107 protein-coding genes, 3 tRNA genes, 1 other RNA gene and 2 pseudogenes (1 of these 113 running past the window's edge) are annotated in these 115,343 nt (G+C 41.9%); 15 read left to right on the top strand and 98 right to left on the bottom strand.

The annotated features are described in order from the left end of the window. From dxs to uraA, 27 genes are all read right to left on the bottom strand, one after another. Positions 1 to 1,745 carry the 5' portion of a 1-deoxy-D-xylulose-5-phosphate synthase gene (gene dxs, locus G593_RS0100560; protein ID WP_029730400.1) on the bottom strand. The gene continues 118 nt to the left of window position 1, outside the view, so only the first 1,745 of its 1,863 coding nucleotides appear in the window; its start codon is at positions 1,743 to 1,745; the stop codon falls past the left edge of the window. A gap of 12 nt (positions 1,746 to 1,757) precedes the next feature. After that, the gene (locus tag G593_RS0100555) at positions 1,758 to 2,660 is read right to left on the bottom strand and encodes a polyprenyl synthetase family protein (protein WP_029730399.1); all 903 of its coding nucleotides are present in this window, start codon (positions 2,658 to 2,660) and stop codon (positions 1,758 to 1,760) included. Continuing rightward, a complete protein-coding gene (xseB, locus tag G593_RS0100550) occupies positions 2,644 to 2,859 on the bottom strand; it encodes an exodeoxyribonuclease VII small subunit (RefSeq protein ID WP_005330243.1) in 216 nt (71 codons plus the stop codon). Before xseB ends, G593_RS0100555 begins: the two co-directional genes overlap by 17 nt. Continuing rightward, entirely contained in the window at positions 2,852 to 4,063 is a 1,212-nt protein-coding gene (gene xseA, locus G593_RS0100545) for an exodeoxyribonuclease VII large subunit (RefSeq protein ID WP_005336628.1), read from the bottom strand. The genes xseB and xseA overlap by 8 nt, the downstream gene beginning before the upstream one ends. An 86-nt stretch (positions 4,064 to 4,149) precedes the next feature. Further along, positions 4,150 to 4,548 carry a transcription antitermination factor NusB gene (nusB, locus tag G593_RS0100540; protein WP_005336629.1) on the bottom strand — a complete coding sequence of 133 codons (399 nt, stop codon included), beginning with the start codon at positions 4,546 to 4,548 and terminating at the stop codon, positions 4,150 to 4,152. Then, complete coding sequence (locus tag G593_RS0100535) at positions 4,549 to 4,932, bottom strand: Asp23/Gls24 family envelope stress response protein (RefSeq protein ID WP_005330237.1); 384 nt, start codon at positions 4,930 to 4,932, stop codon at positions 4,549 to 4,551. A gap of 96 nt (positions 4,933 to 5,028) precedes the next feature. After that, a complete protein-coding gene (locus tag G593_RS0100530; RefSeq protein ID WP_029730398.1) occupies positions 5,029 to 6,633 on the bottom strand; it encodes a peptide chain release factor 3 in 1,605 nt (534 codons plus the stop codon). Positions 6,634 to 6,845: 212 nt separating this feature from the next. Then, the gene (locus G593_RS0100525; RefSeq protein WP_005330233.1) at positions 6,846 to 7,472 is read right to left on the bottom strand and encodes a SpoIIIAH-like family protein; all 627 of its coding nucleotides are present in this window, start codon (positions 7,470 to 7,472) and stop codon (positions 6,846 to 6,848) included. Beyond that, positions 7,473 to 8,117: a hypothetical protein gene (locus G593_RS0100520; RefSeq protein ID WP_029730397.1), complete on the bottom strand. Its 645-nt coding sequence runs from the start codon at positions 8,115 to 8,117 to the stop codon at positions 7,473 to 7,475. Further along, entirely contained in the window at positions 8,065 to 8,448 is a 384-nt protein-coding gene (locus tag G593_RS0100515) for a stage III sporulation protein AF (RefSeq protein ID WP_005336640.1), read from the bottom strand. Before G593_RS0100515 ends, G593_RS0100520 begins: the two co-directional genes overlap by 53 nt. A 61-nt stretch (positions 8,449 to 8,509) precedes the next feature. Further along, on the bottom strand, positions 8,510 to 9,643 hold the full coding sequence (locus G593_RS0100510; RefSeq protein WP_044993871.1) for a stage III sporulation protein AE: 1,134 nt from the start codon (positions 9,641 to 9,643) through the stop codon (positions 8,510 to 8,512). Between the two features lie 110 nt (positions 9,644 to 9,753). Beyond that, entirely contained in the window at positions 9,754 to 10,140 is a 387-nt protein-coding gene (locus tag G593_RS0100505) for a SpoIIIAC/SpoIIIAD family protein (protein WP_005336643.1), read from the bottom strand. Between the two features lie 38 nt (positions 10,141 to 10,178). After that, entirely contained in the window at positions 10,179 to 10,373 is a 195-nt protein-coding gene (spoIIIAC, locus tag G593_RS0100500) for a stage III sporulation protein AC (RefSeq protein WP_005336645.1), read from the bottom strand. A gap of 62 nt (positions 10,374 to 10,435) precedes the next feature. After that, positions 10,436 to 10,954 carry a stage III sporulation protein AB gene (locus G593_RS0100495; protein ID WP_022279350.1) on the bottom strand — a complete coding sequence of 173 codons (519 nt, stop codon included), beginning with the start codon at positions 10,952 to 10,954 and terminating at the stop codon, positions 10,436 to 10,438. After that, the gene (gene spoIIIAA, locus G593_RS0100490) at positions 10,948 to 11,898 is read right to left on the bottom strand and encodes a stage III sporulation protein AA (RefSeq protein WP_029730395.1); all 951 of its coding nucleotides are present in this window, start codon (positions 11,896 to 11,898) and stop codon (positions 10,948 to 10,950) included. The genes G593_RS0100495 and spoIIIAA overlap by 7 nt, the downstream gene beginning before the upstream one ends. A 281-nt stretch (positions 11,899 to 12,179) precedes the next feature. Next, positions 12,180 to 14,267, bottom strand: coding sequence for a polyribonucleotide nucleotidyltransferase (locus G593_RS0100485; protein ID WP_029730394.1), 2,088 nt, complete (start codon positions 14,265 to 14,267; stop codon positions 12,180 to 12,182). A gap of 356 nt (positions 14,268 to 14,623) precedes the next feature. After that, on the bottom strand, positions 14,624 to 14,890 hold the full coding sequence (gene rpsO, locus G593_RS0100480) for a 30S ribosomal protein S15 (protein WP_005331040.1): 267 nt from the start codon (positions 14,888 to 14,890) through the stop codon (positions 14,624 to 14,626). 136 nt (positions 14,891 to 15,026) lie between these two features. Then, the gene (locus tag G593_RS0100475; protein WP_029730393.1) at positions 15,027 to 15,923 is read right to left on the bottom strand and encodes a bifunctional riboflavin kinase/FAD synthetase; all 897 of its coding nucleotides are present in this window, start codon (positions 15,921 to 15,923) and stop codon (positions 15,027 to 15,029) included. Then, positions 15,924 to 16,838 carry a tRNA pseudouridine(55) synthase TruB gene (gene truB, locus G593_RS0100470; RefSeq protein WP_029730392.1) on the bottom strand — a complete coding sequence of 305 codons (915 nt, stop codon included), beginning with the start codon at positions 16,836 to 16,838 and terminating at the stop codon, positions 15,924 to 15,926. It lies immediately after the preceding gene. Then, complete coding sequence (locus G593_RS0100465; protein WP_005336655.1) at positions 16,835 to 17,794, bottom strand: DHH family phosphoesterase; 960 nt, start codon at positions 17,792 to 17,794, stop codon at positions 16,835 to 16,837. Before G593_RS0100465 ends, truB begins: the two co-directional genes overlap by 4 nt. Then, complete coding sequence (gene rbfA, locus G593_RS0100460; protein WP_005336656.1) at positions 17,778 to 18,167, bottom strand: 30S ribosome-binding factor RbfA; 390 nt, start codon at positions 18,165 to 18,167, stop codon at positions 17,778 to 17,780. The genes G593_RS0100465 and rbfA overlap by 17 nt, the downstream gene beginning before the upstream one ends. Before the next feature lie 41 nt (positions 18,168 to 18,208). Continuing rightward, complete coding sequence (gene infB / locus G593_RS0100455) at positions 18,209 to 20,941, bottom strand: translation initiation factor IF-2 (protein ID WP_081646458.1); 2,733 nt, start codon at positions 20,939 to 20,941, stop codon at positions 18,209 to 18,211. Between the two features lie 14 nt (positions 20,942 to 20,955). Next, on the bottom strand, positions 20,956 to 21,279 hold the full coding sequence (locus G593_RS0100450; protein ID WP_005336658.1) for a L7Ae/L30e/S12e/Gadd45 family ribosomal protein: 324 nt from the start codon (positions 21,277 to 21,279) through the stop codon (positions 20,956 to 20,958). Continuing rightward, on the bottom strand, positions 21,266 to 21,520 hold the full coding sequence (gene rnpM / locus G593_RS0100445) for an RNase P modulator RnpM (RefSeq protein WP_005331053.1): 255 nt from the start codon (positions 21,518 to 21,520) through the stop codon (positions 21,266 to 21,268). Before rnpM ends, G593_RS0100450 begins: the two co-directional genes overlap by 14 nt. Positions 21,521 to 21,552: 32 nt before the next feature. Next, positions 21,553 to 22,758, bottom strand: a complete 1,206-nt coding sequence (nusA, locus tag G593_RS0100440) for a transcription termination factor NusA (RefSeq protein WP_005336660.1) — start codon at positions 22,756 to 22,758, stop codon at positions 21,553 to 21,555. Between the two features lie 18 nt (positions 22,759 to 22,776). Further along, complete coding sequence (gene rimP, locus G593_RS0100435) at positions 22,777 to 23,250, bottom strand: ribosome maturation factor RimP (RefSeq protein ID WP_005336661.1); 474 nt, start codon at positions 23,248 to 23,250, stop codon at positions 22,777 to 22,779. Positions 23,251 to 23,467: 217 nt separating this feature from the next. Next, positions 23,468 to 24,724, bottom strand: a complete 1,257-nt coding sequence (gene uraA / locus G593_RS0100430) for a uracil permease (RefSeq protein WP_029730389.1) — start codon at positions 24,722 to 24,724, stop codon at positions 23,468 to 23,470. A gap of 91 nt (positions 24,725 to 24,815) precedes the next feature. Here uraA and G593_RS0100425 point away from each other — a divergent pair, with 91 nt between their 5' ends. Continuing rightward, a complete protein-coding gene (locus G593_RS0100425) occupies positions 24,816 to 25,058 on the top strand; it encodes a hypothetical protein (protein WP_005336664.1) in 243 nt (80 codons plus the stop codon). 19 nt (positions 25,059 to 25,077) lie between these two features. Here the strand turns inward: G593_RS0100425 and nudC are convergent, their stop codons facing one another. From nudC to gpr, 5 genes are all read right to left on the bottom strand, one after another. After that, positions 25,078 to 25,950, bottom strand: coding sequence for an NAD(+) diphosphatase (gene nudC / locus G593_RS0100420; RefSeq protein WP_005336665.1), 873 nt, complete (start codon positions 25,948 to 25,950; stop codon positions 25,078 to 25,080). A 75-nt stretch (positions 25,951 to 26,025) separates the two neighbouring features. Then, positions 26,026 to 28,266 (bottom strand): DNA gyrase/topoisomerase IV subunit A, encoded by a 2,241-nt coding sequence (locus G593_RS0100415; RefSeq protein WP_029730388.1) that lies wholly within the window; start codon positions 28,264 to 28,266, stop codon positions 26,026 to 26,028. 17 nt (positions 28,267 to 28,283) lie between these two features. Then, on the bottom strand, positions 28,284 to 30,206 hold the full coding sequence (locus G593_RS0100410) for a DNA gyrase/topoisomerase IV subunit B (RefSeq protein ID WP_029730387.1): 1,923 nt from the start codon (positions 30,204 to 30,206) through the stop codon (positions 28,284 to 28,286). Positions 30,207 to 30,323: 117 nt separating this feature from the next. Next, complete coding sequence (spoIIP, locus tag G593_RS0100405; RefSeq protein WP_029730386.1) at positions 30,324 to 31,544, bottom strand: stage II sporulation protein P; 1,221 nt, start codon at positions 31,542 to 31,544, stop codon at positions 30,324 to 30,326. Positions 31,545 to 31,634: 90 nt separating this feature from the next. Then, positions 31,635 to 32,615, bottom strand: a complete 981-nt coding sequence (gene gpr, locus G593_RS0100400) for a GPR endopeptidase (RefSeq protein ID WP_029730385.1) — start codon at positions 32,613 to 32,615, stop codon at positions 31,635 to 31,637. 186 nt (positions 32,616 to 32,801) lie between these two features. Between gpr and rpsT the strand changes: the two genes are divergently transcribed. After that, positions 32,802 to 33,065, top strand: coding sequence for a 30S ribosomal protein S20 (rpsT, locus tag G593_RS0100395; protein WP_005336673.1), 264 nt, complete (start codon positions 32,802 to 32,804; stop codon positions 33,063 to 33,065). 188 nt (positions 33,066 to 33,253) lie between these two features. On the opposite strand, the gene G593_RS0100390 is transcribed toward rpsT, so the two are convergent. The 17 genes and pseudogenes from G593_RS0100390 to G593_RS0100310 all read right to left on the bottom strand — a co-directional run bounded on the left by G593_RS0100390 (position 33,254) and on the right by G593_RS0100310 (position 46,674). Further along, positions 33,254 to 33,895, bottom strand: coding sequence for an orotate phosphoribosyltransferase (locus tag G593_RS0100390; protein WP_029730384.1), 642 nt, complete (start codon positions 33,893 to 33,895; stop codon positions 33,254 to 33,256). Between the two features lie 364 nt (positions 33,896 to 34,259). Beyond that, on the bottom strand, positions 34,260 to 35,279 hold the full coding sequence (gene ilvC, locus G593_RS0100385; RefSeq protein WP_005336677.1) for a ketol-acid reductoisomerase: 1,020 nt from the start codon (positions 35,277 to 35,279) through the stop codon (positions 34,260 to 34,262). A gap of 42 nt (positions 35,280 to 35,321) precedes the next feature. Further along, positions 35,322 to 35,819 (bottom strand): acetolactate synthase small subunit, encoded by a 498-nt coding sequence (gene ilvN / locus G593_RS0100380; protein WP_005331079.1) that lies wholly within the window; start codon positions 35,817 to 35,819, stop codon positions 35,322 to 35,324. Positions 35,820 to 35,946: 127 nt separating this feature from the next. Next, positions 35,947 to 36,867 (bottom strand): ComEC/Rec2 family competence protein, encoded by a 921-nt coding sequence (locus G593_RS0100375; RefSeq protein ID WP_029730383.1) that lies wholly within the window; start codon positions 36,865 to 36,867, stop codon positions 35,947 to 35,949. A 74-nt stretch (positions 36,868 to 36,941) separates the two neighbouring features. Beyond that, a pseudogene (locus G593_RS21380) lies at positions 36,942 to 37,067 on the bottom strand (DUF1847 domain-containing protein); the annotation flags it as partial. 43 nt (positions 37,068 to 37,110) lie between these two features. After that, on the bottom strand, positions 37,111 to 37,674 hold the full coding sequence (locus tag G593_RS0100365) for a chromate transporter (RefSeq protein ID WP_005336696.1): 564 nt from the start codon (positions 37,672 to 37,674) through the stop codon (positions 37,111 to 37,113). Next, a complete protein-coding gene (locus tag G593_RS0100360; protein WP_022279335.1) occupies positions 37,671 to 38,249 on the bottom strand; it encodes a chromate transporter in 579 nt (192 codons plus the stop codon). The genes G593_RS0100365 and G593_RS0100360 overlap by 4 nt, the downstream gene beginning before the upstream one ends. An 18-nt stretch (positions 38,250 to 38,267) precedes the next feature. Next, positions 38,268 to 39,203, bottom strand: a complete 936-nt coding sequence (locus G593_RS0100355; protein WP_022279334.1) for an aldo/keto reductase — start codon at positions 39,201 to 39,203, stop codon at positions 38,268 to 38,270. A 130-nt stretch (positions 39,204 to 39,333) separates the two neighbouring features. Continuing rightward, entirely contained in the window at positions 39,334 to 40,290 is a 957-nt protein-coding gene (locus G593_RS0100350; protein ID WP_029730382.1) for a 3-hydroxyacyl-CoA dehydrogenase, read from the bottom strand. A gap of 218 nt (positions 40,291 to 40,508) precedes the next feature. Further along, positions 40,509 to 41,519, bottom strand: coding sequence for a GGGtGRT protein (locus G593_RS0100345; RefSeq protein WP_005331087.1), 1,011 nt, complete (start codon positions 41,517 to 41,519; stop codon positions 40,509 to 40,511). A 14-nt stretch (positions 41,520 to 41,533) separates the two neighbouring features. Then, positions 41,534 to 42,226 (bottom strand): iron-sulfur cluster assembly scaffold protein, encoded by a 693-nt coding sequence (locus G593_RS0100340; RefSeq protein ID WP_005331089.1) that lies wholly within the window; start codon positions 42,224 to 42,226, stop codon positions 41,534 to 41,536. Between the two features lie 152 nt (positions 42,227 to 42,378). Next, the gene (locus tag G593_RS0100335; RefSeq protein WP_022279332.1) at positions 42,379 to 42,843 is read right to left on the bottom strand and encodes a GNAT family N-acetyltransferase; all 465 of its coding nucleotides are present in this window, start codon (positions 42,841 to 42,843) and stop codon (positions 42,379 to 42,381) included. Beyond that, positions 42,843 to 43,385, bottom strand: coding sequence for a CDP-diacylglycerol--glycerol-3-phosphate 3-phosphatidyltransferase (pgsA, locus tag G593_RS0100330; RefSeq protein ID WP_005336706.1), 543 nt, complete (start codon positions 43,383 to 43,385; stop codon positions 42,843 to 42,845). The genes G593_RS0100335 and pgsA overlap by 1 nt, the downstream gene beginning before the upstream one ends. After that, positions 43,385 to 44,707 (bottom strand): 30S ribosomal protein S12 methylthiotransferase RimO, encoded by a 1,323-nt coding sequence (rimO, locus tag G593_RS0100325; protein ID WP_005336707.1) that lies wholly within the window; start codon positions 44,705 to 44,707, stop codon positions 43,385 to 43,387. Before rimO ends, pgsA begins: the two co-directional genes overlap by 1 nt. Positions 44,708 to 44,792: 85 nt before the next feature. Further along, positions 44,793 to 45,155 (bottom strand): DNA-directed RNA polymerase subunit omega, encoded by a 363-nt coding sequence (rpoZ, locus tag G593_RS0100320; RefSeq protein WP_005336709.1) that lies wholly within the window; start codon positions 45,153 to 45,155, stop codon positions 44,793 to 44,795. 5 nt (positions 45,156 to 45,160) lie between these two features. Continuing rightward, positions 45,161 to 45,781 (bottom strand): guanylate kinase, encoded by a 621-nt coding sequence (gene gmk / locus G593_RS0100315; RefSeq protein WP_005336711.1) that lies wholly within the window; start codon positions 45,779 to 45,781, stop codon positions 45,161 to 45,163. A gap of 11 nt (positions 45,782 to 45,792) precedes the next feature. Continuing rightward, positions 45,793 to 46,674: a YicC/YloC family endoribonuclease gene (locus G593_RS0100310; RefSeq protein WP_005331095.1), complete on the bottom strand. Its 882-nt coding sequence runs from the start codon at positions 46,672 to 46,674 to the stop codon at positions 45,793 to 45,795. A gap of 150 nt (positions 46,675 to 46,824) precedes the next feature. Between G593_RS0100310 and G593_RS0100305 the strand changes: the two genes are divergently transcribed. Next, positions 46,825 to 48,564: an Rqc2 family fibronectin-binding protein gene (locus tag G593_RS0100305; protein ID WP_029730381.1), complete on the top strand. Its 1,740-nt coding sequence runs from the start codon at positions 46,825 to 46,827 to the stop codon at positions 48,562 to 48,564. Between the two features lie 56 nt (positions 48,565 to 48,620). On the opposite strand, the gene G593_RS0100300 is transcribed toward G593_RS0100305, so the two are convergent. The 4 genes from G593_RS0100300 to pheA all read right to left on the bottom strand — a co-directional run bounded on the left by G593_RS0100300 (position 48,621) and on the right by pheA (position 53,338). Then, a complete protein-coding gene (locus tag G593_RS0100300) occupies positions 48,621 to 49,556 on the bottom strand; it encodes a nucleotidyltransferase family protein (protein ID WP_005331098.1) in 936 nt (311 codons plus the stop codon). A 47-nt stretch (positions 49,557 to 49,603) separates the two neighbouring features. Continuing rightward, entirely contained in the window at positions 49,604 to 50,818 is a 1,215-nt protein-coding gene (locus G593_RS0100295; protein ID WP_029730380.1) for a DUF1015 domain-containing protein, read from the bottom strand. Between the two features lie 2 nt (positions 50,819 to 50,820). Next, positions 50,821 to 52,113, bottom strand: coding sequence for an ATP-binding protein (locus tag G593_RS0100290; RefSeq protein WP_005336721.1), 1,293 nt, complete (start codon positions 52,111 to 52,113; stop codon positions 50,821 to 50,823). A 94-nt stretch (positions 52,114 to 52,207) separates the two neighbouring features. Then, positions 52,208 to 53,338 (bottom strand): prephenate dehydratase, encoded by a 1,131-nt coding sequence (gene pheA, locus G593_RS0100285; RefSeq protein WP_029730379.1) that lies wholly within the window; start codon positions 53,336 to 53,338, stop codon positions 52,208 to 52,210. A 242-nt stretch (positions 53,339 to 53,580) separates the two neighbouring features. Between pheA and pyrB the strand changes: the two genes are divergently transcribed. Both pyrB and G593_RS0100275 read left to right on the top strand, forming a co-directional pair. After that, positions 53,581 to 54,498, top strand: a complete 918-nt coding sequence (gene pyrB, locus G593_RS0100280; protein ID WP_029730378.1) for an aspartate carbamoyltransferase — start codon at positions 53,581 to 53,583, stop codon at positions 54,496 to 54,498. A 13-nt stretch (positions 54,499 to 54,511) separates the two neighbouring features. Next, positions 54,512 to 54,967: an aspartate carbamoyltransferase regulatory subunit gene (locus G593_RS0100275; RefSeq protein WP_029730377.1), complete on the top strand. Its 456-nt coding sequence runs from the start codon at positions 54,512 to 54,514 to the stop codon at positions 54,965 to 54,967. Between the two features lie 142 nt (positions 54,968 to 55,109). Here the strand turns inward: G593_RS0100275 and rnpB are convergent. The 8 genes from rnpB to der form a co-directional block, all read right to left on the bottom strand. Continuing rightward, positions 55,110 to 55,473: RNase P RNA component class A (gene rnpB / locus G593_RS18980), an RNA gene on the bottom strand. Positions 55,474 to 55,518: 45 nt separating this feature from the next. Continuing rightward, complete coding sequence (gene rnhA, locus G593_RS0100270; RefSeq protein WP_005331130.1) at positions 55,519 to 55,971, bottom strand: ribonuclease HI; 453 nt, start codon at positions 55,969 to 55,971, stop codon at positions 55,519 to 55,521. Further along, the gene (locus tag G593_RS0100265) at positions 55,972 to 56,670 is read right to left on the bottom strand and encodes an MBL fold metallo-hydrolase (protein ID WP_029730376.1); all 699 of its coding nucleotides are present in this window, start codon (positions 56,668 to 56,670) and stop codon (positions 55,972 to 55,974) included. Further along, entirely contained in the window at positions 56,670 to 57,140 is a 471-nt protein-coding gene (locus tag G593_RS0100260; RefSeq protein WP_029730375.1) for a MogA/MoaB family molybdenum cofactor biosynthesis protein, read from the bottom strand. Before G593_RS0100260 ends, G593_RS0100265 begins: the two co-directional genes overlap by 1 nt. Before the next feature lie 117 nt (positions 57,141 to 57,257). After that, a complete protein-coding gene (gene spoIVA / locus G593_RS0100255) occupies positions 57,258 to 58,730 on the bottom strand; it encodes a stage IV sporulation protein A (protein WP_029730374.1) in 1,473 nt (490 codons plus the stop codon). 241 nt (positions 58,731 to 58,971) lie between these two features. Next, a complete protein-coding gene (locus tag G593_RS0100250) occupies positions 58,972 to 59,985 on the bottom strand; it encodes an NAD(P)H-dependent glycerol-3-phosphate dehydrogenase (RefSeq protein ID WP_005336732.1) in 1,014 nt (337 codons plus the stop codon). A 14-nt stretch (positions 59,986 to 59,999) separates the two neighbouring features. After that, entirely contained in the window at positions 60,000 to 60,641 is a 642-nt protein-coding gene (gene plsY, locus G593_RS0100245) for a glycerol-3-phosphate 1-O-acyltransferase PlsY (protein WP_029730373.1), read from the bottom strand. 3 nt (positions 60,642 to 60,644) lie between these two features. After that, positions 60,645 to 61,973 (bottom strand): ribosome biogenesis GTPase Der, encoded by a 1,329-nt coding sequence (gene der / locus G593_RS0100240; protein WP_005331138.1) that lies wholly within the window; start codon positions 61,971 to 61,973, stop codon positions 60,645 to 60,647. 206 nt (positions 61,974 to 62,179) lie between these two features. On the opposite strand from der, the gene G593_RS0100235 reads away from it, so the two are divergent. Continuing rightward, positions 62,180 to 63,397, top strand: a complete 1,218-nt coding sequence (locus G593_RS0100235) for a ribose-phosphate pyrophosphokinase (RefSeq protein ID WP_029730372.1) — start codon at positions 62,180 to 62,182, stop codon at positions 63,395 to 63,397. A 191-nt stretch (positions 63,398 to 63,588) separates the two neighbouring features. Here G593_RS0100235 and G593_RS0100230 read toward each other — a convergent pair whose 3' ends face one another. The 12 genes from G593_RS0100230 to G593_RS0100175 all read right to left on the bottom strand — a co-directional run bounded on the left by G593_RS0100230 (position 63,589) and on the right by G593_RS0100175 (position 78,078). Continuing rightward, the gene (locus tag G593_RS0100230; protein ID WP_022279325.1) at positions 63,589 to 64,752 is read right to left on the bottom strand and encodes a phosphoglycerate dehydrogenase; all 1,164 of its coding nucleotides are present in this window, start codon (positions 64,750 to 64,752) and stop codon (positions 63,589 to 63,591) included. A 1-nt stretch (position 64,753) separates the two neighbouring features. Beyond that, positions 64,754 to 65,836 carry a 3-phosphoserine/phosphohydroxythreonine transaminase gene (serC, locus tag G593_RS0100225; RefSeq protein ID WP_005331142.1) on the bottom strand — a complete coding sequence of 361 codons (1,083 nt, stop codon included), beginning with the start codon at positions 65,834 to 65,836 and terminating at the stop codon, positions 64,754 to 64,756. A gap of 48 nt (positions 65,837 to 65,884) precedes the next feature. Next, the gene (gene ilvB / locus G593_RS0100220) at positions 65,885 to 67,561 is read right to left on the bottom strand and encodes a biosynthetic-type acetolactate synthase large subunit (protein WP_029730371.1); all 1,677 of its coding nucleotides are present in this window, start codon (positions 67,559 to 67,561) and stop codon (positions 65,885 to 65,887) included. Between the two features lie 23 nt (positions 67,562 to 67,584). Beyond that, positions 67,585 to 69,258 (bottom strand): dihydroxy-acid dehydratase, encoded by a 1,674-nt coding sequence (gene ilvD / locus G593_RS0100215; RefSeq protein ID WP_005336746.1) that lies wholly within the window; start codon positions 69,256 to 69,258, stop codon positions 67,585 to 67,587. 114 nt (positions 69,259 to 69,372) lie between these two features. After that, positions 69,373 to 70,455: a 3-isopropylmalate dehydrogenase gene (leuB, locus tag G593_RS0100210; protein ID WP_029730370.1), complete on the bottom strand. Its 1,083-nt coding sequence runs from the start codon at positions 70,453 to 70,455 to the stop codon at positions 69,373 to 69,375. A 147-nt stretch (positions 70,456 to 70,602) separates the two neighbouring features. After that, a complete protein-coding gene (gene deoD / locus G593_RS0100205; RefSeq protein ID WP_029730369.1) occupies positions 70,603 to 71,301 on the bottom strand; it encodes a purine-nucleoside phosphorylase in 699 nt (232 codons plus the stop codon). A 7-nt stretch (positions 71,302 to 71,308) separates the two neighbouring features. Beyond that, a complete protein-coding gene (gene udp, locus G593_RS0100200; protein ID WP_029730368.1) occupies positions 71,309 to 72,082 on the bottom strand; it encodes a uridine phosphorylase in 774 nt (257 codons plus the stop codon). A 22-nt stretch (positions 72,083 to 72,104) separates the two neighbouring features. Continuing rightward, a complete protein-coding gene (locus G593_RS0100195; protein WP_029730367.1) occupies positions 72,105 to 73,925 on the bottom strand; it encodes a DUF6320 domain-containing protein in 1,821 nt (606 codons plus the stop codon). A 2-nt stretch (positions 73,926 to 73,927) separates the two neighbouring features. Further along, positions 73,928 to 74,848 (bottom strand): alpha/beta hydrolase, encoded by a 921-nt coding sequence (locus G593_RS0100190; RefSeq protein ID WP_029730366.1) that lies wholly within the window; start codon positions 74,846 to 74,848, stop codon positions 73,928 to 73,930. A 51-nt stretch (positions 74,849 to 74,899) separates the two neighbouring features. Further along, entirely contained in the window at positions 74,900 to 75,205 is a 306-nt protein-coding gene (gene yajC / locus G593_RS0100185) for a preprotein translocase subunit YajC (protein WP_005336758.1), read from the bottom strand. A gap of 185 nt (positions 75,206 to 75,390) precedes the next feature. Then, complete coding sequence (gene tgt / locus G593_RS0100180) at positions 75,391 to 76,521, bottom strand: tRNA guanosine(34) transglycosylase Tgt (RefSeq protein ID WP_029730365.1); 1,131 nt, start codon at positions 76,519 to 76,521, stop codon at positions 75,391 to 75,393. A 15-nt stretch (positions 76,522 to 76,536) separates the two neighbouring features. Further along, on the bottom strand, positions 76,537 to 78,078 hold the full coding sequence (locus tag G593_RS0100175) for a L,D-transpeptidase family protein (protein WP_029730364.1): 1,542 nt from the start codon (positions 78,076 to 78,078) through the stop codon (positions 76,537 to 76,539). A 167-nt stretch (positions 78,079 to 78,245) separates the two neighbouring features. Here G593_RS0100175 and aroC point away from each other — a divergent pair, with 167 nt between their 5' ends. Beyond that, positions 78,246 to 79,349, top strand: coding sequence for a chorismate synthase (gene aroC, locus G593_RS0100170; protein ID WP_029730363.1), 1,104 nt, complete (start codon positions 78,246 to 78,248; stop codon positions 79,347 to 79,349). 77 nt (positions 79,350 to 79,426) lie between these two features. On the opposite strand, the gene G593_RS0100165 is transcribed toward aroC, so the two are convergent. From G593_RS0100165 to G593_RS0100145, 5 genes are all read right to left on the bottom strand, one after another. Further along, entirely contained in the window at positions 79,427 to 81,733 is a 2,307-nt protein-coding gene (locus tag G593_RS0100165) for a xanthine dehydrogenase family protein molybdopterin-binding subunit (RefSeq protein WP_029730362.1), read from the bottom strand. Next, a complete protein-coding gene (locus G593_RS0100160; protein ID WP_029730361.1) occupies positions 81,721 to 82,206 on the bottom strand; it encodes a (2Fe-2S)-binding protein in 486 nt (161 codons plus the stop codon). Before G593_RS0100160 ends, G593_RS0100165 begins: the two co-directional genes overlap by 13 nt. Beyond that, positions 82,196 to 83,008 (bottom strand): FAD binding domain-containing protein, encoded by an 813-nt coding sequence (locus tag G593_RS0100155; protein WP_029730360.1) that lies wholly within the window; start codon positions 83,006 to 83,008, stop codon positions 82,196 to 82,198. Before G593_RS0100155 ends, G593_RS0100160 begins: the two co-directional genes overlap by 11 nt. A 115-nt stretch (positions 83,009 to 83,123) precedes the next feature. Continuing rightward, positions 83,124 to 86,111, bottom strand: coding sequence for a response regulator (locus tag G593_RS0100150; protein WP_029730359.1), 2,988 nt, complete (start codon positions 86,109 to 86,111; stop codon positions 83,124 to 83,126). Next, positions 86,108 to 87,022: a substrate-binding periplasmic protein gene (locus G593_RS0100145; protein WP_029730358.1), complete on the bottom strand. Its 915-nt coding sequence runs from the start codon at positions 87,020 to 87,022 to the stop codon at positions 86,108 to 86,110. Before G593_RS0100145 ends, G593_RS0100150 begins: the two co-directional genes overlap by 4 nt. 262 nt (positions 87,023 to 87,284) lie before the next feature. On the opposite strand from G593_RS0100145, the gene G593_RS0100140 reads away from it, so the two are divergent. The 4 genes from G593_RS0100140 to G593_RS0100125 all read left to right on the top strand — a co-directional run bounded on the left by G593_RS0100140 (position 87,285) and on the right by G593_RS0100125 (position 91,697). After that, complete coding sequence (locus G593_RS0100140; RefSeq protein WP_029730356.1) at positions 87,285 to 87,824, top strand: helix-turn-helix domain-containing protein; 540 nt, start codon at positions 87,285 to 87,287, stop codon at positions 87,822 to 87,824. A gap of 87 nt (positions 87,825 to 87,911) precedes the next feature. Next, complete coding sequence (locus G593_RS0100135) at positions 87,912 to 88,985, top strand: ABC transporter ATP-binding protein (RefSeq protein ID WP_005336791.1); 1,074 nt, start codon at positions 87,912 to 87,914, stop codon at positions 88,983 to 88,985. Continuing rightward, on the top strand, positions 88,957 to 89,802 hold the full coding sequence (locus G593_RS0100130; protein ID WP_044911649.1) for an ABC transporter permease: 846 nt from the start codon (positions 88,957 to 88,959) through the stop codon (positions 89,800 to 89,802). The genes G593_RS0100135 and G593_RS0100130 overlap by 29 nt, the downstream gene beginning before the upstream one ends. After that, positions 89,799 to 91,697: an extracellular solute-binding protein gene (locus tag G593_RS0100125; RefSeq protein WP_022279314.1), complete on the top strand. Its 1,899-nt coding sequence runs from the start codon at positions 89,799 to 89,801 to the stop codon at positions 91,695 to 91,697. The genes G593_RS0100130 and G593_RS0100125 overlap by 4 nt, the downstream gene beginning before the upstream one ends. A gap of 175 nt (positions 91,698 to 91,872) precedes the next feature. On the opposite strand, the gene G593_RS0100120 is transcribed toward G593_RS0100125, so the two are convergent. The 8 genes from G593_RS0100120 to G593_RS0100085 form a co-directional block, all read right to left on the bottom strand. Further along, entirely contained in the window at positions 91,873 to 93,543 is a 1,671-nt protein-coding gene (locus tag G593_RS0100120) for a nucleoside kinase (protein WP_005336797.1), read from the bottom strand. Between the two features lie 44 nt (positions 93,544 to 93,587). Further along, entirely contained in the window at positions 93,588 to 94,400 is an 813-nt protein-coding gene (locus G593_RS0100115; protein ID WP_005336799.1) for a Nif3-like dinuclear metal center hexameric protein, read from the bottom strand. A gap of 61 nt (positions 94,401 to 94,461) precedes the next feature. Next, complete coding sequence (locus tag G593_RS0100110; protein WP_029730355.1) at positions 94,462 to 95,190, bottom strand: tRNA (adenine(22)-N(1))-methyltransferase; 729 nt, start codon at positions 95,188 to 95,190, stop codon at positions 94,462 to 94,464. Between the two features lie 13 nt (positions 95,191 to 95,203). Continuing rightward, positions 95,204 to 96,334 carry an RNA polymerase sigma factor RpoD gene (rpoD, locus tag G593_RS0100105; protein ID WP_005336805.1) on the bottom strand — a complete coding sequence of 377 codons (1,131 nt, stop codon included), beginning with the start codon at positions 96,332 to 96,334 and terminating at the stop codon, positions 95,204 to 95,206. A 38-nt stretch (positions 96,335 to 96,372) separates the two neighbouring features. After that, positions 96,373 to 98,148 (bottom strand): DNA primase, encoded by a 1,776-nt coding sequence (gene dnaG / locus G593_RS0100100; RefSeq protein WP_029730354.1) that lies wholly within the window; start codon positions 98,146 to 98,148, stop codon positions 96,373 to 96,375. A 93-nt stretch (positions 98,149 to 98,241) separates the two neighbouring features. Then, on the bottom strand, positions 98,242 to 99,246 hold the full coding sequence (locus tag G593_RS0100095; protein ID WP_029730353.1) for a deoxyguanosinetriphosphate triphosphohydrolase: 1,005 nt from the start codon (positions 99,244 to 99,246) through the stop codon (positions 98,242 to 98,244). A gap of 126 nt (positions 99,247 to 99,372) precedes the next feature. Continuing rightward, entirely contained in the window at positions 99,373 to 100,704 is a 1,332-nt protein-coding gene (locus tag G593_RS0100090) for an MATE family efflux transporter (RefSeq protein ID WP_005336810.1), read from the bottom strand. A gap of 155 nt (positions 100,705 to 100,859) precedes the next feature. Further along, the gene (locus G593_RS0100085) at positions 100,860 to 101,327 is read right to left on the bottom strand and encodes a MarR family winged helix-turn-helix transcriptional regulator (protein ID WP_005336812.1); all 468 of its coding nucleotides are present in this window, start codon (positions 101,325 to 101,327) and stop codon (positions 100,860 to 100,862) included. Between the two features lie 226 nt (positions 101,328 to 101,553). Between G593_RS0100085 and G593_RS0100080 the strand changes: the two genes are divergently transcribed. The 3 genes from G593_RS0100080 (at position 101,554) to G593_RS0100070 (ending at position 101,910) form a co-directional block, all read left to right on the top strand. Continuing rightward, positions 101,554 to 101,638: transfer RNA gene (locus G593_RS0100080), tRNA-Leu, on the top strand. A gap of 49 nt (positions 101,639 to 101,687) precedes the next feature. Further along, a tRNA-Leu gene (locus G593_RS0100075) sits at positions 101,688 to 101,772 on the top strand. Between the two features lie 53 nt (positions 101,773 to 101,825). Further along, positions 101,826 to 101,910: transfer RNA gene (locus tag G593_RS0100070), tRNA-Leu, on the top strand. A gap of 103 nt (positions 101,911 to 102,013) precedes the next feature. Here G593_RS0100070 and G593_RS0100065 read toward each other — a convergent pair. From G593_RS0100065 to G593_RS0100045, 5 genes are read right to left on the bottom strand one after another with little or no spacing between them, the layout of a single operon-like run. After that, complete coding sequence (locus G593_RS0100065; protein WP_029730352.1) at positions 102,014 to 102,430, bottom strand: hypothetical protein; 417 nt, start codon at positions 102,428 to 102,430, stop codon at positions 102,014 to 102,016. 34 nt (positions 102,431 to 102,464) lie between these two features. Further along, positions 102,465 to 103,991, bottom strand: a complete 1,527-nt coding sequence (locus G593_RS0100060; protein ID WP_029730350.1) for a Y-family DNA polymerase — start codon at positions 103,989 to 103,991, stop codon at positions 102,465 to 102,467. Between the two features lie 32 nt (positions 103,992 to 104,023). Next, positions 104,024 to 104,566, bottom strand: a complete 543-nt coding sequence (locus tag G593_RS0100055; protein ID WP_005331219.1) for a DUF5662 family protein — start codon at positions 104,564 to 104,566, stop codon at positions 104,024 to 104,026. Beyond that, a complete protein-coding gene (locus tag G593_RS0100050; RefSeq protein ID WP_029730349.1) occupies positions 104,563 to 106,278 on the bottom strand; it encodes an alpha-amylase family glycosyl hydrolase in 1,716 nt (571 codons plus the stop codon). Before G593_RS0100050 ends, G593_RS0100055 begins: the two co-directional genes overlap by 4 nt. Before the next feature lie 18 nt (positions 106,279 to 106,296). After that, complete coding sequence (locus tag G593_RS0100045; RefSeq protein WP_029730348.1) at positions 106,297 to 107,307, bottom strand: sugar ABC transporter substrate-binding protein; 1,011 nt, start codon at positions 107,305 to 107,307, stop codon at positions 106,297 to 106,299. A 181-nt stretch (positions 107,308 to 107,488) separates the two neighbouring features. Here G593_RS0100045 and G593_RS0100040 point away from each other — a divergent pair, with 181 nt between their 5' ends. After that, positions 107,489 to 107,785, top strand: a complete 297-nt coding sequence (locus tag G593_RS0100040) for a DUF1292 domain-containing protein (protein ID WP_029730347.1) — start codon at positions 107,489 to 107,491, stop codon at positions 107,783 to 107,785. Here G593_RS0100040 and G593_RS0100035 read toward each other — a convergent pair. The 7 genes and pseudogenes from G593_RS0100035 to G593_RS0100005 all read right to left on the bottom strand — a co-directional run. Further along, positions 107,768 to 109,612, bottom strand: a complete 1,845-nt coding sequence (locus tag G593_RS0100035) for an ATP-dependent helicase (protein WP_029730346.1) — start codon at positions 109,610 to 109,612, stop codon at positions 107,768 to 107,770. The two genes, G593_RS0100040 and G593_RS0100035, sit on opposite strands and share 18 nt — an antisense overlap. A 9-nt stretch (positions 109,613 to 109,621) precedes the next feature. Beyond that, positions 109,622 to 111,079: a glutamate--tRNA ligase gene (gene gltX / locus G593_RS0100030; RefSeq protein ID WP_005336823.1), complete on the bottom strand. Its 1,458-nt coding sequence runs from the start codon at positions 111,077 to 111,079 to the stop codon at positions 109,622 to 109,624. A 4-nt stretch (positions 111,080 to 111,083) separates the two neighbouring features. After that, positions 111,084 to 111,827, bottom strand: a complete 744-nt coding sequence (locus G593_RS0100025) for an SIR2 family NAD-dependent protein deacylase (protein WP_022279307.1) — start codon at positions 111,825 to 111,827, stop codon at positions 111,084 to 111,086. Positions 111,828 to 111,865: 38 nt separating this feature from the next. Then, on the bottom strand, positions 111,866 to 112,348 hold the full coding sequence (locus tag G593_RS0100020; RefSeq protein ID WP_022279306.1) for a threonine/serine exporter family protein: 483 nt from the start codon (positions 112,346 to 112,348) through the stop codon (positions 111,866 to 111,868). Beyond that, positions 112,345 to 113,577, bottom strand: a complete 1,233-nt coding sequence (locus G593_RS0100015; RefSeq protein ID WP_022279305.1) for a GNAT family N-acetyltransferase — start codon at positions 113,575 to 113,577, stop codon at positions 112,345 to 112,347. The genes G593_RS0100020 and G593_RS0100015 overlap by 4 nt, the downstream gene beginning before the upstream one ends. Before the next feature lie 253 nt (positions 113,578 to 113,830). Then, on the bottom strand, positions 113,831 to 114,694 hold the full coding sequence (locus tag G593_RS0100010; protein ID WP_029730345.1) for a hypothetical protein: 864 nt from the start codon (positions 114,692 to 114,694) through the stop codon (positions 113,831 to 113,833). A gap of 184 nt (positions 114,695 to 114,878) precedes the next feature. Continuing rightward, positions 114,879 to 115,343: pseudogene (locus tag G593_RS0100005) on the bottom strand (glycine/sarcosine/betaine reductase complex component C subunit alpha); the annotation flags it as partial.

Below are 115,343 nucleotides of genomic sequence, written 5' to 3'. Positions count from 1 at the left end.
GTCAGGACGTGTGACGGAAGCATTTTTCGCATCACGTATTCTGATACACGCTCTCCGCATGCTCCGGTCTGGACATTTTCTTCAATCACTGCAATCAGTTTGTGTGTCTGACAGACTTTTTCGATCATTGCCTCATCGATCGGTTTAATGAAACGCATATTGATAAGTGTCGGCTCATATCCTTGTTCGATCAGTTTATCTCTTGTCTTCACAGCCTCCTCGAACATATGACCGACGCTTAAAATTGCAATTTCTTTTCCTTCAAAGATCCATTCGCTCTTTCCGTAACTGATCCTTTCCCGGCATCCTTCATATCCGTCGTAAGCCTTTCCTCTCGGATAGCGGATTGCCACTGGCGAATTCATCTGAAGCGCAAACCGTAACATATCGGCTAATTCCCATTTATTCTTCGGTGACATAACGGTCATATTGGGAATATTGGATAAAAATGACAGATCAAATATCCCCTGATGAGTCTCTCCATCGCTTCCGACAAGACCCGCACGATCTACCCCGAATACCACCGGCAGATTCTGCAGTGCCACATCGTGGATTAACTGATCATATCCTCTCTGCAAAAATGAAGAGTAAACTGCAAATACAGGCTTTAATCCTCCTGCTGCCAGTCCCGCAGCAAATGTTACACCGTGTTCTTCCGCAATTCCAACATCAAAAAAACGATTCGGATAATGCTTCTTAAATCTGGCAAGTCCGGTTCCATCTGCCATGGCAGCTGTGATTGCCACAATATCTGGATTTCTGGATGCCTCGTCACAAAGCACTTTACCAAACACATCTGTATAAGTATCTCCTTCTTTTTTTGCAAGTACCTTACCGCTTTCTATGTCAAAAGGTCCGATTCCGTGAAATTTATCCGGTGCTGTCTCTGCAGGTTCATAGCCCTTTCCTTTTGTTGTCATAACATGAAGGAGTACCGGGCCTTCCACTTTCTTCGCTTCCTTAAGAGCTTTGCAGAGCATTGGTAAATTGTGCCCCGGAATCGGCCCCAGATAAGTAATTCCCATATCCTCAAAGAACATGCCCGGTACCACAAGCTGCTTGATACTGCTCTTCGTCTTCCGGATATGGTCAATCATACGGTCTCCCATGACCGGCAACTGCTGCAAAGCATTTGTCACACCTTTTTTCAGTCCGGTATAGATATCTGCCGTCCGGAGATTTGCCAGATATCTGGACATTCCGCCTACATTTTCTGAAATGGACATATGATTGTCATTGAGTACCACAATAAAATTCGTCTTCAAATTCGATGCATTGTTCAGCGCCTCATATGCCATACCTCCGGTCAGAGAACCATCGCCGATCACAGAGATAACGGTATAATCTTCATGTTTTAAATCTCTTGCTCTCACATAACCAAGTCCTGCAGAAATCGAAGTAGAGCTGTGTCCTGTATCAAATGCATCACACTGACTTTCTTTTCTCTTCGGGAATCCGCTCATACCGCCGTAACTTCTTAAATCTTCAAATCCTTCTTTTCGTCCGGTCAGTAATTTATGTGTATAGGACTGGTGTCCAACGTCCCAGATAATCTTATCCTTTGGCAGATCACAGATCAGATGCAATGCCATCGTAAGCTCTACAACGCCAAGATTGGAAGCCAGATGTCCTCCTGTCTTACTGACCTTCTCTACAAGGAATTCACGGACCTCTCCTGCAAGGCACTCCAATTCCTCACTGTTTAGTTTTTTTATGTCATTTTCCTTTTGTATTCGTTCCAGCATACTGGTCCCCCTCTATTTTTTCCTGTGAATCAGCTCCATAAGCAATTCTTCCAGATATGGATTCTCATTCGGAAGTGTCCGAAGCAGGCTGATCGCCTCTTCGGATTTTTCTTCGACCACTTTCTTTGCATCGTCAATGCCAAGTAATGTTACATAAGTAGTCTTCTCATTCTTTTCATCACTATGTATCGGTTTGCCAAGTTCTTCCTGGGTGCTTGTCACATCGAGAATATCATCTTGCACCTGGAATGCCAGTCCAACAAGACTTGCAATACGCTCTACCGTCTTTACCTCTTCCTTGCTTGCTCCACCAAGAATTGCTCCAATCATCATAGCAGCTTCGATAAGTGCTCCGGTCTTCAATTCGTAGATCGTATCTAACACGTCTTTTGAAACAGCATGCCCGGTCTCTTTTACATCGATGACCTGACCTCCAAGCATTCCGTAAATTCCGGCTTTCTCACCAAGTACGCGGATTGCATTTCCGATTGTCAGACTATCTTCCGGTTCCAGAACAAATGCTTTGACTGCTGTCTCAAATGCATAATTCAACAAAGCGTCTCCCGCCAGAATCGCCATGGCTTCTCCGTATACAACATGCGTCGTCTTACGCCCTCTTCGATATTCATCATTATCCATTGCCGGAAGGTCATCATGTACAAGAGAATATGTATGAACCATCTCAATCGCTGCCATAAATGGCTCAATTACTTTTGAGTGACCGCCGAACAAAGTATAAGTCTCCTTCATCAACATCGGACGAAGTCTCTTTCCTCCGGCCAGAAGACTATATTCCATAGCTTCCATAATAATTTTCTGGTATCCCTTTTGCTTTGGCAGGTAATTCTGCAGAGAATCTTCAATCTCCCTGACTTTCTGCTCTTTTTGTACTTTAAAATCAAGATTCAAACTCATGTGTCTCTCCTTCACTATCCAATACAAGCATCTGCTTTTCGATTTTATCCATCTTGTCATTGCATGCCTTTAACATATCAATGCCTTGATGATACATCTGAAAAGAATCTTCCAGAGATACTTCCGGCTCCTCCATAGCCTGGATCAGTTTATCCAGTTCCTGAAACATCTCATCCAGTGTTTTTTCTTCCTTAGCCATGGCGCTCCTCCTTTACACTCTCTACTGTCATCTGAATGGATCCATCTGTCACATATGCCGACAGATGATCACCACATCTGACCTGTTCGATACTTCGGACTGCTTTTTTGTCCACATCTTCAATATATGCATATCCCTGATTCAGTTTCTGAAGTGGAGATAATCCTTTCATCTGTTCCATATAAACTGCAAACCGGTGTCTGTACTGCTCTACTTTGCGATGCAGCAGCATATGCAGCTTTTCTTCTGTATCCGCCAGTCTCTGCCTGTCTTCTTGAAGCTTATGCTCAGGGTGCAGATACTTTAACTTCGTCTCATACTTCTCGATTCGAAGTCTAGATACCTCCATTTTTCTTCGCAGATAGCCCTGTAACTGACTTCTTCTTACATCTACCTGTTCCTGTGTCTTCCAGTAATCATACACTGCCAGTTCTGCTGCTGCAGAAGGAGTCGGTGCTCGAAGGTCTGCCACATAATCTGCAATAGTCGTATCCGTCTCATGCCCTACCGCAGAAATCACCGGTGTCCGGCAGTAAAAAATTGCTCTTGCAACTTCTTCTTCGTTGAACGCCCACAAATCTTCAATGGATCCGCCGCCTCGTCCGACAATGATCACATCTATGTCATCCTGATCCAACATACGTATACCTTTTACAATGCTCTCTTTCGCGCCTTCTCCCTGCACAAGTGCCGGGTACAAAATAAGTTGTACAAAAGGATTCCTTCGTCTGGAAATGTTCATAATATCCCGGATCGCAGCTCCGGTCGGTGCTGTCACAATACCGATTCTTCGTGCATATGCAGGAATCGGCATCTTATATTCCGAAGCAAACATTCCCATCTCTTCCAACTCACGCTTAAGAGCCTGAAAACGCTCATAAAGAACACCTTCTCCGTCCAAACGGATCTCCCTTGCATATAACTGATAAGAACCTCCTCTTTCATAGACATTGACCTGTCCGAACACTACGATTTGCTGTCCCTCACACATACGAAAAGAGAGCCCGCCGCGCTGCCCGGCAAACATTACGCAGGCAATCGTTCCAGACTCATCTTTCAGTGAAAAATATATATGTCCTGAAGTATGGTATTTACAATTAGATACCTCGCCCTTCACATAGATACGGTTCAACATGTAATCCTGTGTAAACATGTTCTTGATGTAAGCATTCACCTGGCCTACCGTATATACATTCCGTGTCATTACACACCTCTATATTCAAGATTCGCCCGCGGGGCAACATGTAATATTCTACTCAATCCCCCGTCAGGCGTATATCAGTCTGTTATTTATGACAGCCGGGCCAGCACACCATTGATAAATGCCGGGCCTTCATCACCACTGTATTTTTTTGCGAGCTCTACCGCTTCGTTGATTGCAACTCCTACCGGTACGTCCTCGTCATATTTCATCTCATAGACCGCAAGTCTTAAGATACTTAGATCCACCTTGTTCATGCGGCTTGTCTTCCAGCCTGTCACATGTTCATTGAGCATCTCATCAATCTCTTCAGATTTCAAGATGATGTTCAGAGCCTTGTCTCTGATATATGCCATGTCTTCCTCTTTTGGTTCCTGGTCAAGCTGTTCAAAATAAAGCTGCATCTGCTGCGGCATCTCCTGATCACTGTTAAATTCATAACTGAACACCATTCTGAAAATGTGTTCCCTCATCTCTGTTCTCTTCACTTATGCTTCCTCCGGCACATCAACTCCGGCTACACGGATATTCACGTCCGCAACCTCAAGTCCTGTCATATTTTCAATTGCAGCTTTTACCTTCTCCTGCACTTTTGCTGTAATATCTTTAATACTGTATCCATAGCTCATATTAAGAGCCAGTGTCACAGTCACGATGCCGTCCAGGACATCTACTTTTACACCTTTGGATAAAGATTTCATTCCAAGCTTTGCGATCAGCTCTCTTGTCGCATTCCCTGCCATAGAAGAAACACCTTCTACTTCCATAGCTGCAAGTCCTGCGATAATTGCTACAACTTCATCGGCAATCTTTACTTCGCCCAGATTCTCATCTGACTTTATTGTATAAGTTTTCTTTTCTTCTTTACTCATATCTACCAATCCTTTCGGTTTTTCTATACGTCCTTTTTAAGCATTTTACCACATTCGCATACATTTGCAAAGGCTCACGGTAAATATTTACAAACCTTATCGGGCAAATTCAGTCAGAACCAGTCCATCGTTACGCTCCTGGGTCATGCGGATACTCCACTCATTGACAAAAAGAAGAAGCGGACGGTCTTTTAAATCCTTTACTTTCTTCATATCAGAAGTACCTGAAAGTTTTGCAAGATCGAAGTCCTGCGGATTATCAATCCAGCGGATATACTCATATGGCAGATTCTCCAGTCTGATATCTACGTTATATTCATTCTCCAGACGATATTTTAAAACATCAAACTGCAAAACTCCTACAACTCCTACAACAATCTCTTCCATACCTGTATTAAACTCCTGGAATATCTGGATCGCACCTTCCTGCGCAATCTGATTAATTCCTTTGATGAACTGTTTACGTTTCATCGTATCGACCTGACGCACTCTTGCAAAATGTTCCGGTGCAAAAGTCGGGATTCCTTCATAGCTGAACTTGTCAGAGGAGGTTGTCAATGTATCTCCGATTGAGAAAATCCCCGGATCAAAGACACCGATAATATCTCCACCGTAAGCTTTATCCACCATGTGGCGCTCACTGGCCATCATCTGCTGTGGCTGGGAAAGTCGTACTTTCTTGCCTCCCTGCATATGGAATACATCCATACCTGCCTCGAATTCTCCGGAACAGATACGCATAAATGCGATACGGTCACGGTGTGCTTTATTCATATTTGCCTGAATCTTAAATACAAATGCAGAAAAATCGCCTTCTTCCATCGGGTCGATCTCACCTTTATCAGACTTTCTTGGAAGCGGTGATGTAGTCATCTTAAGGAAATGCTTCAAGAATGTCTCTACTCCAAAGTTCGTCAGAGCAGATCCGAAGAATACCGGTGAAAGTTCTCCTTTACTTACCATCTCCTGATCCAGTTCTGCTCCGGCTCCATCCTGAAGTTCAATCTCTTCCTCCAGCTTTGCTTTCTGCTCTTCACTGATGAGTCCATTCAGGGAGGGATCGTCGATCGGCACAATCTGCACTTCTCCCTGTGTTGTACCCTTTCTTGTATCTGAGAATAATTCCACACTCTTTGTAGCACGGTCATAGACACCACGGAACTCCTTACCGGAGCCGATTGGCCAGTTGACCGGACAGGTCGCGATTCCCAGTTCATTTTCAATATCATCTAATAGTTCAAATGTATCCATCGCCTCACGGTCCATCTTATTGATAAATGTAAAAATCGGAATATGGCGCATCGTACATACTTTGAACAGCTTTCTTGTCTGCGCCTCAACACCCTTGGATGCATCAATGACCATGACCGCAGAATCTGCTGCCATCAGAGTACGGTATGTATCCTCTGAGAAGTCCTGATGTCCCGGTGTGTCCAGAATGTTGATACAATATCCTCCATAATTGAACTGCAATACAGAAGAAGTAACTGAAATACCTCTTTCTTTCTCAATTTCCATCCAGTCAGAAACTGCATGTTTTGATGTTGCTTTTCCCTTTACACTTCCCGCCTGATTGATTGCCCCTCCATATAGCAGAAACTTCTCAGTCAGAGTCGTCTTACCGGCATCCGGATGGGAAATGATCGCAAATGTTCGTCTTTTCTCAATCTGTTTCTTAACATCGTCCTTTATCTTTGACATATATTTGAATTCTCCTATCTAAACTGTCCCATCTTCACACTTCATATCTGCATCATATTTTTTACATTTATTAAAGTTATGAACAAATGTGGACTTATCTCATATTTCAATCAGCGACATACATTATAGCATAAGGAGACATTTTCCTCAACGAAAATTTGGCGGCTGTAGATAGCCGCCTTATCGCAAAGTAACAAGTCTGCATAAATCGATTATTTCCCTTCTGCATATACTGGAGTGATTACAATATTCTGCGCTGCCACGCCTGTTTTCCTTGTTACAATGTCTTCAATCTGAGCCCGGTTTGCTTCCGTCAGTTCTGATGCATTGACAACAACGTCTGCAGAGTCCTCTGAAATACTGACTACAGAATCAAGAAAGCCTTTTGACGCCAGCATTGTCTCTGCTGCCGTTTCTTTTTCTGCAATCTCTGTCATGGCTACCATCTGCGCCACAGCGTCCTGCTTCTGGGCATCACTTAAAGAGTCACTGTCAATGATGCTCTGAAGCGTCTCCTTGTTCTTGGCACGCACCTGTTCTCTTGTGACCTTCGCCTGTGCAGCCACTGCCTGAGCATCCCCTGAAGTTAAGACCGCTTCACCTGGATTGCCATCTACTTCGCCTTCATCGCCGTCCTGGCTTTTGATATCCCCGGAAGCACTGGCAACGTCTTCATCAGAAATATCCAGAAGTTCTTTATTCGCAAGGTCACTGCCTGCCTCCTTCGTATTCTGAGATCCCGGTAATAATCTTCCGGAATAATTCAGATATCCTGCTGCTGCGATCATCACTGCAAGAGCCGCAATGATCAATTGATTCTTTTTTAAGATTCGTTTCACTTACTTCACCCTCCCGCCTTTCATTATTCTAATCTTATGCGTGTCTATCTCAAATAATGCCTGCACAGCTTCCGTAATATTTTTTACGACTACTGCATCGTCTCCGCCCGGCGCAATCACAATCACACCTTGTGCTTGAGGGGAAAGCTCCTTGCTGACATAAGGCTCCTGTACACCGGAAGTACTGCTTCCACTATTATAGACTGTCGTCTCCTGCGTGTCATGGCTGCTCGTTGTCCTGCTGCCTCCCTGACTGTCCTGCTCGGACACATTTTCCTCATTGGACTTTCTGTCCTTTTCAACCACCTTTTCACCATCAGACTTCCAGGTAATCATCACCTGCACCTGTCCCGCCCCGTCAATCTGGGAGAGAATCCGTTCCAGTCGTTCTTCCATATAAGCTGTATACTCACTCTGCTTTGTCGTTCCGACACTGCTTTTTGACGAATTGGCCAGTGTTTTCTTAGTTCCAGTATTGCTGTCTTTCTTAGTTCCGGCAGGAATTGAAATCACGAGTAAAAGAATTCCCACAAAAAACACGATAAGAAGCTGGTCTTTTTTTACCTTTCCATGCTTTAAATGTTCAAACACCTTACGGATTTTCACTGCCGTGTCCGATTCGGATCTCCTCCACCTGGATTTCACCGGGCTCTCCCCCTTCCACGTTTTCACTTAGCTCATCTTCTGCGTTTCTATTATCCTGAGATTTCATCACAGATTCCAATCCGGAGGTATTCTTTAACATCTCCTCTACCTGTGTCTCCATTGCATCATACTGATCCTGAAACTGAACAAATAGATCATCTGAAGTAAAGAATTTTATCACAGGCGATGCTATCAGAATGATCAGCACCAGTCCTGTAAAAAAATGAATGTACTTGCGGTCTTTCTCTCCTGGGACAAGCTGTAATACTGCCGTCATAAAAATCAGATATCCAGCCAGTTTCCACACCCAGTCATAACATTCCTGAACCACTTGTTTCTCCTTCCTGTTTCTGTCTTATGTCTTTTCACAGTTTCATTTTGCTGTAAAGCTTTTATGTTGTCCCAGTAGATGCCGCCACCAGTATAATTGTAATAAGGAACAACATTCCTACTGTAAACACTGCCCGGATCAAAAGCCTCATACCTTCTCCTACAGTTTCCATACATCCAATAATCCGGACATCTGATACCGGCTGCATCAGAGCTGCCGCCAGTTTATAAAGAAGTGCGATTGCCCCTATCTGTACAATCGGCATCAGGCAAAGAGCAAAACAGATAATCGCTCCCACTACACCTATTCCATTTTTCACAAGCACTGCCGAAGCAAAAATCACCTCTGTCACACCGCCAATCGCATCTCCGATCCCAGGTATTGCCTCAGTGCCCCTCGTCAACGCACTTCTCTTGACTGTATCCATAGCAGGACTTAAAAGGCTCTGCACCAGATTCAGCCCCACTACACCCGCCAGAATTGTCTTCATAATCCACACAAGTACAGTCTTTATCAACTCTGCCAGTTTGCTCAGATACGATTCCTTCGTCAAATAATTCAGCATACTTACTAAAATATAAATATGAATTGCCGGGAGCACCACATACTTCAGAAACATCTCTACCAGATATACAAGAAAAAGCGTCAGGCTGTAAAAAGAAATTGCAGTCACACTCCCTTTTGCGACTGCCACCGCTGGAAAATAAATAGGACCAAATACTGTCATGAACTGTATCAGATTGCTGATTCCTGCCTCCACCCAGTCCATGATGATCTGGCAGGAATTCAGACAAAGTGCCACAATCATAAGATACATCACGTAAAAGCCCGTGTCTGCTGCCTGACCATTTCCAAATGCCCGGGCAAAATTCGTAAATACTGCCGTCATAATCGCCAGCATGAGAATATGTATCAGGTTCTGCCTGCTGCTCGCAAATGCATAGGAAAACTGTTCTTTAACAAGCTGCTTCAATAATTGAGCTGAAAATGTAATATCACCGGACAGAACTCCTATAAGTATTTCTTTAAAATCCAGCCTTTCCTTGGGGAAAAGTTCTTTTAATGTCTCATCAATTTCGCCGTAGTCGTACTGATCTGCAAACTGACAGACAACACTTGAAGTCAGTGCAGTTTCATCGTTTATACCTGATTGCAGCTGTGATGCATAAACATTTCTCCCAATAAGTAACTCCATACAGAAGCACAAAAAAAGCATCCCTAATCCCATAAATCTCCGACACATAAATCTCCGGGAATTTTTCGTGAATTTTTCCACGTCCGATATTTTTCTTATCAACATACGCTCTACCCCAGAAACCCTCGTACAACCTCCAGAAGTGTCATAAGAATCGGAATACACAAAACCATGATCCCAAGCCTTGCAAATATTTCAATCTGAAGTGCAACTGACTGATATCCTGCATCTTTACAGATTGCAGACACAAGTTCCGACACATAAGTAATTCCAAGCATTTTCAATAAAATTGCGACATATGCATAATCTAAATCCAAATCCTCTTCCAACTTATCAAATGCATGGATCAATATTTCCAGATATCCCAAAATTCCGCCAAAAATTAAAATTCCCAATACAACACTTATATAAGTGCTATATTCTGTTTTCCCATTTTTAAACTGAACTGCCAGAAGAACTCCGGCAACTGCGAGAACCCCTACTTTCAAAATACTCATGTAAGATGCCGCCTTTCCTTTTCGCGCTCACTGCTCTTTTACAGTGTAAACAATCTTTGGATTGATTCAAAAAGTTCATATATGTAAGGTACAATCCAAAATAATACAAGAATCAGGCCTGCAAGGCTTGTCAGAAATGCCTGTTCCTCTCTCCCACTGTGTTTGAGCACCTGACTTATAACAGACACAAGAATTCCAACTGCTGCAATTTTGAAGATTAAATTGACACTCATAGTTACCTCCTGATTCACATTCGCAGCTCATGGTTTTTCATTTACAACTAAATATTCCTTTGTTATATCAAGAATATGGTAATCAATATGCCTGCACTTGCTCCTAGACAGATTCGCACTTTCATTCGCATTTGAATATCTTTTCTCATCTCGTCCATCTGTAATTCTATTTGTTTCAAATAACGTTCCATGGACCAGATCTGCATCTGCCGATCGGCTCCTCCAAGATTTCTGCCCAGCATTTTTAAATGGTTTAAAGCTTCCATACCAAGTCCGCTTTCCTTCAAAAAACCATTGACATTATCCTCCCATATTTCAGAAAATGTCTTTCCATCTCTTCTTTCCATCTGTATTTTCATTCCAAGCAGCCAATTTCGATATGGTGCATCTACTTTTTTCGAAAGACATTCGAACATTTCTCCAAATTCCGAGCCCGCATAACTTAATTCATTTTTCATCATTCCAATCAAATGATATATTTTTCCTAACGCCTGATAGGAGTGTTTCACTTCTTCTGCTTTCCAGATTCCAATCCCGGTCATAGAACTTACTATAAAAAGACTTCCAAGAAACTTTAACATATAGCAGTTTTTTCCTCCTGATCCTGATACAGAAGCGAACCTCTCTCATCATAAATTTCCTGAATCGTTCCTATCTGTGGCTCATTTCCAAGTAATACATAACGTTCAAATCTTTTTTCCCGTATCAGCCGATCAAATACTGGTTTCTTTTGTAGTTCCTCCATAGAATCAGCGTGAGCTGTTGCAAGCATACGGCAGCCGCAATGCATTGCATATTCAATAGCATGTACATCTTCACTCCCTCCAATTTCATCAACTGCAATAACTTCGGGACGCATCGAACGAATCAGCATGATCATTCCCTCAGCCTTTGGACACCCATCCAGTACATCTGTACGGATTCCCAGATGATTCTGTGCCACACCTCTGTAACAGCCGGCAATCTCTGAACGTTCATCGACAACACCGACAGACATTCCCTTAATAAACTCATTGCCTTCTGAAATTTGTCGTATCAGATCCCGAAGTAGTGTCGTCTTTCCACAACCTGGAGGCGAGACAAGAAGTGTATGATATAATCGCCTGTGGAAAGTAATATAAGGCAATAGTCCATCTGCACATCCAAGTATTTCATGTGACATTCTCACATTGATCGATGAAATGTATTTTAAATTTTTCACCCTTCCGTTTTCCATTATAGCCTGTCCTGACAGTCCCACTCTATGCCCTCCTTCAATTGTAATATATCCCTGACTCATCTCACGTTCATAAGAGTACAGTGAATATCCACTGATGTAATCTAACATTTCCCGTATTTCATCTTTTGTGATGTAATACGGCCTGCCGTCCGCCTCAGGAATCACTTCATTTCCTCTGTACAGCAAAATCAAAGGTTTTCCGACCCGAAGCCTGATTTCCTGAATACTCTGGAAATCAATATTCTCTCTCTTAAGAACCTCCCTGAGCTGATGCGGCAAAATGGTTAAAATAACTTCTTCTTTCATGATTTCTCACCTCTTACTCTCAATATATGTAAATGGACAGGATTTATGACTTGTTTTTTTCACTAAAAAAGGTCCACCGGACCTTTTTGTCGTATGCTTGGCAACAAAGAAAGGATACCCTGTCCTCCAGAGTACCCTTAACTGTTGCCCGACATGAAGTATCATCTTAATAAGAATAAAACCATTCTGTACTTGCATCTGTAAATGGAAATATTGCATCTTAATCCATGATGGGGACGTAGCATTTTAACACTTTACTACGTCCCCAATTTACAATTTTTTTATTCTGCTACGTCTTTCATGCTGAATGAGAATCTTCCCATCTTATCTTTTCCAAGGCATACAACTTTCACTGTATCGCCAAGTGTCAGGACATCTTCTACATGATTCACTCTTTCTTTTGAAATTTTAGAAATGTGTACCATTCCTTCTTTACCTGGTGCAAACTCAACGAATGCTCCAAACTCTTTGATGCTGATGACTTTTCCTTCCAGAACCTGTCCGGCCTCAAAGTCAGTAACGATTGTATAAATGAGCTTTCTTGCCTGCTCCATTCCTGTTGCGTCTGTTCCGCAGATAGATACTGCACCATCGTCTGTAATATCAATCTTCACACCTGTCTGCTCAATGATTGCATTGATTGTCTTTCCTCTCTGACCGACAACATCACCGATCTTCTGAGGATCGATCTGCATCTGGATAATCTTAGGTGCGTATTCTCCGACCTCAGCTCTTGGCTCATTGATTGCTTTGGACATAACCTCATCCATGATGTAAAGTCTTGCTTTTCTTGTCTTTGCAATTGCCTCTTCAATGATGGCTCTTGTCAATCCGTGAATCTTGATATCCATCTGGATAGCTGTGATACCTTCATGTGTTCCGGCTACCTTGAAGTCCATATCCCCGAAGAAGTCTTCCAGTCCCTGGATATCTGTCAGTACAAGGTAATCATCATCAGTATCACCTGTTACAAGTCCACAGGAGATTCCTGCTACTGCAGATTTGATTGGTACACCTGCTGCCATCAGAGCCATAGAAGATGCACATACACTTGCCTGTGATGTGGATCCATTGGACTCAAATGTCTCAGATACTGTACGGATCGCATATGGGAAATCTGCCTCACTTGGAAGTACTGGTACAAGTGCACGCTCAGCCAGCGCTCCATGTCCGATCTCACGGCGTCCCGGTCCTCTGGAAGGTCTTGTCTCGCCTACAGAGTATGATGGGAAATTATAGTGGTGCATATATCTCTTTGTTGTCTCTGCCTCGTCAAGTCCGTCTAATCTCTGTGCCTCAGATAACGGAGCCAGTGTACAGATATTACAGATTTGTGTCTGTCCACGGGTAAACATTGCAGAACCATGAACTCTAGGAATCAGGTCTACCTCTGCTGCCAGTGGTCTGATCTGATCGATCTGTCTTCCATCTGGACGCTTGTGGTCTTTTAAGATCATCTTACGAACAGTCTTCTTCTGGTACTGATATACAGCATCCGGAAGAATTGCAAGCCACTCTTCCTTGTCTGCAAATGCTTCTTCTAACTTTTCTGTGACAACACGAATATTTTCTTCTCTAGTCTGCTTGTCATCCGTAAATACAGCTTCTTCCATCTCTTCTGGAGTTACCACTTCTTTCATAGCTGCAAATAACTCTTCCGGTACAGCAAAGCTCTCATATGAGTGCTTTGGCTTTCCACACTCAGCTACGATTGTATCAATGAATTTGATCACTTCCTGGTTCACTTCGTGAGCCTTGAAGATTGCATCGATCATCTGCTGCTCCGGCACTTCATTGGCACCGGCCTCGATCATGATAACTTTCTCTCTTGTAGATGCAACAGTCAGGGCAAGATCTGATACAGCCTTCTGCTCTGCAGTCGGGTTGATTACAAACTCGCCATCAACAAGTCCAACCTGTGTTGTAGAGATCGGACCATCAAATGGAATATCTGAAATAGTTGTTGCAATTGCAGCACCAAGCATAGCTGTAAGCTCCGGTGAGCAGTCCTGATCTACAGATAATACCAGATTCTCCAGTGTTACATCGTTACGATAATCTTTCGGGAACAGCGGACGCATCGGACGGTCAATAACACGATCTGTCAGAACTGCATTCTCAGATGCCTTTCCCTCTCGTTTATTAAATCCTCCCGGAATCTTTCCTACAGCGTACATTCTCTCATTGTACTCTACACTTAATGGGAAGAAATCAATTCCTTCTCTCGGCTTTTCAGATGCAGTTGCCGTACACAGAACAGTCGTATCACCGTAATGCATCAGAACAGCACCATTTGCCTGTTTTGCAACTCTGTCTACATCTACGCGAAGAGTTCTTCCAGCCAGTTCCATCTCAAACTTTTTGTACATAGTGTTCTCCTTTTTCTCTATTACTCTTGAACTCACGGGATACCATATGAAAATCCCACGCTCTCGTATTCTCTCACTTTTGGTATCTCATGTATTATTCATCGGCCGGGGAACACCGAAACTACTGAAAAATGTACTTTTCATCGAAGCAAATACCCTTTTCAGTGGTCTCGGAGTGTTATCCCCGTCCATAATCTTTAATATTATAACATACATATATAAAATGTGCCATATAAAAATTCATATTACATGGCGTCGGCTTTTTTGGCTTTTTGGCTTTTTTATATTAGAAAATGCGATTTCCTGCTATAGAAAAAGAGACGTCCATAAAATGAACGTCTCTAAACATAACTGAATTATTTTCTCAGTCCAAGCTTCTCGATCAGCGCACGATATCTCTCGATATCTGTCTTCTTAAGATATGCAAGAAGTCCTCTTCTCTGTCCTACCATCTTAAGAAGTCCTCTTCTTGAGTGGTGATCTTTCGGGTTAGCTTTGAAGTGATCTGTAAGATCGTTGATTCTAGCTGTCAGGATAGCAATCTGTACTTCCGGTGATCCTGTATCCCCTGCTGTTCTACCATACTCTGCAATAATCTGTTCTTTCTGCTCTTTTGTTACCATGTTGTGGTTCCTCCTTAAATTCTTATATATCGCCTGGTATTAAGTAACGGTTGGAGAATCCAATTACCGAACACCGGCTAACTCACTTGACTAATATATCATATATGCCTTATCTTGTAAAGCACTAATTGTATGCTTAAATTTTAAAATACTGTCTGCCGCTGGCGATATCTTTATCCACACGCGCTTTCAGTTCTTCTTTATTTTCAAATTTCTGCTCCGGTCTGACGAACTCAATCAGTTCCACCATGACTTCTTTGCCGTAAGCATCTGCATCATAATCAAATAAAAATGTCTCAAGCCACACTTTTTCTTCGTTGGATACGGTCGGTCTGACGCCTACATTTGCAATGCCATTGTATCCAAATCCGTCCATATACGCACGGCACAGATACACGCCTCTCGGAGGTATAATCTTGCGCTTCGGCCATGCAATATTCATCGTTGGAAATCCAAGTGTTCTTCCAAGTTTATGTCCATGCTCTACCGTGCCGCAGATTCCATAAGAATAGCCCAGAAGTCTGCCGACCAGATCCATGTTTCCGGTTCCCAGTATCTTCTTTGTGTAGGTACTGCTGATAATATGATTCTCATACCGTATCTTTTCCAGAACGATCAGGCGGTATCCATATCTCTCCTGGAACTTGTCCAGCATATAGATATCTCCTTCCTTATTATATCCAAACTGGAAATCTGTACCTACGACCACATAAGCTGCGTGAAAGGTTCCGATAATAATATTCCGGATAAAATCCTCGGCTCTCATCTGACGGATTTCATCTGTAAACGGACACTCGACCAGATAATCCACCTCATCCTCCAGATGAATCTGCCGTTCCTGCGGAAGCATCAATAGCGCCGGTGAATCCATATCGAACGCACATACTACACTATCTACATCATCTTTGTCCTGCAGTTTTTTCACTGTGTCAACGAGCGTCATATGCCCTTTATGAAGTCCGTCAAACTTTCCAAATGTCACTGCTGTCTTTCTGGCATTGTCATAATGCTCAAGACCTTTGATATACTGCATCTATTTTTCCTCTTTTATATAAAACATTTTCCGTATCCGGTATTCACGTTCTTTCTCGTGATACTGATACACCCCGATAAAATCTTCTACATCATCATATACCCTGACATACGCTTCGTCCAGAATATTTTCATCTTTCCGGACATCTCTGTCTTTGATCCCATTGCCATTATACGCAAGTCTCGCCGCTTCTCCCGACACAATAATGCGCGGATAATCTGCGAACATTTGATCCATTGGAACCAATATTTCTGACAGTCTGTCTTCTTTTTTTAATATCTCGATCTGTGCAAGTGTCAGACTGTCCTTTATCTCAAATCTGCTTACCTTTGTTCTTGTAAGCTTTTCCATACATGCACCACATTCAAGCTTCTGCCCGATATCATGGCACAATGTACGGATATATGTTCCTTTTGAGCAATGGACCTTCATTGTCACCCGTGGCAATGCTATACTTAGGATTTCAATATCGAAAATCTGTACCCGTCTTGCCGCACGCTCTACAGTCTTGCCTTCTCTGGCAAGCTCATAAAGCTTCTTTCCGTTGATTTTAAGCGCGGAATACATAGGTGGAACCTGATCGTAATCCCCCATAAAATCTAAAACTGCAGCCCGGACCTGTTCTTCTGTAATCTCGTCTGTCTCACTGCTTTTTAGTACCTGCCCGGTTGTATCCTGGGTATCTGTCTCCACACCCAGAAGCATCACAGCCTCATAGACTTTGTCTTTATCTGTCAGCATATCGCACAATTTTGTTGCACGTCCCAGACATACAGGCAGCACACCGACCGCATCCGGATCCAATGTGCCTGTGTGACCGATTTTCTTCTGTCCCACGATTCCACGAAGCTTTGCAACCACGTCGTGAGAAGTAAATCCCTGCTCTTTATATACATTTATAACTCCGTGTATCATGCCTGTCCTTTCAACTGCTCATCAATGCGCTCTGCCAGATTATTCAGAATATCCTGCGGCGTACCTGTCATAGTAACTCCAGAAGCTTTTTCATGTCCACCGCCGCCAAAATATCCTGCAATCTTACTTACATCAACTTCATTCCCAGAACGAAGGCTGACTTTAAATACATTCTGATCCAGCTCATACATAAAAATAGCAACTTCCACGCCTCTGGTATTACGGAGCTGGCTTACGATCCCGTCAAGATCTTTTGGCTTTACACCATAGAAATCCATGACTTTCTTACGAATATAGGAGACGATACATTTTCCTTCCATGAACAAAAAGCTCTCCACCAGTGCACGTCCGAAAATCTGCATTCTCGCATAAGATTTTTCGTAAAATGTATCCATAATAAGATCTGCCGCATCAATTCCAGTCTCCAGAAGTTCTGCCGCCGCACGAAATGTAGATGGTCCGGCACAGGAATACTGAAATACTCCTGTATCATGTACGATTCCTAGATACAGTGCTTCTGCAATCTCTTTTGTAATCTTATCTTTATCAATCAGATTGTAAACAAGCTCTGAAGTGGAGCTTGCATCTGGTACAACATAATTATCCTGTGCAAAACAGATATTGCTGACATGATGATCAATACAGAGTGTATGTCCTGCACTTACGAACAGTGGCACAGAAAACTCCAGTCTTCCGGTATCTCCACAGTCCAGTACAATGAACAGATCATAATGTTTACTCTCGTCAATCTCATGTAAAATCTCATCCGTCCCTTTGATTCTGTAAAATGTAGATGGAATTTCCTCCAGAAAAACGTCCACTTCTTTGTCTGGATAATTATTCTGGATATACTGATACATTGCCATACAGGATCCGACACAGTCGCCATCCGGACGCACATGTCCTCCGATGGCGATTGTTTTTGCCGGTTCCAGAATCTTATTCAGATTCAACATCTTCATCACCTTCTGTGTTCAGATCTTTTGTTACTTCATCAATCTTCTTGGACATATTAACACCATACTCAATAGACTGATCCAGAATGAACTGAATCTCCGGAGTGTTTCGCATATTCAGAGTTCTTGCCAGTTCGCGGCGGATAAATCCTTCTGCACTTCTCAGCCCTTTGATCGTATCCTCCTGCGCCTTTACGTCGCCGAGAACACTGATATATGCTTTACATGTCTTAAGATCTGGTGCCACCTCGACTGCTACAACAGACGTCCACGGAGCTACCCGCGGGTCCTTTAAGCCCCGGCGGATAATCTCACTGAGTTCACGCTGTACTTCGGTGTTCACTCTTGTATTCTTAATACTTCTTTTTCTCAATTTCTATTCCTCCTAAGAGAAGGCTTTTCACATGATTTTCCTTATCTTGGAACCTCTACCATCTTGAAGGCTTCTACAAGGTCACCCTCTTTGATGTCATTGAAGTTTGCAAATACGAAACCACACTCATAGCCTGCTTTTACTTCTTTTACATCATCTTTGAAACGTTTCAGAGATGCAAGCGGTCCCTCAAAGATCACAATTCCATCTCTTGTCAGACGAACTGAGCAGTCACGCTCAAACAAACCATCCAGTACATAAGAACCTGCAATAGTTCCGACACCGGAAGCCTTGAATGTCTGACGCACTTCTGCATGACCAAGTACTTTTTCTTCGAATACCGGATCAAGCATTCCTTTCATAGCTGCCTCTACATCCTCAATCGCATTATAGATGACACGATACAGACGTACATCTACGCCCTCTCGCTCTGCTGTTTCTTTTGCAGTTGCATCCGGACGTACGTTAAATCCAATGATGATCGCATTAGATGCAGATGCAAGGCTGACATCAGACTCATTGATTGCACCAACACCACCATGGATCACTTTTACAATAACTTCGTCGTTAGACAGCTTCAGAAGGCTCTGTTTTACAGCCTCTACAGATCCCTGTACATCAGCCTTAACGATCAGATCAAGTTCTTTTAAATTACCTTCCTGAATCTGTGTAAACAGATCATCCAGGGAAAGTTTTGACTTTGTATCTTCAAGAAGTTTCACTTTATTCTGAGCAATAAATGTCTCAGCAAAGCTTCTTGCCTCTTTTTCATTCTTACAGCATACTACAACTTCTCCTGCATTCGGTACATCATCAAGTCCAAGAATCTCTACTGGAACAGATGGACCTGCCTCTTTCACACGTCTTCCCTTGTCATCCATCATAGCTCTTACTTTACCATGTGCAGAGCCTGCTGCAATCGCATCTCCGACACGGAGTGTGCCTTTCTGCACAAGTACAGTTGCGACCGGACCTCTTCCTTTATCAAGCTGTGCTTCCAATACAAGACCTCTTGCACGGCGGTTCGGATTTGCTTTTAATTCCATAACCTCTGCAGTCAGAAGGATCATTTCCATCAGTTCTTCCAGGCCTTCTCCTGTCTTAGCAGATACCGGAACAAAAATAGTACTTCCACCCCAGTCCTCTGCAATCAATTCATACTCTGTCAGTTCCTGTTTTACACGATCAACATTAGCACTCGGTTTATCAATCTTGTTGACAGCTACAATAATCTCAACACCTGCAGCTTTTGCATGGTTGATAGCCTCAACAGTCTGTGGCATGACACCGTCATCTGCTGCGACAACAAGGATTGCGATATCTGTAGAACTTGCTCCACGCATACGCATTGCTGTAAACGCCTCATGTCCCGGTGTGTCCAGGAATGTGATTTTTTCTCCATTTACCTCTACAACAGAAGCACCAATGTGCTGTGTGATACCACCAGCCTCTCGGTCGATGACATTTGTCTGACGGATAGCGTCCAAAAGGGAAGTCTTACCGTGGTCAACGTGACCCATGACACAGACTACAGGTGGACGTTTTTTCATCTTGCTTTCATCCTCTTCGTCCTCTTTAAGAAGTTCTTCAATCACATCAACAACTTCCTCTTTTTCACAGAGGACATCAAACTCCAATGCGATTTCTTCAGCTGTCTCGTAATCAATTTCCTGATTGACTGTTACGATTTTACCCTGCATGAAGAGTTTCTTTACAATAACCGAAGGAACAATCTTCATCTTATCTGCAAGTTCCTGAATCGTCAGAACCTCTGGAATCGTGATAGATTTGATCTGCTCTTCCTGTTTCTGCTCTTTCTTCTCCGGTTTCTGAAGCTGAGTCTTTGGCTCATTCTTGCCCTTCTTACCTTTTCCTACGCGGTCTTCGTCATGGCGGAAGTCTTTATCTTTCTTCTTAAAGTCATCCTTACCTTTTCCTTTGTTTCTCTGTGGCTTCTGACCTTCCACGATTGGCTCTGGAATTGCCGGACTGTTCTTGCGGTTGTCACGTCTGTCATCACGTCCACGATTATCACGTCTGTCGTCACGTCCGCCCTGATTACGATTGTCGCGTCTGTCATCTCTTCTGTCATCGCGTCCGCCCTGATTACGGTTATCACGTCTGTCATCGCGTCCGCCCTGATTACGGTTATCGCGTCTGTCATCTCTTCTGTCATCACGTCCACGGTTATCTCTTCTTTCGTCGCGGTTATCACGATTTCCCTGAGAACGGTTTTCTTTTCTTTCCTGCTCTTTTTTCTCCTGTTCCAGTCTCTTCTTCTGCGCGGCTGCAGCTGCTTCTGCCTCATGCATCTGCTGAACCTGTTGACGGATTCTGTCCGGACGTGGACGAATTGGCTGGGATGGTCTTTCATCTCTTACTTCTTTGCGTCCATTCTGAGATTTTCCATTTTTATTTCCACCGTTTGAACGGTTATCTCTTTTATCATCACGTCCAGTCTGAGAACGGTTATCGCGTCTGTCGTCACGTCCCTGACCCTGACGCTTTCCGCCCTGTCTTCCACCACTCTGGGTGTTCTGCGGGCGGAATACCTGGACGATTTTTTTCTTCTTTGGTGCGTCAGATTTTTCCTCTTCTGCTTTTTCGGCATCTGCCTTTGGTGCAAATGCTTTTCTTACCATATCTGCTTCTGCCTCGTCGATGGTACTCATATGTGTCTTGGCTTCCACATCCTTTTTATTCAGGAACTCAACAAGCTCTTTGCTCGGCTTATCAAGTTCTTTCGCTAACTCATATATTTTGATTTTTGACATATACACTACCTCCTCTATGCAACCGTATTATCTTCTGTCTTCATCTGCTTCGTAATTTCCTTCGCAAAACCTTCGTCCAGTATTGCAAGAGATGCCCGGAATTCCTTTCCCATTGCATGCCCCAAGGTATCTTTATCTTTATAAAAATAGATTGGCACTTCATAAAATTCACACATATCCCGGAACTTTTTCTTTGTATTTTCGGAAGCATCTCCTGCCACAATAACAAGCGCTGCTCTTCCTGTCTTTACTTCCTTTTCTGTACAGAACTCTCCGCTGGCTGTCTTACCTGCCCGCGTTGCAAGCCCGACGAGTGATAAGATCTTATCTGGTTTCAAGCTCTGTCATCTCCTTTTCCAAAGACTCATACACTTCCTGCGGAATTGCCTGCTTAAAAGATCTCTCAAGGCCCTTACTTTTCACTGCCTTTTTCAGACATTCCTGATTTGGACAAATGTATGCGCCCCGTCCATTTTTGCGTCCGGTCGCATCTAACAGAAATTCTCCTTCACTGGTACGGATTACACGGATCATTTCTTTTTTATTCTTCATTTCCTGACATCCCACACACTGACGCATAGGAATCTTTTTATTTGCTCCCAATGAGATTCTTACGCCTCCTCACCGTCTTCTTCCGGCTGAACATTAGCTTCTGTTTCATTTTTCGCTTCTGTATCTACTTCTACATCTGCGTCCTCTGGATATTCTTCATTCTCATCATAAACATCTTCTTCGTACACACCTTCGCCCAGTTCCATATAGTTCTCTGGAAGCTCACCGGACTCAATTGCCTGTGTCTCGCTCTTGATATCGATCTTATATCCAGTCAGTCTTGCTGCCAGTCTTGCATTCTGTCCTTCTTTACCGATTGCAAGGGAAAGCTGATAATCCGGTACAATAACGCTTGCTTTCTTCTCATCCGGATCAGCCATAACAGAAATAACTTTTGCAGGGCTTAACGCATTCTCGATCAGGATTGCCGGATTATCGCTCCAGTTGATGATATCAATCTTCTCGCCGCGAAGTTCATTCACGATCGCATTGACTCTGGCTCCGTTCATACCAACGCATGCTCCGACCGGATCTACATCCGGATCATTAGACCATACTGCAATCTTTGTTCTGCTTCCGGCCTCTCTTGCAATACTCTTAATCTCTACGATTCCGTCTCTTACCTCTGTAACCTCAGACTCGAACAGTCTCTTTACAAGTTCCGGATGTGTACGTGATACAAGAATCTTCGGTCCTTTTGTTGTATTCTTTACTTCTACAACATAGAGCTTGATGCGCTCTGTTGGTTTGAACACTTCACCTTTGACCTGCTCATTCTCTGTCAGCATAGCATCTGCTTTTCCAAGGTTGATACTTACATTCTTACCTACATAACGCTGAACGATACCTGTCACGATATCCTTCTCTTTCTCAAAATACTGATCATATACAACTTTCCGCTCTTCCTCGCGGATTTTCTGAAGGATCAGGTTCTTTGCATTCTGTGTTGCAATACGTCCAAATGATTTGGATTCGATTGGAACACGAACGATATCGCCGAGGTCATAATGTCCATCTAACTGGCTTGCCTCGTCAAGACTGATCTGCTCAAGCGGATCTTCTACAGTCTCAACAACTGTCTTCTCTGCAAAAAGCTGGTAATCACAAGTATCATGATCCATAATAACTTTGATGTTATCTGCTTTACCAAAATGGTTCTTACATGCATTTAACAGGGAATTCTCAATTGCATCTAACAGAGTCTCTTTGCTAATTTCTTTTTCTTTTTCCAAAATATTCAACGCTTCTAATAATTCTGTGTTCATAGTAATTCTCCTCCTAATCTAAAAATCGAACGCCAGGCGAATAAGCGCAATATCGCCTTTTTCAAATGTCTTCCTAGTTCCATCTTCCAGTTCTATCGTAACTGTTCCTGCCTCATAGTTATAGCTGTCAAGAAGTCCTGTGAATTCTTTCTTCTTGTCAACCATACGGTAGGTACGTATCTCAACTTCTTTTCCAAGATTACGTTTATAATCTTTCTCCTTCTTCAGAGGTCTTCCAAGTCCAGGAGAGCTGACCTCCAGAACATAAGAATCTTCAATAAAATCTTTTTCATCTAAAATATCTGATAATCTTCGGCTTACAGCTTCGCAGTCATTCACTGTAATTCCGCCCGGTTTGTCAATGTAAGCCCGCAGATACCACATGCTGCCTTCTTTTACATACTCTACATCTACCAGTTCAAATTCCAGTTCCTCCATGATCGGATTCAGGATTTCTTCCGTCTTCTGCTCATAAATTTCTCTTTTTGACAATGTTCTAATTTCCTCCTTACTGTGTCAAAGACTTCTTGTCTTTTTACACACCCATGCAACAAAGAAGAGTGAACTTGCGTCCACTCTTCTGCCGATTCCTATGTTACTATTTCAAAGTATAGCACCACAAACCCTAAAAATCAAGGTTTTTTTTATATTTACATCAATCTTTTCCAAAGACTTTTCCAGCGGCTGCGCTGCGATTCCCCTTAAGTCTTTAATCACGATCGTTCGTAAGTTTTAACTTATCCAGTATATAAAAGATCAGACTCAGGATCATGGCAACTACACACGCCAGTACCATTCCCGTAAGCTGTACATCCCCAAAATTTACTGCAATACCGGAAAGTCCTGTTATAAACACAACACTTGTCAGTGTCAGGTTTCTAGATTTACCATAGTCTACCTGCGCGTCTACAAGGATTCGGATTCCGGAAGCTCCTATCATTCCATACAAAAGGAAGGAGATTCCTCCGATGACCGGTCCTGGAATCGTCTGGATCAGCATAGACAACTTCCCGACAAAGGAACAGATAATAGAAAGCACTGCTGCCCCTGCAATAACGCGCACACTATATACCTTTGTCACTGCCATAACTCCGATATTCTCACCGTAAGTCGTTGTCGGGACGGAACCGATCAGACCGGAAAGCATCGTTGAAAAGTTATCTCCAAACAGAGATCTGTGAAGCCCCGGATCCTTTAACAGATCCCGTCCGATAATCTTGCCGGTCACAACCTGATGTCCGATATGCTCTGAGGTAATAACAAGTAATACCGGAAGGATCATAAGAATTGCTCCCATATCAAACTTTGCAGGTTGGAAATTTGGCAGGGCAAACCAGGAAGCTGCTGCTACCTGTGAGAAGTCTAAGATTCCAAGACAGAACGCTGCCACATATCCTGCAATAACTGCGATCAGGATTGGGATTACAGATAAAAAGCCACGGAATAAAATATTTCCAAATATCGCAACACCAAGTGTCACTAAAAATACAATTACATTTTTCATATCCGGCTTGTCGCAAAGAAGTCCCGCATTGCTTGCCGCAGAGCCGGATAACTCCAGTCCGATCAAAGCAACGACCGGTCCCATAGCTGCAGGCGGCAGAACCACGTCAATCCATTCTGTTCCACATTTATAAATAATAAAAGAAAGAATACAGCCGCAGAAACCGACTGCCACGAATCCTCCCAGGGCATAGGAATAACCCATTTTACTAATAACGATTCCTGCCGGTGCAAGAAATGCAAAGCTGGAACCTAAGTATGCCGGCGCCTTCCCCTTGGTCACTGTCATAAAAATCAAAGTTCCCACACCGTTCATAAATAACACAATTGCCGGATTGATCCCGAAAATGAACGGTACAAGCACAGATGCGCCGAACATGGCAAACATGTGCTGAATGCTGAGTGGCAAGAGCAGCTTAAATGGCACCTTGTCCTCAACCTGAATGATCTTCCTCTCACTCATCTTAAGTCCTCCTCATAGTTTGGTATTGAAACCACATTTTTTCTATTGTATAATGAAACATCATAAAAACAAAGGAGATTTTAAAATATTTATGAATTTTAATCAGATTGCAATGCTCCAGAAGTTAAAAAGCAGCATGAATCGTTTCCGCAACAATCATCCGAAGTTTCCACTTTTCTTAAAAGCCGTCGTTGGAAATGCACTGGAAGAAGGAACCCTTGTGGAAATCAATGTCACAACTCCTGAAGGCAAGAAATACTGTACGAATTTAAAATTAAAACAGGAAGATCTGGAATTTTTCCAGACATTGAGTGAAATGGGAAGCCAACATTAATGTCAGCTTCCCATTTTCTTTATATCGTATATCCGTCACGAAACACCATCATCATCTCGTTAGTCAGACTGATGTCGTCCGGCTCTGCCGGAATCTGATTCCGTTCGAACCATTCAGCAAGTGCCAGCTCATTTTCATCTAATTTCACCTGATCTGATCCGTCAAGCTCGCAGAAGAATCCCATCAGTAATGTATCTGAAAATGCCCACGGCTGATTCTTATAATAAGTAATATTCTTTACTTTTAAACCAACCTCTTCCATAACCTCCCGGCTCACTGTCTCTTCCAGTGTTTCACCAATCTCTGTAAATCCCGCAAGAAGTGCATATTTCTTATATTCCCGTCCTGCATACTTGGACATCAAGATCCGGTCACCGTCAATAACTCCAATAATCACAGCCGGACAGATCTTCGGAAATTCCATCAGTCCACACTTCGGACATTGCATCATCCGTTCCACATGATCTGGCTTCATCACATTTCCACATCGCCCACAGAACTTGTGTTGCTGATACCATCTGGCAAGCTGCCAGCCTGTGATTCCTGCAAAGGCCTCATACTTTGGAGATACACATCTAAACTCTTGATGATCGATCCACTCGTATCCCATCTGTTCAGATAATATACCGACATTCTCTTTTTTTCCAAGATAATAGCTTTTATCGTCTACTGCAAATAAATATGTATATTCTGTATCTTCTGCCGCCTCTTTAGGCATACACTTTTTCAGTTCTTCATAAGTCGGATATGCGATTTGATTCTCGTTCCCGCCAATTCCTTTTCTCACCAGAACCTTTCTGCCATCATAATATAAAAATCTGCTGCCTGCATCCGGTGCTTTTTTCTGTCCATACTGATTATTCAGTTTATGTGGTGCAATATCCTGAATCATTTCTGCTGCCTTCTTTCCTGCTGTATCTTACTCTCTCATAAATGCCCGGCATGATTGATGCCTGGATTTTCACTCTTAACTCCTAGCCTTCGTTCCGGTTCCGTCACGTTTTGCAACCTTCAGCCGGTTCAACGTCAGTTCCCGGTCACCGTATGAAATCTTCTGCTCCGTTCCTTCGTAAAAGAGATAAATCTGTTCCAGCTCATCATTCTTACGAAGCTTTATGCCCCGGACTCCCACAGCCGCTTTCTTCTTCTCGGCAACTTCCTGAGCTGAAAAACGCAGAAAATATCCATCTTTTGTCTGAAGGACTACATGCTGGTCATCAGTAATGACTTGAACACTGATCAGCTCATCATCCTCCTGAAGCTTTGTTGCTGCAATGGTACGTTTTGCCACCTGGAACTCATTTCCCTTTACTTTCTTAATCATTCCCTGCTTCGTTGCAAATAATAATTTCGCATAACGAAGCTGTAATTCGTCGCACATATATACGACCATTTCCTGTGTACTGTCATAATTACTTACATTGTCGATTGGCTGCCCCTTATCACGGAACTTTCCATATGGAAGATCGAGCACTTTAATCTGATGCATCTTGCCGGTATTGGTAAATACACACAGTTTTCCGGTATTAATGCAGTTTACGATCCATTTATTCTCTGCATCTGCCGCCTCTTTATTTCGCTCGTAAGTTGCCACATCCACTGTCTTGGCATAGCCAAAACGATCCATCAGGAATACTACTTCCTGTTCTTCTACTTTCTTTTCTTCATAGACAGCCTCCTGGCCATTCTCTACAACAGTGCGGCGTTTGCGTGCATATTCCTTTTTGAAATGCTCCAGATCTTCAATGATAACTTCTGCCATAGAATCATAATGATTCAAAATATCTTCATATCTTGCAATATTTTTCAGAGTCTCCTCATGTTCTTTCACCAGCGCTTCAATTTCCAGACCAATGAGTTTATAGAGACGCATTTCCAGGATTGCATTTGCCTGGCGCTCAGTAAAACGGAGCATCGCAGCCATTTTCCTGGAAATCCCGGATTTAAATTTGATATTTTCGGTGATTCCCTGTGTCAGACAGGCTCTTGCATCAGCCACAGACTGACTTCCCCGCAGGATTTCAATAATCAGGTCAATGACATCACACGCTTTGATAAGACCTTCCTGAATTTCTTTTCTATCCCGCTCTTTTGCAAGCAATGTCTTATATTTTCTTGTTGCCAGTTCGAACTGGAAATCTACATGGTGCTCGATAATCTTCTTAAGCCCCATAGTCTCCGGACGTCCGTCTGCAACTGCCAGCATATTTACCCCGAAAGTATCTTCCAATCTTGTCTTTTTATAGAGCATATTGGTCAGATTTTCAACATCTGCTCCTTTTTTCAGCTCAATAACAATGCGGATTCCTTCCTTTGAAGACATATTGGAAATGTCTACGATATCGTTTGTCTTCTTTGTCTCTACAAGCGCACAAACATCATTTAAAAACTTGCCGATTCCGGCTCCGATCATCGTGTAAGGAATCTCAGTGATGACAAGACGCTTCTTGCCACCTTTCATCTCCTCTACTTCCACTTTACCACGGACTTTAATCTTACCTGCACCAGATTCATAGATTTCAAGAAGGTCATCTTTATTGACAATAATTCCTCCGGTTGGAAAATCCGGTCCTTTGATATATTTCATCAATTGCTTTGTGGAAATGTCTTCCTGTTTCATATACGCTTCTACCGCATCAATGACTTCTGACAGATTATGTGGTGGAATACTGGTCGCCATACCAACTGCAATACCATCCGCTCCGTTGATCAGAAGATTCGGTACACGCACCGGAAGAACTTCCGGTTCTTTCTCCGTCTCATCAAAGTTCGGCATAAAGTCTACAATATTCTTATCCAGGTCAGCAAGATAAGCTTCCTGCGTGATCTTTGCAAGTCTTGCCTCTGTGTAACGCATTGCGGCTGCTCCGTCCCCTTCAATGGATCCGAAGTTACCATGTCCGTCCACCAGTGCCATTCCTTTTTTAAACTCCTGTGCCATGACAACTAATGCATCATAGATGGAACTGTCACCGTGCGGGTGATATTTTCCCATCGTATCCCCAACGATACGGGCACATTTTCTATATGGTTTATCATAACGGATACCAAGCTCGTACATATCATAAAGCGTACGGCGCTGTACTGGTTTTAGTCCATCCCGCACATCAGGAAGTGCCCTGGCAATGATAACACTCATGGCATAGTCAATGTAAGACTTCTTCATCAACTCACTGTATTCCGTTCTGATAATCTGTGAATCCTGCATATTTTCTCTCCTAAATTTTATATGTCAAGCTCCGCTTCTGTCGCATTTTCATAGATAAATGCACGTCTTGGCGGTACTTCTGTTCCCATCAGCATCTCAGTCACACTGGATGCCATTCTTCCATCCTCAATCTCTACTAATTTTAAAAGTCTTGTCTTAGGATTCAGTGTTGTCTCCCAAAGCTGGTCTGCGTCCATCTCTCCAAGACCTTTATAGCGCTGCAGAGTAAATGGACCATCATGGGTTTTCCTGTATTTTTCCAAGGCCTTGTCATCGTACAGATACTCTTCCTCGCCTTTCTTCGGCATAGCTTTATAAAGCGGCGGCATGGCAATATAGACATGTCCCTCCTGAATAAGCTCCGGCATAAAGCGGTAGAACAACGTCAGAAGCAATGTGGAAATGTGTGCGCCGTCCACGTCAGCATCAGCCATAATAATAATCTTGTCATAGCGCAGTTTTGTAATATCAAAATCATTGCCGTAGCCCTCGGAAAATCCACAGCCAAAAGCATTGATCATAGTCTTGATTTCCGCATTCGCAAGGACTTTGTCGATGCTTGCTTTCTCCACGTTCAGAATCTTACCCCGGATCGGCAGGATTGCCTGATACATACGGTCTCTTGCTGTCTTTGCAGATCCTCCGGCAGAATCTCCCTCCACAATAAATATCTCGCATTTTGATGCGTCGCGGCTCTCGCAGTTGGCAAGCTTTCCGTTGCTGTCAAAAGAATATTTCTGCTTCGTCAGAAGATTCGTCTTCGCTTTTTCTTCTGTTTTACGGATTTTTGCAGCTTTCTCCGCACAACCGATGACATTTTTCAGTGTCTCCAGATTGCGGTCAAAAAAACGAACAATTTCCTCACCGACCACCTTGCCAGTCGCCTTGGATGCATCCGGGTTGTCCAGCTTCGTCTTCGTCTGACCTTCGAATCGCGGATCCGGGTGTTTGATGGACACGATCGCTGTCATTCCATTTCGCACATCCGCTCCTGTAAAATTAGGATCCTTATCTTTAAGAATTCCAAGTTCTCTTGCATACTGATTAATGACTGTTGTAAATGTTGTCTTAAATCCGGTCAGATGTGTACCGCCCTCACTGTTATAAATGTTGTTACAGAATCCAAGAATATTTTCATGGAACTCATTTACATACTGGAATGCAACTTCCACTTCTATTCCGTCTGCCTCACCTTTAAAATAAACCGGCTCATGGACAGATTCTTTGTTTGCATTTAGTTCACGGATAAATCCAAGAATTCCGTCTGGCTCATGATAAACGATATGCTCTGGTTCTGCGCCTCTTAAATCTTCAAATATAATCGTCAGGTTCGGATTAAGGTAGGTCGTCTCATGCATACGTCTTTTGACTTCCTCTGCTTTGAACTTCGTTTTTTCAAATATCGTATCATCTGGCAGAAAGTTAACCTTCGTTCCGGTCTTTCTTGTCTTCCCGATTGTCGGAAGAAGTCCATCTTCCAGTTCAACTACAGGAATACCTCTCTCATACCGGTCATGATGAATATATCCATCACGACTGACCTGCACATCCATATAAGCAGACAATGCATTTACAACTGAAGAACCAACTCCATGAAGACCACCACTTGTCTTATAAGCAGAGTCATCAAATTTACCACCTGCATGCAGTGTCGTATATACAATTCGCTCCGCTGAAACGCCTTTTGCATGCATACCGACCGGAACTCCTCGGCCATTGTCCGAAATTGTCGCAGAGCCATCTTTTTCCAGAGTTACATGAATCTCCGTACAAAATCCGGCCAGATGTTCATCAACTGCATTGTCTACAATCTCATAGATCAGATGGTTCAATCCTTTCGTCGATACACTTCCGATATACATTCCCGGTCTCTTCCGGACTGCCTCAAGTCCTTCCAGGACGGTAATACTATCTGCATCATAAGTGTTGTTCTTTGCCATTTCGTCAGTTCCTTTCCATTTTTAAACATACTATTTAAAATATAGCACAAAACAAAAAGACAGGCAAATAAATTTTCAAGACGTCAGCGCAACCTTTTTCAAGCTTTTTCAAGTTCTTCAGGGTGTCAGCACCCGGCTCAGCACATCTGCCAGTACTTCCATAGCATTTCTCATCTCTTCTACTGTATTCGTCTGTGCTCCTGCCTCAATAAGCATTGCCTTCGGTGCCAGATCCAGATTATACCGGTAACTTTTCAGATAAATATGCCTCGTAAAACCAGGATAGTATCTTGCTGCCATAAGCTGCATCTGAAAAGACGTTGCCAGATTATCCTCACGGTATGGATTATTCAAATATGCGATCTCTCCATTTTTCCTTGTCCGGCTAAGACCATTAAAAAACATGATCTGAGCGGTTGGTTTCCCATTAATTTCCGTCACCAGATGTGTGCCCTGCGCCACGCCATCTCGATGCAGATCAATCACCACTTCAATGCTTGGATTATCTTTTAAAATCTGCCGGACATCCGGCTCTGCAAGCTGATAGGCCCGGCTGCGATCCAATTTCCCATCAATCAGATCATAAATGCCCTCATGATGAAGTGTCTCAATTGCCCTTGCATTCAAAAGCTCTGTCAAATATGTACCTATCCCCATAATCGTCGTAGAAGTGTCTCCATCAACAGAATCAGCAAATGCCTCCTGGGAATGTGTGTGATAAATCAGTACTTTTGGTCCTCCTGTTGTCCTATCAAGCGCCAGATTCTTCTCCAGAAACTTCCCTGCATTCAGTTCCTCCGGATCGGTCATAGTTGTCCCGTCAACGGTGTAAAATGTTCCCACCAGATATTCGTAATCATTTAACTGATTCATATCAATGTCCTGAACCGGTGTACTGGCTAATACTGCTGCATTTTCTTCTGGCACCCCAGCCCCAACTGATTCTTGCATACTCCCAGCCGGAATCAGATTGCCGTTCTCATCGATAGCATTTTCATCATTTGCCTGATTTTCCAGAATCATAGTTCGTGTCAATGTATCTTCCACGGTTGTTTCCGGTTCTTCATGATTTCGAACATATTCACTGATTGGAACGAAGCTTAAAACACTTTTTTCAATTCTTCCCGTCAATGTGTCTTTCCGCCCCTCTTTTACATATGTAAGTCCCGGAAGCAGCCAGTTTGCCGCCTGCTTCAGGACATTTTGACTTGTTGAGCTAAAAAAATTTTTTCTCTCCCTGCTTATTTTTACATTTTCTATATCTGTAAATGCATAAATCAGCAGCATCCCTACGATCAATAGCATCCGTATTCGATTTCTTTTCTTTTTTTCTTGCATTACACCGCCCCATGTGCGTCTTAGTTCTAATAATATATGATGCAATTGGGGTTCTTATGTGCATGTCCTTTCAGAAATCCAAAATATCTTCTATTCAAAACTTTGCCCTGAAAACGCAAGATTCAGCCCCTCCGAGATGGTGTAACTCAGACGTTTTACTGTCTCATCTATATCTTTCGGTGTCATAAACATACTGTTCAGGTTTGGTGCGATCAGTTCTTTGATCAGCTCATACTTCTCTGCTTCGCTGTATCCTCCTAGCACAAGTCCGACTCCTTTTAACGATTCTGATGTCTCCAGTGCTGACAATAGATTTTCCATCGTATCACTTACAATTGTCACAGCATCAACCACTGTCGGAACTCCGATTGCAATTACCGGAACTCCAATTGTTTCTTTTGTAATCGCATTCCGGTAATTACCGACACCGGAGCCTGGATTGATTCCGGTATCAGCAATCTGAATCGTCCGGTTCAGTCTTCTGGAATTTCTCGCAGCAAGGGCGTCAATTACAATTAAAAGATCTGGCTTGGTCTCCCTCACCACACCCTTTATAATCTCCGCTGTTTCCATTCCGGTCTGTGCCATCACTCCTGGAACTATGGCACTGACCACACAATTCATCTCTTCTAGTGCTGCATATTTCCCATATTCTTTCACAATATGTCTGGTAACGTTCAGATTATCTGCCACATAAGGGCCAAGAGCATCGGGTGTCGCCTGACGATTTCCAAGCCCTATGACCAGAACTTCCTTATCATGTTCACTTTCCGGTATGATTTTTTTCATAACTTCTATCAAATATTTTGCCAGTTCTTCTGAAACCTCCCGGTGGATTCCCTCATCCGGTGAAGATAAATTCGGGGCTTCAATCGTCAGATATGTTCCGACTGGTTTCCCCATAGTCTTCGCACCATTTTCGGTTTCAATCCGTACAGTCGTCACCCTAATTTCCCGCTCCTTATCATATTCTTCCTCCAACACAACTCCTTGTACCTCCACCTGGTCAGACTCAAAACGTTCCTTCTCTTCCAATGCCAGATCTGTCCGTATGTTATATTTTTCAACCATGATTTTCTCCCCTTTTCACCTGCAAGCACTATTTTTATACTAGTTTTTACAATATTTCCATAATTATGTATTGACAGAATAAGTCAGCTGGTCTAAAATGAATGAGTGTGTTCGAGAGAACGTCCGTGTCCGGATCTGTCGAACTGATCATTATAATCGAAATCATAGATATTGGAGGTGGACAAATTGGCTAATATCAAATCCGCAAAGAAGAGAATTTTAGTAAACGAGACAAAGGCTGCTAGAAATAAAGCAATCAAGTCTAAAGTTAAAACTTACGTAAAAAAAGTTGAGACAGCTGTAGAGAAGAAAGATGCAGCAACTGCTGCAGCAGCTCTTAAAGAGGCGATCGCTGAAATCAACAAAGCTGGAAGCAAGGGTGTATACCACAAAAACACATGCTCTAGAAAGATTTCCCGTCTGACAAAAGCTGTTAACGGAATTGCTTAATTCATAGAGAAACATGGAAAGACAACCATACCGTCATGTGGTTGTCTTTTTATATAATAGGAAATTGCATTTCCTATTATATAAAAAATCTCCAGCAGGATGTCCACGAAAAAGAGCCGGAAATAATTGCTCGCATTTTTCTCTCCGACTCCTCATCTTATTATTTAACAGATACTCCTGTTCTATTTCTATAATTTTGAATATCCAAAACTGTTGACAATTGCTTCTACTCTGTCACCTGCTTCACACATTGGGCACTTATTCGGCTCATATGCATGATATGCCGGAAGATCTTTGCTTGTAAAAATTGTCTTTACTTCCATGCCTGCTACTTTTGTTACAGCACTGAAGATAGAACATACTCCACAAATCGTTCCTCCATAATATAATACAGAATCAATAGCACGCTTAATCGTCTTTCCAGTCGTAATGGATGCTGCCAGCACAAGTACCTGCTGATCTTTGATCATTCTCTGTTGATTATCACGGAACATAATCTGCCCCAATCCGTTATATTCCGGTGTGATCACAGAAATATTATTCTTATGGCTCAATGCCATATGTGTGCTGTCTGCCAGCTGTTCAGCCAGAAATGCTCCAATCACACATGTCTCATCCAGGCATACAATCGTATCTACATATGTACTTGTCACGTACTCCTGCTCCAGTACTTTCGCTGCCTCTCTCGCATTGTTATGACGAATCTTTACTGTTGACATATCAATATAAGTATCCAGATGTGAGTTGCTTGTAGCAAAATGTCCTTTCATAATCTTGATACGCGCTTTTGGATTTTTCGTCGACCGCAGATTCTCTAATCTTTCATCCATGTCTCATACCTCCCTTGATGCTTGCTGTTTCCAGTCGTTCGTAATCATTCGATTCATTCTGCCGCATTTAAAATTGGTATCGAACTTTTTACTTTATGTTTTATTCTATCATATATGTATGTAATTGAAAACTAAAATTATAATTTTTTGTGTATTTTTCACATACAAAAGCATCATTCAAAATTACCCACATAATCCTTATTCACACGTATGACTTTCTGCGGGAGTTCTTTATATAATCGGAACTGCTTTTTCCGATTATACAAAAAAGAAGCTCTGCGTTCCTGTTACGGTTCGTAAAGCTTCTTTTATCTCTTATGTCAAATATGTAAGATCAAGTCTGATTCTATGCTGCAAATCTCGATTAGTTGTTGATCAGTTTGTCTTCTCCATTCCAGCTGTACAGCTTTCTAACTTCAGCTCCAACTTTCTCTGATGGGTGCTCAGCTGCAAGCTTTCTCATAGCCTGGAAGTGTACCTGACGTCCTGCCGGAGACATATCAAGTAAGAACTCTTTTGCAAATGTTCCGTCCTGGATATCAGAAAGAATCTTCTTCATAGCTTTCTTTGTATCCTCTGTAACAATCTTAGGTCCTGTTACATAGTCACCATACTCTGCAGTGTTAGAAATAGAATATCTCATTCCAGCGAATCCTGACTGATAAATTAAGTCTACAATCAGTTTCATCTCATGGATACATTCAAAGTAAGCATTTCTCGGATCATATCCTGCTTCGCAAAGTGTCTCAAATCCTGCCTGCATAAGTGCACAAACACCACCGCAAAGGACTGCCTGCTCACCGAAGAGGTCTGTCTCTGTCTCTGTTCTGTATGTTGTCTCAAGAAGTCCTGCTCTTGCTCCACCAATTGCAAGACCATAAGCTAATGTTCTGTCCCAAGCTTTCCCTGTAGCATCCTGCTCTACAGCGATAAGGCAAGGAGTTCCTTTTCCTGCAATATACTCGCTGCGAACTGTGTGTCCTGGTGCCTTAGGAGCGATCATTGTTACATCTACGTTCTTAGGTGGTTTGATGCATCCGAAGTGAATGTTGAAACCATGAGCGAACATTAACATGTTTCCTTCCTCAAGGTTTGGCTCGATGTCTTTCTTGTACATATCAGCCTGTAACTCATCATTGATAAGAATCATGATAATGTCTGCCTGCTTTGCTGCCTCTGCTGCTGTGTATACTTTCAATCCCTGCTCTTCAGCTTTCTTCCAGGATTTACTTCCCTCATAAAGACCTACGATTACGTCACATCCGGACTCTTTCAGGTTCAGAGCATGAGCATGTCCCTGACTACCATATCCGATGATAGCAATCTTCTGTCCTTCCAGTGCTGATAAATTACAATCTTCCTGATAAAAAATTCTTGCTGCCATTTTGACATTCCTCCTAATAAATATGTAAATTTAAATTGGTAACTACTCGATAAATGTGACATCCTTGATTCCTCTTGACAGTCCGGCAATTCCGGTTCTGGCAAGTTCCAGGATCTCATAACCATCCAGGAGCTGTAAGAACGCTTCCAGCTTCGACTGGGTTCCTGTAAGCTCAATCACGAGAGACTCTCTCTCTGCATCAACAATCTTTGCACGAAAGATATCAGCAATTGAAACAATCTCTGACCGCTGCTGTGCATTGGCACGGATCTTAACCAATATCAGTTCACGATATACGGATTCTTCCGGCTTTAAGACCTTCACTACGATCACGTCTTCCAGCTTGGCAATCTGCTTTTCAATCTGAGATAAAATAATCTCATCTCCACTGGATACAATCGTGATTCTCGTAAATCTTGGATCTGCCGTCACACCGGCTGTAATACTGTCGATGTTGTATCCTCTTCTTGTGAATAGTCCGGATATTCTACTTAATACTCCGGAATTGTTGTCAACTAATAATGAATAAACTCTCTGCATAATGCACCTCTTTCATGTATCTTTTCAAAAACAGAGTGCGTTCTGTTTTTAAATAATAGCAATATCTCATGTATTTGTCAAGTATCTATCTTATCTTTTCTAAGAACTTTTTTATTTTTTTTGATTTTTACTCTTTCTCACTGAACCAGGAAATATTCGTTCCGTCACTCGTTGCAATAATTGTTCCAAGTAGATCTGTGCGGTAAACCTGCACATCATCGTTATCCAGGCGCTCCAGCGTCTCCTGATGCGGATGTCCATAAGAATTATCCACGCCACAGCTGATAACAGCCCATGTTGGATTCGTTGCTTTTAAAAACACTTCACTTGTAGAAGTTCTGCTTCCGTGGTGTCCGCATTTTAACACATCACATTCCAACGCACTTCCAAATCTCTTCACCATTGCGCTCTCAGATTTCTCACTGGCATCTCCACACATGACAAAAGAATTCTCCCCGTGCACCAGTTTAATTCCTACTGAAGCATCATTGGTATCATCTGAACTGACCAGATCCGTTTCCGGACAAAGCACAGTAAATGTCGCATCTCCAAATCCGAACTCTTCGCCGACTTTTGGATGCTCTACCGGAACATTTTCTTTCTCAATATCATCCATAACTTCTTCATAAGTCATTGTATCATTCGCCACATCCGGCATAATAACCTGTTCTACCTCAATCTTCTCCAAAACATCATCGCCGCCACCTATGTGATCGGCATCCGGGTGTGTCAGAATCAGATAGTCAAGCTTGTCTATGCCCTGTTGATTCAGATAATCCACCACATCTTTTCCTTCATGGTTATTCCCAGCATCGATCATTGCATTATGGCCTTCTGTCTGAATAATTGTACAGTCACCCTGTCCTACATTGAAATAGGTCACTTTCATCTGACCGGTCGCAACCGTATCTGCAATGTTTTGTACAGGATCACCAGACATTCGTTCCATCAAATTCCCACGCTCCGCAAATCCGCCGATCAATGCAAGAATCAGCATGATTGCCACAGGAATTCCTTTTAGATTCTTATTCTTTTTTCTTCTAGCCATACTTACTTTCGCTCCCCTTATGTAATTTTCGCTCCCCTTTCATTCAGGTCTTGAAATCCATTTTTCGCTTCAAATTATTGTTCTTTTTCTCCTGACGTCAGATCAGCCATCCGTTTCTTGTAATACGCTTTTGTCTGATACAATGCTCCAACCGGATTGTGTGCAAGCACGCGGTCTTTTGTCACCAGCGTTGTCGTCAGTGTGCGTATATTTTGTATTGTTTATTTTGGTATAAATATTATCCTACAAGCGTTGAGCACAACTCACGCCAACTTTCATCACCCCTGCCAGCAGCATCACCCACACAGGATTCATCTTCACTTTCTGTATCAGAAAAATACAGATTACAAATATTGTAACCAGACCCCAGTTAGTTCCTGCAAAAGTAATCATATCATTTCCCCAAAATGCCGTAATGAGAATTGATATTCCTGCCGATGCTATCAATGCAACAACCGCTGGGCGCAAAGAGCCTAACACCCTCTGAAATAACTCCATATTCCGCCATTTTAGATAAATCTTTGCAATTACCGTTACAATAATACAAGACGGCAATATGTACCCGGCTGTTGCACAGAGTGCTCCTGGTATACCTGCAATCTTTTCACCTACAAATGTTGCTGAATTCACGGCTATTGGTCCCGGTGTCATCTGAGATATGGTAATCAGATCTGTAAATTCTGACATGCTAAGCCAGCTATGCGCTTTTACGACCTGACCCTGAATCAGAGGAAGCGCTGCATATCCACCTCCGAAACTGAACATGCCAACTTGGAGGAAACTTAAGAACAACTGCAAATAGATCATGCTTCTTTTCTCCTTTTTAAAAGAGTCCTTACCACACCAAATATAATACATGTCAGAATAATATATATTACATTCACATTCATGAAACATGCCGCAACAAATGCTCCAGCCATTATCAGAAGTGACATTTTGTCACCGCCTTTTGCTATACCATTTCCCATTTCGTAAGTCACACAGGCAATGACTGCAGCCACACCTGCCTGCATGCCTTCCAGCATCTGACTGATCAGCCAGTTATCACGAAATGCCTGATAACACATTGTAAGAATTGTGATAATCACGAATGGTGGAATAATTGCTCCTATAACCGCTACAAATGCTCCTATAAGCCCCGCCAGTTTATATCCCACCACAATCGCTCCATTAACTGCGATTGCTCCCGGTGCCGATTGTGCAATTGCCACAAGATCTAACATCTCATCATTTTCAATCCAGTGATATTCGTCCACGAATTTTTTCTTTAACAGGGAAACAATCACATATCCTCCACCGAAAGTAAATGTGCTCAGATATAAAGTTGAAATAAATAAATGAAATAGCATCTTTTTCTTATCTTCCACTATTTTCCCTTCCATAAATCAGTTATCCGACTGTTATAATATTCTTACAGACTCCAGTCTTCGAATCTCATTATCCGTCAGTTCCCATTGAAGATTTCTGCAGTTTTCTTCTACTCTGGCACGGCTCTGCGCCCCAATGATGCAACTGGATACAAATCTCTTCTGAATCACCCATTTCTCTGCGATCTGAGCCAAGGAAACATTTCTCTCTTCTGCAATCTGATCCATGATTGTTAACAGTTCCATTGCTTTTGAAAACAATGGTTCTTTAAAATATGGGTAAAATCGATTTCTGCTGTCAGTCTGCTCAAAGGTTCTAAGTTTTCGGTAATTTCCAGTCAGAATTCCGCCACCTAAAGTTCCATAAGTCATAATTCCAAGCCCTTGTTCATAAGCCCAGCGAATCAACTTCTCGTCTTTTCGGTCTGCCAGTGAATACTGTGGCTGAAAAGCTTCGATTTCGCAATATTTCTGGGCTTCTTCAATCTGTTCTTTTGAAAAATTAGAAACTCCTGCATGCAGAATTTTTCCTTCTTTTTTCAACGTACTCACCGCATCTATTGTCTCTTCCAGTTCAACATCCGGATCCGGCCAGTGTACCAGATAAATATCAATATAGTCTGTCTTTAGATTTTTCAGCGACTCGTCGCACTGCTTTAAAATACTCTCTTTTGAACCACAGCGAAGATATTTTCCATCTACGAATTTATTTCCACATTTTGTAGAAATGACCACCTCCCTGCGCTTTTTAAGCTTATTCAAAGTCTCACCAACATAACATTCTGCTTTTCCTGCATTGTAAGCCGGTGCTGTATCTATAAAATTAATACCACACTCCAGTGCTGCTTTAATTGCATCCATTCGTGACTCATCCGAATAACTGTCCCAGCCGGCACCTCCGATACCCCATGTTCCAAGACACAGCTTCGAAACCCTCAAGCCTGTTTTTCCAAACTCCTGATACTGCATATCTGTCACATTCCTTTCTGTCTGCTACGTTATCATTTATCATCTGTTTTGTTACTGCCTTTTATTATTCTACCAAATTACTTTCCATACGTCAAAACCGTCAGGAAACATATCCTGACGGTCATACTTTTTACTTTGTGTATTTATAAAATCCTTCTCCTGTGCAGACGCCTTTCTTGCCTGCATCGATTTTTTCTTTCAAGCGTTTTGCAATCTTTCCTGGTGTTGTCTCCGGATCTTTTGCCACCGGATCCATACAAACGATATTGTACGCAGTCTCCAGTCCCACAATATCAAGAATACGGAATGGCCCAAGTGGAGCTCCGGTAGCAAGACTCCATGTCAGATCAATTGTCTCCGGATCAGCCACATCATTTGCATAAAGTGCTTCTCCGGCATTCAAAAACGGAACTAACAGAGAGTTCAGAATATATCCCGGCTGTTCTTTATGTAATTTCAATGGAATCATACCAATCTGTCCGGCAAACTCTACAACCTCATCGTAATATTTTCCTTCTGTACCGGCATGCCCCATAATCTCAGCCGTGTTATTTTTCCAGATTTCATTTGCAAAATGCAGTGCAAGATATTTTTCCGGTCTTCCTGTGTACTGAGCAAATGCACTCGGTACCATAGTTGATGAATTTGTCACAATAACTGTCTTTTCCGGAAGAAGCGGCGCCATCTGCTGATAGAATGCAATCTTTGCTTTCGGATCTTCTGATAAAGATTCAATCACAAGGTCTGCATCTGCCATTGCTTTCGCCATATCAAGTTCATATATAAGACTTTCAAATGCCTGGTCAGCCTGCGCTTTTAATTCCTCTACTTTTTCTACTGTCAGATTCTCAAAATCATCAACCAGACCTCTCGGATACAGCTTTGTTCCTGTTCCGATCAAAGCTTTTGTCGCCTCCAGATCTTTTAAATATGTCTCATGCCATCTTGCAAATTTCGGCTTTGCACGTTCAATGGAGCCTTCACTTCGAAGCCATACCGTCACATCAAATCCTTTGTATGCAACCTGGTAAGCGATCTGGCTCCCCAGCACACCACCGCCTACAACTACAACCTTTTTAAACGCCATAATTTTGTCCTCCTTGTTATAAAATTGACCAACTGTCATCTAATATTTGAGCAATTATATAATAGTAAGGTAAATATTTCAATATCTTTCGACAACTCAAAATACTACAAAATCAAAAAATTGTATTAAAGTTCACACTTATAAACGTAAAGAGAAGCCTAGCATACGCTAAGCTCCTCTCATTATTCCATTATTATTTCTGCTTTTCTGGCGGTTTCTTAGAATTTACCAGCCTTTGCTGCTTCCTCTACGGAAACTGCTACTGCAACAGTCATACCAACCATCGGGTTGTTACCTGCTCCGATGAGACCCATCATCTCTACGTGAGCCGGTACAGAAGATGATCCTGCAAACTGTGCATCTGAGTGCATACGTCCAAGTGTATCTGTCATACCATAAGATGCTGGACCTGCAGCCATGTTATCTGGATGAAGTGTACGTCCTGTACCACCACCAGATGCTACTGAGAAGTATTTTTTACCTTTCTCAACACACTCTTTTTTGTACGTTCCTGCTACTGGATGCTGGAAACGTGTCGGGTTTGTAGAGTTACCTGTGATAGATACATCTACACCCTCTTTCCACATGATTGCAACACCTTCACGCACATCATTTGCTCCATAGCAGTTTACTTTGGAACGAAGTCCATCAGAATAAGAGATTCTCTGAACCTCTTTCAGCTCTCCTGTATAGTAGTCATATTCTGTCTGAACATATGTAAATCCATTGATACGGGAGATAATCTTAGCTGCGTCTTTTCCAAGTCCGTTCAAGATAACACGAAGTGGTTTTTTACGAACTTTGTTTGCTTTTTCAGCGATACCGATCGCACCCTCTGCTGCTGCAAATGATTCATGTCCTGCGAGGAAACAGAAGCAGTCTGTATCCTCTTCCAAAAGCATCTTTCCAAGGTTACCATGTCCAAGACCAACTTTTCTCTGATCTGCTACAGATCCTGGAATACAGAAAGACTGAAGTCCTTCACCGATTGCTGCTGCTGCTTCTGCTGCTGTCTTACAGCCTTTTTTGATTGCAATTGCAGCACCTACTGTGTAAGCCCAGCATGCATTCTCAAAACAGATTGGCTGAATGCTCTTAATCTGATTGTATACATCAAGTCCGGCATCTTTTGTAATCTTCTGTGCTTCCTCGATTGAAGCGATTCCATATCCTGCCAGCACTTCATTGATTTTATCAATTCTTCTTTCATATGATTCAAATAAAGCCATTTTAAAAAGTCCTCCTACTCTTTTCTTGGGTCAATAATCTTTGCTGCGTCTTCAACACGACCATACTGTCCTTTTGCCTTTTCCCATGCATCATTCGGTGTATCGCCTTTTTTGATGAAGTCTGTAAGTTTTCCAAGATTTACGAACTGGTATCCGATGATCTCGCCTGCTTCATCGAGTGCGATACCTGTTACATAACCCTCTGCCATCTCAAGATAACGAGGTCCTTTTGCTAATGTTCCGTACATTGTTCCTACCTGAGAGCGGAGTCCTTTTCCAAGGTCCTCAAGTCCTGCTCCGATAGCAAGTCCGTCTTCAGAAAATGCGCTCTGAGTTCTTCCATATACAATCTGTAAGAATAACTCACGCATTGCTGTATTGATTGCATCACAGACAAGGTCTGTATTCAATGCCTCTAAAATAGTTTTTCCTGGAAGGATTTCTGAAGCCATAGCAGCTGAATGTGTCATTCCGGAGCAGCCGATTGTCTCAACCAATGCCTCCTGGATAATTCCATCTTTCACATTCAGTGTCAGCTTACAAGCACCCTGCTGAGGAGCACACCAGCCAATGCCGTGTGTAAAACCGGAAATATCTTTGATCTCCTTAGCCTGAACCCATTTTGCCTCTTCCGGAATCGGAGCTGGTCCGTGATTAGCGCCCTGCGCTACCGGACACATCATTTCTACTTCTTGTGAATAAATCATTTTAAAACTCCTTTCAACTATGTGTGTTTTATAAATAGTGTTTGTTATAAGTTTAACACCATATCCTTTTTTATTCTCTCATAAATAACATTTTTCGTCAATTGGCACTACGCTACATTTTTAAATTGTTTGGACCGCTTTTTATAGTCATTCTACTTAAGAATTTCCATTGCCATAGGCACATAACATTTTCCATGTATCATCTGCATCTCATCGATTGGTTTCATGCCCATGTGGATATATTTTTTCACCGCCTCTGGAGCAGCATCAACGGTCATAATAGTCTTATGCAGTTCTTCCTTACAATACCTTTTCGCATAGTCAAAAAGTAACCTTCCAGCACCTTTTCCCTGGCAGGATCTGCGCACATAATAATTACAAATGTGTCCCCGCCTCTGAAGGGATATAGTTCCTTCCAGTTCTTCTTGTTCAAATACACCGAACATCAGAAGTTCGCCGCTATCACAGAGCTGGTCGATATTCTCCTGTTTTAAATATTCGCGAAATGTATCAATCCCTTCCTGCTCATACACCTCGGCCACATCCATGCAAAAAACGCTCCAGATAATATCCAGAGCGTATTTCCTTTCCTGTTTTTCCAGTTCACGTACGATCATTACATACCTCCATGTGTCAGCACCTGCACATTCTTTGCAATATAGTCGATCAGTGATACAACTGTCAGGATCAGTGAAAGCCAGATTAGAACTGTGCCAACGATATCGAACGCACCTCCAAGATCTGCAATCAATACAATGATCATGAACATCTGGGATACTGTCTTAAATTTGCCCCAGTAACTTGCTGCGATGACAATTCCATTATCTGCAGCCACAAGGCGGAATCCGCTAATAATAAACTCACGGGCAATGATGATGATGACGAACCATGCCTGTAATTTTCCTAACGGAATCATACAGATCATAGCAGAACACACAAGCAACTTATCTGCTAAAGGATCCATGAACTTTCCAAAGTTTGTCACAAGATTTCTTGCGCGGGCGATCTTACCATCCAGCATATCTGTCAGACTGGCAACACAGAACAAAACTAACGCGATCCATTTATTTGCCGGTCCTCCCACATCCGTCAACATAAAAAATACAAAAAACGGAACCATGATAACTCGTAATACTGTCAGTTTATTTGGTAAATTCATTATATCAGCTCTCCTATCAAATCATATTCCAGTGCACCTGTCACGCGGACTCTTGCAAAATCTCCACTCATCAATTCTTCGTCTGTATTGATAAAGATCAAGCCATCCACATTCGGTGCATCTTTATAAGTTCTTCCTACATATGCATTTTCATCTGCAACTTTTCCTTCAATCATAACGAGAACTTCACGTCCGACCATATCTTCTGCCAGATCAAATGCGATTTCCTGCTGAAGTTCCATCAATTCTGCCTGGCGGTCTTCCTTGACTTCTTCCGGAATCTGCTCTGTCATAGTTGCAGCTGGGGTATCTTCCTCCGGTGAGTAAGTAAAAACTCCAAGTCTGTCAAATTCCATCTCATCTACGAAATCCTTCAGCTCTTCATGCTGTTCTTGTGTCTCACCCGGAAATCCTGTAATCAATGTGGTACGAAGAGAAATATCCGGGATCTCTTTTCGAAGCTTTTCAATAATCTCTACAAGCTGAGCTTTTGAAGTTTTTCTTCCCATTCTTTTTAGCACTGCATCACTTGCATGTTGAATCGGAAGATCCAGATAGTGACAGACTTTATTTTCTTCTTTAATCGTCTGAATCAGTTCATCGTAAATCTCCTCCGGATAACAATAAAGAATTCGGATCCACTGGATTTTGGATATTTTACAAAGCTCGCGGAGCAATTTATGCAAAGATTTCTCTCCATATAAATCCTTTCCGTATACGGTCGTTTCCTGTGCAACAAGAATCAATTCTTTTACTCCCTGATCAGCCAGGGCTTTCGCTTCTGCCAGCAGCTTCTCCATCGGAACACTGCGGTAATTACCACGAAGTTTTGGGATGATACAGTAAGTACAATGCTTGTCGCAGCCTTCGGCAATTTTCATGTATGCATAATGCCCGCCTGTTGTTACAAGTCTCTTTTCTTTTACATCTGGAAGTGCATCCACATCTTCCAGAACAACATGTCCATTTCCCGCAAGAGCCTCTTCCACCGCTTCTACGATATGATCATAAGAAGTAGTGCCAAGTACTGCATCAACTTCCGGTATCTCGTCAATAATCTCCTGCTGATAGCGCTGTGCCAGGCACCCGGTCACGATCAGAGCTTTCAGCTTCCCTTCTTTTTTGTACTCTGCCATCTCAAGAATGGTCTGAATGCTTTCCTCCTTTGCATCATGAATAAAACAGCAGGTATTAACAACAATAATATCTGCGTCTTCTTCTGAATCTACGATCAGATATCCCTTTTTATCCAAAAGCCCAAGCATGACCTCTGAATCCACCAGGTTCTTATCACAGCCGAGGGATATAAATAAAATATTCATATAGTTCTCCTTGTATGTCTTATTTAAAAAGCAGATACCAGACGGTATCTGCCTCAGGCACACGGCACACCGTGTAGTAATCTCTCTATTCGTTATCTTCAGACTCTTCTACTGCTTCTGCGTCTTCCTCTGAATCCTCTTCCTGAATATTCAAGAAATCTTCCTCTGCATTCTCCTCTGCCTGCTTTGCTTCCAGTTCCACAAGTTTTGCAGCCTCTTCTTCAGCAAGTATAGTGATCTTTCCCTGATTCATCTCGCTGATCGCGATAGAAAGCGGCTTCTCACCCGGTTTTGTATCTACTAATGGCATTGAACCATCAATAATCTCTCGTGCTCTTTTAGCTGTAGCCATAACGATAGAATAACGGCTGTTAACAACCTTTGTCTCGCCTTCCTCAACGTCTTTATTAACGACCTTCATTAAGTCTGTGTAAGATGGATGTAACATGTACACTATTCTCCTTTCAACTCTCTCTTCATATGCTCTATAAATGTCTGATTACGGAAACATCTCTCATGTTCTCCCTGAATCAGATGATGCATCTCTTCCACGCACACATCTAATTCATCGTTCACGACCAGATAATCATACTGATCCATATATTCTGCCTCTTCAATAGCGCGCTTCATACGCCCATCGATGACTTCCCGTGTCTCAGTCCCCCGTCCTTCCAGACGCTTTCTGAGTTCTTCTGCGCTCGGAGGTGTTACGAACAGTAATAATGTATTCGGAAATTTTTCTTTGACTTTCAATGCGCCCTGGATTTCAATCTCCAGGATTACATCTTTCCCTGCACAAAGTTGCTCTTCTACATATGCTTTCGGTGTTCCGTAATAATTTCCCACGTACATAGCATACTCTATCAAATCATCTTTCGCAATCATTTTTTCAAATTCTTCAGTTGTTTTGAAAAAATAAGCCTTTCCTTCTTCTTCTCCCGGTCTTGGGTTTCTTGTTGTTGCAGAGATGGATAATGCATAATTATCATATCTCTCCAGAAGTGCTTTCATAATCGTACCTTTGCCGGCACCGGAAAACCCGGATACTACAATAAGAATTCCCTCTTTATTCATAGCTATACCTCTTATTCAATATTCTGGATCTGTTCTCTGACCTTCTCAATCTCTGTCTTTAACCCAATTCCTGTATTGGAAACTTCCAAGTCATTTGCCTTTGACAAGATTGTATTTGCTTCACGGTTCATCTCCTGTGCAATAAAATCAAGCTTGCGTCCGATTCCTGCCTCATCTGACTGGAGCGTCTCTTTCATATGTACGACATGACTCTTCAGTCGTACGACCTCTTCATCTGTACAGATCTTATCTGCATAAATCACAACTTCTGCTGCAATACGATTCTCCTCGATCTGCGTATCTTCAAGAAGTTCTTTAACTTTGGCTTCCAGCTTTTCTCTATACTCGGCAACGATCTTCGGAGAACGCTCCTCGATAAATGCTACCATCTCAAGAATTCCATCAAGCTTTGCAAGAATATCTTCTCTCAGATGTTCTCCCTCTGCAGTCCTTGTAGTTACAAATCCGTCAACGGCTCCATCCAGTGCTTTTTTAAGTCCTTTCCAAAGTTCATCGGTATCCTCACTGCCCTCTTCCATTGTAAATATCTCAGGATATCTGGAAAGTGCAGACACACGGACATCATTCTCAATGCCAAACTTTTCTTCCATCTGCTTGAAATATTCAAGATATTCTGCTGCCAGACTTTCATTATACTTTAATGAAACCTGTCCGTCAGATAAATCCTCATAGCTGATAAAGATGTCTACTTTTCCTCTCTGGATTCTTTTCTTGATTTCTGTCCTGATTGCCGTCTCGAAGAAATTCAGTTTCTTCGGCATACGGATACTCATATCCAGATAGCGGTGATTCACGCCTTTCATCTCTACGGTAAACTTGCGGTCTCCCTCTGATATTTCACATCTTCCGAAACCGGTCATACTCTTGATCATGTGTATTACCTCTTCTTTTCAGTAATAAATACGGTTTTAACCGTACGTTTTATTATACTTCATTTGGATTTTTGAGTCAACTATGGTATGATATGAAAAGTAAACATTTATCATACATTTATAACATTATTTTAAAGGAGTGCTTATATTATGGCATTTGACGGAACAACAATCGCAGCAGTTCGAAAAGAACTTTCCGATTCTATCCTTGGCGGACGCATCTACAAAATTGCACAGCCGGAACCGGACGAACTGTTGATCACAATAAAAACACCCGAAGGGCAACGCAAACTATATATTTCTGCAAGTGCATCTCTTCCATTGATTTATCTCACTGATGAGAATAAACCGAGTCCTATGACTGCACCTGGTTTTTGTATGCTTCTTCGCAAATATGTTGGGAATGGGCGTATCACAGCTATCTCACAGCCTGGTCTGGAACGTATTTTATTCTTTGATATTGAGCATTTAAATGAACTGGGGGACCTTTGCCGTAAGCGTCTGATCGTAGAAATCATGGGCAAGCACAGCAATATCATCTTCTGCGATGATAAAGATAAGATTCTGGACAGCATTAAGCATGTTTCCGCACAAATGAGTTCTGTCCGGGAAGTCCTTCCTGGAAGAACCTATTTCATCCCGGACACGATGTCTAAACTGGACCCGCTCACAGTTTCTTTTAAAAACTTTGTCCTGGCACTGAGAGAAAAACCTGCTGCCCTTGGAAAAGCAATCTACACAAGCTTTACCGGTATCAGTCCTGTAGTAGCGGAACATATCGTCTCGGGGTCCGGACTGGATACGGATATTCCGGCTTCCGACATTTCCGAAGATATGCTCATTCACCTGTACCGCCAGTTTTCCTACTATATCGAAGACCTGAAGGAAGGAAATTTCCACCCAGTGATTTACTATAGCAACGAAGTGCCAAAAGAATTCACCGCCATTCCATTTTCTCATTATGGAAATTACCGGGCAGAATGCTTCGATTCCATCTCACGGGTGCTTCGCACTTATTATGCGACTCGCAACACCGTAACACGGATACGTCAGAAAAGTGCAGACCTGCGCCATGTTGTGCAGACGAATCTGGAACGTGCAAGGAAAAAATATGACTTACAATCCAAACAACTACAAGGAACCGAAGACCGTGAAAAATACAAAGTTTACGGAGAACTGATCAACACTTATGGTTACAACCTTGATCCGGAAGCAAAGTCATTGACCTGCCTGAATTACTATACGAACGAAGATATTACGATTCCATTGGATTCACAGAAAACTCCTCAGGAAAATGCACAAAAATATTTTGCAAAATACAATAAGCAGAAGCGTACTTTTGAGGCGCTGTCCGAACTGATCCAGGAGACAGCTGATGAGATCAGCTATCTGGAATCCGTCAGCAACTCTCTGGACATTGCGCTAAGCGAAGCGGATCTGGGACAGATCAAAGAAGAATTGACTGCCAGCGGCTATGTGCGCAGAAAATTCACAAAGAAAAAAGTAAAACTGACTAACAAACCAATGCACTACATCTCCAGTGACGGATATGACATTTACGTTGGTAAAAATAATATCCAGAACGATGAACTGACTTTCTCTTTTGCAAATGGCGGTGACTGGTGGTTTCACGCAAAAGGTGCTCCCGGATCCCACGTCATTGTCAAGACAAATGGCGATGAACTTCCGGACCGTACTTTTGAAGAAGCCGGACGGCTGGCTGCTTATTATTCTAAGAACCGCGGCAGTGATAAAGTCGAGATTGACTACATTGAAAAGAAGCATGTCAAGAAACCAAACGGAGCAAAACCCGGGTTTGTGGTTTATTATACAAACTACTCTCTCGTTATTGACTCTGACATCAGCAACATAAAAGTCGTGCAGGATTAATTCCCGCACGACCTTTTTCGTATTATACTTACGATTTTCACTTATTCTATCATTTATTACAGAATATCATCAAACAGCTTTTCTTTATAAACGCCCTCTTCAATCAACTTCTTGAAAGATTCTACAACTGAGTCCTTATCTTCTTTGTAAGTAACTCCGAACCATTTATCCTGTGTTTCAAGGACTTTAACCGTCACTTCGCCTTTCTGAAGTAACTCATCAATGTAAATCGGAAGCAGATACTCTCCCTTTAGCACATCCACATCTGGTTTTTCAAAAAATTCCTTGAATCCTTTTTCCAGTGTCTCTACGAACTCCGGTGTCAGTCCCCACATATTCATCGATACATGGGAATTCTCATCAATTGGCTCCTGTCCGTCTTCTTTCTGGACTGCTGCCTTATTCCCCACTTTTACAATGTTCTTTGTCTCGTCAATTCCGGTCAGGTATCCATTCTCATTGACCTGGCATACACCTCTTGTAACGCCGCCGTTTTCACTGAGTGTATTCTTCAGAATAAACCCTGCCGCACAAAAATCTGTTGGTTTCTCCGGTGTGTACTCCTCCAGAAAATCATGCAGTTTAAAAAATGATTCTTTTCCATAATAGTCATCTGCATTAATTACCGCAAATGGCTCTTTTATAAGACCCTTACATGCCAGAACTGCCTGACCTGTTCCCCATGGCTTTGTACGGTCTTTTGGAAGTTTTACTCCTTTTGGAAGATCGTCGATTGCCTGGAATGCATAGTCAATCTCTACGTTTAATTGTTTACAGATAGCTTCGATTCTCTCTCCGATAACCTCCCGGAAGGCTTCCTCTATGTCCTTGCGGATAATAAATATAATCTTGTTAAATCCAGCTTCGATTGCATCATGAATGGAATAGTCCATAATGATCTCTCCATGCATTCCAACCGGCTCTAACTGCTTAATTCCTCCACCAAATCTGGAACCGATCCCGGCAGCCATAATAACTAATGATGTTTTCATCCTTTTACCTCCATATCATTATTATGATTTTATCTTTTCTAGTCATATCAGCGAATCTGTCTTGCTTCCAAATAATATCTTTTCTCCGTCGCATGTCCCATGGAAAATGTCTTTCTTGGAAGTGTTCCACTTTCAGTCACGTAAGGAAACAACTCTCTTTTCTCCATTGCAGGCAATAAAAAGCCAACCGCATTTTCCTTCTCTGCCAGGTTCTTTAATGCCTCTTCTCCATGTATATAATCCATCTGTCCTCTATGGTTTTTCAGATATTCGTCTAAAAAATTCTGTAAAATTGCGACTGCAAGCCTACTTTTATTCGGATTTAAATAAAGAACACCTTGGCGCTCTTTCGTATACCATTGTACTGGATATCCTTCCGGGGCGCAACATGTTTTTTGAAGCTCATCCAATAATGCTTCTTCATCTGTCTCTGTAACAATTCGATAAATCGGAGAAAATTCCAACGCTTTGTCGTGAATATTTTCCAGCTCCACCATCGCATATCTTGCCGGAGCATTTGCATTTTCTGTATCGGAATGTGTTTTTTTATAATTTTCATAACACACTTTTGCTGTAGCCAGCGAATGATTCCCGTCGCCAACCGCATAGGGCATCTCTGCACTTATATTCTCATAAGATGTAATCTGCTTTTCAAAATCTTTTGCAAGTTTTCCAGACACCAGCCATCCACTGATATGTCCGCCTTCTTTCATAAGATTAAAATTATAAATCTTACGCATTTCTTCCTTTTTCCCGCTCAGCCATTTCATCAACCCATCACTTCTGTCATCACACAAAAGTAATATATGTGGCAATTCGACAGGCGCATCCTCACGGATTCTGACTCTTGGCGGAATTCTACAGGTCACTGTCTTTTCCGTCGCACGGATTCTGGAAGAACTATTTTCCGAATAATCATATGCTTCCAGATCAATCATCCCGATCAGCCCTCTTCGAATACTGCCATTTTTAAGGGTCCTCTCTACATAAACATAGGATTTTTCATATTTCTGAAAAATTCCCTGTTCAAGATATGATTGCATATTCCAATGGATTGTCTTTATCTTTTCATTCTCGTCCACTTCTTCCAATTCTGCTTCCGGAAAAATCAAATGAAAGGAAGATGGAGCATCTCCTACCGTCTCCTTTACATCTTTCCAGTATTCTGGCTGCGAAGAGAACTGGTCGCATGCAATCACCGACCACTTCTCCATGCTTTCTACATCTGGAATCAGAATATCTGCCGGCAAAAATACATTCATGATTACGCCTCTTTTCCTGCCAGATAATCAATAAACTGCTGTGCAGTTCGTCCTGACATTCCTCCGTGACTTAACTCCCATTTATTTGCCTCTGCCAGGAGTTCCTCCTCCGTTAGATTAAGATTATTTCTCTTGGCAAGCTGGCACACGATTTCCTGAAACTCTCGTTTCTGTGGTCTTCCAAAGTAGATCGTCACACCAAATCTTGCTACCAGTGACAGCTTTTCCTGTACGGTATCATTTGTATGTAATTCTTCATCTCTATCTTCTTTATCCTTAAATGTCTCACGGATCAGATGTCTTCGGTTAGATGTTGCATAAATAAGCACATTATCTGGTTTTTTCTCAAGTCCTCCCTCGATGACCGCTTTCAGATATTTATATTCAATCTCAAATTCCTCGAATGACAAATCATCCATGTATATGATGAACTTGTAATTACGGTTCTTGATCTGCGCAATTACATCATTGAGATCCTGGAATTGATGCTTATAGACTTCGATCATACGAAGGCCCTGATCATAATACTGATTCAGGATTGCCTTGATAGAAGAAGATTTCCCGGTTCCGGCATCTCCAAATAACAGACAGTTATTGGATTTTCTTCCCATAACAAATGCTTCTGTATTGTCAATCAGTTTTTTCTTTGCCATCTCGTATCCCACCAGATCATCCAGGTGCACGTGAGCAATCTTTGTGATCGGCACGATTCTTGCCCCTTCTTCGGTATGCTCAATACGAAATGCTTTGTGAAGCCCCAGTTTGCCAACGCCAAATTCCTTGTAGAACTGTGTTACTTTCTCTTTAAATTCTTCTGCACATTTCGTTCCATCAAGTGCCTTTGCAAGGTCACAGATACGGTCACGGATTCTCTCATTGAAGACCTGTCCATGTCCATTGACCCCCTTGTAATCCCGGATCATGGCAAGTCCATCTTCTCCAAGTACCTCTCCAAGATTCTGAAAATCATAGTCAAACAGTTCTTTAAAAATCTTAAAATCATGCAGTGCTGCAATATTAATACTTCCTTCGACCGGTCCGACAATCTCACAGGAAGTGCTGTATGCATTCTCATGACTGACCATAAGGTAAGTCAGATAAGTATGCCACAGATTTCCTTCAAATCCGTGACTGACTGATAACTCTGTCAGATCACCAATCGTAGAATACAGAAGGCTCTTCATATCGTCCTCATTGTAATATTCATTATTATAGTTCTCCATAAGAAATGTCATGTCCTGGAGAAGTTCCCCGTCTTCCATATCTTTATATAAAATCAATTCATTCATTCTCATTTCCTCGATGTCTCCTTTTTTATGTCATTTTATGTTTTTCTATTATACAAATCCTCTAACGGATTACTCTATGTCCGGCACTCCCACACTGGTATTAGTAATTTCCAAGTATCTTCAGGCTTCTGCTCTCTTCCCGCAAGCCCCTAAGTGCATTCTTCACACCTGGTTCTTCCAGATTGCCTTCAAAATCTACAAAGAAACGGTACTCCCAGCTTCTTCCCTCAATTGGTCTGGACTCGATTTTTGACATATTCAGATCATTATAAATAAAATGTGACAGTAAATGATACAGCGATCCACTCTCATGTGGAACCTCAAAGCAAATACTGATCTTCTTTGCCCCTTTCAAGAACACCTTCTGGTTCGTCACAATAATAAATCTTGTACAGTTTCCGGATTCATCATTAATGTTGTCTTCTAACACTTCCAGTCCGTAGACTTTTGCCGCATAGGCACTGCAGACTGCCGCCTGAGTCCGGTCCTGGTCATCCAGGATTTTCTTTGCTGCAATCGCTGTATTTGCCACGCTGATCTGCTGCCAGTCACTGTGTTCTTCCAAAAACCTGGTCGTCTGCATCAGCGCTTCTGCTTTAGAATACACTCGCTTCAGTTCAGAAAGCTGTGTCCCTGGAAGTCCTGCCAGTGTATGCGTGATTGGAATTATGACTTCTCCTACAATATAATTTTCAAATTCTACCAGAAGGTCATAGACTTCGTTTACCGCACCTGCTGTAGAATTTTCGATTGGAAGCACTGCATAATCTGCGGCGCCCTCCTCGATTGCTTCCATTGCATCCCGGAATGTACGGACGGAATAACTGTTGCAGTCCTCTCCGAAATAGGTCTTCATAGCTGCCTGTCCATAAGCACCTTCCATGCCCTGAAATACGACTCTCGCTTTCTCCACGCCAAGTGAATCAATCTCTATAAAAGGAAGCCTTCCAAGAGCTCCTGCCTTCACAAGCTGCTGATACTGTAACTTGCGGCTCATGGACATAAGCTGCTGATACAGTTCCTGAATTCCTTTTTTATCAAAATCAGAAGAAACTTTTGATGCCACATTCTGAAGCTTTTCTTTCTCCCTTACACGGTCAAATACTTTTCTTCCTGCTTCGACCTTATATTCTCCAACCTGTTCACATATTTTCATTCGCTCTTCATATAACTTCACGATCTGATCATCTACGACATCTAACTGTCCTCTTAATTCTTCTAATGTAGCCATCCATCTTGTCTCCTTTACAAATACCATAGTCAGTATCACTTGCATCCTTCGCCTCTCTATACTGACACCATTGCATTATAATACATTTCATATCTAAAATCTACCTTCCATTCTTATCCTGATTACAGATTCAAAAAAATTATTTTTTACATTCAAAAAAAATTATTTTTACATTGAAAATCTGACAGGTTTGTTATATTATGTACAGAGACTTTTAAGTAAACGTCGCGAAGGAGGATTTTATGAGACACTTGATGAGTCCACTTGATTTCACAGTGGAAGAATTAGACAATCTTATGGATTTAGCCCAGGACATCGAAAAGGACCCTAAGAAATATGCTCATGCATGTGATGGAAAGAAATTAGCAACTTTATTTTTTGAACCAAGTACACGTACTAGACTCAGTCATGAAGCAGCAATGCTTAATCTCGGAGGCAGTGTTCTTGGTTTTTCTTCTGCCGATTCCAGTTCTGCAACAAAAGGGGAAACTGTTGCAGATACGATTCGTATGATTTCCTGTTATGCGGATATCTGTGCAATGAGACATCCGAAAGAAGGAGCTGCGCTGGTAGCCAGCGAGCATTCCAGAATCCCTGTCATCAATGCAGGAGACGGCGGACATCAGCATCCGACACAGACCCTGACCGATCTGCTTACAATCCGTTCTTTAAAAGGTCATCTTGATAATATCACGATCGGTCTTTGCGGAGATTTAAAATTTGGCCGTACCGTTCACTCTCTGATTCACGCTCTGGTGCGTTACAAAAATGTAAAATTCATTCTGATCTCACCAGAAGAACTTCGTGTTCCAAGTTATATCCGCAATGATGTTCTCGACAAAGAACATGCACAGTATGAAGAGGTCGTTCGTCTGGAAGATGCTCTTCCAAAGCTCGATATTCTCTACATGACCCGTGTACAGAAAGAACGTTTCTTCAATGAAGAAGACTATATCCGTATGAAAGATTTTTATGTACTGGATGCTCAGAAGATGGATCTTGCGCCAAAGGATATGTATGTACTTCACCCACTTCCTAGAGTAAATGAAATTGCTGTTGAAGTTGATGATGACCCAAGAGCTGCTTATTTCGCTCAGGCTCAGTACGGAGTATACATTCGAATGGCTCTGATTCTGACATTACTGGAAATCGAAGTCTAAGGAGGAATATACTATGGTTAAGAATACACTGAATGTAGGTCAGATCTCAGAAGGATTTGTACTGGATCACATCCAGGCAGGAAGAAGTATGGATATTTACAAATATCTTCACTTAGATCAACTGGACTGCTGTGTTGCAATTATCAAAAATGCAAAAAGTAACTGTATGGGCAAAAAGGATATCATGAAAATCGAATGTCCGATCGATTTTATGGATCTTGACATCCTTGGTTTCATTGATCACAACATTACCGTCAACATTATCCAGAATGAGAAGGTTGTTGCGAAAAAATGTCTTCACCTTCCTCACGAAATCTGCAATGTGATCCGCTGTAAAAATCCTCGTTGTATCACTTCTATTGAGCAGGGACTGGATCATGTCTTCGTACTGACAGATCCGGACGAAGAAGTATACCGCTGCAAATACTGCGAAGAAAAATATCAGGGAAGACTTGGTAAACGCAAATAAAACTTCCTGTTTTAACTATGCAGACAGTTATCTTTTATTTATGAATTGATGATAAACATTGAATTAAATGTATAAAAAAAAGATTTTCAGTTTCAATTTTCGAAGCTGAAAATCTTTTTTATTACCATATTGGAATAAAACAAAAGCAAGCAAGACGATAAGCCGGGTTATGTCGTTGAGCGATCATCTATCTAGACCTGATGTTGCCATCAGGTTCCAGCGACCTACCTGAGACTTGACGGGCCGCCAAATTGTCTCTGCACGGTCTTGCTTCGAGTGGGGTTTACATGTGCCCCGGTCGTTACCGGCCGGGCGGTAGTCTCTTACACTGCCCTTCCACCCTTACCTGTCCATTCTCATAAGAGTCTGTCAGGCGGTACATTTCTGTTGCACTGGCCTTGGAGTCGCCTCCACCGGACGTTATCCGGCACCCTGCCCTGCGAAGCCCGGACTTTCCTCACCTGCTGCCTTTCGGCAATTACAGCCGCGATCACCTGTCTTACTTGCAAGTATTTATTATATCATATTTTTTCTAAAAAGAAAGAACTTTTTTACCTCATTGCATCTGCCGCAGAAGTTGCGAGTTCATCGCATCGCTCATTCTGAGGATGTCCATCATGTCCTTTCACCCAGATAAATGTCACATTGTGTGGCTCTTTCGCTTCCAGAAGCCGTTTCCAGAGATCCACATTTTTTACAGGCTCATTCTTTCCACGTTTCCAGCCTTTCTTCAGCCACCCGCCGATCCAGTTCTGATTGAATGCATCTACCACATACTTTGAATCGGAATACAACTTCACATCACACGGACGGTTCAATGCTTCCAGTCCAGCTATGACTGCCATCAACTCCATGCGGTTATTCGTTGTCTTCTCATATCCCTTTGACAATTCCTTTATATGAAGTTCGCCTTTTGAATCTACGTACTCTAAAATGGTTCCGTATCCTCCCGGTCCATCCGGGTTTCCTCTGGCTGCTCCATCGGTGTATATACTGACCAGCATCTATCTTTCCTCCTCGAAATAAAAGCTCTGACCCGGTTCTTTCACCTTCATGATCCGCTCTCTATACGGCTCCGACACTGAATTTTTCAAAAACTTATCTAAAATATCATACCCCCACATATGCATTGGGAATACAATCTTTGTATTCGTATGCTGCATAAAATAATTGATACCAAGTACAGACTCTTCTCCCTGTCTGGAATCAAGCGGGAAAAATGCATAATCAATTTCTTCACCCTCGATTTTTGCAATCTCTTTCTGATATGCCTGTCTCATCGGTTCATTCCAGGTCTCATCATCCTCTTCTTCCCAGTACCACCAGTTCAGATCTCCTGCATGAAAAAATGTTTTCTCTTTCACCCTTACAAGAAATGCCACACCTTCATCGGTGGATTTCAGTGTATGAGTCCTTAAATCCCAAATATTAAAATCTGCATCTGCACCTATATGCTCCGTCTGATCTTTTGGCCCTGCCGCCTCAATGTCATCAGATAAAATATAGTGGATATTCTCATATTCTTCTGCCCACGTAAATATTTTCTTTTTAAAATGATCGTAGTGCACATGACTTGCAAATACACAGATTTTTTTATCTTTATCAAACTGTGGCAGATTTCCTTTATAATAATCAAAAATCAATACATAATCGTCACACTCAACAGTAAATCCGCTATGTTCCAGGTAAGTAATTTTAATCATTATTTTATTCCCTGTGCCACTTCAACTGCATGCATGACCTCTGGCAAGATGTATCCAAGACATTCCTTTACAGCTCCTGCTTTTCCAGGAAGATTTACAATCACAACATTTCCACGGATTCCTGCTGCTGCACGGTTCAACATAGCTCTTTTTGTCAGTGTAAGCATGTGTGCACGCATACCTTCCGGAATTCCAAGAAGTGGTCTGTCTACAACTTCCATAGTTGCCTCCGGTGTGCAGTCTTCCGGTCCGCAGCCTGCTCCGCCTGTTGTCAGGATCAGGTCTGCAAGATTTCCGTCTGCCATTCTCTGAAAAACAGTAGATAATACAGTTTTGTCTGTCGGGAGATCCTTCATGAACACAACGTCAAGCCCTGCTTCCTCCACCATCTTGCGGATTACTTTTCCACTTGTATCCTCCTGCTCTCCTTTATAAACTGCTGTACTTGCAGTAATAATCGCTACTTTCATCAAATTGTACCTCCATACATTTTTTCTATCTCATTCAAAGTCTTATCTTTTTTCTTAAGTTCCTTTTTGACATCCATAAAATAGTATAGCACAAATTATGCAGGGGGTAAATCATTTTTATATGATGATGCACACCAGTCCTCCATTACTGTCATTGACAATCTTCTGCATTGTATCCTGAAGCTTTGTCTGGCTTTCATCCCCGATCATGGCAATCTTACCCCGGATACCATCCATCACTAATTCTTCCACAGATTTTCCGAAAATGTTCGTCTCCCAGATTCCATGTTCGGTTTCTGCTTCCTGCTTAATGAATGTAAGAAGATCTTTCGCCTGATCTTCTGTTCCGACAATCGGTGCAATCTCTGTCTCGATATTCGCCCGGATCAGATGGATAGACGGGGCCTTTGAATGTATCTTCACGCCATATTTATTTCCCTGTTTGATAAGCTCCGGCTCCAAAAGTGTAATTTCATCTCTTACCGGACTGACCACCCCATATCCTTTCATTCGAACAGTTGTAAATGCGTCCCGGACTCCTTCATATTCTTCCTTTAATTTCGCAAGTTCCTGAATTGTTGCAACCAGCTCATATTGTCCTGCAATCTTCGTTCCCGTCATCTCGCTTAACATTTCGTAATAATATCTTTCTGGTATAGAAATGTTGATATTCACACAGCCCTGACCCATTCCAATCTGATCCACTTTGCAGGAATCTATGTACTCACTCTCAGAAACATCTATACTTCCAAGAGCATCCCGGATTTTGGTAAGTCGTTCCAGAATCACTCTCACATGTTCAATCAGATCTTGTTTGATCTTGTGGTCTCTTGGAAGCATCTCCACCCATTTCGGAACAAAAAACTGAATTTCAGATATCGGAAACTCAAAAAGGACTTCCGATAAAATCTGACAGATATCCTCTCTGGTAAGTTTTTCACAGTTGACCGGCAGCGCCCGTACTCCATATTCCTGTTCCAGATTCTTCGCGGTGTTCTGCGCCCGTTCTCCCTGTGGTTCTTTTGAATTCACAAGTACAATGAAAGGCTTTCCGATTCCATTTAATTCCTGTATCGTCATACGCTCCGCATCTTTGTAATTCTCTCTTGGAATGTCTGTGATGGTACCGTCTGTCGTAATCACAATTCCAATGGTTGAATGATCATGAATTACTTTTCTAGTTCCAATCCCGGCAGCCTTTGCAAATGGGATCTCATAAGCAAACCACGGTGTTTTCACCTGTCTCTGGGAATCCCCGTCCATATAACCGGCAGCACCTTCTACCATATAACCGACGCAGTCAATCAGACGTACCTTCACATCCACGTCATCAGCAAGCCGGATTTTTGCCGCTTCCTTCGGCACGAACTTTGGTTCCGTTGTCATAATCGTGCGTCCCGAAGCAGATTGCGGCAGTTCATCCTGCGTACGCATTCTGGCATGTTCATCTTCCATTTCCGGAAGCACCAGCACATCCATGAATCTTTTAATAAATGTAGACTTTCCCGTCCGGACCGGTCCCACAACACCAATGTAGATTTCTCCATTCGTCCTCGCTTCGATATCTTTATATACCTGAAATCTATCCATCAAAATACCCCCATGCATGAACTTGTTTTACTGTTAACAGATTATGCAGGAAACATTCCGAGTATGTATAGAATTCTGCTTACTATGTATAAATTTTCTACATATGGATGTAAAAAGAACATAAACTTACACATGCTTTGTGTATGAAGCATGTGTATTTTATGTTCTTGTTGTTCGTCCTGTTTTATACAATTATTGATATACCAGGTGTTCGTCCTGTTTCAAACAATTTTTATTATAATTATCCTTCCCACGGAAGTGCTGTATGCTCCGCCTTATTATCTCTGAGCATGAGTTCATTAACTGCTTCTTTCGGGTCTTTTCCATCAAACAATACTTCGCTGACTTTATTGATGATCGGAAGTGATACTCCATATTTTTCGCCAAGTTTTACTGCCGCTTTTGCAGAATACACTCCTTCTACTACCATCTGAACCTCGTCCATTGCTTCCTGCATGGATTTGCCCTGCCCCATGAGATAACCTGCTTTGCGGTTACGGCTGTGGACACTGGCACACGTTACAATCAGATCACCGATTCCTGTAAGTCCGGAAAATGTCTCAACTGCGCCGCCCATTTTCACACCTAGTCTTGCAATCTCTGCAATTCCTCTTGTGATGAGTGCAGCCTTTGTATTATCTCCATATCCCATTCCGTCAGCAATACCTGCTGCCAGAGCGATGACATTTTTCAAAGAACCGCCAAGTTCCATGCCAAGCATATCCGGGCTTGTATATACACGGAACACTTCACTTGCGAACATCTGCTGCAGATACTCGGCTGTCTTTTCCGTCTTTGCTCCCACAACAACAGTCGTCGGAAGTCCTCTTCCTACTTCCTCAGCGTGGCTTGGTCCGGACAGGACTGCTACATCAGCCTGTGGAATTTCATCCTCGATCTGCTGAGATAGTGTCATCAGAGTCGACTCTTCGATTCCTTTCGCAACATCAACAATGATCTGACCTTCCGCTACATATGGGCACATATTTTTCGCTGTTCCCCTTGTAAATGTAGACGGCACTGCAAGCACAAGGAAATCTTTTCCTTCTACAGCTTTCTTAAGATCTGTTGTAAATTTCATTGTATCCGGAAGCTTCACGCCCGGAAGCTTTGATTTGTGCTCACGCTCTTTATCCAGCATCCGGATTTCATCTTCCAGAATTGACCACATGGTCACATCATGACCGTTTTTACTCAGAAGAAGCGCCAGTGCAGTCCCCCAGCTTCCTGCCCCTATCACACTTACCTTTGCCATAATCTTCCTCCTTATTATTTCTTTCCGATACTGATCTTATTCTCCGTACCGTTCATGAGTCTTACAATATTTGCCTTATGTTTATAAAATGCGGATAACATCAGAAATGCCGCAATTCCATACATTTCATAAAGATACGGCGGTTTTACACCAAATCCGCCCATCTGGCCATACACAGCCACTTCGATCAGATAAATGATCACAACTGCCAGGGAGCCAAGAGACACATAACGTGTCACTGCCACGATTCCGAGAAATGCAAATAAACAGATTAAAACCATCCATACATTTGTCGTACTTAAGATCAGTCCGGCTGTCGCTGCGATTCCTTTTCCACCTTTAAAGTTCAGATAAAATGGATAATTGTGCCCAAGTACCGCACCCATCCCTGCATACATGGCAAGGAGTGGGAAAATGTCTGCGTAAGTCTTTCCGTAAATCAGGTAAATCGTCACAACTGCAAAGACACATTTAAAGCAGTCTCCAAGAAGTGTGACAAGTCCCGCTTTGATTCCCATCGTGCGAAGAGCGTTAGTGCTTCCTGCATTGCCGCTTCCCTCTTTTCGGATATCGACTCCTTTCATCTTACCATAGATGTATCCTGTCTGGATCAGTCCAAATGCATACCCGATCAGTAGACATATAAAACGTTCCATTTTCTAATTATCCCTTTCTTTTCTTTCTCTCACAAAGAATTTTAGTGATGTTCCCTTGAAGCCAAAGGACTCTCTGATCTTATTCTCCAGATATCTCTGATAGGAGAAATGCATCAGTTCTTTATCATTGACAAAAATTACAAATGAAGGCGGCTTTACCGCTACCTGCGTCATGTAATAGATTTTCAGACGCTTTCCTTTGTCTGAAGGCGGCTGCTGCATTGCTGTTGCTTCCATCAAAATCTCATTAAGTACCCCTGTTGCAACACGCAGTGTCTGATTCTCAATGACCATATCAATCATATCGAACATTTTTGGAAGACGCTGACCTGTCACTGCAGACACGTACATAATCTCTGCGTATGGCATAAATGAAAGGACACGGCGCACTTCATTCTCATACTCACGCATGGTCTTATCATTTTTCTCAATAGCATCCCACTTATTTACCACGATGATAACACCTTTTCCACGCTCATGCGCAATTCCTGCCACCTTGGCATCCTGTTCTGTCACACCCTGAGTCGCATCAATTACGACAAGAACCACATCTGCACGTTCCACCGCTGTTACGGTACGGATAATACTGTATCGCTCCAGTTCCTCTTTAATCTTATTCTTTCTGCGAAGCCCTGCTGTATCAATAAAGACATATTCTTTTCCATTGTGCACGATCTCCGTATCAATGGCATCCCTTGTTGTTCCTGCAATGTCACTGACGATCACACGCTGCTCTCCAAGAAGCTTGTTAATAATAGAAGACTTACCTACGTTCGGTTTTCCTACAATTGCCACACGCGGACGAGAGTCCTCTTCCTCTTCTCCTGCATGCTCTGGAAAATGTTCGATCACCTTATCAAGCATATCTCCAAGTCCGAGTCTTGATGATGCAGAGATTGGCACCGGATCACCGATTCCAAGATTATAGAACTCATAAGTATCTGCCATATATTTATCAAAATTATCTACTTTGTTTACAACAAGAATGACCGGCTTTCCGCTTCTTCTTAACATATCTGCAACTTTAGAATCGGAATCCACAAGCCCCTGCTTTACATCTGTAATAAAAATAATAACATCTGATGTATCAATAGCAATCTGAGCCTGTTCACGCATCTGCGACAGAATAATGTCCTTGCTCTCCGGTTCAATACCACCGGTGTCGATCAATGTAAAATCTTTATCAAGCCAGCTGACATCTGCGTAGATTCGATCACGGGTAACTCCCGGTGTGTCTTTTACAATTGAAATCTTCTCTCCTGCCAGCGCATTAAAAAGTGTGGACTTACCCACATTCGGTCTACCCACAATCGCTACTACTGGTTTACTCATATATTTATCTCCATTTCTGTAAATATTCGATTTTTCATCTTATCCACTTGATTTTACAATATCTGCTTCAACTTGTAAAGTTTATAAAATAGAAAACATACCATTGACCTTACATAGGTAAAAATGATATAACTGTAATGTGAGTTATGTTAGAACAAAATATCATTAAAAAGAAATGAAATATTTATATGTAACAGGAGAGCGTTATGAACAACATTACGATTAACAGTAACAGTAATGATATCAAGGAGATGGAAAAGCTTTTCCCAAGAGCCCCTCTGAAGATCATTGCTATGGAAGGCTGCAAAGAACTGGGACAGAAAGTGAATGACTATATTGTCAACTTCAGGCAGTCCTCTTACCGTGAAGAATTAAAATCACCAATGTATGCAACTTATCTTCAGGACAATTATCTGGTAGATGCACATTGCCCACGTTTTGGAAGCGGTGAAGCAAAAGGTGTCCTGAACGAATCTGTCCGTGGAAAAGACCTGTTTATTATGACAGATGTATGTAATTACAGCCTGACATATTCCGTCAACGGATATGTGAACCACATGTCACCGGACGATCACTTTCAGGATCTGAAACGTCTGATTTCCGCTGCTAATGGTAAGGAACACCGCCTTAACATTATTATGCCGTTTTTGTATGAGAGCCGTCAGCACAAACGTACAAAACGTGAGTCTCTGGACTGCGCTTTGGCACTTCAGGAACTGATTGACATGGGCGTAGACAATATCTTCACATTTGATGCTCACGATCCGCGTGTACAGAATGCAATCCCGCTTTACGGATTCGACAGTTTCAACCCGCCATATCAGTTCATGAAAGCACTGCTTCGCGCAGAACCAAACCTTTCTGTTGACCCGGATCACCTGATGATCATCAGTCCGGATGAAGGTGCAATGTCCCGTGCCGTATACTTCTCCAACGTTATCGGAGTTGACATGGGTATGTTCTACAAGAGACGTGATTATTCAACAGTTATAAATGGAAAGAACCCAATTGTAGCACATGAGTTCTTAGGTTCTGATATCAAAGGAAAATCCGTCATCATCATCGATGATATGATTTCTTCCGGCGAAAGTATGTTGGACGTAGCTAAACAGATGAAAGACCGTGGTGCAAAACAGGTATTTGTATGTACAACATTTGGTCTTTTCACAGATGGATTTGAGAAATTTGACGAATTCCATGAGAAAGGTTACATCGATCGCGTGATCACTACGGACCTGACTTACCTCCCACCTGCATTCTATGAGAGAGAATACTTCACAGTTGCAGATATGAGTAAATTCATCGCGCTGATCATCGATTCCATGAACCACGATGTATCTATCAGTTCTGTATTAAGTCCGACTGACAGATTACACGCTCTTCTTGAAAGACACAGAAAAGATTTAGCAGAGAAAAATTTATAGGATTTTTCTCATAATCAGATATATATGCATTTTTATAGACCGCCAGTTAATAGCTGGCGGTTCTATTTTTCATGATTGGAAATAAGACTATGAACTTTTGAACGTCAAAAAAGGAATAGTTACAAGAATCTCTTCCATCACTATTCCTCTTTATATTTTGATTATGTTTGATCAACCTGCAGTTGTACCAATTAACGAATCACACGTACTCTTAACACATCATTGACTTTTGTTAGATCCTCGATAACACTGTCTGTCACATCAGAATCTATGTCAATCATCGTATATGCATACTCACCTTTGCTTTTATTCGTCATATCTGCGATATTCATATTATCATCTGCAAGAATCTTCGTGAATTGTCCGATCATATTCGGTACATTATGGTGAAGTAATGTAATTCTTGTATTTTCACCTTTGACTCCCATGTCGCAGTCCGGATAGTTTACAGAATGCTGGATGTTACCATTTTCCAGATAATTTCTTACTTCTGCAACTGCCATCTTCGCACAGTTATCTTCAGACTCTTCTGTAGAAGCTCCAAGGTGTGGTGTGATAATTGCACCTTTGACTCCTGCCACGATTGGTGTCGGGAAATCTGTCACATAGTTCTTAACATGTCCGGAAACAAGTGCATCTACTACTGCCTCTTCATCAACCAGGACATTTCTTGCATAATTCAGAATGACAACGCCATCTTTCATAAGACCAATCGCATTCTTGTCAATCATACCTTTTGTACTATCCATAGCCGGCACATGGATCGTAATATAATCACAATCTTTATAAAGCTCATCAACGGTCTTTGCATGATGAATATTTCTGGACAGTCTCCATGCTGCATCCACAGACAGATATGGATCATATCCGTAAACTTCCATTCCAAGATGTACGGCTGCATTGGCAACAAGAACACCAATGGCTCCAAGTCCAATGACTCCCAGCTTCTTACCTTCGATTTCGCAGCCGGCAAACTGTTTCTTTGCCTTTTCGGCATCTTTTAAGATATTGCCGTCTTCTTCATTCTCCTGGACCCAGTTGATTCCTCCTATGATATCACGAGACGCAAGAAGCATACCTGCGATCACAAGCTCTTTTACACCATTTGCATTTGCTCCCGGTGTGTTGAATACAACGATTCCCTGCTCCGCACATGTATCCAGAGGAATGTTATTAACTCCAGCTCCTGCTCTTCCAATAGCCTTTAAGTTTTTGTCAAACTCCATGTCATGCATAACTGCACTTCTTACGAGAAGCGCATCTGCACCTTCTGCAGTATCAATCTTTGTATAATCTTCTGTAAAGTTATTCAATCCAATATCTGCGATTGGATTTAAGCAATGATATTTGTACATATTAAGCGTTCTCCTTTTCAAATTTCTTCATGAATTCGACTAATGCTTCCACGCCTTCGATTGGCATCGCGTTGTAAATACTAGCACGCATACCTCCGACAGTACGGTGCCCTTTTAAGTTTACAAATCCGGCTGCATCTGCTTCTTTGACGAATTTAGCCTCCAGATCTTTGTCACCAATTACGAATGGAACATTCATAAGAGAACGGTCTTTTGGTACAACAGTTCCTTTGAACATCTTGCTCTGATCCAGGTAATCATACAGAATCTTTGCTTTTTTCTCATTGTGTTCTTTCATTGCAGCAAGTCCGCCCTGTTTTTTCAACCATTTGAAGACTTTGCCGCAAATATAAATTCCATAACACGGAGGTGTGTTATAAAGAGAACCTTTGTCCGCCTGTGTTTTATATTTTAACATAGTCGGTGTGCCTGGAAGTACGTCATCACGGATCAAATCTTCACGGATAATTGCAATCACAACTCCGGCAGGTCCGATATTTTTCTGTACTCCACCATAGAGAACACCGTATTTTTCTACATCGTGAGGCTCTGACAGGAAACAGGAAGATACATCTGCAACCAGCGTCTTGCCTTTCGTATTCGGAAGTTCTTTGTACTTCGTTCCATAGATTGTATTATTCTCACAGATATATACGTAATCTGCATCGTCATCAATCGGAAGATCGGAACAATCCGGAATATAAGAAAATGTCTTATCTGCGGAAGATGCAATGACATTCACCTTGCCGTATTTTTCTGCCTCTTGTGCTGCTTTTTTCGCCCACTGGCCTGTCACAATATAATCTGCGACACCATTTTTCATCAGGTTCATAGGAACTGCAGCGAACTGCTGGGATGCGCCTCCCTGCAAGAACAGTACCTTATAATTGTCCGGAATATTCAGTAAGTCTCTAAGATCTGCTTCTGCCTCATCGATAATATTCTGGAATACCTGAGAGCGGTGACTCATTTCCATCACGGACATTCCTGAACCCTGATAATCCAGCATCTCTGATGCTGCTTCTTTAAGAACCTCCACCGGTAACATTGCCGGACCTGCTGAAAAATTGTACACTCTACTCATAGTATTGCCTCCATTTCCCTTGCTCTTTTTGAGCTGTTAATTTGTTTATTATTTATTCTTCAAATCTGCTTCATCAAACGCTTCACTGATTGCCGCTCCAGGCGCAACCATTGGCCATACCTTATCATCACTGTCAATCTGACAATCGATGACAACTGGTCTTCCAAGATTCATTGCCTTTTCAAAAGCTGATTTAAATTCTTCCTGTGTTGTTGCGCGGATGCCTTCTGCACCCATTGCTTCTGCAAGTTTTACAAAATCTACTGCATCATTCAGTACTGTCGCAGAGTATCTCTGTCCGTAAAACAGATTCTGCCACTGTCGTACCATACCAAGAACATGGTTGTTGATGACTACCTGAATCACTGGAATATTGTGGCGGACTGCAGTTGCGATCTCATTCATATTCATTCTAAAACAGCCGTCTCCTGCAATATTGACAACCACTTTGTCTTCTCTTCCACTCTTCGCTCCAAGAGCTGCGCCAAGGCCATATCCCATGGTTCCAAGTCCTCCTGATGTCAGGAATGTTCTTGGTTTTGTATATTTATAAAACTGTGCTGCCCACATCTGATGCTGTCCGACCTCTGTAGAAATAATAGCCTCGCCCTTTGTCTGGCGATAAATCTCTTCTACTACGAACGGGCCACTCAATACATCTTTATGATAAACTAGTGGATATTTTTCTTTGTATTCCTGAATTTTAGTCACCCATTCTGCATGATCCTGCTGTTCCAGGCGCTCATTCAATCTGTCAAGAACGACTTTTATGTCTCCTACAACACCTGCAGAAATCATCACATTTTTGTTCATCTCGGCAACATCCACATCAATCTGGATAATCTTTGCATTCTGTGCAAATTTCTGTGCATTTCCGGTTACACGGTCACTGAATCTTGCTCCGATCACAATCAGAAGATCACACTCACTGACACCGTAATTGGAAGTTTTTGTTCCATGCATTCCAAGCATTCCTGTATATAACGGGTCTGTTCCAGGAAATGCTCCCTTTCCCATAAGAGAATCCGTTACCGGTGCATCCACTTTTTTTGCAAATGTATAAAGTTCTTCGCTGGCTCCGGATAAAATTGCTCCTCCACCAACGAAGATATAAGGCTTCTTTGCCTCCTTTATCATCTCTACTGCTGTGTCAAGCTGTGTTTCACAGATATTCTGTGATGGCTCTACAGTTACAGGCTTTTCTTTTACATACTCTGCCTTATTTGCAGTGACGTCTTTCGGAATATCAATCAGAACCGGACCCGGACGACCTTTTTTCGCAATGGCAAATGCCTTACGGATCGTCGCTGCCAGATTATTTACATCCTTTACAATAAAGTTATGCTTTGTAATTGGTAACGTAATTCCTGTAATATCAATCTCCTGGAAACTGTCTTTTCCAAGGAGAGAAACTCCTACATTACATGTGATTGCAACAATCGGAATGGAATCCATATATGCCGTAGCAATCCCTGTTACAAGGTTCGTAGCTCCCGGTCCACTCGTTGCAAGACACACGCCAACTTTACCTGTTGCTCTCGCATATCCGTCTGCTGCATGCGCTGCTCCCTGTTCGTGGGAAGTCAGGATATGCTTGATTTCATTCTGATGTTTATATAATTCATCGTACACATTTAAAATTGCTCCGCCAGGATACCCAAATACAGTATCCACGCCTTGCTCTTTCAAACATTCGATTACGATTTCTGATCCTGTCAACTGCATACTTTCTAACTCCTGTTCTATCATTATTTAGCTTTCGGTACTTCCAGGATCGCTCCCCGGTTTCCGGATGTAACCATAGCTGCATATCTTGCAAGGTATCCGGTTGTAACCTTCGGCTCTCTTGGCTGCCATTTTTCTTTTCTCTTAGCCAGTTCTTCATCAGATACATCTAACTCAAGCTTCATGTTCGGGATATCGATCTTGATGATGTCTCCTTCTTCTACAAGTGCGATTGGTCCGCCAACTGCAGCCTCTGGTGAAACATGTCCAATAGATGCTCCTCTGGAAGCTCCACTGAAACGTCCGTCTGTGATCAGAGCAACGCTGGAGCCAAGTCCCATTCCTGCGATTGCAGAAGTCGGGTTCAACATCTCTCTCATACCAGGACCACCCTTTGGTCCTTCATAACGGATAACAACAACATCACCGTGGTTGATCTTGCCGCCTTTGATTGCTGTGATTGCATCTTCCTCACATTCGAAGACTCTTGCCGGTCCTTCATGTACAAGCATTTCATCTACTACTGCAGAACGCTTTACAACACTTCCGTCCGGTGCAAGATTTCCTTTTAATACTGCAAGTCCGCCTGTCTGGCTGTACGGATTGTCGATTGGACGGATAACCTCTGGATCTTTGTTCTGCACTCCTTCAATGTTCTCGCCTACTGTCTTACCTGTAACTGTCATGCAGTCTGTATGAAGCAATCCTTTTTTGTTCAGTTCAGCCATAACCGCATAGACACCACCTGCCTCATTGAGATCCTCCATATAAGTCGGACCTGCCGGCGCAAGGTGGCAAAGGTTTGGAGTCTTTTCACTGATTCCATTTGCGAAATCAATCTCAAAATCCATACCAATCTCATGTGCGATTGCCGGAAGGTGAAGCATACTGTTTGTAGAACATCCAAGTGCCATATCAACCGTCAATGCATTCAGGATTGCATCCTCTGTCATAATATCTCTTGGACGGATATTTTTCTCCAATAATTCCATAACCTTCATACCTGCATGTTTTGCAAGACGGATTCTCTCAGAATATACAGCCGGGATTGTTCCGTTTCCACGAAGTCCCATTCCAAGCACTTCAGTCAGACAGTTCATACTGTTGGCTGTATACATACCAGAACAAGATCCGCATGTTGGACATACTTTGTTCTCAAATTCACACAGATCTTCATCAGAAAGCGTTCCTGCTGCATTCGCTCCAACAGCCTCGAACATGCTGGAAAGACTTCTCTTCTGGCCTTTTACATGCCCTGCGAGCATCGGTCCTCCACTGACAAAGATTGTCGGAATATTAATTCTGGCTGCTGCCATCAGAAGTCCCGGTACGTTCTTATCGCAGTTCGGAACCATAACAAGTGCATCGAACTGATGCGCCATTGCCATAGCCTCTGTAGAGTCTGCGATCAGATCTCTTGTTACAAGAGAATACTTCATTCCAATATGTCCCATTGCAATTCCATCACAGACTGCGATTGCCGGAAATACAACTGGTGTTCCGCCAGCCATTGCAACACCCTGTTTTACTGCATTTACGATCTTATCCAAATTCATATGTCCTGGAACGATTTCATTATAAGAACTTACGATACCAACTAATGGTCTGTCCATCTCTTCCTGTGTCATTCCCAGTGCATGAAAAAGGGAACGATGTGGTGCCTGCTGTTTTCCTTTTGTTACTGTATCACTTCTCATGTTTGTTCTCCTTTTTGTATTATTCTTTCATACCACACGGATTGTTCCGCATTTCACGCTCTTACAATCCCACGCAATATTCGAATATCGTGTAGTATACACCACACTGGTATTCTATATATTTGCTGCGATTTCATCACCCATCCGGGCTGTTCCGATCTGAGTCTTTCCTTCAGACATGATATCAATGGTACGATATCCGTCTTTTAATACTTTTGCCACAGATGCCTCAATTGCGTCTGCTTCTCTGTCAAGGTCAAAACTAAATCTTAACATCATTGCTGCAGAAAGAATTGTTGCAATTGGGTTTGCGATTCCCTGTCCTGCAATATCCGGTGCAGATCCGCCGCTTGGCTCATAAAGGCCAAATTTTGTCTCGTTCAGGCTTGCGCTTGCAAGCATTCCGATGGATCCTGTGATCATACTTGCCTCGTCAGAAAGAATATCTCCGAACATGTTCTCTGTCAGGATAACATCGAACTGTTTCGGGTCTTTTACCAACTGCATTGCACTGTTATCTACAAGCATGTGCTCCAAAGTTACTTCCGGGTAATCCTTTGCAACTTCTTCCACTACTTTTCTCCAGAGTCTGGAAGAATCCAGAACATTTGCTTTATCTACACTTGTAACTTTCTTTCTGCGCTTCATTGCAATGTCAAATGCTCTCTTTGCAATTCTGCGGATTTCATTCTCGTTATATGTAAGACTGTCAAATGCAGTCATCACTCCGTCGACTTCTTCTGTCTTTCTCTCTCCAAAGTAAAGTCCACCGGTAAGCTCTCTCATGATCATCAGATCAAATCCGCCTTCTGTGATCTCTTCTTTTAACGGACATGCTCCTTTCAATTCATCGTAAAGAATTGCTGGTCTTAAGTTTGCAAAAAGATTCAACTCTTTACGGATACGGAGAAGTCCTGCCTCCGGTCTTTTAGATGGCTCTAATTTGTACCATGGTGATGTACTTGTGTTTCCACCGATAGATCCCATCAGAACTGCATCGCAGGATTTTGCCTCTGCTACTGTCTCATCGGTAAGAGGAACACCATGCACATCGATGGAAGCTCCACCCATCAGTAACTGTCTGTACTCTATATTATGACTGTAACGCTTGGCTGCTTTATCTAATACTTTCATCGCCTCTGTTACGATTTCCGGGCCAATTCCGTCCCCTTTGATCACGCCAATTTTTAAATTCATATGTATCTTCCTTCCTAAACTAGTGCTGCAAAAAATCTATGTTTTTTATATTAGCCTATTTTTTAACAGATTTCAATACTTTAATACGCTAAACCTATCAAAAAAACTGCTCCGGCACCTAGAAAATAAGCAAATACTCCATCAAAATCACATATCTAATGCAATTTGTATCATATTATCAAATCCCAGTTGTCGCTCCCTGGCAGATAATTTTTCATCTTTGTATAAATGATCGGAAATTGTAAGCATGCAGAGTGCCTTTTTCCCTGCTCTTGCTGCATTCATATAAAGTGCTGCTGCTTCCATTTCCACTGCAAGTACTCCCATCTTGCGCCAACGGTCATTGACTGTCGGATCATCATTATAAAATACATCGGAAGTAAGTACATTTCCGGCACGGACTGTCAGACCTTTCTCTCTTACCGTGTTTACGGCACTTTCCAGTAATTCATAATCCGCAATCGGTGCAAATGTTCCCGGAAGATTATACTGTGCGGCATAATTCGAATCTGTACAGGCACCTACAGCAATGACCACATCCCGAAGATCCACATCATCCTGAAGGGCTCCTGCCGAGCCGATGCGGATAATTTCTTCCACTTCATATTCATGGTACAGTTCATAAGTATAGATTCCGACCGACGGAACTCCCATACCGCCTCCCATAACAGAAATCTTCTCTCCTTTATAAGTTCCCGTGTATCCGAGCATATTTCTCACAGTATTAAAACATACTGCATCTTTCAAAAAATGTTCCGCAATATATTTTGCACGAAGCGGATCTCCCGGCATCAGAACTCGTTTTGCAACCTCTCCTTTTTCTGCTTCATTGTGTGGTGTTCCCATAGCATTATCACCTCTCTTTTCTGATCAGTATACGAAGTGCTTCTACTGCTGTACGAATCGGTGCCTCTGTATCATGCACGACTGGATTATCCAGTCCTTTCTTTGCCCGCTCCTGGTTCGCCATTGTAAGAAGAACCGTTCCCATCCGTACTTTCCTGTAACTTGCCACAACGAATAGTGCTGCTGATTCCATCTCTGAGGCCAGGCAGCCACACTGAACCCATGCATTCCATTTATTTAACAGTTCATATCCAACAGGCTTCGTCTGTGGTGCATGCTGCCCATAAAAAGAATCTTTACATTCCACCACACCCACATGATAAGGAATTTTCAGATTTTCTGCTGCCTCTACAAGCGCATTCGTGATATGAAAATCCGATACTGCCGGAAACTCAACTGGCGCATATTCTTTGCTTGTTCCTTCCATGCGGACTGCTCCTGTAGCAATGACAAGATCACCACTTTTTACCTCTAACTGCATACCTCCACTTGTTCCCACCCGGATAAATGTATCGGATCCTACATTTGCCAGTTCTTCCAGTGCGATTGCCGCAGACGGTCCTCCAATCCCGGTCGACGTTACACTGACTTTCTCCCCTTCCAGATAGCCGGTATAAGTTGTAAATTCACGACTGTCTGCTACAGGCAGAGCATCTTCAAAATGTTCTGCAATCTTCTGACAGCGCTTTGGATCTCCGGTCAGGATCACATATCTCCCAACATCCCCTTCTTCCAGTTGTACGTGATACTGTCTGTCTTTGTCTTCTGAATAATTAATCATATGACATACCTCCTTCGCATCATTACACATGAAACTTTTTATACATTTCTTCTTTAAATTCTTTTTTTCTAAATAGAAGTAGTCTTATAAAGAATAAAAAGCTTAAGCCCACACAGATAACTGCAAATGCACGGTACAAGATCACACCTGCCGCCATCAGAATCAGAGGCAGTACCATGCTGTAGACCGATGCCATTACATAATAAATCATATATTCTTTTGGCGGATGTGACTGGATCCTTGCAATCAACTCCATCAATATCTCCACGATCAGGCAGACTAGCGGCAATACCAGATCTACCGACCACCTGTGCCACCCTGTGAAAATATCCCACAAAATACTTCCTATGCTCACAATAAGCAGCTGCCACATCGCATTCTTAAGTAAATTATAACGCTTCAGGTATCCGGTTGCAAATGCAAGCCACATACTAAATCCTCCTGCTACCGCAAATATCCACCAGTGTAAATCTGGTGTCAAGATCAGATTTAACATGATACACAGAACAACTGCTGCAATACAGCAGAAATTAAAAATCTGAAATACTTTCTTTCCTTCATAATTGGGTTTAACCTCTTTCGGGTAATCTGCTTCCACTTTTTTTACGAAGATTCCCTGTTCCTTCAATATGCGATAAAAATTACGTTGAATATTCGTGCTGTCATATCTGGAAGTAAACGCAAATGACAATGTATCTCCAAAAGAGCATACACAAAGCTCTGTACGCATGGTGCTTGTGTAAACTCCGAAACGTTCAATATATTTTGCATATTCCGGCGGCATCTTCACCACACTCATATTGGACAATACTGCTGTCACTTCCCGCTCTGCAAGCTTCGCTCCCATCTTGATACAACGGTTCTTCAGTTCCAGTGGCGCCCATTTTAAAATTTTATGTTTCTCATAGGCAATCAGATTGTTCATACGTTCCGCAATTTTTTCTTTTGACAGATTTTCTTCAAAATACTGCTTTGTTGCTTCCAGCACATCATCAAAAGAATCTTTGCCTTCCCCGAAACGATATCCCGGTTCAATATAACTAAAAAAATTCAGCATAGAATCAGATGGAAAAATTTTTCTCAAATTCACTGGAACCATTAAAATTACAGGCTTCTTTTCCTGAATCTTACTTTGTTCTTCATGAATCGCACAAATCATCGCTGCCGTCAAAAATACAGACATGGATACGCCATGTTTTCTTGATACTTCCAGAAGTTCTTTTACTGAGGCAGTCGTCTCGCCAATCTGAAGTTCTTCATATTCCTTACTCTCCCGGCGAATCTGATAAGCATGATTCTTTTTCTTTCTCGTGCCACGCTCATCTGGATTGTAGTAACGGCCAAAACCATCCTCCTCCTGATCTTTTACTGTCAGATCTTGCTCCGTAAGGATCACATTTTCCAGACCATCCTTTTCATGCATCCGATAAAGATAGTTCTTCACAAGCTCACGCAAAAATTCAGTTGCTCCCGTCCCATCTGTCAGTGCATGAAACACTTCAAAATTAATCCGGTTCTTATAATAGGTGACTTCAAATAATAATTCTTTTTTATCTCTTATATAAAGATGGCTGCACGGTTCCTTGTACTCTTCCCTTACGACCGGCCACAGATCACTTTTCTCAAGATAATGCCAGAAAAGTCCTTTTCGCATGACTGACAGAAAGACCGGATACTTCTGGATTGTCTGATCCAATGCCATCTTAAGAACACTTCCGTCAATCTTTTCTTTTAATACGCAGTAAAAGCGAAATACCCTTGTATCCTTCGGGCTGCTGGCAGCAGAAAACATTTTTGCCGCATTGTCCAGATTCCGCCAATACGCTCTTCTTTGCTGGAACACTTTTATTCCCTCCTACTTAAGAACTGATTGATCAGTTCAAAACTTTCCTGCACATGGAAATACCGGATCCCAAGCGCAAAATATCCGTGAAGCGCATCTTTGATTCGATGAACCTCCACGTAATTACCGGCTCCCTTTAGCCGTTTTCCATATTCTTCCCCTTCATCTCGAAGTGGATCGAACTCTGCTGTCAGAATTAATGTATCCGGTTGATTTCTGTAATCCGTCTCCATCAGTGGTGCAAAATATTTATTCTTCTTATCCTCTTCTCTGGCCGCATAAAAATCAATATAATCACGCATCTTTCCCGCTGTCAGAAGATAATCACTTCCACAGTCTTTTACTGACTGGAACCTGGATGTTTCACTGTAGTCATGATTCACTGCCGGATAGATCAAAATCTGTCTTTGAGGCTTAAAAATCCCATCATCTCTTGCTTTCAGTGAAACTGCTGCCACAAGATTTCCGCCGGCACTGTCACCGATCAATGTAATGCGTTGAGGATTCACATTTAAAATAAACCGATTTGTATAAATGGCTTTGGCCACTGCATAACAGTCCATAAAACCTGTTGGAAATGGGTGTTCCGGCGCCAGTCTGTATTCTACCGACACCACAATATGTTCTGTCGCGGATGCCAGTCTTGCACAGATTCTTTCATAATTATCAATACAATCCGTTACCCAGCCGCCACCGTGGAAGAACAAAAAGACCGGAAGATCTTCCGTCACCTTTTCTCTCGGCAGATAAATACGCACCGGCACTTCATAATCTCCGTTATATATCTTGTAATCGATTGTTTTGTGAAAGATTTTCATTGGGTCTATCGCTTTGAGGCTGGCAAGATGTCTGGCTGCCTCCACCTCAATCCCGTCAAACGACAGTGCCTTTAAAATCTTCTTCATAGAATGATTGATTGCCATATAGAAAAAGAAGAACCCCGGTCCCGGGATTCTTCTTCTCTCCTCATCTTCCTATTCAGCAGATGCTTTCTCAACCTGTGCGATTGCTGCTTTCTGCATCGGGATTCTACAGTTCTTATTATTACCAAACTCTACGATAAGATCATCATCTGTAATGTCGATGATTACTCCGTAGAAACCGCTTGTTGTAAGTACGGTATCACCGACTTCCATCTCTGCGATCATCTCCTGGACTCTCTTCTGCTCTTTTTTCTGTGGGCGCATGAATAACATATAAAATCCACCGAATATTACTACATATACTAAAATCAGTACTACCCAGTTTGTTCCTGCACTCTGTGCTGCCAATGCGTACATAATATTTCCTCCTAAATTTCATTAAACACTGTTTCTACTATACAGGAATTTGACATTTTCATCAAGATATTTTCATCATTTCTACGTGATTTTATAAATATTTTCTCTTTTCACGATCATCACCTGAAAATCCTGCCCGTTCCTGCACCAAATATCAGCTGCGATTTTTCTGATCTGTCTGCAATCTACTCGCCCTCTGCCATTCTGCGAAGCTTCTCTTCTTTATATTCTTTGTATCTTCCTGCCTCAATTGCCTCACGGATCTCTTCCATCATCTTATTATAGAAATATAGATTATGAAGTACACAAAATCTCATACCGAGCATCTCCTTTGCTTTCAGAAGGTGTCTCACATAAGCTCTGGAATACGTTCTGCATACCGGGCAGTTACAACCTTCCTCAATTGGTCTTGTATCTAACTCATACTTGGCATTGAACAGATTCATCTTTCCATGATTCGTATACACATGACCATGGCGTCCGTTTCTGCTTGGATATACACAGTCAAAGAAGTCAACACCGCGTTCTACAGCTTCCAGAATATTCGCCGGTGTTCCGACTCCCATCAGATATGTCGGTTTATTTTGTGGCAGATGCGGCACAACTGCATCCAGAATCCGGTACATCTCCTCATGGCTCTCTCCAACTGCAAGTCCGCCAACTGCATAGCCATCCAGATCCAGTTTTGAAATCTCCTGTGCATGGCGCACACGGATATCCTCATACACGCCGCCCTGATTGATGCCGAATAACATCTGATGCTTGTTAATTGTATCCGGCAGACTGTTCAGTCTGTCCATCTCTGCTTTACATCTCTTAAGCCATCTGGTCGTACGGTTCACAGAATTTTCCATATAATCCCGGTCTGCAACGCTGGACGGACACTCGTCAAATGCCATCGCAATGGTGGAGGCCAGATTGGACTGGATCTGCATGCTCTGCTCCGGTCCCATAAAAATCTTTCTTCCATCGATATGAGAGTTAAAGTATACTCCCTCTTCTTTTATTCTTCTGAGCCCTGCCAGCGAAAACACCTGAAATCCACCGGAATCAGTAAGAATCGGCTTGTCCCACACCATAAACTTATGAAGACCGCCAAGTTTCTTTACGACTTCATCTCCCGGCCTTACATGAAGATGATATGTGTTGGATAATTCAACCTGTGTCCCAATCTCCTGCAGATCTGTTGTTGACACCGCGCCCTTGATTGCCGCAATAGTTCCTACATTCATAAATACAGGGGTCTCAATGACCCCATGTACTGTATGTAATCTTCCTCTTTTGGCAAGACCATCTGTCTTTAATAATTCATACATGATCTTTCCCTCTCTTTAATAATGACATACTACCGGGCATCCATCCGGAATCAGGTCATAAAGTGCCGCCGCTTTATCTTTCGGCATATTAATACAGCCATGTGAACCATGACTTAAATATCTGTTGCCTCCAAATGAAGACTGCCATGTTGCATCGTGGAATCCGATACCTCCATTAAATGGCATCCAGTAAGCAACCGGTGTCTCGTACTCGTAAGTTCCATCTGGTTTCTTTGTTCCGCGAAGTGTCTTATTTCTTGACTTGTATGTCAAAGAATAGGTTCCCTGCGGTGTCGCATTTCCCTTGTTCGGATTACCTGTTACAATATCTGTCTCCAGCGCAATCTGTCCGTCTTTAATAAACCACATATGCTGCGTGGTAAGATCGACTTCTGCATATGTATTTCCCATATCCATTGCAGTATGGTTGACTGCACGACTGGAATATTCCGGCTCTCTTGTTACAGTCTCAGCATTCTGGATATTGGCGATCAATGCATCATACTCTGCATCCTGATCGATTTTCCAGCCATAACCGCCACCTTCAACCGTGACAGTATTGCCTGTTGCAGTTGTAAACTGACGCGGTTTTCCTTTCGTATTATATTTTGTTGCAAGAGCAGCAATATACTCTTTTACTGCTTCCTGATTAAATGTAACGTTCATATCTGCATCCACAATCACCCACTGTGAAATGACAGATGCATCTACCACTTCTGTATTCGGATTAAAGTCATATGTAATATTCGCTCCAAGATAGCTGTTCATGGTATCCTTTGCTGCCACTACTTCCTGGGAATCTGATAAAAATCTCGGTTTGATATAGCAGTTCGTATCTGTCAGATTCAAAGTATCCTGGAATCCTTCTATCGACTCTCTGATATCTTTATTAAATGTCTCTGTATCAATCTGCGTACCAATGACCTCTGGCACGACCACAAACTCTGTATTCTGGAATTCCGGATGCGCATCTACAGAAGCCACCTGATTCTCTTCTTTCAGGCAATTCAAACTCTCAATACGCCTTGCAAGTGCATTCTCATCATACTTCACTCCAATCTTTGCCTCAATCACCGGCTTCTCCCACAGAGATGTAATCCAAAGAAACTTGTTCTGCTTCTTTGCCAGCTCTTTAACTTCATCTCCCGGCACATATTCCAAAGAAATCTCGCTTCCTGTAATCTGTTCACTGTCGCCGTCAGATTCCTGAAGTGTCAAAGTATAATCCGCAACCTGTTGTTCCATATATTTTTCCACCTGTGCAACACTCTTCAATGCAAAATTATTACCATTGATCGTTGTGTTGAACATAAAATGACTGTCAAAGTAAACCGCCATGCCAATATAAGCAACTACCAGAACTGCTAAGATCACACCAAACGTGATACCTACCTTCTTGCCAATGCCGCCTCTCTTTGGTTTCTCATCTTCATCTTCGTCCAGAGATACAAAGTCTGTCTCGAAATCTTCATCGTCATTATAATCTACGTCAAACTCGTCTCTGCCTTCTTCTACTACTTCTTCTTCGTACTCGTTTTTCTTCTTTTTTCCAAACATGTTCGTCAAACTCCCCTTTTCTAGTTCACACGCTATCATTATAATATGCACTCTTCTAAAAGTACAGAGCTAATTCACGAAAAATTCTTGAAGAATTTATTAAGATTGTTTTATAATAAAAAGGAATCTATAACAAAACCTATGACATCAAAGGAGAAATTGACATTATGGCTGGATCAACTTATGGAACATTGTTCCGTATCACCACATGGGGAGAATCTCACGGACCTGCAATCGGTGTTGTGATCGACGGGTGTCCTTCAGGACTTTCCTTAAGTGAAGAAGATATACAAAAACAGCTCGACCGAAGAAAACCTGGCCAGAGTAAATTTACAACGAAGAGAAATGAAAGCGACACTGCCCAGATTCTCTCCGGTGTTTTCGAGGGTAAGACAACCGGCACACCAATCTCTGTCATTGTCTACAATCAGGACCAGCGTTCCAGAGATTACGGTAAAATTAAAGACTGTTACCGTCCCGGACATGCTGATTATACATTTGATGCAAAATATGGCATCCGCGATTACCGCGGTGGCGGACGTTCTTCTGCCCGTGAAACAATTGGCCGGGTCGCAGCCGGTGCAATTGCAAAAAAAATCCTGGAACAATTAGGAATCGACCTGATTGCCTTTACCCGTTCTATTGGAGATATCTGTATTCCTGAAACGGAATATCGTTATGAAGATATTGCCGAAAATATGTTATATATGCCAAATAATGCTTATGCAAAAAAAGCTTCCGATTATCTGGAATCCTGCATGAAAAATCAGGATTCTTCCGGTGGAATTGTTGAATGCCGCGTAAAAGGCATGCCGGCCGGAATCGGTGAGACAGTCTTTGATAAACTTGACGCTTCTCTCGCAAAAGCTGTCGTTTCCATTGGCGCTGTCAAAGGTGTGGAAATCGGTGACGGATTTGAAGCTTCAAAAAGCCACGGCAGCAGCAACAATGATGCATTTACATGTCAGAACGGTGCCGTTATAAAAAAGACGAACCACGCCGGCGGAATCCTCGGAGGTATGAGTGATGGTTCTGAGCTGATTTTGCGGGCTGCATTTAAACCGACTCCTTCCATCAGTAAGGAACAGCAGACCATCAATACGGCTTTCGAAGATGCGACGATTGCCATTACCGGACGTCACGATCCGGTTGTTGTACCAAGGGCTGTTGTTGTTGTAGAATCTATGGCCGCAATCACAATTTTAGACCAGATGATGATAAATATGTCCGCAAAGATGGATGCCTTAGAAGCATTTTACTGTAAAGAATAATAACGTCAAAAAAAGAGAAGTCCTAAGCTTTTACCCTTACGACTTCTCTTTTCAACTCATTTATCTGTACTATAACCCTACTTTTTCCACATCGGATTTTCTTCACACATAGCAATCTGTTCCGGCATGATTGGGAGTTCCCTGAATCGGTGTCCGGTTGCATTATAAATTGCATGAGCAATTGCCGAAAGTGGTGTATTGATCACGACCTCACCGATAGATTTTGCGCCAAATGGACCAGACTTTTCATAGCTGCTCTCAAACTCTACATGAATATGACCGATATCTTCTCTTGTCGGAATCTTATATTGCATGAGAGAATTTTCATAAAGTCTTCCCTTTGCATCATAAGTGATATTCTCCGTCAGTGCCATTCCGATTCCCTGAAGGATTCCGCCCTCAGCCTGAACTCTTGCCAGGTTTGGGTTCACCGGAGTCCCACAGTCAACAGCAGTATAATAATCTATCACTTTTGCCTGTCCGGTCAGAAGATCCACTTCCACATCTGCCACGCCTGCCATAAATGGCGGTGGTGAAGTTGGCTGGCTCATGGTCACAGTCTCTTCCAGAGCAATACTGTTGCCCGCCATAGACGCTGTTGCAATATCAAACAGGGAAACTTCTGTTTTTTCCAGAGTCTTTCCGCCTCTATAGATGACTTTATCACCGTCAAATTCTACTTCTTTCTCGTCACATCCAAGCATCTTAGCTCCGACAAGACGAATCTTATCTCTAAGCTTTCTCGCACACAGCTCAGTTGCCTTTCCGGTTACATAAGTCGTACTGGATGCATAAGATCCTGAATCATATGGTGATGCATCCGTATCTGCTCCAAATACAATTACTTTATCAAGCGGACACTCCAATACTTCTGCTGCAATCTGTGCAAGAATCGTATCACAACCTGTTCCCATGTCTGCTGCTGCAATTCGCATAATGTAGAAACCTTCATCATTCAGTTTTAGCGCTGCACTGCCTACATCTAATCCACTGATACAAGATCCCTGCATGGCAAGTCCCATACCAAGAGCACGGACTTTTCCATGTCCTAGTTCGCGGACCGGATAATTCTCATCCCAGTGGCTCATCTCTTTCACCTTTGCAATACAACGGTCTAAGGCACAGCTTGTATTTGTCTCACCGTAAAATGCAGGCATGACCTGTCCTTCTTTTACTATGTTCATCTCACGAAGTTTCATCGGATCCATATGGAGTTTTTCTGCCAGTTCATTAACTGCTGTCTCAATGGCAAAAAGTCCCTGTGTTGCACCATATCCACGATAAGCTCCAGAAGACATAACATTCGTATAAACCACGTCGTAAACAAAGCGGAATGCCTCTGCTTTTCCGTAAAGCGGAATAGATTTATGCCCGGACAGTCCGACTGTTGTCGGCCCATGTTCCCCATAGGCACCTGTGTTAGAAATGGTGTACAGATCAATTCCACGGATAGTTCCATCTTTCATAGCTCCAAGTTTCACATGCATTTCCATCTCATGTCGCGGAGAAGAAGCTGTCATACATTCCTCACGGGTGAAAATAATCTTACTCGGCTTCTTTGTCATCCAGGTCACATATGCCGGATAGACCTCACAGACCGCTGTCTGTTTTGTTCCAAAACCTCCTCCGATACGCGGCTTGCTGACACGTACCTGTGATTTTGGAACATGAAGTGCATTTGCAATGATCCTTCTGCAGTGAAACACAATCTGGGTAGAGCTAAATACATTCAGACGTCCATATGTATCAATGGAACAATATGTACGCATTGTTTCCATCATCGTCTGCTGGCACGCTTTTGTATGATATACCTGGTCGATGATAATGTCACAGTCTGACAGTACTTGATCAATATCTCCATGTTCACTCGCCTCATGTGCGCACAGATTTCTTTTATTATCTGCTCCTACCGGACAAAGTGCCTCCCAGTTATCTTCCGGGTGCACCAGAATTGGATTATCCAAAGCTTTATGATAATCAAGAATCGGTTCCAACACCTCGTACTGTATCTTGATCATGGAAATGGCTCTGTCCACCGCTTTTTCTGTCTCTCCTGCCACAATCGCAACCGGATCTCCTACAAATCTGACATGACGATCCAGAATCAGACGGTCATATGGACTGGGTTCTGGATAAGTCTGTCCTGCACATGTAAATCTTCGTCCGTTCTGGTCGATATCCTTCCATGTATAGATGGCCTCAATTCCAGGAACTTTCATTGCCTTATCTGTCTGAATCTCCTGCACCACCGCATTTGCATGAGGGGATCTGAGCAGTTTCACGATCAGACAATCTTCCGGGATCATATCATCCATATATACTGGCTGACCGGTCACAAGCTGCATGGCATCTTTTTTTCTGACTGGCTGATTTACAATTTGCATGATACTTTCTCCCCTCTTTTTTCTTTCTTCCAGACAAGGAAATTCTGGATTCCACGAAGCTGTCCCTCATACCCGGAACAACGGCACAGATTCCCTGCCAGATACTCTTTTATCTCTTCCTCATTCGGAAATTCATTTTCACGGAATAATGCCAGTGCATTCATAATCATGCCCGGATTACAGAAACCACACTGCTCTGCTCCCTGATCTGCAATGAATGCGCCAAACTCTTCCGCTTCTTCCTTAAGCCCTTCAAGCGTTGTGACTTTATGTCCATCTACTCTGGCTGCCAGAATAGAACAGGATAGTACCGGCTTGTCATCTAAAAATACTGTGCAAAGTCCACAACCTGAAGTCTCACATCCACGTTTTACACTTTTACATCCATGCTTTCTTACAAAATCTATAAGAAGCAGGTCCGGTTCGATCTCTTCCTGAATTTTCTTTCCATTAAGTACGATACTAATCTGCATTTCTGTCACCTCCCAGTATACGAAGTGCGCGAACGGTCATAACCTCTGCCAGATGGCTTCGATACTCAGCAGTTCCTCGCATATTACTTCCAGTCGGAAGCTTTTCTTTTATCTCTTTGGCAAATGTGTGCATCACTTCTTCTGTAACACTTCCATCTGTCAGCCCCTTCAACAATCCAGCCGCGTCTTCGAACAACATAGCTTTTCCCGGTCTGGCACCGATACTAATACGCATCTTATCAGCAAAGATTGCTGCTGTCAGGTTAAGTGTCGGGAAATCTGTCACTGTATTTCTCACAGACTGATAACAAATATGAACTGGCGTCTTCTTTATTATAATGTGAACCAGAATGTCATTGTCTCTTTTAAGTTTCGCAAACTCCTGAATGGACATGATTCCTCCTTTGTAAAGCTCCACATCACAATCTAATGCAAGCAGAAGTGTCAACACATCTGAGAATCCAAATCTGCCGAACAGACTTCCTCCGACTGTTGCAAGATTACGGAACTGTACTCCTACAATATGTCGAAATGCGTCTTTCACTGCGCCTTCTGTATAATGAGACAATCCTTCATGCAATTCCATCTGACGAAGAGTGACCATGCAGCCGATCCTGAACTCCTCTTCTGTCTCTTCGATCTGATCCAGCCCAAGTCCGGACAGGTCGATTGCAGTCTGCACATTAGCATCACTCATCTTTACCCAGAGCATACCTCCAATAATCCGGTTCGTGCGCTTCTGGTTCAGCTCCCAGGCTTCTTCCAGGTTTTTTACCTTTTTATAATTCTTGATCTTAATCATAATCTCTCTTCATTCTCCCTGATTTTTCAGAAATTTTACAATCCATTTTGCATAAATAACCTATTATATTTTACGGAAATATAGGTGATTTGTCAAAACCTGTTTTTGTTCTTCTTTATCCTTCAAAAATCTGTTCCAGATTTTCCAGAATTACATCTGCACTGATTGGTTTGGCAATGTGACCATTCATACCAGCCTTGACCGCCTTTTTGCGGTCTTCCTCAAAAGCATTTGCAGTCATCGCAATGATTGGGATATTCGCACATTTGTGATTGTTCAGCGTACGTATCTCCCGGGTTGCAGTATAGCCATCCATCTTCGGCATCTGAATATCCATAAAAATCAGATCATATTTCCTGCCTTCTGCTGATGACATGATATTCACAGCATCTGTGCCATCCTCTGCTGTATCCACTTCCAGTCCAATTTCTTTCATGATTGCTGTTGCAATCTCGCGATTCAACTCATTATCCTCTACAAGAAGGACTTTTTTACCTGCATAACTCTTTCGGTTTTTCGCCTGATCCTTCTGTTTTTCGTTCTTAAGGAGTTCTCTTTGCGCCTGACTCATCAGAACTTCCCTCAGCTCTGAAAGAAACAACGGTTTCGACACAAATGCAGTTACTCCCGCCTCTCTTGCCTCCTGTTCAACATCTGACCAGTCATAGGCAGTCAGGATAATAATCGGATACTCCTCTCCAACCACCATACGAATCCTGCGTACTGTCTCGATTCCGTTCATATCCGGCATCAGCCAGTCAATGATATACACTTTAAATTCCTGATTCTGTTCATACGCTTCTTTTGCCCGAAGTACCGCTTCTTTTCCCGAAGTTGTCCAGTCTGCCGTCATTTCAATCTCACGCAGCATTCTGCTCACACTCATACAAGTTTGTGCATCATCATCCACCACAAGCACTCTGGCACCTTTTAGCTCTGGAACAGGTTCCCGTTTCACTGTCTCTCCTGATGTTTCGCATTCAAGCATAATTGTAAATTCTGTTCCTTTTCCGGTTTCACTTTCAACCTGAATTGTACCGCCCATCATGTCCACAATGTTTTTGGTGATCGCCATTCCAAGACCGGTTCCTCCAATCCCATTCTCCGTAACAGTATGCTCTCTTGAAAAAGAATCAAACACATGCTTTCTAAACTCCCTAGACATTCCGATTCCATTATCCTTCACACTGAAAACGACCGTTATGTATCCATCTCTTCTACATGGCTTCTCCGAAATACGAATGTTAATCATACCGCCGACCGGTGTGAATTTTACAGCATTACTGCAAATATTGAGAAGGACCTGTGTCAGACGCAGCTTGTCGGTAATGATATTTTCATGAGTTACATCCTGTGTATCAATATAAAGATCCTGCTGTTTGGAATGTACAGATCCCTGAATGATCGTTCTTAAATCATGCAAAATATCCGGCAGGTGTACCGTTGTATATTCAATTCGAACAGAACCGCTCTCGATTCTGCTCATATCCAACACATCATTGATCAGGCTAAGCAAATGCTGACTGGATGTATGGATTTTTTTCAAATAATCCAGAACAAGTTCCGTGTTGCCAATATGCGTTGTCGCAAGTGCTGTAAATCCGACAATCGCATTCATCGGCGTACGGATATCATGGGACATATTATTCAGGAACGCTGTTTTCGCCCTGTTTGCATGTTCCGCAGCTGCGAGTGCATTTCTCAGATTCTTATCCCGCTCTATCTCTCGTTCTTTTTCCTCTGTTACATCACGGTTCGCAACCAGAACTGTACTTAGTTCCCCAGTTTTATCATATCCCTGCGGCACAATGATTATTGTCAGCCACCTTCCTTCTACTGTCTGAGCTGTAAAGCTCAACGTCTCACGTTCTTCCAGACGCTGTGTCACCGTACTCATATTGATAAATTCACGATATTTCTCCTGAAATGGATCTGTAATAACCTGCTGTATCAGTTCTTCCAGGTGCGCTTTGGAAAGAATATCCCCTTTCTGATCCGGCTTCATATTCCTTGAAGGTTTTACAATTTCGATTTTCTCTGTTTTTATATTCATAAGAGAAATAGAAGAATATGCATGGCCAAGTGCATTGATCACACGAAGTCTCTTCTGATCTTGAAGGATACTTCTCTTTTCTGTTCTGTTCCTGCTCACCCAATAAAGAGAGAAAAGAAGTAAGGCAAGTAACACATAAATCACACATACAATATTTCGTGTGATGTAAACCTGGCTTTCCGGGAAAAAGATATATGCATCATAGTCTTTAATCTTCTCCTTGCGTCCATACCAGTTTCCGGCCTTTGAATGAAGGCAGACAATTCCATTCCCCCCTGCCTTGAATTCATTTTTATACAATGACTTTGATTCTTCTACAGAACTCGAAAGAAGCTCCTGTTTATTGGTACTGACAACCTTGTCATCATCACAGATTACTATGCTTCCATTCATTTCAAAAGGAAAATCCGCAAATAACGATTTCATCGTCAGGTCTCCGTTTAACTCACTTACTTCCTCTTTCTGCATATATGTGATCACTATCCCTGCTGCATCCTGTCTTGCCACTGCCGCAAAATCATAGAGCTTTCCTTCATTTCTCAGACGGGTCGTATAAGTCTTTTGGGGGTACTTGGCAATATCACACACATAATCACTTTCAATCAGCTTTTGCCACAATAGCATAGCATCTCCATCTTTTGCAGCCTGTTCTGTCACTTTCTGGTTCTGATCCAACACAAGGATTCCTGTCAGACGCTGTTCGTTTGCATATTCATCCAGCATCTCCTCACTGAGATTATCTTCCTGTGCTATGACCCGGCTTAATTCTGTTGTTTTGTCCATCAGGCGTACCAGACTTTTCACTTGGTCATTCGTATTATAGATTTCATACCTTTCAATCCTGGTTTTTGCAAAGTCAAATGTCTCATTCAACGTACTATTCAGTTTTTTATTATCACTCGCTGTTAACAGAAGAAAAATCAGGATTCCGGAAAAAATCAGAACAAACACCAATAAGCATGCATTTTTGTCAAATTTCTTTCCTTTGCTTTTACTCCTCTTATCTTTTTTCTGCGTCTGCGGCATCTGCGTTCTTACCTGTCTGCTCATTTGCTTTTTCCTCCCGGCAGGATTTCATCCGCATCCAATCCGTACTTTTTGACTATTTCTTCTGTAATGCCCTCATTTCGCATCTCTTCGAGAGTTTCTGTAAGCTCTTGTGCTACTTCTTTGTGGGTTCCTTTTTTAAAAGCAATTCCAAGTTCCGAAGTATAGATACTCTCGTCCAGCATACGGTATGCATCCTCTCCATCTCTCACCAGGCTGCCCAGCATTGCCTCATGACCTGCAATCGCATCTACATAATTTTTTCTAAGTGCAGCATAAAGTTCATTCGTCGTAGAAAAGCAGTTTACCTGCTCCATTTGTGGAAGATCTGACGCAATCTTATGAAGGAAAAGCTCCTCTGCCTTTGTGGTCGCCTGAACCGCAATCTTCTTTCCTTCCAGATCCTGAATCGTATTGATTTCACTCTCTTTTCTTACAGCCACCATCTGACGACTGTACAGATACGGACCTGCCCACTGATATTTATCTTCTCTTCCATTCATGGAATAACAGCTCCACAGACAGTCGATTGTTCCTTCTGCCAGAAGTTCGTCTTTATCTTCCCAGACTATATTCTCAAACTTAGGCTGGTATCCCAGCCTCTGAAATGCTTCCTTGGCAAGTTCCACATCAATACCTTTATATTCACCATTACTCACCTGATAACTGTAAGGTTCAAAATAATCCATTCCAATGACAATCTCCGGCAATTCGTTGTCTGCCGCTTTCTCTTTCTTTACTCCACACCCTCCCAGCATAAGACTGCCAGCCAGAAGAACTGCCATAATACAAATTCTTTTCCTATAGGTATGGGAGTTATTCTTTCGATTTTTTCTCATATCCAGTTCCTTTTCGTTCTTATCTTTATGTCCATAAATAAATGTATTGTCAAACTGATTTATTATAGCATTCATGATTTATCATGTCCATAAAAAACTTCCTTCATCTGCATTTTTGCTCATTTTTACATTCTGAAATTTTACATTCATTTTTCAATTATTTTCATTTAAACTGTTGATTTTTAGTATTTTTCCTGTATAATGATTTTCAGGTCGTTTGTTAACAAATACTAAACTTTGTGTTTAATTTTATTTTTGTTGGCGACGGCTTTTATCATGTTTACTTTAAATCAACACAAGGAATCCATAATGATTCTTTCAGAAAGGTGGATTTTTGATGGATATCGGCAAAAAGATTAAGGAACTCCGCGTCGCCAAGGGGCTCACCCAGGAAGAGCTGGCAGACCGCAGTGAACTGTCCAAGGGATTTATTTCCCAGCTGGAACGGGATCTCACCTCCCCGTCCATTGCGACATTGATGGACATTTTGCAGTGCCTGGGCACAACCGTCTCAGAATTTTTTCAGGAAGAGCCGGAAGATCAGATTGTATTTCAAAATGAAGACTATTTTGAGAAAATTGATTCTGAACTTGGCAGCAAGACCGAATGGATTATACCGAACGCTCAGAAAAATATGATGGAACCGATCCGTCTGACTCTAAAGCCTGGCGGATTAACTTACCGGGATCTCCCACACGAAGGTGAAGAATTTGGTTATGTATTAAAAGGAAGTATCAAGATTCATATCGGATATAAAAGTTACACTGCAAAAAAAGGAGAATCTTTTTATTTCACACCTCACTCTGAACATTATATAGAAGCTTTTGGCACATCCGGTGCCGTTATTTTATGGGTCAGCACCCCTCCGAACTTTTAGGCTGAGCAGACTTCTTATCTATCAGGACTTCCTTGATAGCCGGCCTTAAGTTCTAAATTATAATTACATTTTTGGAGGACAATGAACATGTCTAATAAATTAATCGATATTGTAAATATATCCAAAGCATTTGATGAAAATGTCGTACTAGACGAACTGAATCTTTATATCCGGGAAAATGAATTTTTAACTCTTCTGGGACCAAGCGGTTGCGGAAAAACAACACTGCTTCGTATTCTTGGTGGATTCGAGACTCCTGACTCTGGAAAAATCATCTTCGATGGTCAGGATATCACGAACCTGGCTCCAAACAAACGACAGTTAAATACCGTATTCCAGAAATATGCACTTTTTACCCATATGACCATTGCAGAAAATATTGCATTCGGGCTAAAGATTAAAGGAAAATCTCAGAATTACATCAATGATAAGATTCGTTATGCGTTAAAACTTGTTAATCTTGAAGGCTTCGAAAACCGTACTCCTGCTTCCTTAAGCGGCGGACAACAGCAGCGTATCGCTATTGCAAGAGCCATTGTAAATGAACCGAAAGTCCTGCTTCTTGACGAACCTCTTGGTGCTCTTGACTTAAAGCTTCGTCAGGATATGCAGTACGAACTGATCCGCTTAAAAAATGAGCTTGGCATTACATTTATTTACGTCACTCATGATCAGGAGGAAGCCCTGACTATGTCCGATACGATCGTCGTTATGAACCAGGGATATATCCAGCAGGTAGGAACACCGGAAGATATTTATAATGAACCGAAGAATGCGTTCGTTGCAGACTTTATCGGTGACAGTAACATTCTTTCTGCCACGATGGTACATGACCGGCTCGTCAATATCCTCGGTGCCAACTTTCCGTGTGTCGATGAAGGATTCGGCCAGAAGAAGCCTGTTGATGCAGTGATCCGCCCGGAAGATATCGACCTTGTAAAACCAGAAGACGGAATGATCCGAGGCGTTGTTACACATGTTATTTTCAAAGGCGTTCACTATGAGATGGAAGTCATGGCAAATAATTACGAATGGCTCGTGCACAGCACCGATATGTTCCCAGTCGGAGCAGAAGTCGGACTGCGCGTAGACCCATTTGATATTCAGATCATGAAAAAACCAGAATCTGAAGATGAGGAGGCGGTACCAATTGAAGAATAGTAAATTATTAAAACAGATGCTTGCCGGTCCGTATCTTCTCTGGTCAGCAGCATTTATCATCATTCCTCTTATCATGGTCTTCTACTATGGTCTGACGAATAATGACGGTGGATTCACCCTGATGAATCTTGCCAGGATCACAGAACCTGAGAATTTAAAGGCATTGGGACTGGCACTTTTGTTATCCCTTGTCAGTACGATTATCTGCCTGATTCTCGCATACCCTCTGGCTATGATCCTGACTGGACTTGGCGTCAATCAGTCCAGCTTTATCGTACTGATTTTCATCCTGCCAATGTGGATGAATTCTTTGCTTCGGATCATTGCATGGCAGAACCTGTTGGAAAAGAACGGAGTTATCAACAGTCTCCTTCATTTTTTCCATTTACCGGCACTGGAAATCATCAACACTCCATATGCCATCGTACTTGGTATGGTCTATGATTTTCTGCCATTTATGATCTTACCAATTTACAATGTACTGTCCAAAATTGACACAAATGTGATCGAAGCAGCCAGAGATCTTGGTGCAAACAGTGTGCAGACATTTACAAAAATCCTGCTGCCACTGAGCGTTCCAGGGATCATCAGCGGAATTACCATGGTCTTTGTACCGTCACTGACAACTTTTGTCATCTCCGACCTCTTAGGTGGAAGTAAGATTCTCCTGATCGGTAATGTTATTGAGCAGGAATTTAAACAAGGAAGTAACTGGCGCTCTGGCAGCGGTATGTCCCTTGTACTGATGATCTTCATTTTGATCAGTATGGCATTGATCGCAAAATACGATAAAGACGGGGAGGGAACTACATTTTGATCAAGAATTTTTTTAAACGGTTTTATCTGGTGCTGATATGCGTCATTTTGTACGCGCCGATCATCACCCTTATGGTATTATCCTTTAACTCCTCAAAATCCCGTTCCAAATGGGGAGGTTTTACAACAAAATGGTATGTGGAATTATTTAAAAATAATTCCATTATGAACGCACTTTATACGACACTGATCATCGCATTGTTATCTGCACTGATTGCTACGATTCTCGGTACTGCTGCCGCTATCGGTATTCAGGCAATGCGAAAGAAAATGCGTACTGTCGTGACTGGTGTAACCAATATTCCTATGTTAAATGCCGATATTGTGACAGGAATCTCTCTTATGCTGTTATTCATCGCATGTAGATTTTCCCTTGGATTTAAGACAATCTTGATTGCACATATTACCTTTAACATTCCCTATGTAATCCTGAGTGTTCTGCCAAAGCTGCGGCAAACGAACGTCAGCACTTATGAGGCCGCCCTGGATCTTGGTGCTTCTCCGTTATACGCTTTTTTCAAAGTCATATTCCCGGACATTCTGCCAGGTGTGTCCTCCGGTTTCCTACTGGCATTTACTATGTCCTTAGATGACTTTATCATCACGCATTTTACAAAAGGACCTGGTGTCGACACTCTGTCCACCAAGATTTACAGTGAGGTGCGAAAAGGAATCAATCCTTCCATGTATGCACTGTCCACATTGATGTTCCTGGTTGTCATGATTCTTTTGTTATTGATCAACATGAAACCAGATGAAAAAGCTGCCGGTGCAAAAAATGCTAAAATTTCCAAAGTTGCCAGTCAGCATCCAAAGCTTCGCAAATTCCGCAAAGTTATGATGTCGAGAGTGGTTCCGGTCTGTATGGTCGTTCTCATTCTGGCAGGTGGAATTTTCTATGGTATCCGCTCAAAAAGTTCCAGTGACAAACAGGTCATTGTGTATAACTGGGGAGAATATATCGATCCGGAAACTTTAGATATGTTCGAAGAAGAAACTGGTATTCATGTCGTTTACGAAGAATATGAAACAAACGAGATCATGTATCCAAAAATACAGTCAGGCGCCATTGCCTACGATGTCGTATGTCCGTCCGACTACATGATCCAGCGTATGATTGAAAACGATCTGCTGGCTGAACTGAATTTTGACAATATTCCGAACATCAAGAATATTGGAAGCACTTATATGGAGCATTCCAAAGAGTTTGACCCGGAGAATAAATACTCTGTTCCTCACCTTTGGGGAACTGTAGGAATCCTTTACAATAAAACTATGGTCGACGATCCTGTAGATAGTTGGGGAATTCTGTGGAACGAAAAATACAAAGATAGTATCCTCATGCAGGATAGTGTCCGTGATGCATTTGGCATCACATTAAAATACCTTGGCTACTCACTGAACTCAACCGATCTGGATGAACTGACTGAAGCTAAGAATAAACTGATCGAACAAAAGCCACTTGTCCAGGCCTATGTTGTCGATCAGGCCCGTGATAAAATGATTGGAAATGAGGCTGCTCTCGCTGTCATCTACTCTGGAGAAGCTATCACCTGTCAGCTTGAAAATCCGGACCTGGAATATGTCATTCCAAAAGAAGGAAGTAACATGTGGATTGACTCCTGGGTCATCCCGAAAAACGCAAAGAATAAAGAAAACGCAGAAGCTTTTATCAATTTCATGTGCCGTCCGGACATTGCTAAGATGAACTTCGACTATATCACCTATTCCATCCCGAATGAGGAAGGAAGAAAACTCCTCGATCCGGAATACCGTAATAATCCAATTGTATTTCCAGATGATAAAGCACTGGAAAATTGCGAAACATTCAAATTCCTGGGAGATGAAAATGATGCCATATACAATGAATTATGGCGTCAGGTAAAATCCAAATAAAAAAGAATCTCGCCTGCGAGATTCTCCGCCTGCGGCGGGTCGCAATATGCGACATGTTTCTTATCCGCCGCAGTGCGATCCTCGCGGAGCGTTTTTTTATGTAATGGAAACGAAGTTTCCTATTACATAAAAAAATAAATCCAAACGATATCTTGAATCGTTTGGATTTATTTTTTTAAACCCGGAAGCATCCACCACCAATGAATTCTCGAAGCAATGAGTTCGTCGGCACTTTTTCGCTTCCGATTCCAACAAAGTAATCCAGGAATTTAAGCAGTCTCTTTGCCTCGATATATTCCGGGCACTCTCTTTCAACTCCGAATAACTGAGCTTCTACATATGGTTTCAATACTGCCAGTTCATAGATCAGAGCAGAATTGAACATGACATCTGCTTCCTCCTGGAATGGGAAAATATTCTCTTCCTCGCCTTTTCGTACAGAAGGCCACATCTGAATTGTCTTTTTTGCAGAAGCACCTCTTGTTCTTGCATCTCGCACAATTCTTCGAAGAAGCCGGCCATCTGTGGTTGGAATCCGGTTATGCTCATCAATGTTAAGCTGTGTCAGTGCACTGATATAAATTTTAAACTTATTCTCATCTGCCAATGCTTTTGTCAGCTTTGGATTCAGGCAGTGAATGCCTTCAATAACCAGAATATCGTGTTCTCCAAGTTTCAATGGACTTCCTACAAATTCTTTATGTCCCTTCGCAAAATCAAAATTTGGAATTATCACTTCTTTTCCATCCAGCAGTTCCTGCATTTGTTTCTCGAACAGATCAATATCCACTGCACAAAGTCCTTCAAAATTATAATTTCCCTTCTCGTCTTTCGGAGTCTCTTCTCTTTCTTTAAAGTAATTATCTACTGCGATCGGATGAGGACGCATTCCATTTGCACGAAGCTGTACAGACAGTCTGTGTGAAAATGTAGTCTTTCCGGAAGACGACGGTCCCGCAATCAATACGAATCTGATTTCCGGTCTGGAAGCAATCATCTGTGCAATTTCTGCAATTCTTCTTTCCTGCATTGCTTCCTGCACAAGCACAGTCTCCTGAACATCTCCACTGGTAATATTGCGATTCAATCCGCCAACCGTCTCAATCTCCTGAATATCTCCCCATTTCACAGATTCTTTCATGACCTGAAAGAACTTTGTTCTCGCCTGAAAATGTGGCACGATCTCCGGCTTATCAATCTCTGGCATCTGAAGTACAAATCCTTCATCATATCGATATAATTTAAAATATTTCAGATACCCTGTACTGTAAAGCATATATCCATAATAATAATCTTCAAACTCATTGATGCTGTAAAGGTTTACTTTGGATACACGGCGGTAACGGAACAATTCTTCTTTATCATACATTCCATACTGTCCAAAAAGTCCGATTGCCTCATCTGTATGAACCGTTCTTTTCTTGATTGATAGATCTGCCTCCACAAGTTCGTGCATCCTCGACTCGACGCGCTCAAGAAAATCATCATCGGCTCTTGTTTCGCCGGTAATCGTGCAATAATATCCCGGTCCTATTGCAAAATGCATCCGAACCTTGTCAATATTCTTATGTCCTGCCACGTCATAAACTGCTTTTACAAGAAGGAAACTCATGCTTCGTTTGTATGCCTCATGTCCAATGGGATCCGCTGTTGTAACAAAACTGATTTCACAATCTTTTTTCAGACGCTTGTGCAGTTCCTGAAGTTTTCCATCTACAAATACCAGGACAATCTCATGCTCATAATCTTTCTGGTATTCTTTCGCAATGTCGTGATATGTGATACCAGCTTCATATTCTTTCACTTCATTTTTAATTTTTACATGATACATTCTTTTCTCTTCCATCTTCCGATCCTCCCTATATCATGACTGCTTCTATAAAGCTTTCCCTATATTACTGTAAACGGATGACTCACTGGGGCTTCTATGACCTCGACTCCCAAAAGGTGTGCTCGTAAATAATTCCCCATATCGCCGATAAATATGTGCTCCACCCCATAATGTCCTGCATCGATGATATTAAGTCCTCTTGCAAGTGCGTCAATCCCCTCATGATGACCGATATCTCCAGTCACATAGACATCAGCCCCTGCTGCAATCGCCTGATCAATATCACTTTTACCAGACCCCGGACAAATTGCTACTCGGTGAACATTTTGCTTCAGATTACCGAATACTTTCACTGTATCAAGGGCAAATGCTTTCTTGACTTCTTCACAATAATCTGCCAGTGAAATTTCATTTCTCTGTTCATCATTATCAGAAGCAGATGGTATCTCTCCGACACGGCCAATACCTTCCGGTTCTCCCGATTCATTTTCTCCGGTGACATCCAGTATCTGACAATTCTCAAGTTTCAGATAATCTGCTGCCAGATCTGCCATACCTTTGACATCATAATTCGTGTGCATAGCATAATAAGAAATGTCATGCTGAATCAGTTTTACTAATCTTCTGCCGATGAAATTCTGATTATTCACTTGTTTCATACCGCTAAAAATCAAAGGATGATGTGTCACCAGCATATCTGCACCTGCCAAAATTGCCTCATCTACCACTTCATCTGTAGCATCCAGTGCCACATATATATTTGCAACTTCTTTATCATCTCTTCCTGCCAGCAGTCCGACATTATCCCAGGAAAGAGCATATCTTGGTGAATAGTCCTGTTCTATTATTTTGATAATATCTTTACATTGCATACAATCATTCCTCTCTAATATTCACATAGTATTCAACAATGTTTTTCTTACAATGCTTTTCTTACTCTTCATAGTAAGACATTGCTTTTTTTGCTACTTCCAGTTCATGTTCAATTTCTGTCATACGCTCTTCTATCCGCTCACCATCTTTTCCGGCAAGACCGAGAAGTATATCTTCACGAATACGGATTTCACGCTTCAGATATTCATATAATATCAGATTTTTGTTTTTTAAAAGTAGTGGTCCATAAAGGTACTCCCATTCCTCTTTTTTACAATCTTCCTGCCGGTCGGCCGTCTTATGTTCACAATATTCTGGTGGTACCACCCGCATCATAGGATAATATTTCCCGTCTTCCTCTACCATATCTTCTGCTTCGAACCGAAACCCATGTTCTACAAGATATTCCCGTACTTTCTGTATCTCAGACTGAGGCTGTAAGATGCAGCCTTTTAATGTGCTGACGATTTGTTTTCCTTCTTCCAGAATGTGAATCACAAGACCGCCGCCCATTCCGGCAACGATTATCTCCTCCACTTCTTTCGGCTTTACTGCTGCCAGTCCATCCGACAGCCTTGTCTCAATCCGGTCACTCATTCCATAGCCTGCTATGTGAATTTTCGCACGTTCCAGCGGTCCCTTATTGATATCCATCGCTATCACTTTCGGTGATAAGTTCTGTTCTATCAAATGAATCGGTATATATCCGTGATCTGTTCCTATATCTGCGACAGAGGCGCCCTCTGTCACAAGACCTGCTACTGCAGTAAGTCTCTTTGATAGTTCCATAGGCGCCTCTTTCTTAATCCAGATAATCTCTTAATTTTCTACTGCGGCTCGGATGACGAAGCTTTCTAAGTGCTTTTGCCTCGATCTGACGAATACGCTCACGCGTTACATCAAACTCCTTACCAACCTCTTCCAGTGTACGTGCACGTCCATCATCCATACCAAAACGAAGTCTTAAAACTTTCTGCTCTCTCTCTGTCAGAGTATCTAACACTTCATCTAACTGCTCTTTTAAAAGTGTCTGAGCTGCGGCTTCAGCAGGTACCGGAACATTGTCGTCCTGAATAAAATCTCCCAGGTGACTGTCTTCCTCTTCACCGATTGGTGTCTCCAGTGATACCGGTTCCTGAGAAATCTTTAAGATTTCACGGACACGTTCCACTGGCATATCTAATTCTGCTGCAATTTCCTCCGGCGTAGGTTCACGTCCTAACTCCTGCAGTAATTGTCTGGAAACACGAATCAGTTTATTGATTGTCTCTACCATATGCACCGGAATACGGATGGTTCTGGCCTGATCAGCAATTGCTCTTGTAATTGCCTGGCGGATCCACCATGTTGCATAAGTACTGAATTTGAATCCTTTATGATAGTCAAACTTCTCAACCGCTTTAATTAGACCCAAATTACCTTCCTGAATCAGATCCAGAAACAGCATTCCACGTCCCACATATCTCTTAGCAATACTGACAACAAGACGAAGGTTTGCTTCTGCCAGACGCTTCTTAGCATCCTCGTCTCCCTCTGCCATACGCTTTGCAAGCTCTACTTCTTCATCTGCTGAAAGAAGCGGTACCTTTCCAATCTCTTTCAGATACATACGGACCGGATCCTCTATACTGATTCCATCCGGCACAGACAAGTCGATTTTCTCCATATCAACATCGTCTTCATCTGTCAGAACAATATCGGAATCATCAACATCATCTAATTCCTCAATTCCATCCCCATCTCCGCTTACACGAAGCACATCAATATGATTGGCCTCCAGATACTCATAAACTTTCTCCATCTGTTCTGCATCAAGCTCCATATCTGAGAAAAAATCATTGATTTCCTGAAGTTCCAGGATACTCTTATTCTTCTTTCCATGAGCAACCAGTTGTTTTAACTTTTCCCCAAATTTCGCTATGTTTTCTTCCATGTGGTGTCCATCCTCCATTATATGTTTTTATTTTATCCTTAATTAATAGAAATATGCAATTTTTCAAGGTCCTGCAACGCCCGTTTTGCTTCCATCAGCTTCTGCAATCCCTGTATATCGGTCGGATCAAGCTTTGCTGAGTGTTCTTCAATACTATTCTTCTTTACCCGGATAATTGTCTCTTTTAATGCCTTTTCCTGTTCATGTGCTGTTTTAATTTCCCGGATTCTTGTATTAAAAAGCGCTGCCACCTTACGATGTTCCTCTTCATCTGTAAAATGATTCATGATCTGCGCCGGATTGAGCTTTCCCTGTTCGTGCTGCGCATATAAAAGCTCAGCTACAGTCCGATATATCCCTTCCGGAAAATCTTCCGGATGAATATACTTCTGGATCTGTGCAAATACATTCTCATCCGATGCCATCCATGTCAGCAGAATTTTCTGTGACTTTCGTGTACCATCTTCCTTATCCAGGTTCTGACTCCTTGTAGATCTCGGTCTTTCCACCGGCTTTGCAAGTCCGGTCTGAACTGCCATTCGTCCGACCAGTTTTTTCAGATCTTCACTGCCGACATGATAAGTTCCTGCAACTGCATCAATGTAGTTATTGCGCTCTATCTCTTCATCAAACTCTGTAAGCTTTCTCGCAGCTTCCTTCATAAAGTCCGTTCTGCCTTCCGGCGACGTCATATCATAATCCCGTTCCAGAATTTCAAGACTGAACATAAATCCATTCCTTGCCTTCTGGATCCGTTCTTCAAAGGCTTCTGCACCGAGATTTTTAATAAATTCATCTGGATCTTTATACGGTTCCATCCGAATGATTTTTGCCGTAATCCCAACTTCACGCAGAATCGGTCCTGCCCTCAGAGCTGCTTTCGTTCCTGCCTCGTCACTGTCATACGTCAGGTAGACTTCATTGACATACCTTTTGATAAGCGCTGCATGTCCCGGTGTCAGGGCTGTTCCAAGTGACGCTACTGCATTGGTAAATCCCGCCTGATGCAGGGAAATCACATCCATATAGCCCTCACAAAGCAGAAAATAAGGCTTTCTCGACTTTCTTGCTCGATTCAGTCCATACAGGTTCCGGCTTTTGTCAAAAATGATCGTCTCCGGTGAGTTCAGATATTTTGGCTTTGCATCACCCATGACACGGCCGCCAAATCCAATAACACGGCTGTTTACATCCATAATCGGAAACATGACCCTGTTCCAGAACTTATCGTGAACTCCGTATTTTTCATCAATACTGATCAGACCTGCCTGCGAGATCATATCGTCTTTGTAGCCTTTTGATTTCAGATACTTGTACAGATCATCACTGTACTTGTTCGAATATCCCAGACCAAATGCTTTGATCGTATCGTCACTTAGCTTTCGATCTTTTAAGTATGTAAGGGCATGTCCCCCTTGCGGCCTTAGAAGCTGTACATAAAAGTACTGTGCTGCTGCCTTATTAATTTCCAGTAATATAGCTTTTGTATCTGCGCGCTTTTTCGCCTCCCCAGAATACTCCGGTTCCGGAAGCTCTACGCCTGCACGATCCGCCAGATATTTCAGTGCCTCTACAAAAGAATAATTTTCATATTCCATCAAAAATGTGAATACATTTCCTCCGGCACCACAGCCAAAGCAATAATACATCTGCTTCTGTCTGCTGACTGAAAATGACGGGGATTTTTCATTATGAAATGGACATAATCCAAAGTAGGAGCTTCCTTTTTTCTGAAGTCTCACATAACTGGAAATTACATCTACGATATCATTTTTTGACCGGATTTCTTCCACTAATTCCTCTGGATAATACATATCTGCGTCCTTTCATTTTTCATCATCTCTTCCTCAAATCCAGAAGAAGAAACGTCCCTACTATTAATATTCGACACAAACTTTATATTTCCTTTAATTTTTCCAAGATTCTGGGATAAAAAATTCCGTAAATTTCTTCACTGCATAAGTATCCGTCATTCCTGCGATATAATCGCACACGACCTGTGACAGCTCTTCTCCCTTTTTTAACATATTCTGTGATTGTTCCGGAAGAAACTCCGGATTCTTTATATAGAATTCATATAGATTGGTAATCATATGGATTGCTTTGCCCTCTTCCTTCTTGGCAACCGGGTTACGGTAAACATTTTCAAACATAAATACACGAAGACCCTGCATAGCCTCATGAACTTCCTCAGACATCTGAATCACCGGGCGATCCACACTGTTGATAATAACATTATGTACGAGTGTGTTCAGGCGTCCTTTCACCGAAGTTCCCAAAACATCCGTATATTTCTTCGGAATATCTTCTTCTCTTAAAATACCGCCACGGATTGCATCATCAATATCATGATTAATATAGGCGATCTTATCTGACAGGCGCACGATCTGTCCTTCCAGTGTTGACGGGCATCCGCTTGTTTTGTGATTCCTGATCCCGTCAATGACTTCCCATGTAAGATTCAGTCCCCGTCCTTCCTTTTCTATAGATTCCACCACTCGCACACTCTGCTCATTGTGTTTGAAACCTCCCGGGCAAAGTTCATTGAGCGCACGCTCCCCTGCATGCCCGAAAGGTGTATGTCCCAGATCATGCCCCAGGGCAATTGCTTCTACCAGTTCCTCATTAAGCCGGAGTGCTTTCGCAATTGTTCTTGCATTTTGTGACACCTCCAGTGTATGTGTCAGCCTTGTACGGTAATGATCTCCTTTCGGAAGAAGAAACACCTGGGTCTTCTGCTTCAGTCTGCGGAACGCCTTGCAGTGTACGATCCGGTCACGATCACGCTGAAAGACCGGACGAATATCACATTCCTCTTCCTTAATCTTCCGGCCTTTTGAATTCTTACTCAATGTCGCATAAGGACTTAAATACTCCAATTCTCTTTCTTCCATCTGCTCCCGAATCGTCATAGAATCACGCTCCCTCTTCACACTTGTATAATCATACTTTCATTATACAATACAATTCCGTCTGCTGGTACTGTTTTTCACATTATATTTTCTTACAGAATATCCTTATCCCTGATTGATGTATTTTTACATATAATGATATTTCTTTCGCTGTCTGCCAAAAAATGCAACTGTCATAAAAAGTGTAAAAAGTTCTGCCACTGTAACGGCACTCCAGATTCCGTTCACTCCAAAGAATACAGGCAGTATCAGAACTGCCGCCATCTGGAATAATAATGTTCGAAGAAATGAAATCGCAGCCGAAATCATTCCATTGTTCAATGCTGTAAAGAATGCTGATCCATAAATATTGAATCCATTGATCAGAAAACTGATAAAATATATCCTGAATCCGTGTCTTGTCATCTCAAATAATTCTGCGTCATATCCCACAAACAATTTTGCAAGCGGTGTTGTAATCACCTGAGAGAACACGAAAAGTCCAATCCCCCATGTTCCAATCAGACTCAAGCTCTTTTTGAATATATTTTTCAGCTCACTGTGATTGCCGGCACCATAATGATAGCTGACGATTGGCGCACTTCCAATAGAATATCCGATAAAAACAGCAATAAATATAAAGTTCGCATACATAATAGATCCATAAGCCGCTACTCCATTTTCACCGGCCACTTTCATAAGCTGCAGATTATAAAGAGAATTTACCACTGAACTGGACAAATTCGTCATAAACTCGGATGCACCATTGCTGCATGTCTTTAATAAAATTCTGCTGTCAAAACTTGGTCTTCCAAGTCTCAGAAAACTTGAATTTTTTCGTGCAAAATAAAAAATCGGGAACAATCCGCCGATAAATTCTCCGCATACTGTCGCAACTGCTGCCCCTGCAATTCCAAATCCAAGATGGCCCACAAACAAATAATCCAGAACCATGTTGGTCACACCTGCCACAATGATAACTTTTAGCCCAAGTTTTGGTTTCTGTGCTGCTACAAAAAAGCTCTGAAACATATTCTGCAGCATAAAAGCCGGAAAAGAAATAAATGTGATGCGCCCGTACAACACACAGTCTGAAAGCAGTTCACCGTCTGCGCCAAGCATCACTGATATCGGACGAATCAAAATCATTCCAAGAAGACTGACTGCTATGCCACCAATGATCGTAGCATAGACTAACATGGAAAAATATTCATTTGCCTTTTCTTTTTTCCCTTCTCCAAGAGTTGTTGCTACAATCGCGCTGCCTCCGGTACCAATCATAAATCCAAGAGCTGAAAGTCCCATCAGAATTGGCATAATTAAATTGATTGCTGCAAATGCAGTCTTTCCGACAAAATTCGACACAAACAGACCGTCTACAACACCGTAGATCGATGTAAAGATCATCATCACAATAGACGGTAATACAAATTTTATTAATTTTTTATAAGTAAAATGATCTGATAATTGAATCTCCATAAAAAATCTACTCCTCTTTTTCAAGAATGCCTCGGCATTCTTGCTGCGAGGTGCGCGTCATGCAATTGCATGACATACTTCTACTGCGTACCTCTGCAATCCTGCCGTATGCTATATCAGAAGTGCAATAACTTCTGCTTCCATAAAATCCTCAACTATACTTGAGATATTTGAAGCTTCTGGATATTCGCTTTTAATTCCATATTATATTTTTCGTAAAGTTCCAGCATCTTCTTGCATTCTTCCTTACTCATACCAGAAAACGCCTGATTCTCTGCCTCTATCACCGGATAAATCTTCTCTTCCATAAGTTTCTGCCCCTGTTCCGTCAGATAAATATGCATATCACGACCTTTTCCTTTTTTCAGTATCAGATATCTGTCCTGTTCCAGCTTACGGATCGATGAATTCACTGTCTGCTTTGGAATACAGCACATCTGACTGATATCGCGCTGCAAACATCCATCCCCCATCTCACAAATGGCATATAGAATATCAAATCCGCTTAATGACAGTCCTACCTTTGTCGCAGCCTCACGGTATACATCATTAAACTCTTTATAAATGTGATTAAACTCTATGAGTTGACGACTCATGTATAGTGTTTTCTGTTTTGACTCCATTGTTTTCCTCCTTAAGTCCGATTTCATACTTATTACATTATAGTCCGATTTCGTACTCGTGTCAAGTGTTTTGCTCGCTATTGCCAATCCAACTGAAAGAAGGAAAGAACGAAATCAAAACAATTCGCAAAAGAACAAAAAAGATGAAAAAAAGCAAAAATTGTTGTTGCTTTTTCCCTGAAAGTGTAGTAATATAATTTTCGGGCAATCGAGAAAAGCCTTTTATGCGGAAGTGTCGGAACTGGCAGACGAGCAAGACTAAGGATCTTGTAAGCATTGCGCTTGTGTGGGTTCAAGTCCCATCTTCCGCATTAACTTTTCAACAATATATTGCCTGCAATCGTGAAAATGATTCAAAATGCGGAAGTGTCGGAACTGGCAGACGAGCAAGACTAAGGATCTTGTGACTATTGCAGTCGTGTGGGTTCAAGTCCCATCTTCCGCATTAACTTTTCAAATTTTATATTGTTTGTAATCATATAAATGATTTTCATAAATGCGGAAGTGTCGGAACTGGCAGACGAGCAAGACTAAGGATCTTGTAAGCATTGCGCTTGTGTGGGTTCAAGTCCCATCTTCCGCATTAAAAAACTCAGGTAAAAGTACCTGAGTTTTTTTCTTAAGAATCACAGCGTTTCCTGCCTCTAGACTTCAAAATCATTGCCTTGCTTTGGTCTGCTTCTAACTTATTCTATTTCGCTGATATCTTCAAGTGGTATCCTGCATCCATCTTCCAGCACAAGAATTTTTTGATATTCATCGATTTTTTTCACGATTCCTATTTTTGTCTTATAACTGCCACCACTTTTTCTTCCATCCGGAACATAATATACAAGTTGGATTCTCTGCGCCGGCTCTGACACAATTTTTTGAAGCTTCACATTCAATTGTTCTTTCATCTCTTCATCCAATTCCATACGCATATCTGTAACTCTTGCCGCCTCCTCGATTGCTGCCTGGTGTCCGGTCAGTGCTGCAAATGGCGCAAACTGTGCTGCCCGGTCTTCCACCGGCATAGGTTTATGCCTTTTCGAAACAGGATGTGGCAGATTGATAATATCTTCATAATTTAAATTTGTATTCTCCCTATCATATCCAGTCATTTTCCACCTCAATTTATTCGCCATTACTACGTTTCTATGCTTTGTGCCCGCCAATCTGACTATTCCTCTCAACAGCCGTGGCACCTTCTTCCAGATTCATACCTTTGAGGAGAGCATTTTTTCCAAATTTCTTTTTGATATCCAGTGCTGCATGCTGCAGTTTCTTTTCCCGTTCCAGCTTATCTTTGCGTTTCTGCTGTTCCTCTTCCTGGTGACTATAATCGGTAAATAAATCTAACTGTTCAAAAGAAGCCTTCTCTTCCGCCAGCGATTCATCGACAACATGATTTGCCGTAATATATACACGGCGTATGAAAAGGTCAGGATTCACGATTTTGTCATACAATTCCAGAATCATCTCGATCATCTCTATTGAAGAGGAAGTTCGGTTTTTCAGATTTGCTGTTCCATGTGCATGCTTGGGTACTTTTCTTCCATAGCGGTCCTCCGTAATTTCCCCTTGATACTGTTTCTTTTTGTTTCCACTTTCCAAATTACCAATATCATAACCAACTGTCAGAACAAGCTGATCTGTCACAAGATGCTTATCCACCAGATCAAGTGCCAGAAGGTCTGTCATTTCCTTAATGATCAGTCTGGTCTTTTGAAAATCATATGGGCAATGCAGTACCTGTCCGGAACCAATGCTGTTACTCTCTGATTTATAGGCTTTGACTTGAGCAATCGTACAAGGTTCCCACCCCCATGCATGATCAATGAGAAGCTCTGCATTTACCCCAAACAGCCGATACAGCAATTCTTCATTATAATAATCTGTTTCTTTTCCAATGGAACATCTCGCCACATCTCCCATGTTATAAATGCCATGAGACAAAAGTTTTTTTGCGTACCCCTGTCCAACCCTCCAAAAATCCGTAATTGGCTGATGCGTCCAAAGCAAACGTCTGTAACTGATCTCATTGAGTTCTGCAATTCTGACCCCATTGTGATCTGGTTCCACATGTTTTGCCAGAATGTCCATGGCAACTTTACAAAGATACAGGTTCGTTCCAATTCCTGCAGTCGCAGTCATTCCCATTGTATCATAAATGTCCCGGATTATTTTTGATACCAGTTCTTTCGCCGTCATTCCATATGTGTTCAGATAATCCGTTACATCACACATAATCTCATCGATAGAATATACATGGATATCTTCCGGTGCCAGATATTTTAAATAAATCTGATAAACCCGTGTACTATATTCCATGTAATGCGCCATTCTCGGGGTTGCTACAACATAATCTACAGCCAGATGCGAATTCTTTTCCAGTTCTTTCTTATCAAAAGAAGAACCGGAAAAACAATGTTCCGGTATCTGTCTTAATCTCTGATCATTCACTTCTTTTATACGTTGTACAACTTCAAACAATCTGGCTCTTCCAGGAATCCCATAGGTTTTGAGCGATGGTGACACTGCAAGACAAATTGTTTTCTCTGTACGGCTTGCATCTGCCACAACCAAATGCGTACCCAGCGGATCTAAGCCACGCTCTATACACTCCACAGACGCATAAAAAGATTTCAAGTCAATTGCTGCATAGATTCGGTTCTTTTCCACCGGTCACACCTCCTTATCTTATACAATCCATTTTACTTCTTATTCTTCAATACATATTTTCTAATATAAGAACAAGTCTTCTCTTCTCCCTCTTCTGCCAGCATCTTAAGCAATTGATGCAGAAGCTCTGCTGTCTCCGGATGAATCATCTTGCCAAGCCTTGCAGCACCTTTTTCATAGTATTCCAAAGGTGCCTGATTCGTATACTTCTCTTTCATATAATTCTTCGACGCTGCCACACGGTCGATAAACATTTCCACCACATATCTGACCGGCATCTTCATACCGATAATTCCTTCATTCAGATCAGTACTATAATCCAGCCAGTATTCATAGTGATGCCTGTTGCGCCCTTTGTGGTGCAGCCATGCCGCAGAATAACCTTTCACTTCCCGCTCTGCATTGTTAGGGCTTCTTGTTCCCTGATAGAACTTGCAGCCCACCAGAAATTCAGTTGGTGAATACTTGGACAGATCATGCAGAAGGCCCTGTTTATATAATCCAACTTTAAAACAACCTTGGCAGACAAGCCATTTATGGTGATTGATCGTCTTCAAATGTTGCAGTGCCTTCATACAGTTTCTCCTTTCCCAGATACAAGAACAACTATCTCTCGCTCATCCAATTCTATATTTCTCTGATTTTCCAACACAACCAGATCTTTTAAAATGCCTTCTTTCGTTGATGCTGCTCTGTACCATTTCCGGCCTTTCTTTAATGCCGGCAACGCAAATTCGTGTTCCAGCCAGTGCATATTATAAGCCACAAAGCAATCTGCTTCTTCCTTATCCTGACTACTGTAATATATGCCGATCTGTCTGCTCGCCACTTCAGTTGGCGCTCTCCATGCCATCTCTCCGTGATAGGATACGTCCGGCATTCCACAACCGCTTTGGTCTACTCCAAGCAGCTCTTTCTCCTGATGAAACAGCCTATATTTCTTCCGAAATTTGATCAACTGCTTCACAAACTGATACATCTCCTGTTCTTTTAACAGATTCCTCCAGTTTAACCAGCCAATCGGATTATCCTGGCAATAAACATTATTATTACCTTTCTGGGAATTTGCAAATTCATCCCCGGCAAGAATACACGGAACTCCCTGGGAAAGCAATAGCAAAAACAATGCATTTCTCATCTGGTTCTTCCGAAGCTCCAACACAGCTTTCTTTCTGGTCAGCCCTTCTGCGCCACAGTTCCAGCTATAATTGTAATCCGGTCCATCCTGATTGCTTTCTCCATTCGCCTCATTATGCTTGCCATCATAGGACACAAGATCTTTCAGTGTAAATCCAGTGTGAGTTGTAATACAATTATAAATACCTTCCAGATCCCATCGTTTTCTTGTCTGATACATCACATCCGTTACAACCCCTTCGTCACCTTTTAAGAAACGACGCATCACATTCTGATATTCTTCTGCGTGTTTTAAAATCCGGACTCCCGTAAGAATTGGATCTTTTAAAATGATATCCATCGGCACATTGTATGGATTCAGTATAAATCCATCCACATGATATTCCATCACATAATTTCTCAGACAGTCTGTCACCATCAGCCCGGAAATACCTTCTGCAAATGGCATCTCAAGCACAACTTCAATACCAGCCTTATGACAATACTTCACAAGATCTTTTAATCCTTTTACTCCATCACCATCCTTGGCATAAGCACTTTTCGGTGCGAAATAATATCCCGGACCATACCCCCAATAATTTACCCGCACTCCTGCTTCTTCAAACTCATAGACGGGCATGCACTGAATCTGGTTAATTCCCAGATCTTTTAGATAAGGAATTTTTTCAATTACACCTTGAAATGTTCCTTTGTTCTTCACTTTTGAATAAGTATCTTTTGTAAATCCACGGACATGTATTGCATAGGCAATCAGTTCTTCTTCCTGTATCCGTGGCGGCTGATCTGCCTCCCAGTCGTAATGATCTTCGTAAAATATACCACGCACATTTTCTTTACTTTTTTCCGACATTCCTATGTTTTTAAGCCATATTTCCTTTCCGGAAAATGCCTTTGCATAAGAATCCGTCACACACTCGCCATCTATGTCATAATTATACTCATATGCCTCTTCCTTAAGTCCGTCAACCGCCATATAACACACCGAACCAATCTGGTCAGAAAAAACATAAGAAGCCAGCAAGCTGGCTTCTCCTTTCCGATAGAGCAGAAGCTTACATGTTTTCCCTTCCGGGACCTCCATGGCAAAATTCGCCCTTCCATTTTTATATGTCACACCCAAAGGCAATGGGCTGCCCGAAACTTTCTTCATGCTCTGTCCTTTCCGCTGTTACTGCCAGCCATCTACTCCGTACATGTCAACATTCTCCTGATTGATCATGAACACATTTTCTTTGATTTCCTTTTCATAATCTTTTCCATTTAAAATGTTAAGAACTGTATTTGCAGCATCTTTTCCCATACTGATTGGAGACTGTGCCACTGTTCCTGCGATTTGATTCTCTGTCTTTTTCAGTTCCTTCTTAATATCCGGAGAACCGTCTACTCCATAAATGAGGATCTGACCCTGCTCTGCTACATTCATAGCTGTTTTGGCACCGACTGCCATCTGATCATTTCCACACATAATTGCTACAATATCGGAATTCTCGCTTAAGATCTTCTGGGCTGCTTCCAGGGATTTTTGAAATTCTCCGCTTGTATCCTCTCTAGCCACAATTTCAAAACCATTTTCCGCTTTTGCCAGTGTCTCCTCGAACCCTGTGATTCTCTCATTCACAGAATTCTGCGTCGGGCATTCCAAAATTGCTACTTTACCTCCATCCGGACATCTCTTAATCAGATCTTCGCCACACAATACACCGGCATTATAATTATCAGATCCAATATATGCATCTACATAGTCCATCTCTTTTACCTGAGTATCTACATTGACAATCTTCACATCAGCTTCTTTTAAAGCTTCCAGAGAAGGGGTGATCTTCTCCCAGTCCACCGGACTTAAAATAATTGCATTGATTCCTTCGTCAATCATCTCCTGGATCTGCGAAGCCTGCATATCTGGGTCAGACTTCGGATCCTTTACGATCAATTCACAATTCTTCCCATCCAATTCTTCTTTGATTGCACTTTCCAGTGTGAGAAAATATGGATTCTCCATATCAATCCCAGAAAATCCTATTTTCCAGCTTTCCTGTTCGTCCTTATCCTTTTCTTCTGTATTTTCATCTTTAGAAGCAGCATTATCTTCCGGTGTTCCTACATTCTTTTTACATGCAGTAAATATAAGAGCACACAGCAGTATCAATGATAATATCCGCAATGCTCGTTTCTTTTTCATCTCTGTTTTATCCTCCTTGTGTAGCATAATGCTATACTTTGATGATTCATTACAATTCACCAAAGCCTGTGAACTGTAACTATTTTACAACATTTTTATGAATTTGGCTACTATCACTTGCCTTTTACATGCTCCTTTGTTACATTAGATATATACAATTTTAACAAAAAGGAGAATTCATATGTGTGAACATTGTCATGAGGAAGAATATAACGCTGTTATTCTGAATCTGGAAGACCAAGACCTGGAGTGCGGCGTTATCACCATTTTTGAGATGGACGGACAGGATTACATTGCTCTCTTCCCGATGGATGAGAACGGTGAGCCTGCTTCTGATGACGTCTATCTGTACCGCTATCACGATGACGGTGGTGAACCGGAAATCGAATACATCGATGATGAAGATGAATTGAATGCCGCATCAGACTGCTTCGATGAATGGCTGGATGAGCAGGAGTTTTTAGACAGTGACGAGTAATTCATCAATAAAACGGGACGGGGTTTTGCTCTTCCCGTTTTTTTCTTTTACATAAGTGATAAAAAGCTTTTTCTTCGCCCGTGTCATAGCCACATAAAAAAGTCTTCGCTCTTCTTCTAATTCTTCTGGTGTCCCCGCTTTTTTATATGGTGTCACTCCTTCATTACTTTCAATCACAAAAACAACTTCATATTCCAGACCCTTTGCTCCATGCATCGTCAGACACGTTACTCCGTCACCGGTGCCATTGCCTCGCTGTTGTCGCTGCATTTGCAAGGTATGCTTATATTCTTCTACATGCGCAAGCCACTCTGGCAGAGTCTGAAATTCCTTCGTCCGCTCCTGAAGTTCATCCATGATTTCTTTTAATTCTGAATACTCCATCTGATGTCCAAGAGCATATTCCTTTAGAAATTCATCATACCCGATACTCTTACGGATATATTGAATTGCAGCATAAGGCGTCTTTGTACGAATCATCTTCATATCCCACTCTAACTGATCAATTCGATCCTGCATCCACTCTTTATCACAGTAGAAACGTCTCAACGATTCATAAGTAACCGGTGTTTCTTCCATACAGCCACGGCTCAAGTAACGCTTCGGCCGATTAGCGATCTCCAGGAAATCTCCCCGGTCGTAAGTTCCAACTGCCAGCCGGAAATAGCAGTTCATATCCGTACACACAAAATGTTCATACAGATGATGAATCCTCTCCTTCATGGAAAATGGAATCTGATACTGGGTAAATGTCTCCGCCAGCACCCGTGCATCTTCGCCTGTCCGGTACAATACAGCCATCTGCTTAAGATCGACTCCTTTTTTCATATACTTTTGAATCTCTTTTAAAATATATTTACTTTCATCAAGCGGATCCAGTGTCTCCTGCACATGCACAGTCTCCTGCGCTTCCCGAAATGGCTGGATTTTCTTCTCATACCGATCTTTATTATGCCCGATCACACGAAGCGCACCTTTCACAATATGTGCGTTAGAACGATAATTAATATCCAGCAAAATACGCTTTGCCTCCGGATAATCCTGCATAAAATCTTTCATGATTCCTGGTTTTGCACCGCGGAATCCATAGATAGACTGGTCATCATCTCCAACAATGAACAGATTATTCTCCGGCGCTGCCAGCATCCGGATGACATCATACTGCACCTGATTAATATCCTGGAACTCATCTACCAGCACATAGTGATATTTTTCCTGCCACTTTGCAAGAAGATCCGGTCTTTCAAGGAATAATTTTCGGCACCAGATCAACATGTCTTCAAAATCAAGTTTTCGGTATTTTTTCTTTTCTGTCTCATAAATCCGGTAAAGCTCCCGGAATTTATCTTTCGGAAATCTTCTGGATTCATAAAACTCAATATCGACTGCATTATTTCCTACATTTCCAATCTCTTCCGATAGCTCCTGAAGAAAATCTGCTTCCTGGGATTTTTCGGTCTGTTCCCAGTCCATTTGTTTTAATATTTCCTTTAAAAGTTGATTTTTTTCTTCTTCGGACAGAATATTACTCCGATCCAATTTATACGCCCATTTCAAAATTCCGTAAAAAATGCCATGAAATGTTCCAAATGTGACGGGAAGCTTTCTCCCTTCCATGACATATTGAAAACGATCCCGCATTTCTCCTGCCGCATATTTCGTAAAGGTAATGACCAGAATTTCTTCTGGTCTTACCTTATATACTTTAATCAGATATTCAATTCTTTTTGCAATCGTAAGAGTTTTTCCCGAACCGGGACCAGCAAGAACCAGACACGGTCCTTCCTTATGAGAAACTGCCTCTTTTTGGGCTTTATTAAGACTCATAGACTCCCCTTATCTTTCCAGTAATTCAATACCTTTCTGAATTCTCTTAAGAGACTCTTCTTTTCCGAGAATCTCCATGATCTCCGTTGCTCCACCCGGTGTACTCTGCTTACCAGACACAGCAGTACGGATTGGCCACATAACATAACCTGTTTTGAAACCTTTTTCGTCTACATAAGATTTCAGGACTTCAAACAAAGCATCATTGCTGAAATCATCCTGTTTCTCAAGAAGTGGATATATCTCTTTTAACACTTCCAAAGCCTTTTCTTCATTTGTCTTCATTTTCTTATGGCAATACATTGCTGTATCATATTCTGGGAGCTCTTCAAAGAAGTCAATCTGCTCTTTGATATCCGGGAAGATTTCAATTCTTGTCTTAACAAGTGCTGCAATCTTCTTAAGATCATAATCTTTTGTAACAACTTCTTTGATATATTTTTCAGCTCTCTCAAAAAACTTATCAAAATCCATAGCTTTCAAATACTCGCCATTCATCCATTTTAATTTCTGAATGTCAAATACTGCCGGTGATTTGCTCATATTATGGTAATCAAACTCTTTTACAAGTTCTTCCAGAGAAAATATCTCCTGGTTTCCTTCCGGACACCATCCAAGAAGTGCAACATAGTTAATAACTGCCTCTGTCACAAACCCCTGCTCAATCAGGTCTTCATAAGATGAATGACCACTTCTCTTACTTAACTTCTTATGATTCTCGTCTGTAATCAGCGGACAATGTACATAAATCGGTACTTTCCAGCCAAATGCTTCGTAAATCTTATTATACTTTGGTGAAGAGGAAAGATACTCGTTACCACGCACGACATGTGTAATCTCCATCAGATGATCATCTACGACATTTGCAAAATTGTATGTCGGATATCCATCGGATTTGATAAGGATCAAATCTTCCAATTCTTTATTCTCTACAGTAATATCTCCATAAATCTCATCATGAAATGTTGTGGTTCCCTCTGTCGGCATATTGAAGCGGATAACATAAGGTTTTCCTGCTGCAAGATTTGCCTCAACTTCTTCTTTGCTAAGGCCAAGACAGTGTTTATCGTATGCTACAATTTCTGTCCCTTCTTCTGATACTTTGCTCTTTAAGGAATCCAGTCTTTCTTTGTCACAGAAACAATAGTAAGCTGCTCCTTTGTCAATCAGCTGTTTTGCATATTCCAGATATAAGCCGGAAGCATTACGCTCACTCTGAACATATGGACCATGTCCCATATCTTTATCTGGTCCTTCATCGTGAATCAGGCCTGTCTCCTGCATCGTACGATAAATAATATCAACTGCTCCTTCCACATAACGTTCCTGGTCTGTGTCCTCAATACGAAGCATAAAATCCCCGTCTTCATGCTTTGCGATCAGATATGCATACAGTGCTGTACGCAAATTCCCCACATGCATTCTTCCTGTAGGACTTGGTGCAAATCTTGTTCTTACTTTACTCATTTCTCTATACTTCTCCTAATTCTTTTAATATTTTCTCTAATGTAATATCCACCCGCTCTGAAACGAGAATATCTGCATATTTATCTGAAAAATGTGCTTCCGGATTGACCACGATCAGCTTATCTCCTTCATAATAATTGATAAGCTGTGTACACAGATATGTCTTCAGGTTCGTTCCAAGAACAAGCAGAACATCCGCTTTTTGGACTTCATCGGCTGCTTTTGTGATCACTGCGTTGTCTACCTTCTCCCCCATCAGACACACACCTGGACGAATTGGTGCATTACATTCCGTACAAAGAGGAACTCTCTTTGCCTCACGGATATATTCCACCGGATATTTTTTTCCACAGTGCGGACAGTAATTCTCATAAACACTGCCATGCAGATTAATCACATTCTTACATCCTGCTCTCTCCGGCAGACCAAAAATACGTCTTGTGATAATTGTCTGAAAAAGTCCTTTTTCCTCCAGCTCTGCCATCTCCAGATATCCTTTTCCTGGTGGTATATCAAGGGCGCTTAACAGTTCATTACGATAAAATTCAAAAAACTGTGGTTTTCTGGTCGAATAAAATGCACTGGTGAACATCTCATCTACTGAGTAGCCATACTTTTGTTCAATGTCATAGGATTCTTCTCCATCGCGGATAGCCGGATATCCATTCTCCTGTAACATCTCAAATCCACTGAGTACAGTTGTATATTTACTTTCCTTTAGAATCTTCAAAAGATCTTTTCCAACCATAAAAATACCTCCTATTCTCAAGTCCTCGAACTATTTTATCACATATTCCCATGGTTCTTCAACCTTTTCCGCTTTCTCTTTGCTCTCCAGTAACGAATCTGGAATGCATCTCTTGGAATTGATACAACAAAAATAATTCCCAGTACAATGGCAAATGCAATTTTCACTGCCTCTAATCCCTTCACAGCTGCCAGTGACATCTGACCTGTCACAAGGTAATATGCTGTATAATATATTCCGGCTCCCGGAACAAGTGGAATAATTCCGGAAACCAAAAATATCGTAATCGGGCATTTTTTCCGTACCGTGAAAATCCTGGAAATCAATACTACTGCCAATGTTCCTACAAAGGACGCCAATGCCACAGTTGTCACCTGACACATTGCCAGATACAAAAGCCACCCTGCCATACCGGTAATTCCACATGCTGTATAATATTGCTTCGGTACATTGAAAAGAACTGCATATGCCAATGTCGCCAAAAATGATTCTACGATTGCAAGAATTGTTGTTGTGATCATCGTAAAATTCCTCCCATCATCGTATTATAAATGCTAAGAGTCACTCCGACTCCAATGGCAATATATACGAATACAAGCAGTGCATCGATCATCCGTACAAGCCCTGACAGAAAGTCTGTATCTGCAATATCACGGATTGCATTGACAAATGCCACTCCCGGGATCATCGGCATAATTGCTCCAACCATCATACCATCCAATTTCAATATCGGCAGAAACGGTATATGCATAAATGCAAGTGCCAGCACCGTCATGATCACGCCTCCGACAATATTTACAATAATTTTTGAAAGGTTGTGCTTTCCGGCAAACAGCACCCACACATATGATAAAAAACCAATTAAAAATGCAGCCACGGCTTCCGGAACACTTGACCCTAACATCAACGCAAATGTTCCACTGGCAAGCCCCGCCGCCATACATTGAAACCACCGTTTCTTCGGTGGAATCTTCTCAATCTTTTTCAGTCTCTCTTCTGCTTCTTCCAGTTTCACACGTCCCGCTGAGATTTCTCTGGAAAGCTCATTGACCTCTGCTACAATTCCCAGATGAGAAGAAGAAAGTGGTACATGATTCACTTTTGTATAAGCTTCGCCATTCTCATTCTCTGCACTTACAAAAATACCATGGCTCATAGAAAAAATATCAACATGATTCACATGAAAACGTCCACATATTCTCTTAATCGTCTCTTCTACACGAAAGATTTCACCTCCGTTTTTCAAAAGTATCCTTCCCGCATGCATAGCCATATCAACGACACGTTTCACATCTAATACCACATCCAGATTCTTTTTTAGATAAATCATATCGGTCAATTGTATTCCATTTTCATAAATCGGTTTCTCATAATGATCTACAAAAAAATTTGCAACGATATGTGAATTAACAAACCCACATTGTTTATAAAAATCAAGCGTATTCGAATTGTTCCCTGTACCGACATACATAACATCACAGGTCACACTGTAATATTCAGAAAGATAATTGACCATATAAGTCCCATATCCCTGTCTTCGATATTCCTGTGCAGTGACCAGATTCTTCAATTCACATCGTTTGTTTTTCATATGTTCCACAACACCGATTGTCAGCACTTCACCGGCATCTTCCAGCACAAACATATCACTTTTATCCAGATACCGCCGGATCATATTCTCCTGCGGATCTGCAATCAGGAGCATTTCAAGATAATTATCTTTATCTTCCGTAATCTGTCTGATCTCCATAGGCCTTCTCTCCTTAATATTCTTTATAGTTCCTGTTTGTTTTACAAATTCCCTATTATATCTGTCAGAGAATCCGTCAGTTACAACAATCTGTTATAAGTAAACAGCGCCAATATACTCTTCCAAAAATGTTCTGTATACTGACGCTATTATATCACTGGATTAATAAAATAGATAGTTGTTTTTTCTATATACAATTTTATATCATGTATTTTTTCACGAACAACCTGGCGCATTAACGTATGCTTTCCGGTTATTTACAAATTCTTGCCTGTGGCATACATGCAAGGCTTCCATCTGCATGATACAAAATACCAAACTCACTATAATATGCCGGATTTTCCTTTGCAACTTGTATGAAATCCACATTTTCCAAACAGTCAAAAAGTCCGTCATCCATATGCACAATATTTGCTGGAATATAGACTTCTTCTGTCTCACTCTTCAGGAAACTGTCTGAACGCGCAAATACATCTGAACGGATTCCTTTACATCTTATATCTGTTGGAAATGCTAATACTCCATCTGGTGCACCACTTAAGATTTCTGTCACATACCCTTCTGAGTCGATCTTCATTCCGGAAATTTCTATATAGACCGGTTCTTCTAGGACATTCTCATTATCTGTAATCGGATAGACAATTGGCTGTTCTATGATTCCCGATACCAGATCAGAATCATCCCCTTTATCCGGAATCGGAACTGATATATTCTGATTAGCAACCGTTATATCCGAATAATCCATCATGGTTTCTCTGTCAGCTGATTTTCCTGTACATGCTATATTCTTTGCCACAACAGTATGCTTTATTTCTCTGTTTTTCATTCCACATAAATCCGCATAATTTCTTCTTACACTTAAACTCCCAAGAATATTCTTTTCCATTGTCAACATCGAAATCTTTTGTCTCAATTCACTTGAACACACATTTCCATATGGTAATGTTTTTGTATCCATATTCACGACTTTTCCCATTCCACTGATTTCCTGAGCAGTGTTAAAATCTGTAACATAAGTCAACGGATTAAGTACTCCAAACACCATCACAACCACGATTGCAAATGCCAACACGAATCTCTCTGTCCTTCCGGAACTTTTCTTTAGAATATTTTCCATATTCTATTCCTCTCTTTCTCATCCTGTTTCTGATAGAACTGTCCCCAAACATGTCTTTATTTTGTCCATTATAAAACAAATTTATAAATTTGTACACAAAAAGAAAGTGGCAACTCGCCACATTTTACATGTTGACAAATCACCACTTTCTTTTATTTCATATACACCTTAAAATTAACTGTAATTAGTTAATGTATCCGGCTTTCTTAAGCTCTTCATGAGCTTTCTCAAGGTTTGCATCTGATACACGAATGATCGGTCCTGTACAACCCATTCCGCTCTCTGCATAAATATTGATCTTCCATAATGCTTTTACGGCATCCTCAAGATCCATTACTTCGATTCCTGCGATCTGTGCTGTTACGATCTCCTTCGGCGGCTCTTTTACATCCTCCTCTGCTGCAGCCGGTTTTGCTGCTGCTTTTCTTGCATCCAGGATCTCTTTTAAGCCTGCTTTCTTTGCTGCTGCAAATTCTGCTTTTGCTACCTCAAATACTTTGTTTCTTACAAGCTGTGCCGCATAACGAATCGCTCCTGCAATAACAGGTGCTCCGCTGGCTCTTGATACGATCATGACTAACTGCTCATATCCTTCGCCGATTCCTGGTCCGTATCCGTATCCAGTTGCTTCAAAGCTTCCGCCTGTTGC

The sequence above is a fragment of the Dorea sp. AGR2135 genome (assembly GCF_000420885.1).
GTDB lineage: Bacteria > Bacillota > Clostridia > Lachnospirales > Lachnospiraceae > Dorea > Dorea formicigenerans.
Note: the sequence above shows the minus strand (reverse complement) of the source record. Positions and strands in the feature narration are given on the sequence as shown.

What these genes read in the sequence shown, in the direction of transcription:
- G593_RS0100555 (WP_029730399.1), bottom strand. Translation starts at nt 2,660, where the DNA reads ATGAGTTTGAATCTTGATTTTAAAGTACAAAAAGAGCAGAAAGTCAGG.
- xseB (WP_005330243.1), bottom strand. Translation starts at nt 2,859, where the DNA reads ATGGCTAAGGAAGAAAAAACACTGGATGAGATGTTTCAGGAACTGGAT.
- xseA (WP_005336628.1), bottom strand. Translation starts at nt 4,063, where the DNA reads ATGACACGGAATGTATATACGGTAGGCCAGGTGAATGCTTACATCAAG.
- G593_RS0100535 (WP_005330237.1), bottom strand. Translation starts at nt 4,932, where the DNA reads ATGAGTAAAGAAGAAAAGAAAACTTATACAATAAAGTCAGATGAGAAT.
- G593_RS0100530 (WP_029730398.1), bottom strand. Translation starts at nt 6,633, where the DNA reads ATGTCAAAGATAAAGGACGATGTTAAGAAACAGATTGAGAAAAGACGA.
- G593_RS0100510 (WP_044993871.1), bottom strand. Translation starts at nt 9,643, where the DNA reads ATGGAGTTACTTATTGGGAGAAATGTTTATGCATCACAGCTGCAATCA.
- G593_RS0100505 (WP_005336643.1), bottom strand. Translation starts at nt 10,140, where the DNA reads ATGAGTATTTTGAAAGTAGGGGTTCTCGCAGTTGCCGGAGTTCTTCTG.
- spoIIIAC (WP_005336645.1), bottom strand. Translation starts at nt 10,373, where the DNA reads ATGAGTGTCAATTTAATCTTCAAAATTGCAGCAGTTGGAATTCTTGTG.
- G593_RS0100495 (WP_022279350.1), bottom strand. Translation starts at nt 10,954, where the DNA reads ATGTTAAAGTTTCTTGGAAGTCTTTTTATAGTAAGTTCTATGACCGGG.
- spoIIIAA (WP_029730395.1), bottom strand. Translation starts at nt 11,898, where the DNA reads ATGAAAGAAGAAGTTATTTTAACCATTTTGCCGCATCAGCTCAGGGAG.
- G593_RS0100485 (WP_029730394.1), bottom strand. Translation starts at nt 14,267, where the DNA reads ATGTACAAAAAGTTTGAGATGGAACTGGCTGGAAGAACTCTTCGCGTA.
- rpsO (WP_005331040.1), bottom strand. Translation starts at nt 14,890, where the DNA reads ATGGTAACAAAAGAGCAGAAAGAACAGATTATTGCAGAGTATGGTAGA.
- G593_RS0100475 (WP_029730393.1), bottom strand. Translation starts at nt 15,923, where the DNA reads ATGCAGTATATCAAAGGTCTTGAGCATTATGACAATGCCAGAAAGACA.
- truB (WP_029730392.1), bottom strand. Translation starts at nt 16,838, where the DNA reads ATGATACACGGAGTTATAAATGTATATAAAGAGCAGGGATTTACTTCT.
- G593_RS0100465 (WP_005336655.1), bottom strand. Translation starts at nt 17,794, where the DNA reads ATGTTGAATCTGAATAAGATTCTGGAACCGGCAAAAACAATCGCCATC.
- infB (WP_081646458.1), bottom strand. Translation starts at nt 20,941, where the DNA reads ATGTCAAAAATCAAAATATATGAGTTAGCGAAAGAACTTGATAAGCCG.
- rnpM (WP_005331053.1), bottom strand. Translation starts at nt 21,520, where the DNA reads ATGCGTCAGTGTGTGGGATGTCAGGAAATGAAGAATAAAAAAGAAATG.
- nusA (WP_005336660.1), bottom strand. Translation starts at nt 22,758, where the DNA reads ATGAACACAGAATTATTAGAAGCGTTGAATATTTTGGAAAAAGAAAAA.
- uraA (WP_029730389.1), bottom strand. Translation starts at nt 24,724, where the DNA reads ATGAGTGAGAGGAAGATCATTCAGGTTGAGGACAAGGTGCCATTTAAG.
- G593_RS0100425 (WP_005336664.1), top strand. Translation starts at nt 24,816, where the DNA reads ATGAATTTTAATCAGATTGCAATGCTCCAGAAGTTAAAAAGCAGCATG.
- nudC (WP_005336665.1), bottom strand. Translation starts at nt 25,950, where the DNA reads ATGATTCAGGATATTGCACCACATAAACTGAATAATCAGTATGGACAG.
- G593_RS0100415 (WP_029730388.1), bottom strand. Translation starts at nt 28,266, where the DNA reads ATGCAGGATTCACAGATTATCAGAACGGAATACAGTGAGTTGATGAAG.
- G593_RS0100410 (WP_029730387.1), bottom strand. Translation starts at nt 30,206, where the DNA reads ATGGCAAAGAACAACACTTATGATGCAGATAGTATTACCGTCCTGGAA.
- spoIIP (WP_029730386.1), bottom strand. Translation starts at nt 31,544, where the DNA reads ATGCAAGAAAAAAAGAAAAGAAATCGAATACGGATGCTATTGATCGTA.
- gpr (WP_029730385.1), bottom strand. Translation starts at nt 32,615, where the DNA reads ATGGTTGAAAAATATAACATACGGACAGATCTGGCATTGGAAGAGAAG.
- G593_RS0100390 (WP_029730384.1), bottom strand. Translation starts at nt 33,895, where the DNA reads ATGGATGAAAGATTAGAGAATCTGCGGTCGACGAAAAATCCAAAAGCG.
- ilvC (WP_005336677.1), bottom strand. Translation starts at nt 35,279, where the DNA reads ATGGCAGCAAGAATTTTTTATCAGGAAGATTGTAATTTATCAGCACTG.
- ilvN (WP_005331079.1), bottom strand. Translation starts at nt 35,819, where the DNA reads ATGCAGAGAGTTTATTCATTATTAGTTGACAACAATTCCGGAGTATTA.
- G593_RS0100375 (WP_029730383.1), bottom strand. Translation starts at nt 36,867, where the DNA reads ATGGCTAGAAGAAAAAAGAATAAGAATCTAAAAGGAATTCCTGTGGCA.
- G593_RS0100365 (WP_005336696.1), bottom strand. Translation starts at nt 37,674, where the DNA reads ATGATCTATTTGCAGTTGTTCTTAAGTTTCCTCCAAGTTGGCATGTTC.
- G593_RS0100360 (WP_022279335.1), bottom strand. Translation starts at nt 38,249, where the DNA reads ATGGAAGGGAAAATAGTGGAAGATAAGAAAAAGATGCTATTTCATTTA.
- G593_RS0100355 (WP_022279334.1), bottom strand. Translation starts at nt 39,203, where the DNA reads ATGCAGTATCAGGAGTTTGGAAAAACAGGCTTGAGGGTTTCGAAGCTG.
- G593_RS0100350 (WP_029730382.1), bottom strand. Translation starts at nt 40,290, where the DNA reads ATGGCGTTTAAAAAGGTTGTAGTTGTAGGCGGTGGTGTGCTGGGGAGC.
- G593_RS0100345 (WP_005331087.1), bottom strand. Translation starts at nt 41,519, where the DNA reads ATGGCTTTATTTGAATCATATGAAAGAAGAATTGATAAAATCAATGAA.
- G593_RS0100340 (WP_005331089.1), bottom strand. Translation starts at nt 42,226, where the DNA reads ATGATTTATTCACAAGAAGTAGAAATGATGTGTCCGGTAGCGCAGGGC.
- G593_RS0100335 (WP_022279332.1), bottom strand. Translation starts at nt 42,843, where the DNA reads ATGATCGTACGTGAACTGGAAAAACAGGAAAGGAAATACGCTCTGGAT.
- pgsA (WP_005336706.1), bottom strand. Translation starts at nt 43,385, where the DNA reads ATGAATTTACCAAATAAACTGACAGTATTACGAGTTATCATGGTTCCG.
- rimO (WP_005336707.1), bottom strand. Translation starts at nt 44,707, where the DNA reads ATGAATATTTTATTTATATCCCTCGGCTGTGATAAGAACCTGGTGGAT.
- rpoZ (WP_005336709.1), bottom strand. Translation starts at nt 45,155, where the DNA reads ATGTTACATCCATCTTACACAGACTTAATGAAGGTCGTTAATAAAGAC.
- gmk (WP_005336711.1), bottom strand. Translation starts at nt 45,781, where the DNA reads ATGAATAAAGAGGGAATTCTTATTGTAGTATCCGGGTTTTCCGGTGCC.
- G593_RS0100310 (WP_005331095.1), bottom strand. Translation starts at nt 46,674, where the DNA reads ATGATCAAGAGTATGACCGGTTTCGGAAGATGTGAAATATCAGAGGGA.
- G593_RS0100305 (WP_029730381.1), top strand. Translation starts at nt 46,825, where the DNA reads ATGGCATTTGACGGAACAACAATCGCAGCAGTTCGAAAAGAACTTTCC.
- G593_RS0100300 (WP_005331098.1), bottom strand. Translation starts at nt 49,556, where the DNA reads ATGAAAACATCATTAGTTATTATGGCTGCCGGGATCGGTTCCAGATTT.
- G593_RS0100295 (WP_029730380.1), bottom strand. Translation starts at nt 50,818, where the DNA reads ATGAATGTATTTTTGCCGGCAGATATTCTGATTCCAGATGTAGAAAGC.
- G593_RS0100290 (WP_005336721.1), bottom strand. Translation starts at nt 52,113, where the DNA reads ATGAGAATGAATGAATTGATTTTATATAAAGATATGGAAGACGGGGAA.
- pheA (WP_029730379.1), bottom strand. Translation starts at nt 53,338, where the DNA reads ATGGCTACATTAGAAGAATTAAGAGGACAGTTAGATGTCGTAGATGAT.
- pyrB (WP_029730378.1), top strand. Translation starts at nt 53,581, where the DNA reads ATGAGACACTTGATGAGTCCACTTGATTTCACAGTGGAAGAATTAGAC.
- G593_RS0100275 (WP_029730377.1), top strand. Translation starts at nt 54,512, where the DNA reads ATGGTTAAGAATACACTGAATGTAGGTCAGATCTCAGAAGGATTTGTA.
- rnhA (WP_005331130.1), bottom strand. Translation starts at nt 55,971, where the DNA reads ATGCTGGTCAGTATATACACCGATGGAGCAGCCAGAGGAAACCCGGAT.
- G593_RS0100265 (WP_029730376.1), bottom strand. Translation starts at nt 56,670, where the DNA reads ATGATTAAAATTACTTACCTGGAACATAGCGGATTTACTGTTGAGTGT.
- G593_RS0100260 (WP_029730375.1), bottom strand. Translation starts at nt 57,140, where the DNA reads ATGAAAGTAGCGATTATTACTGCAAGTACAGCAGTTTATAAAGGAGAG.
- spoIVA (WP_029730374.1), bottom strand. Translation starts at nt 58,730, where the DNA reads ATGGATAGATTTCAGGTATATAAAGATATCGAAGCGAGGACGAATGGA.
- G593_RS0100250 (WP_005336732.1), bottom strand. Translation starts at nt 59,985, where the DNA reads ATGGCAAAGGTAAGTGTGATAGGGGCAGGAAGCTGGGGGACTGCACTG.
- plsY (WP_029730373.1), bottom strand. Translation starts at nt 60,641, where the DNA reads ATGGAACGTTTTATATGTCTACTGATCGGGTATGCATTTGGACTGATC.
- der (WP_005331138.1), bottom strand. Translation starts at nt 61,973, where the DNA reads ATGAGTAAACCAGTAGTAGCGATTGTGGGTAGACCGAATGTGGGTAAG.
- G593_RS0100235 (WP_029730372.1), top strand. Translation starts at nt 62,180, where the DNA reads ATGAACAACATTACGATTAACAGTAACAGTAATGATATCAAGGAGATG.
- G593_RS0100230 (WP_022279325.1), bottom strand. Translation starts at nt 64,752, where the DNA reads ATGTACAAATATCATTGCTTAAATCCAATCGCAGATATTGGATTGAAT.
- serC (WP_005331142.1), bottom strand. Translation starts at nt 65,836, where the DNA reads ATGAGTAGAGTGTACAATTTTTCAGCAGGTCCGGCAATGTTACCGGTG.
- ilvB (WP_029730371.1), bottom strand. Translation starts at nt 67,561, where the DNA reads ATGCAGTTGACAGGATCAGAAATCGTAATCGAATGTTTGAAAGAGCAA.
- ilvD (WP_005336746.1), bottom strand. Translation starts at nt 69,258, where the DNA reads ATGAGAAGTGATACAGTAACAAAAGGAAAACAGCAGGCACCACATCGT.
- leuB (WP_029730370.1), bottom strand. Translation starts at nt 70,455, where the DNA reads ATGAATTTAAAAATTGGCGTGATCAAAGGGGACGGAATTGGCCCGGAA.
- deoD (WP_029730369.1), bottom strand. Translation starts at nt 71,301, where the DNA reads ATGGGAACACCACACAATGAAGCAGAAAAAGGAGAGGTTGCAAAACGA.
- udp (WP_029730368.1), bottom strand. Translation starts at nt 72,082, where the DNA reads ATGATTAATTATTCAGAAGACAAAGACAGACAGTATCACGTACAACTG.
- G593_RS0100190 (WP_029730366.1), bottom strand. Translation starts at nt 74,848, where the DNA reads ATGGCAATCAATCATTCTATGAAGAAGATTTTAAAGGCACTGTCGTTT.
- yajC (WP_005336758.1), bottom strand. Translation starts at nt 75,205, where the DNA reads ATGTACGCATTGGCAGCACAGAGTGCAGGAACAAACTGGGTAGTACTG.
- tgt (WP_029730365.1), bottom strand. Translation starts at nt 76,521, where the DNA reads ATGTATGAATTATTAAAGACAGATGGTCTTGCCAAAAGAGGAAGATTA.
- G593_RS0100175 (WP_029730364.1), bottom strand. Translation starts at nt 78,078, where the DNA reads ATGTTTGGAAAAAAGAAGAAAAACGAGTACGAAGAAGAAGTAGTAGAA.
- aroC (WP_029730363.1), top strand. Translation starts at nt 78,246, where the DNA reads ATGGCTGGATCAACTTATGGAACATTGTTCCGTATCACCACATGGGGA.
- G593_RS0100165 (WP_029730362.1), bottom strand. Translation starts at nt 81,733, where the DNA reads ATGCAAATTGTAAATCAGCCAGTCAGAAAAAAAGATGCCATGCAGCTT.
- G593_RS0100160 (WP_029730361.1), bottom strand. Translation starts at nt 82,206, where the DNA reads ATGCAGATTAGTATCGTACTTAATGGAAAGAAAATTCAGGAAGAGATC.
- G593_RS0100155 (WP_029730360.1), bottom strand. Translation starts at nt 83,008, where the DNA reads ATGATTAAGATCAAGAATTATAAAAAGGTAAAAAACCTGGAAGAAGCC.
- G593_RS0100150 (WP_029730359.1), bottom strand. Translation starts at nt 86,111, where the DNA reads ATGAGCAGACAGGTAAGAACGCAGATGCCGCAGACGCAGAAAAAAGAT.
- G593_RS0100145 (WP_029730358.1), bottom strand. Translation starts at nt 87,022, where the DNA reads ATGAATGCTATAATAAATCAGTTTGACAATACATTTATTTATGGACAT.
- G593_RS0100140 (WP_029730356.1), top strand. Translation starts at nt 87,285, where the DNA reads ATGGATATCGGCAAAAAGATTAAGGAACTCCGCGTCGCCAAGGGGCTC.
- G593_RS0100135 (WP_005336791.1), top strand. Translation starts at nt 87,912, where the DNA reads ATGTCTAATAAATTAATCGATATTGTAAATATATCCAAAGCATTTGAT.
- G593_RS0100130 (WP_044911649.1), top strand. Translation starts at nt 88,957, where the DNA reads ATGAGGAGGCGGTACCAATTGAAGAATAGTAAATTATTAAAACAGATG.
- G593_RS0100120 (WP_005336797.1), bottom strand. Translation starts at nt 93,543, where the DNA reads ATGGAAGAGAAAAGAATGTATCATGTAAAAATTAAAAATGAAGTGAAA.
- G593_RS0100115 (WP_005336799.1), bottom strand. Translation starts at nt 94,400, where the DNA reads ATGCAATGTAAAGATATTATCAAAATAATAGAACAGGACTATTCACCA.
- G593_RS0100110 (WP_029730355.1), bottom strand. Translation starts at nt 95,190, where the DNA reads ATGGAACTATCAAAGAGACTTACTGCAGTAGCAGGTCTTGTGACAGAG.
- rpoD (WP_005336805.1), bottom strand. Translation starts at nt 96,334, where the DNA reads ATGGAAGAAAACATAGCGAAATTTGGGGAAAAGTTAAAACAACTGGTT.
- dnaG (WP_029730354.1), bottom strand. Translation starts at nt 98,148, where the DNA reads ATGTATTATCCAGAGGAATTAGTGGAAGAAATCCGGTCAAAAAATGAT.
- G593_RS0100095 (WP_029730353.1), bottom strand. Translation starts at nt 99,246, where the DNA reads ATGACGATTCGGGAGCAGATGGAAGAAAGAGAATTGGAGTATTTAAGT.
- G593_RS0100090 (WP_005336810.1), bottom strand. Translation starts at nt 100,704, where the DNA reads ATGGAGATTCAATTATCAGATCATTTTACTTATAAAAAATTAATAAAA.
- G593_RS0100085 (WP_005336812.1), bottom strand. Translation starts at nt 101,327, where the DNA reads ATGGAGTCAAAACAGAAAACACTATACATGAGTCGTCAACTCATAGAG.
- G593_RS0100065 (WP_029730352.1), bottom strand. Translation starts at nt 102,430, where the DNA reads ATGACTGGATATGATAGGGAGAATACAAATTTAAATTATGAAGATATT.
- G593_RS0100055 (WP_005331219.1), bottom strand. Translation starts at nt 104,566, where the DNA reads ATGAAGGCACTGCAACATTTGAAGACGATCAATCACCATAAATGGCTT.
- G593_RS0100050 (WP_029730349.1), bottom strand. Translation starts at nt 106,278, where the DNA reads ATGAAGAAAGTTTCGGGCAGCCCATTGCCTTTGGGTGTGACATATAAA.
- G593_RS0100045 (WP_029730348.1), bottom strand. Translation starts at nt 107,307, where the DNA reads ATGAAAAAGAAACGAGCATTGCGGATATTATCATTGATACTGCTGTGT.
- G593_RS0100040 (WP_029730347.1), top strand. Translation starts at nt 107,489, where the DNA reads ATGTGTGAACATTGTCATGAGGAAGAATATAACGCTGTTATTCTGAAT.
- G593_RS0100035 (WP_029730346.1), bottom strand. Translation starts at nt 109,612, where the DNA reads ATGAGTCTTAATAAAGCCCAAAAAGAGGCAGTTTCTCATAAGGAAGGA.
- gltX (WP_005336823.1), bottom strand. Translation starts at nt 111,079, where the DNA reads ATGAGTAAAGTAAGAACAAGATTTGCACCAAGTCCTACAGGAAGAATG.
- G593_RS0100025 (WP_022279307.1), bottom strand. Translation starts at nt 111,827, where the DNA reads ATGGTTGGAAAAGATCTTTTGAAGATTCTAAAGGAAAGTAAATATACA.
- G593_RS0100020 (WP_022279306.1), bottom strand. Translation starts at nt 112,348, where the DNA reads ATGATCACAACAACAATTCTTGCAATCGTAGAATCATTTTTGGCGACA.
- G593_RS0100015 (WP_022279305.1), bottom strand. Translation starts at nt 113,577, where the DNA reads ATGGAGATCAGACAGATTACGGAAGATAAAGATAATTATCTTGAAATG.
- G593_RS0100010 (WP_029730345.1), bottom strand. Translation starts at nt 114,694, where the DNA reads ATGGAAAATATTCTAAAGAAAAGTTCCGGAAGGACAGAGAGATTCGTG.